General features: G+C 65.7%; 134 protein-coding genes and 1 tRNA gene (2 of these 135 only partly in view). 65 read left to right on the top strand and 70 right to left on the bottom strand.

Annotation, left to right across the window (positions count from 1 at the left end; genetic code table 11):
* The 3 genes in view from LZK98_RS12255 to LZK98_RS12245 are tightly spaced (each overlapping or abutting the next) and all read left to right on the top strand, a layout consistent with a single transcriptional unit that may run on beyond the window.
* A protein-coding gene (locus tag LZK98_RS12255) for a TatD family hydrolase (RefSeq protein ID WP_233782666.1) crosses the window boundary here: on the top strand, positions 1–771 show its 3' portion. The gene continues 12 nt to the left of window position 1, outside the view; 771 of the gene's 783 nt are visible here — the last part of the coding sequence; its start codon lies off the left edge, out of view; its stop codon occupies positions 769–771.
* On the top strand, positions 768–1,532 hold the full coding sequence (locus LZK98_RS12250; protein ID WP_233782665.1) for an MBL fold metallo-hydrolase: 765 nt from the start codon (positions 768–770) through the stop codon (positions 1,530–1,532). The genes LZK98_RS12255 and LZK98_RS12250 overlap by 4 nt, the downstream gene beginning before the upstream one ends.
* Positions 1,529–2,143 carry a retropepsin-like aspartic protease family protein gene (locus LZK98_RS12245; RefSeq protein WP_233782664.1) on the top strand — a complete coding sequence of 205 codons (615 nt, stop codon included), beginning with the start codon at positions 1,529–1,531 and terminating at the stop codon, positions 2,141–2,143. Before LZK98_RS12250 ends, LZK98_RS12245 begins: the two co-directional genes overlap by 4 nt.
* 128 nt (positions 2,144–2,271) lie before the next feature.
* Here the strand turns inward: LZK98_RS12245 and LZK98_RS12240 are convergent, their stop codons facing one another.
* Positions 2,272–3,360, bottom strand: coding sequence for an endonuclease/exonuclease/phosphatase family protein (locus tag LZK98_RS12240; RefSeq protein WP_233782663.1), 1,089 nt, complete (start codon positions 3,358–3,360; stop codon positions 2,272–2,274).
* A gap of 96 nt (positions 3,361–3,456) precedes the next feature.
* On the opposite strand from LZK98_RS12240, the gene mazG reads away from it, so the two are divergent.
* Positions 3,457–4,194, top strand: a complete 738-nt coding sequence (gene mazG / locus LZK98_RS12235; protein ID WP_233782662.1) for a nucleoside triphosphate pyrophosphohydrolase — start codon at positions 3,457–3,459, stop codon at positions 4,192–4,194.
* 31 nt (positions 4,195–4,225) lie between these two features.
* Complete coding sequence (locus LZK98_RS12230; protein WP_233782661.1) at positions 4,226–5,578, top strand: glycoside hydrolase family 27 protein; 1,353 nt, start codon at positions 4,226–4,228, stop codon at positions 5,576–5,578.
* Between the two features lie 106 nt (positions 5,579–5,684).
* On the opposite strand, the gene hflX is transcribed toward LZK98_RS12230, so the two are convergent.
* The 7 genes from hflX to dusB form a co-directional block, all read right to left on the bottom strand.
* Positions 5,685–6,977 (bottom strand): GTPase HflX, encoded by a 1,293-nt coding sequence (hflX, locus tag LZK98_RS12225; protein ID WP_233782660.1) that lies wholly within the window; start codon positions 6,975–6,977, stop codon positions 5,685–5,687.
* Between the two features lie 4 nt (positions 6,978–6,981).
* Positions 6,982–7,470, bottom strand: a complete 489-nt coding sequence (hfq, locus tag LZK98_RS12220; protein WP_233782659.1) for an RNA chaperone Hfq — start codon at positions 7,468–7,470, stop codon at positions 6,982–6,984.
* 124 nt (positions 7,471–7,594) lie between these two features.
* Positions 7,595–8,974 carry a nitrogen assimilation response regulator NtrX gene (ntrX, locus tag LZK98_RS12215; RefSeq protein WP_233782658.1) on the bottom strand — a complete coding sequence of 460 codons (1,380 nt, stop codon included), beginning with the start codon at positions 8,972–8,974 and terminating at the stop codon, positions 7,595–7,597.
* On the bottom strand, positions 8,971–11,229 hold the full coding sequence (locus LZK98_RS12210; RefSeq protein ID WP_233782657.1) for a sensor histidine kinase: 2,259 nt from the start codon (positions 11,227–11,229) through the stop codon (positions 8,971–8,973). Before LZK98_RS12210 ends, ntrX begins: the two co-directional genes overlap by 4 nt.
* A 52-nt stretch (positions 11,230–11,281) precedes the next feature.
* Positions 11,282–12,724, bottom strand: coding sequence for a nitrogen regulation protein NR(I) (gene ntrC, locus LZK98_RS12205; protein WP_233782656.1), 1,443 nt, complete (start codon positions 12,722–12,724; stop codon positions 11,282–11,284).
* Positions 12,717–13,730 carry a two-component system sensor histidine kinase NtrB gene (locus LZK98_RS12200; RefSeq protein WP_233786569.1) on the bottom strand — a complete coding sequence of 338 codons (1,014 nt, stop codon included), beginning with the start codon at positions 13,728–13,730 and terminating at the stop codon, positions 12,717–12,719. Before LZK98_RS12200 ends, ntrC begins: the two co-directional genes overlap by 8 nt.
* 53 nt (positions 13,731–13,783) lie before the next feature.
* Positions 13,784–14,782 (bottom strand): tRNA dihydrouridine synthase DusB, encoded by a 999-nt coding sequence (gene dusB / locus LZK98_RS12195; RefSeq protein ID WP_233782655.1) that lies wholly within the window; start codon positions 14,780–14,782, stop codon positions 13,784–13,786.
* Between the two features lie 353 nt (positions 14,783–15,135).
* Between dusB and LZK98_RS12190 the strand changes: the two genes are divergently transcribed.
* Genes LZK98_RS12190 through LZK98_RS12180 form a run of 3 tightly spaced genes read left to right on the top strand, consistent with a single transcriptional unit; the run spans position 15,136 to position 17,353 of the window.
* Entirely contained in the window at positions 15,136–16,278 is a 1,143-nt protein-coding gene (locus LZK98_RS12190) for a bifunctional 2-C-methyl-D-erythritol 4-phosphate cytidylyltransferase/2-C-methyl-D-erythritol 2,4-cyclodiphosphate synthase (RefSeq protein WP_233782654.1), read from the top strand.
* Positions 16,278–16,814 (top strand): hypothetical protein, encoded by a 537-nt coding sequence (locus tag LZK98_RS12185; RefSeq protein WP_233782653.1) that lies wholly within the window; start codon positions 16,278–16,280, stop codon positions 16,812–16,814. The genes LZK98_RS12190 and LZK98_RS12185 overlap by 1 nt, the downstream gene beginning before the upstream one ends.
* A complete protein-coding gene (locus LZK98_RS12180; RefSeq protein ID WP_233782652.1) occupies positions 16,811–17,353 on the top strand; it encodes a CinA family protein in 543 nt (180 codons plus the stop codon). Before LZK98_RS12185 ends, LZK98_RS12180 begins: the two co-directional genes overlap by 4 nt.
* On the opposite strand, the gene LZK98_RS12175 is transcribed toward LZK98_RS12180, so the two are convergent.
* Both LZK98_RS12175 and lipA read right to left on the bottom strand, forming a co-directional pair.
* On the bottom strand, positions 17,278–17,775 hold the full coding sequence (locus LZK98_RS12175) for a type II toxin-antitoxin system RatA family toxin (protein WP_233782651.1): 498 nt from the start codon (positions 17,773–17,775) through the stop codon (positions 17,278–17,280). The genes LZK98_RS12180 and LZK98_RS12175 overlap by 76 nt on opposite strands.
* On the bottom strand, positions 17,759–18,682 hold the full coding sequence (lipA, locus tag LZK98_RS12170) for a lipoyl synthase (RefSeq protein ID WP_233782650.1): 924 nt from the start codon (positions 18,680–18,682) through the stop codon (positions 17,759–17,761). The genes LZK98_RS12175 and lipA overlap by 17 nt, the downstream gene beginning before the upstream one ends.
* Positions 18,683–18,747: 65 nt before the next feature.
* Here lipA and LZK98_RS12165 point away from each other — a divergent pair, with 65 nt between their 5' ends.
* Entirely contained in the window at positions 18,748–19,377 is a 630-nt protein-coding gene (locus LZK98_RS12165) for a carbonic anhydrase (RefSeq protein WP_233782649.1), read from the top strand.
* On the opposite strand, the gene LZK98_RS12160 is transcribed toward LZK98_RS12165, so the two are convergent.
* From LZK98_RS12160 to carA, 5 genes are all read right to left on the bottom strand, one after another.
* On the bottom strand, positions 19,374–20,015 hold the full coding sequence (locus LZK98_RS12160; protein WP_233782648.1) for a rhomboid family intramembrane serine protease: 642 nt from the start codon (positions 20,013–20,015) through the stop codon (positions 19,374–19,376). The two genes, LZK98_RS12165 and LZK98_RS12160, sit on opposite strands and share 4 nt — an antisense overlap.
* A 19-nt stretch (positions 20,016–20,034) precedes the next feature.
* Complete coding sequence (gene greA / locus LZK98_RS12155; RefSeq protein ID WP_233782647.1) at positions 20,035–20,511, bottom strand: transcription elongation factor GreA; 477 nt, start codon at positions 20,509–20,511, stop codon at positions 20,035–20,037.
* 77 nt (positions 20,512–20,588) lie between these two features.
* On the bottom strand, positions 20,589–23,912 hold the full coding sequence (carB, locus tag LZK98_RS12150; RefSeq protein ID WP_233782646.1) for a carbamoyl-phosphate synthase large subunit: 3,324 nt from the start codon (positions 23,910–23,912) through the stop codon (positions 20,589–20,591).
* 2 nt (positions 23,913–23,914) lie between these two features.
* Positions 23,915–24,226 carry a hypothetical protein gene (locus LZK98_RS12145; RefSeq protein WP_233782645.1) on the bottom strand — a complete coding sequence of 104 codons (312 nt, stop codon included), beginning with the start codon at positions 24,224–24,226 and terminating at the stop codon, positions 23,915–23,917.
* A 42-nt stretch (positions 24,227–24,268) separates the two neighbouring features.
* Complete coding sequence (carA, locus tag LZK98_RS12140) at positions 24,269–25,435, bottom strand: glutamine-hydrolyzing carbamoyl-phosphate synthase small subunit (RefSeq protein WP_233782644.1); 1,167 nt, start codon at positions 25,433–25,435, stop codon at positions 24,269–24,271.
* A 96-nt stretch (positions 25,436–25,531) separates the two neighbouring features.
* On the opposite strand from carA, the gene LZK98_RS12135 reads away from it, so the two are divergent.
* The 8 genes from LZK98_RS12135 to LZK98_RS12100 all read left to right on the top strand — a co-directional run bounded on the left by LZK98_RS12135 (position 25,532) and on the right by LZK98_RS12100 (position 35,020).
* On the top strand, positions 25,532–25,984 hold the full coding sequence (locus LZK98_RS12135) for a GatB/YqeY domain-containing protein (protein WP_233782643.1): 453 nt from the start codon (positions 25,532–25,534) through the stop codon (positions 25,982–25,984).
* Positions 25,985–26,034: 50 nt separating this feature from the next.
* Complete coding sequence (gene dnaG / locus LZK98_RS12130) at positions 26,035–27,897, top strand: DNA primase (protein ID WP_233782642.1); 1,863 nt, start codon at positions 26,035–26,037, stop codon at positions 27,895–27,897.
* A complete protein-coding gene (gene rpoD, locus LZK98_RS12125; protein ID WP_233782641.1) occupies positions 27,897–29,927 on the top strand; it encodes an RNA polymerase sigma factor RpoD in 2,031 nt (676 codons plus the stop codon). The genes dnaG and rpoD overlap by 1 nt, the downstream gene beginning before the upstream one ends.
* 340 nt (positions 29,928–30,267) lie before the next feature.
* Entirely contained in the window at positions 30,268–30,936 is a 669-nt protein-coding gene (locus LZK98_RS12120) for a DUF6975 family protein (RefSeq protein ID WP_233782640.1), read from the top strand.
* Positions 30,937–31,000: 64 nt separating this feature from the next.
* Positions 31,001–31,849, top strand: a complete 849-nt coding sequence (locus LZK98_RS12115; protein WP_233782639.1) for an AAA family ATPase — start codon at positions 31,001–31,003, stop codon at positions 31,847–31,849.
* A gap of 50 nt (positions 31,850–31,899) precedes the next feature.
* On the top strand, positions 31,900–33,309 hold the full coding sequence (locus LZK98_RS12110) for a hypothetical protein (protein WP_233782638.1): 1,410 nt from the start codon (positions 31,900–31,902) through the stop codon (positions 33,307–33,309).
* Positions 33,310–33,317: 8 nt separating this feature from the next.
* On the top strand, positions 33,318–34,496 hold the full coding sequence (locus tag LZK98_RS12105) for a vWA domain-containing protein (protein ID WP_233782637.1): 1,179 nt from the start codon (positions 33,318–33,320) through the stop codon (positions 34,494–34,496).
* Positions 34,496–35,020: a hypothetical protein gene (locus LZK98_RS12100; RefSeq protein ID WP_233782636.1), complete on the top strand. Its 525-nt coding sequence runs from the start codon at positions 34,496–34,498 to the stop codon at positions 35,018–35,020. Before LZK98_RS12105 ends, LZK98_RS12100 begins: the two co-directional genes overlap by 1 nt.
* Here LZK98_RS12100 and LZK98_RS12095 read toward each other — a convergent pair.
* Positions 35,017–35,307, bottom strand: a complete 291-nt coding sequence (locus LZK98_RS12095) for an Hpt domain-containing protein (RefSeq protein ID WP_233782635.1) — start codon at positions 35,305–35,307, stop codon at positions 35,017–35,019. The two genes, LZK98_RS12100 and LZK98_RS12095, sit on opposite strands and share 4 nt — an antisense overlap.
* Before the next feature lie 111 nt (positions 35,308–35,418).
* Here LZK98_RS12095 and LZK98_RS12090 point away from each other — a divergent pair, with 111 nt between their 5' ends.
* Positions 35,419–37,689 carry a coiled-coil domain-containing protein gene (locus LZK98_RS12090; RefSeq protein WP_233782634.1) on the top strand — a complete coding sequence of 757 codons (2,271 nt, stop codon included), beginning with the start codon at positions 35,419–35,421 and terminating at the stop codon, positions 37,687–37,689.
* Positions 37,690–37,816: 127 nt separating this feature from the next.
* On the opposite strand, the gene LZK98_RS12085 is transcribed toward LZK98_RS12090, so the two are convergent.
* The 5 genes from LZK98_RS12085 to smpB form a co-directional block, all read right to left on the bottom strand.
* Complete coding sequence (locus LZK98_RS12085) at positions 37,817–38,179, bottom strand: response regulator (protein WP_233782633.1); 363 nt, start codon at positions 38,177–38,179, stop codon at positions 37,817–37,819.
* Between the two features lie 37 nt (positions 38,180–38,216).
* The gene (locus LZK98_RS12080; RefSeq protein WP_233782632.1) at positions 38,217–40,613 is read right to left on the bottom strand and encodes a hybrid sensor histidine kinase/response regulator; all 2,397 of its coding nucleotides are present in this window, start codon (positions 40,611–40,613) and stop codon (positions 38,217–38,219) included.
* 47 nt (positions 40,614–40,660) lie between these two features.
* Positions 40,661–42,712, bottom strand: a complete 2,052-nt coding sequence (locus tag LZK98_RS12075) for a M13 family metallopeptidase (RefSeq protein WP_233782631.1) — start codon at positions 42,710–42,712, stop codon at positions 40,661–40,663.
* Between the two features lie 81 nt (positions 42,713–42,793).
* The gene (locus LZK98_RS12070; RefSeq protein WP_233782630.1) at positions 42,794–43,378 is read right to left on the bottom strand and encodes a DUF2062 domain-containing protein; all 585 of its coding nucleotides are present in this window, start codon (positions 43,376–43,378) and stop codon (positions 42,794–42,796) included.
* Complete coding sequence (gene smpB / locus LZK98_RS12065) at positions 43,371–43,853, bottom strand: SsrA-binding protein SmpB (protein WP_233782629.1); 483 nt, start codon at positions 43,851–43,853, stop codon at positions 43,371–43,373. The genes LZK98_RS12070 and smpB overlap by 8 nt, the downstream gene beginning before the upstream one ends.
* 45 nt (positions 43,854–43,898) lie before the next feature.
* Between smpB and LZK98_RS12060 the strand changes: the two genes are divergently transcribed.
* Positions 43,899–44,237 (top strand): gamma-glutamylcyclotransferase family protein, encoded by a 339-nt coding sequence (locus LZK98_RS12060; RefSeq protein ID WP_233782628.1) that lies wholly within the window; start codon positions 43,899–43,901, stop codon positions 44,235–44,237.
* A gap of 526 nt (positions 44,238–44,763) precedes the next feature.
* Here LZK98_RS12060 and dapA read toward each other — a convergent pair.
* The gene (dapA, locus tag LZK98_RS12055) at positions 44,764–45,642 is read right to left on the bottom strand and encodes a 4-hydroxy-tetrahydrodipicolinate synthase (protein ID WP_233782627.1); all 879 of its coding nucleotides are present in this window, start codon (positions 45,640–45,642) and stop codon (positions 44,764–44,766) included.
* A 72-nt stretch (positions 45,643–45,714) separates the two neighbouring features.
* On the opposite strand from dapA, the gene LZK98_RS12050 reads away from it, so the two are divergent.
* The 5 genes from LZK98_RS12050 (at position 45,715) to LZK98_RS12030 (ending at position 49,538) form a co-directional block, all read left to right on the top strand.
* The gene (locus LZK98_RS12050) at positions 45,715–47,814 is read left to right on the top strand and encodes a lytic transglycosylase domain-containing protein (RefSeq protein WP_406694203.1); all 2,100 of its coding nucleotides are present in this window, start codon (positions 45,715–45,717) and stop codon (positions 47,812–47,814) included.
* Positions 47,815–47,846: 32 nt separating this feature from the next.
* The gene (gene greB / locus LZK98_RS12045; protein WP_233782625.1) at positions 47,847–48,323 is read left to right on the top strand and encodes a transcription elongation factor GreB; all 477 of its coding nucleotides are present in this window, start codon (positions 47,847–47,849) and stop codon (positions 48,321–48,323) included.
* 57 nt (positions 48,324–48,380) lie between these two features.
* Positions 48,381–48,611, top strand: coding sequence for a hypothetical protein (locus LZK98_RS12040; protein ID WP_233782624.1), 231 nt, complete (start codon positions 48,381–48,383; stop codon positions 48,609–48,611).
* A 98-nt stretch (positions 48,612–48,709) separates the two neighbouring features.
* On the top strand, positions 48,710–49,093 hold the full coding sequence (locus LZK98_RS12035) for a DoxX family protein (RefSeq protein ID WP_233782623.1): 384 nt from the start codon (positions 48,710–48,712) through the stop codon (positions 49,091–49,093).
* A gap of 157 nt (positions 49,094–49,250) precedes the next feature.
* Positions 49,251–49,538 carry an acylphosphatase gene (locus tag LZK98_RS12030; RefSeq protein ID WP_233782622.1) on the top strand — a complete coding sequence of 96 codons (288 nt, stop codon included), beginning with the start codon at positions 49,251–49,253 and terminating at the stop codon, positions 49,536–49,538.
* Between the two features lie 48 nt (positions 49,539–49,586).
* Here the strand turns inward: LZK98_RS12030 and ettA are convergent, their stop codons facing one another.
* Positions 49,587–51,266, bottom strand: a complete 1,680-nt coding sequence (ettA, locus tag LZK98_RS12025) for an energy-dependent translational throttle protein EttA (RefSeq protein ID WP_233782621.1) — start codon at positions 51,264–51,266, stop codon at positions 49,587–49,589.
* A 113-nt stretch (positions 51,267–51,379) separates the two neighbouring features.
* On the opposite strand from ettA, the gene LZK98_RS12020 reads away from it, so the two are divergent.
* Both LZK98_RS12020 and LZK98_RS12015 read left to right on the top strand, forming a co-directional pair.
* Positions 51,380–52,798, top strand: a complete 1,419-nt coding sequence (locus tag LZK98_RS12020; protein ID WP_233782620.1) for a M20/M25/M40 family metallo-hydrolase — start codon at positions 51,380–51,382, stop codon at positions 52,796–52,798.
* A gap of 152 nt (positions 52,799–52,950) precedes the next feature.
* On the top strand, positions 52,951–53,199 hold the full coding sequence (locus tag LZK98_RS12015; protein ID WP_233782619.1) for a hypothetical protein: 249 nt from the start codon (positions 52,951–52,953) through the stop codon (positions 53,197–53,199).
* A gap of 71 nt (positions 53,200–53,270) precedes the next feature.
* On the opposite strand, the gene LZK98_RS12010 is transcribed toward LZK98_RS12015, so the two are convergent.
* Positions 53,271–55,952, bottom strand: a complete 2,682-nt coding sequence (locus LZK98_RS12010; protein WP_233782618.1) for a sensor histidine kinase — start codon at positions 55,950–55,952, stop codon at positions 53,271–53,273.
* A 115-nt stretch (positions 55,953–56,067) separates the two neighbouring features.
* Here LZK98_RS12010 and LZK98_RS20535 point away from each other — a divergent pair, with 115 nt between their 5' ends.
* From LZK98_RS20535 to LZK98_RS11980, 7 genes are all read left to right on the top strand, one after another.
* Positions 56,068–56,202 (top strand): hypothetical protein, encoded by a 135-nt coding sequence (locus tag LZK98_RS20535; RefSeq protein ID WP_264757850.1) that lies wholly within the window; start codon positions 56,068–56,070, stop codon positions 56,200–56,202.
* Positions 56,203–56,206: 4 nt separating this feature from the next.
* Positions 56,207–56,296, top strand: coding sequence for a K(+)-transporting ATPase subunit F (kdpF, locus tag LZK98_RS12005; protein ID WP_233782617.1), 90 nt, complete (start codon positions 56,207–56,209; stop codon positions 56,294–56,296).
* A gap of 15 nt (positions 56,297–56,311) precedes the next feature.
* On the top strand, positions 56,312–58,015 hold the full coding sequence (gene kdpA, locus LZK98_RS12000; RefSeq protein WP_233782616.1) for a potassium-transporting ATPase subunit KdpA: 1,704 nt from the start codon (positions 56,312–56,314) through the stop codon (positions 58,013–58,015).
* Positions 58,016–58,027: 12 nt separating this feature from the next.
* Entirely contained in the window at positions 58,028–60,061 is a 2,034-nt protein-coding gene (gene kdpB, locus LZK98_RS11995) for a potassium-transporting ATPase subunit KdpB (RefSeq protein WP_233782615.1), read from the top strand.
* A gap of 10 nt (positions 60,062–60,071) precedes the next feature.
* A complete protein-coding gene (kdpC, locus tag LZK98_RS11990) occupies positions 60,072–60,653 on the top strand; it encodes a potassium-transporting ATPase subunit KdpC (protein WP_233782614.1) in 582 nt (193 codons plus the stop codon).
* Positions 60,654–60,663: 10 nt separating this feature from the next.
* Positions 60,664–61,359, top strand: a complete 696-nt coding sequence (locus LZK98_RS11985) for a response regulator (protein WP_233782613.1) — start codon at positions 60,664–60,666, stop codon at positions 61,357–61,359.
* Positions 61,360–61,444: 85 nt separating this feature from the next.
* Positions 61,445–62,122, top strand: a complete 678-nt coding sequence (locus tag LZK98_RS11980) for a glutathione S-transferase family protein (protein ID WP_233782612.1) — start codon at positions 61,445–61,447, stop codon at positions 62,120–62,122.
* 44 nt (positions 62,123–62,166) lie between these two features.
* Here LZK98_RS11980 and LZK98_RS11975 read toward each other — a convergent pair.
* Positions 62,167–62,243, bottom strand: a tRNA-Pro gene (locus tag LZK98_RS11975).
* A gap of 145 nt (positions 62,244–62,388) precedes the next feature.
* Between LZK98_RS11975 and LZK98_RS20750 the strand changes: the two genes are divergently transcribed.
* Together LZK98_RS20750 and LZK98_RS11970 are read left to right on the top strand one after the other, a co-directional pair.
* Positions 62,389–62,805, top strand: a complete 417-nt coding sequence (locus LZK98_RS20750) for a DUF7831 domain-containing protein (RefSeq protein WP_454877246.1) — start codon at positions 62,389–62,391, stop codon at positions 62,803–62,805.
* Entirely contained in the window at positions 62,802–62,990 is a 189-nt protein-coding gene (locus tag LZK98_RS11970; RefSeq protein ID WP_233782611.1) for a hypothetical protein, read from the top strand. Before LZK98_RS20750 ends, LZK98_RS11970 begins: the two co-directional genes overlap by 4 nt.
* Positions 62,991–63,927: 937 nt before the next feature.
* Here the strand turns inward: LZK98_RS11970 and LZK98_RS11965 are convergent.
* From LZK98_RS11965 to LZK98_RS11930, 8 genes are read right to left on the bottom strand one after another with little or no spacing between them, the layout of a single operon-like run.
* Positions 63,928–64,125, bottom strand: a complete 198-nt coding sequence (locus tag LZK98_RS11965) for a hypothetical protein (RefSeq protein WP_233782610.1) — start codon at positions 64,123–64,125, stop codon at positions 63,928–63,930.
* Entirely contained in the window at positions 64,103–64,489 is a 387-nt protein-coding gene (locus tag LZK98_RS11960) for a hypothetical protein (protein ID WP_233782609.1), read from the bottom strand. The genes LZK98_RS11965 and LZK98_RS11960 overlap by 23 nt, the downstream gene beginning before the upstream one ends.
* Complete coding sequence (locus tag LZK98_RS11955; RefSeq protein ID WP_233782608.1) at positions 64,486–64,743, bottom strand: hypothetical protein; 258 nt, start codon at positions 64,741–64,743, stop codon at positions 64,486–64,488. Before LZK98_RS11955 ends, LZK98_RS11960 begins: the two co-directional genes overlap by 4 nt.
* On the bottom strand, positions 64,740–65,327 hold the full coding sequence (locus LZK98_RS11950) for a glycoside hydrolase family 19 protein (RefSeq protein WP_233782607.1): 588 nt from the start codon (positions 65,325–65,327) through the stop codon (positions 64,740–64,742). The genes LZK98_RS11955 and LZK98_RS11950 overlap by 4 nt, the downstream gene beginning before the upstream one ends.
* Positions 65,327–65,641, bottom strand: coding sequence for a hypothetical protein (locus LZK98_RS11945; protein ID WP_233782606.1), 315 nt, complete (start codon positions 65,639–65,641; stop codon positions 65,327–65,329). Before LZK98_RS11945 ends, LZK98_RS11950 begins: the two co-directional genes overlap by 1 nt.
* Positions 65,638–66,048, bottom strand: coding sequence for a hypothetical protein (locus tag LZK98_RS11940; RefSeq protein WP_233782605.1), 411 nt, complete (start codon positions 66,046–66,048; stop codon positions 65,638–65,640). The genes LZK98_RS11945 and LZK98_RS11940 overlap by 4 nt, the downstream gene beginning before the upstream one ends.
* Complete coding sequence (locus LZK98_RS11935) at positions 66,045–68,237, bottom strand: right-handed parallel beta-helix repeat-containing protein (protein WP_233782604.1); 2,193 nt, start codon at positions 68,235–68,237, stop codon at positions 66,045–66,047. Before LZK98_RS11935 ends, LZK98_RS11940 begins: the two co-directional genes overlap by 4 nt.
* 3 nt (positions 68,238–68,240) lie before the next feature.
* The gene (locus LZK98_RS11930) at positions 68,241–68,960 is read right to left on the bottom strand and encodes a phage tail protein (RefSeq protein ID WP_233782603.1); all 720 of its coding nucleotides are present in this window, start codon (positions 68,958–68,960) and stop codon (positions 68,241–68,243) included.
* Here LZK98_RS11930 and LZK98_RS11925 point away from each other — a divergent pair.
* On the top strand, positions 68,950–69,459 hold the full coding sequence (locus LZK98_RS11925; protein WP_233782602.1) for a hypothetical protein: 510 nt from the start codon (positions 68,950–68,952) through the stop codon (positions 69,457–69,459). The two genes, LZK98_RS11930 and LZK98_RS11925, sit on opposite strands and share 11 nt — an antisense overlap.
* Here the strand turns inward: LZK98_RS11925 and LZK98_RS11920 are convergent.
* The 32 genes from LZK98_RS11920 to LZK98_RS20715 form a co-directional block, all read right to left on the bottom strand.
* Complete coding sequence (locus LZK98_RS11920) at positions 69,456–71,882, bottom strand: hypothetical protein (RefSeq protein WP_233782601.1); 2,427 nt, start codon at positions 71,880–71,882, stop codon at positions 69,456–69,458. The two genes, LZK98_RS11925 and LZK98_RS11920, sit on opposite strands and share 4 nt — an antisense overlap.
* The gene (locus LZK98_RS11915; RefSeq protein WP_233782600.1) at positions 71,882–72,421 is read right to left on the bottom strand and encodes a D-Ala-D-Ala carboxypeptidase family metallohydrolase; all 540 of its coding nucleotides are present in this window, start codon (positions 72,419–72,421) and stop codon (positions 71,882–71,884) included. The genes LZK98_RS11920 and LZK98_RS11915 overlap by 1 nt, the downstream gene beginning before the upstream one ends.
* Positions 72,422–72,425: 4 nt before the next feature.
* Positions 72,426–73,172, bottom strand: a complete 747-nt coding sequence (locus LZK98_RS11910) for a hypothetical protein (protein ID WP_233782599.1) — start codon at positions 73,170–73,172, stop codon at positions 72,426–72,428.
* Positions 73,172–73,963 (bottom strand): hypothetical protein, encoded by a 792-nt coding sequence (locus LZK98_RS11905; RefSeq protein WP_233782598.1) that lies wholly within the window; start codon positions 73,961–73,963, stop codon positions 73,172–73,174. The genes LZK98_RS11910 and LZK98_RS11905 overlap by 1 nt, the downstream gene beginning before the upstream one ends.
* Positions 73,964–74,044: 81 nt before the next feature.
* A complete protein-coding gene (locus tag LZK98_RS11900; protein WP_233782597.1) occupies positions 74,045–74,422 on the bottom strand; it encodes a GNAT family N-acetyltransferase in 378 nt (125 codons plus the stop codon).
* Positions 74,419–76,788 carry a hypothetical protein gene (locus tag LZK98_RS11895; protein ID WP_233782596.1) on the bottom strand — a complete coding sequence of 790 codons (2,370 nt, stop codon included), beginning with the start codon at positions 76,786–76,788 and terminating at the stop codon, positions 74,419–74,421. The genes LZK98_RS11900 and LZK98_RS11895 overlap by 4 nt, the downstream gene beginning before the upstream one ends.
* A gap of 3 nt (positions 76,789–76,791) precedes the next feature.
* A complete protein-coding gene (locus LZK98_RS11890) occupies positions 76,792–77,493 on the bottom strand; it encodes a phage adaptor protein (protein ID WP_233782595.1) in 702 nt (233 codons plus the stop codon).
* Between the two features lie 2 nt (positions 77,494–77,495).
* The gene (locus LZK98_RS11885) at positions 77,496–78,218 is read right to left on the bottom strand and encodes a hypothetical protein (RefSeq protein WP_233782594.1); all 723 of its coding nucleotides are present in this window, start codon (positions 78,216–78,218) and stop codon (positions 77,496–77,498) included.
* 58 nt (positions 78,219–78,276) lie between these two features.
* The gene (locus LZK98_RS11880; RefSeq protein WP_233782593.1) at positions 78,277–78,645 is read right to left on the bottom strand and encodes a hypothetical protein; all 369 of its coding nucleotides are present in this window, start codon (positions 78,643–78,645) and stop codon (positions 78,277–78,279) included.
* A gap of 12 nt (positions 78,646–78,657) precedes the next feature.
* Positions 78,658–79,680, bottom strand: coding sequence for a phage major capsid protein (locus LZK98_RS11875; protein WP_233782592.1), 1,023 nt, complete (start codon positions 79,678–79,680; stop codon positions 78,658–78,660).
* A gap of 12 nt (positions 79,681–79,692) precedes the next feature.
* On the bottom strand, positions 79,693–80,919 hold the full coding sequence (locus tag LZK98_RS11870; RefSeq protein ID WP_233782591.1) for a hypothetical protein: 1,227 nt from the start codon (positions 80,917–80,919) through the stop codon (positions 79,693–79,695).
* Positions 80,920–80,923: 4 nt separating this feature from the next.
* A complete protein-coding gene (locus tag LZK98_RS11865) occupies positions 80,924–81,304 on the bottom strand; it encodes an FmdB family zinc ribbon protein (RefSeq protein ID WP_233782590.1) in 381 nt (126 codons plus the stop codon).
* Positions 81,304–81,636, bottom strand: a complete 333-nt coding sequence (locus tag LZK98_RS11860; RefSeq protein WP_233782588.1) for a hypothetical protein — start codon at positions 81,634–81,636, stop codon at positions 81,304–81,306. Before LZK98_RS11860 ends, LZK98_RS11865 begins: the two co-directional genes overlap by 1 nt.
* Before the next feature lie 2 nt (positions 81,637–81,638).
* The gene (locus LZK98_RS11855; RefSeq protein ID WP_233782586.1) at positions 81,639–81,842 is read right to left on the bottom strand and encodes a hypothetical protein; all 204 of its coding nucleotides are present in this window, start codon (positions 81,840–81,842) and stop codon (positions 81,639–81,641) included.
* Positions 81,843–81,858: 16 nt separating this feature from the next.
* A complete protein-coding gene (locus tag LZK98_RS11850; RefSeq protein ID WP_233782585.1) occupies positions 81,859–82,017 on the bottom strand; it encodes a hypothetical protein in 159 nt (52 codons plus the stop codon).
* Between the two features lie 38 nt (positions 82,018–82,055).
* Entirely contained in the window at positions 82,056–84,455 is a 2,400-nt protein-coding gene (locus LZK98_RS11845) for a hypothetical protein (protein WP_233782584.1), read from the bottom strand.
* Complete coding sequence (gene terL / locus LZK98_RS11840) at positions 84,452–86,038, bottom strand: phage terminase large subunit (protein WP_233782583.1); 1,587 nt, start codon at positions 86,036–86,038, stop codon at positions 84,452–84,454. The genes LZK98_RS11845 and terL overlap by 4 nt, the downstream gene beginning before the upstream one ends.
* The gene (locus LZK98_RS11835) at positions 86,035–86,439 is read right to left on the bottom strand and encodes a hypothetical protein (protein ID WP_233782581.1); all 405 of its coding nucleotides are present in this window, start codon (positions 86,437–86,439) and stop codon (positions 86,035–86,037) included. The genes terL and LZK98_RS11835 overlap by 4 nt, the downstream gene beginning before the upstream one ends.
* Before the next feature lie 222 nt (positions 86,440–86,661).
* The gene (locus LZK98_RS20530) at positions 86,662–86,796 is read right to left on the bottom strand and encodes a hypothetical protein (RefSeq protein WP_264757849.1); all 135 of its coding nucleotides are present in this window, start codon (positions 86,794–86,796) and stop codon (positions 86,662–86,664) included.
* Positions 86,797–87,246: 450 nt separating this feature from the next.
* Positions 87,247–89,250: an AAA family ATPase gene (locus tag LZK98_RS11830; RefSeq protein WP_233782580.1), complete on the bottom strand. Its 2,004-nt coding sequence runs from the start codon at positions 89,248–89,250 to the stop codon at positions 87,247–87,249.
* Positions 89,250–89,432: a hypothetical protein gene (locus LZK98_RS11825; RefSeq protein WP_233782578.1), complete on the bottom strand. Its 183-nt coding sequence runs from the start codon at positions 89,430–89,432 to the stop codon at positions 89,250–89,252. The genes LZK98_RS11830 and LZK98_RS11825 overlap by 1 nt, the downstream gene beginning before the upstream one ends.
* Positions 89,429–89,854 (bottom strand): VRR-NUC domain-containing protein, encoded by a 426-nt coding sequence (locus tag LZK98_RS11820; protein WP_233782576.1) that lies wholly within the window; start codon positions 89,852–89,854, stop codon positions 89,429–89,431. Before LZK98_RS11820 ends, LZK98_RS11825 begins: the two co-directional genes overlap by 4 nt.
* Positions 89,851–90,048 (bottom strand): hypothetical protein, encoded by a 198-nt coding sequence (locus LZK98_RS11815; RefSeq protein WP_233782574.1) that lies wholly within the window; start codon positions 90,046–90,048, stop codon positions 89,851–89,853. The genes LZK98_RS11820 and LZK98_RS11815 overlap by 4 nt, the downstream gene beginning before the upstream one ends.
* 172 nt (positions 90,049–90,220) lie before the next feature.
* Positions 90,221–90,559 carry a LexA family protein gene (locus LZK98_RS11810; RefSeq protein WP_233782572.1) on the bottom strand — a complete coding sequence of 113 codons (339 nt, stop codon included), beginning with the start codon at positions 90,557–90,559 and terminating at the stop codon, positions 90,221–90,223.
* A complete protein-coding gene (locus LZK98_RS11805; RefSeq protein ID WP_233782571.1) occupies positions 90,556–90,714 on the bottom strand; it encodes a hypothetical protein in 159 nt (52 codons plus the stop codon). Before LZK98_RS11805 ends, LZK98_RS11810 begins: the two co-directional genes overlap by 4 nt.
* Positions 90,711–90,917, bottom strand: coding sequence for a hypothetical protein (locus LZK98_RS11800; RefSeq protein ID WP_233782570.1), 207 nt, complete (start codon positions 90,915–90,917; stop codon positions 90,711–90,713). The genes LZK98_RS11805 and LZK98_RS11800 overlap by 4 nt, the downstream gene beginning before the upstream one ends.
* On the bottom strand, positions 90,914–91,093 hold the full coding sequence (locus LZK98_RS11795) for a hypothetical protein (RefSeq protein ID WP_233782568.1): 180 nt from the start codon (positions 91,091–91,093) through the stop codon (positions 90,914–90,916). Before LZK98_RS11795 ends, LZK98_RS11800 begins: the two co-directional genes overlap by 4 nt.
* Complete coding sequence (locus tag LZK98_RS11790; RefSeq protein WP_233782566.1) at positions 91,090–91,248, bottom strand: hypothetical protein; 159 nt, start codon at positions 91,246–91,248, stop codon at positions 91,090–91,092. Before LZK98_RS11790 ends, LZK98_RS11795 begins: the two co-directional genes overlap by 4 nt.
* Positions 91,245–91,703: a hypothetical protein gene (locus tag LZK98_RS11785; RefSeq protein ID WP_233782564.1), complete on the bottom strand. Its 459-nt coding sequence runs from the start codon at positions 91,701–91,703 to the stop codon at positions 91,245–91,247. Before LZK98_RS11785 ends, LZK98_RS11790 begins: the two co-directional genes overlap by 4 nt.
* Positions 91,703–91,930 (bottom strand): hypothetical protein, encoded by a 228-nt coding sequence (locus tag LZK98_RS11780; RefSeq protein WP_233782562.1) that lies wholly within the window; start codon positions 91,928–91,930, stop codon positions 91,703–91,705. The genes LZK98_RS11785 and LZK98_RS11780 overlap by 1 nt, the downstream gene beginning before the upstream one ends.
* A complete protein-coding gene (locus LZK98_RS11775; RefSeq protein WP_233782561.1) occupies positions 91,927–92,214 on the bottom strand; it encodes a hypothetical protein in 288 nt (95 codons plus the stop codon). Before LZK98_RS11775 ends, LZK98_RS11780 begins: the two co-directional genes overlap by 4 nt.
* Positions 92,215–92,422: 208 nt before the next feature.
* Complete coding sequence (locus LZK98_RS20715) at positions 92,423–92,578, bottom strand: carph-isopro domain-containing protein (protein ID WP_406693343.1); 156 nt, start codon at positions 92,576–92,578, stop codon at positions 92,423–92,425.
* Here LZK98_RS20715 and LZK98_RS11770 point away from each other — a divergent pair.
* From LZK98_RS11770 to LZK98_RS11635, 29 genes are all read left to right on the top strand, one after another.
* Entirely contained in the window at positions 92,528–93,406 is an 879-nt protein-coding gene (locus LZK98_RS11770) for a LexA family transcriptional regulator (protein WP_233782560.1), read from the top strand. The two genes, LZK98_RS20715 and LZK98_RS11770, sit on opposite strands and share 51 nt — an antisense overlap.
* A gap of 95 nt (positions 93,407–93,501) precedes the next feature.
* Positions 93,502–93,726, top strand: coding sequence for a hypothetical protein (locus tag LZK98_RS11765; protein ID WP_233782558.1), 225 nt, complete (start codon positions 93,502–93,504; stop codon positions 93,724–93,726).
* Positions 93,727–93,820: 94 nt separating this feature from the next.
* Positions 93,821–93,985, top strand: a complete 165-nt coding sequence (locus tag LZK98_RS11760) for a hypothetical protein (protein WP_233782556.1) — start codon at positions 93,821–93,823, stop codon at positions 93,983–93,985.
* Entirely contained in the window at positions 93,964–94,251 is a 288-nt protein-coding gene (locus LZK98_RS11755; protein ID WP_233782555.1) for a hypothetical protein, read from the top strand. Before LZK98_RS11760 ends, LZK98_RS11755 begins: the two co-directional genes overlap by 22 nt.
* Positions 94,248–94,514 (top strand): hypothetical protein, encoded by a 267-nt coding sequence (locus LZK98_RS11750; protein WP_233782554.1) that lies wholly within the window; start codon positions 94,248–94,250, stop codon positions 94,512–94,514. Before LZK98_RS11755 ends, LZK98_RS11750 begins: the two co-directional genes overlap by 4 nt.
* A complete protein-coding gene (locus LZK98_RS11745; RefSeq protein WP_233782552.1) occupies positions 94,511–94,819 on the top strand; it encodes a DUF6197 family protein in 309 nt (102 codons plus the stop codon). Before LZK98_RS11750 ends, LZK98_RS11745 begins: the two co-directional genes overlap by 4 nt.
* Entirely contained in the window at positions 94,816–94,956 is a 141-nt protein-coding gene (locus tag LZK98_RS11740) for a hypothetical protein (protein WP_233782550.1), read from the top strand. The genes LZK98_RS11745 and LZK98_RS11740 overlap by 4 nt, the downstream gene beginning before the upstream one ends.
* Positions 94,953–95,678 carry a hypothetical protein gene (locus LZK98_RS11735; RefSeq protein WP_233782548.1) on the top strand — a complete coding sequence of 242 codons (726 nt, stop codon included), beginning with the start codon at positions 94,953–94,955 and terminating at the stop codon, positions 95,676–95,678. Before LZK98_RS11740 ends, LZK98_RS11735 begins: the two co-directional genes overlap by 4 nt.
* Positions 95,675–95,932 carry a hypothetical protein gene (locus tag LZK98_RS11730; RefSeq protein WP_233782547.1) on the top strand — a complete coding sequence of 86 codons (258 nt, stop codon included), beginning with the start codon at positions 95,675–95,677 and terminating at the stop codon, positions 95,930–95,932. Before LZK98_RS11735 ends, LZK98_RS11730 begins: the two co-directional genes overlap by 4 nt.
* Positions 95,929–97,218, top strand: coding sequence for a PD-(D/E)XK nuclease-like domain-containing protein (locus tag LZK98_RS11725; RefSeq protein WP_233782545.1), 1,290 nt, complete (start codon positions 95,929–95,931; stop codon positions 97,216–97,218). The genes LZK98_RS11730 and LZK98_RS11725 overlap by 4 nt, the downstream gene beginning before the upstream one ends.
* A complete protein-coding gene (locus LZK98_RS11720) occupies positions 97,215–97,430 on the top strand; it encodes a hypothetical protein (RefSeq protein WP_233782544.1) in 216 nt (71 codons plus the stop codon). Before LZK98_RS11725 ends, LZK98_RS11720 begins: the two co-directional genes overlap by 4 nt.
* A gap of 24 nt (positions 97,431–97,454) precedes the next feature.
* Positions 97,455–98,357 carry a hypothetical protein gene (locus LZK98_RS11715; RefSeq protein WP_233782543.1) on the top strand — a complete coding sequence of 301 codons (903 nt, stop codon included), beginning with the start codon at positions 97,455–97,457 and terminating at the stop codon, positions 98,355–98,357.
* Entirely contained in the window at positions 98,357–98,959 is a 603-nt protein-coding gene (locus LZK98_RS11710) for an HNH endonuclease (RefSeq protein ID WP_233782542.1), read from the top strand. Before LZK98_RS11715 ends, LZK98_RS11710 begins: the two co-directional genes overlap by 1 nt.
* Before the next feature lie 56 nt (positions 98,960–99,015).
* Positions 99,016–99,201: a hypothetical protein gene (locus tag LZK98_RS11705; protein WP_233782541.1), complete on the top strand. Its 186-nt coding sequence runs from the start codon at positions 99,016–99,018 to the stop codon at positions 99,199–99,201.
* Positions 99,195–99,851 carry an ASCH domain-containing protein gene (locus tag LZK98_RS11700; protein ID WP_233782540.1) on the top strand — a complete coding sequence of 219 codons (657 nt, stop codon included), beginning with the start codon at positions 99,195–99,197 and terminating at the stop codon, positions 99,849–99,851. The genes LZK98_RS11705 and LZK98_RS11700 overlap by 7 nt, the downstream gene beginning before the upstream one ends.
* Positions 99,844–100,245 (top strand): hypothetical protein, encoded by a 402-nt coding sequence (locus tag LZK98_RS11695; protein ID WP_233782539.1) that lies wholly within the window; start codon positions 99,844–99,846, stop codon positions 100,243–100,245. Before LZK98_RS11700 ends, LZK98_RS11695 begins: the two co-directional genes overlap by 8 nt.
* Entirely contained in the window at positions 100,242–100,439 is a 198-nt protein-coding gene (locus LZK98_RS11690) for a hypothetical protein (protein WP_233782538.1), read from the top strand. Before LZK98_RS11695 ends, LZK98_RS11690 begins: the two co-directional genes overlap by 4 nt.
* A complete protein-coding gene (locus tag LZK98_RS11685) occupies positions 100,436–100,780 on the top strand; it encodes a hypothetical protein (RefSeq protein WP_233782536.1) in 345 nt (114 codons plus the stop codon). Before LZK98_RS11690 ends, LZK98_RS11685 begins: the two co-directional genes overlap by 4 nt.
* Positions 100,777–100,995 carry a hypothetical protein gene (locus LZK98_RS11680; protein WP_233782534.1) on the top strand — a complete coding sequence of 73 codons (219 nt, stop codon included), beginning with the start codon at positions 100,777–100,779 and terminating at the stop codon, positions 100,993–100,995. Before LZK98_RS11685 ends, LZK98_RS11680 begins: the two co-directional genes overlap by 4 nt.
* A complete protein-coding gene (locus LZK98_RS11675; RefSeq protein WP_233782533.1) occupies positions 100,992–101,159 on the top strand; it encodes a hypothetical protein in 168 nt (55 codons plus the stop codon). The genes LZK98_RS11680 and LZK98_RS11675 overlap by 4 nt, the downstream gene beginning before the upstream one ends.
* A 1-nt stretch (position 101,160) precedes the next feature.
* The gene (locus LZK98_RS11670) at positions 101,161–101,355 is read left to right on the top strand and encodes a hypothetical protein (protein ID WP_233782531.1); all 195 of its coding nucleotides are present in this window, start codon (positions 101,161–101,163) and stop codon (positions 101,353–101,355) included.
* On the top strand, positions 101,352–101,738 hold the full coding sequence (locus LZK98_RS11665) for a hypothetical protein (protein ID WP_233782530.1): 387 nt from the start codon (positions 101,352–101,354) through the stop codon (positions 101,736–101,738). Before LZK98_RS11670 ends, LZK98_RS11665 begins: the two co-directional genes overlap by 4 nt.
* Positions 101,739–101,912, top strand: a complete 174-nt coding sequence (locus LZK98_RS11660; protein ID WP_233782529.1) for a hypothetical protein — start codon at positions 101,739–101,741, stop codon at positions 101,910–101,912.
* A 22-nt stretch (positions 101,913–101,934) separates the two neighbouring features.
* Positions 101,935–102,321, top strand: coding sequence for a hypothetical protein (locus tag LZK98_RS11655; protein WP_233782528.1), 387 nt, complete (start codon positions 101,935–101,937; stop codon positions 102,319–102,321).
* Positions 102,321–103,073, top strand: coding sequence for a hypothetical protein (locus LZK98_RS11650; protein WP_233782527.1), 753 nt, complete (start codon positions 102,321–102,323; stop codon positions 103,071–103,073). The genes LZK98_RS11655 and LZK98_RS11650 overlap by 1 nt, the downstream gene beginning before the upstream one ends.
* Before the next feature lie 169 nt (positions 103,074–103,242).
* On the top strand, positions 103,243–103,623 hold the full coding sequence (locus tag LZK98_RS11645) for a hypothetical protein (RefSeq protein ID WP_233782526.1): 381 nt from the start codon (positions 103,243–103,245) through the stop codon (positions 103,621–103,623).
* Positions 103,620–104,096, top strand: coding sequence for a hypothetical protein (locus tag LZK98_RS11640; protein WP_233782525.1), 477 nt, complete (start codon positions 103,620–103,622; stop codon positions 104,094–104,096). The genes LZK98_RS11645 and LZK98_RS11640 overlap by 4 nt, the downstream gene beginning before the upstream one ends.
* Complete coding sequence (locus tag LZK98_RS20710) at positions 104,096–104,377, top strand: helix-turn-helix domain-containing protein (RefSeq protein ID WP_406693342.1); 282 nt, start codon at positions 104,096–104,098, stop codon at positions 104,375–104,377. Before LZK98_RS11640 ends, LZK98_RS20710 begins: the two co-directional genes overlap by 1 nt.
* Complete coding sequence (locus tag LZK98_RS11635; RefSeq protein ID WP_233782524.1) at positions 104,263–105,282, top strand: tyrosine-type recombinase/integrase; 1,020 nt, start codon at positions 104,263–104,265, stop codon at positions 105,280–105,282. Before LZK98_RS20710 ends, LZK98_RS11635 begins: the two co-directional genes overlap by 115 nt.
* Positions 105,283–105,572: 290 nt before the next feature.
* On the opposite strand, the gene LZK98_RS11630 is transcribed toward LZK98_RS11635, so the two are convergent.
* The 5 genes from LZK98_RS11630 to LZK98_RS11610 all read right to left on the bottom strand — a co-directional run.
* The gene (locus LZK98_RS11630; RefSeq protein ID WP_233782523.1) at positions 105,573–105,989 is read right to left on the bottom strand and encodes an HIRAN domain-containing protein; all 417 of its coding nucleotides are present in this window, start codon (positions 105,987–105,989) and stop codon (positions 105,573–105,575) included.
* A 274-nt stretch (positions 105,990–106,263) separates the two neighbouring features.
* Positions 106,264–106,539: a hypothetical protein gene (locus LZK98_RS11625; protein ID WP_233782522.1), complete on the bottom strand. Its 276-nt coding sequence runs from the start codon at positions 106,537–106,539 to the stop codon at positions 106,264–106,266.
* Positions 106,539–106,937, bottom strand: a complete 399-nt coding sequence (locus LZK98_RS11620) for a hypothetical protein (RefSeq protein WP_233782521.1) — start codon at positions 106,935–106,937, stop codon at positions 106,539–106,541. The genes LZK98_RS11625 and LZK98_RS11620 overlap by 1 nt, the downstream gene beginning before the upstream one ends.
* Positions 106,934–107,320, bottom strand: coding sequence for a hypothetical protein (locus tag LZK98_RS11615; protein WP_233782519.1), 387 nt, complete (start codon positions 107,318–107,320; stop codon positions 106,934–106,936). Before LZK98_RS11615 ends, LZK98_RS11620 begins: the two co-directional genes overlap by 4 nt.
* A protein-coding gene (locus LZK98_RS11610) for a lysozyme (RefSeq protein ID WP_233782518.1) crosses the window boundary here: on the bottom strand, positions 107,317–107,834 show its 3' portion. Its footprint extends 64 nt past the window's final position; only the last 518 of its 582 coding nucleotides appear in the window; the start codon falls outside the window, past its right edge; its stop codon occupies positions 107,317–107,319. Before LZK98_RS11610 ends, LZK98_RS11615 begins: the two co-directional genes overlap by 4 nt.

Genomic DNA, 107,834 nt, shown 5'->3' with positions numbered 1-107,834 from the left:
GACAGCCATTGCCACCTCAACTACAAAGGGCTGGCCGAGCAGCAGCCCGAGGTGCTGGCGCGCGCCCGCGATGCCGGCGTGGTCGCGATGCTCAACATCGCCACGCGCGAGAGCGAGTGGGACGCGGTCCTCGCCACCGCCGAACGCGAGCCGGACGTGTGGGCAACCGTCGGCATCCACCCGCACGAAGCCGACCAGCATCCCCATGTCGACACCGCCAAGCTGGTCGAGCGTGCCCGCCATCCGCGCGTGGTCGGCATCGGCGAGAGCGGGCTCGATTATTACTACGACCACAGCGATCGCGAACGACAGCAGGCCAGCTTCCGCGCGCATCTCGCCGCCTGCCGCGAGACGCAGCTGCCGATCGTCGTCCATACCCGCGACGCCGAGGAGGATACCGCCGCAATTCTGGCCGATGAGCTGGGGAAGGGGGACTTCCCCGGCGTGATCCACTGCTTCACTGCCAGCGGCACCTTTGCGCGCAAAGCGCTCGATCTCGGTTTCTACATTTCGATCTCAGGCATCGTGACCTTCAAAAATGCCCGCGATCTCCAGGAAACCGCCGCCTGGCTGCCGCGCGAACGGCTGCTGATCGAGACAGACGCGCCCTTCCTGGCGCCGGTTCCGCATCGCGGGAAGACTGGCGAGCCCGCGTTCGTCGCTGACACCTGCCGTTTCCTCGCCGATCTCCGTGGCGAGAATCCCGATGAGTTGGCTGAGGTTACGCGCGCCAACTTCCACAAACTATTCGCAAAGACGGCCGCGGCGTGAAGGTCCGTATCCTCGGCTGCGGCACTTCGTCGGGCGTGCCGAGGATCGGCAACGATTGGGGTGCCTGCGATCCTGCCGAGACCAGGAACCGCCGCACCCGCGTTTCAATCCTGGTCGAGACCGAAACCACGCGCATCCTCGTCGATACGGGCCCGGATCTGCGCGAGCAACTGTTGGCCGCGCAAGTGAGTACCGTCGATGCGATCATCTGGACGCACGACCACGCGGATCACACCCACGGTATCGACGACGTCCGCCAGATCTTCCACCTGCGTGGCAACCCGGTGCCTGGCTATGCGCGCCCGGCGACAGCGGAGGTGCTGCGGGAACGCTTTGCCTATGTCGTCGCCGGACGGAACGGCTATCCGGCGACGGTCGATCTTCAACTACTGCCGGACAATCTTCGGATCGGCGATGTCGAGGTCACGGTCGTCGATCAGCCGCACGGCGATATCGTCTCGGCTGGATTGCGATTCACCGACGGCCGGTCGACGACAGGTTATGCAACTGACTTCAATATCTTAACCGACGATATGCGAAGTCATTATAGGGATATCGACCTCTGGATCGTCGACGCGCTGCGCCGTGCGCCGCATCCGACGCATCCGACGCTGGATCAGGCGGTCGGCTGGGCGGCCGAGCTCGGTGTCGGGCGGGCGGTACTGACGCATATGGACCATTCGATGGATTATGCGACACTCGTCGCCGAGCTGCCGCCCGGCGTCGAGCCCGGCTATGACGGCCTGGAGATCGTGTTGTGAGCCTCGATTCGGCCAATTACATCTGGGCGTTGGGCGCGCTTGTGCTGGCGGTGAGCGCGCTGATGGCGCAGCGTGCCTCGTTGGGCACGATCATCCGATCGCTGATCGCCTGGGGCGCAATCATCGGCCTCATCGCGATCGCACTGCTGTATCGCCAGCAGATCGAGACGGTGGTGACCGCCGCTGCCGAGCGGCTCGGTTTGGGTGATCAGGAGGTGGTCGGCGACACGGTGCGCATCACCATGAGCGAGGACGGCCATTTCTGGGCACGGGTGAAGCTCAATGATTATACGAAGCGCATGTTGGTCGACAGCGGCGCAACGATAACCGCCTTGTCGCCGGAAACCGCGCGCAACGCCGGGATCGAAGTTGGAGGCGGCGGCTTTCCAGTAGTGATCAATACCGCCAACGGCAGCGTCACAGCTGACCGCGGCCGCGCCGAACGCGTTAGCATAGGCGGCCTCGAAACCCGCGATCTCGGCGTCGTGGTGTCGCCGGCATTCGGCAGCACCGATGTGCTCGGCATGAACTTCCTGTCGCGGCTCGGCTCGTGGCGGGTCGAGGGACGGACGCTGGTGCTCGAACCGAAACGAGGTGAGACACGAAACTAGAAGAGGCCCCCACAAAAACATCTTCACTTTACATAATGTATATTATCGAACTTGATTCGAGGTGCCTGCGAGGCGGAACACGGGATCGCGGATAACAGATATCGGGAGCCCTTCGCATTCGAGTTCCATCACCGACATTGCGGCCATGGCGAAGCGCTTCTTGGCCATTTCAGCTCATACGTGACCAGAAACCCGTCGTGGTCCGAAAGCTCCGGGCCCGTCGGTCCACCGTCGAACACCGCCTCGACGCGGATCGGACGGATTGCCACTTGGTCGCCGCTCCAGAAGAATTGGAGATCCTGGGTGTCCATCCAGGGCTCATCATCGTCCCACGACATGCGGACCTCGCATCCCGAGGCAGGATCGGCGCACACGCGGTGGACCAGCTTGAGCGATTGATAGCGGGTGAAATTCTCCCACCGCTCCTCCGAATGCCGCATGTTGAAGTCGCCGCCGAAGACGATCGGAAAGGCATCATCGTGTGTCCGATCGATGAATTCCGATGCCTCCAGCGCCTGCCGCTCATGCGCTTCGAGGTTGCGGTTGGCCGGCGCACGCGAGGCATTCCGCGAGTTCATGTGCGTGTCGTAGAGGTCGACCGGCGTCGGCACGCCCGGAATGGCGATGCGGGCCAGCACGATGCCCTTGTTGGCGAGGCAGTCGAACCCGGCGCAAGATCGTCGCCCGTAGGCCCGTCTGTCGACATGCACGATCGCATAGCGGGAAGCGACGGCAAGTCCGCTGCCGTTGAAGTGGATGCCCAGCTCGCCCCGCTTGATCTTCGCCTTGCCTGGCAGCGGATCTCGGGTCGATTCGTGAGGCCGCGTGGTTCTGCGTGGGCCTGTAATGATCGCGGGATAACCGGTCGATGCTACAGCCTTTTTTGCAGCACCGCTGAACATCTCCTGGAACATCACCACGTCCGGCCCCTTGCCGGACGCCCGCATTGCCGCCAGTCGCTCGCCGATCTCGCGCAGCTGCGTCGCCCGCCCGCTGCGTGCCGGCCAGCCCAGCCCTTCGATATTGTAGGTGAGCACCGACAAGGTCGTGCTCGCCGTCCGGCCGTCCTTCGATATGGCGATGTCGGGCGGCATTGCGGACTGACAGGCGATCGCCCGGAGCGGCGGCGGTGTCCCGCATGACGAGAGCAGCAGGGCGCATCCGGCGAGCCCTCCCCCTCGCCTCACCAGCCGACCGATCGAGCTTCGAACTTTCATCGAGCCATGCCTGCTTATCGACTGGACGCCATTCACTGGCGGATTAAAGCCTTCCGCCAAGAGCAATCAATCATAGACGAATCCGAGGAAAGAGGCATGATCGAACGTCTGGTGGCGATCATGGCGCGGTTGCGCGACCCGGAGCATGGCTGCGAATGGGACGTGGCGCAGAGCTTCGCGACGATTGCGCCCTACACGATCGAGGAAGCCTATGAGGTCGCCGACGCCATCGAGCGTGGCGACATGGCCGACCTCAAGGACGAGCTCGGCGACCTCCTGCTCCAGGTCGTTTTCCATAGCCGCATCGCCGAAGAAGCGGGTCTGTTCGACTTGAATGACGTCGTGACGGCGATCAGCGACAAGATGGAGCGCCGCCATCCCCACATCTTCGGCGACTTGGCCGAGGGCGGCCATCACCTCTGGGAGGCGATCAAGGCCGAGGAACGTGCCGCCAAACCCGATGCGAGCGCCCTGGCCGGCGTCGCGATCGGCCTCCCCGCCCTCGCGCGCGCCGAAAAGCTCCAGAAGCGCGCCGCCCGCACCGGCTTCGACTGGCCCGACCCGGCCGGAGCCCGCGCCAAGATCGACGAGGAGCTCGCCGAGGTCGAAGCCGCCGCGCCCGAGGATCGGGCGGAGGAGATCGGCGATCTCCTGTTCGCCGCAGTCAACTGGGCGCGCAAGCTCGGCGTCGATCCCGAGGCCGCGCTCCGCCGTGCCAATGCGAAATTCGAGCACCGCTTCCGCGCAATGGAGGCGGAGGCCGGCGCGGCCTTCCCGACCCTCGGCCTCGATCGTCAGGAAGCGCTGTGGCAGAAGGCGAAACAGGCCGGCTGAGCGGGCGCGGCAGCATCAAGAGGGGGTTTGAATGACGGATTTCAGCATGTCGCGCCGTGCGGCGCTGCTTGCTCCTGCGGGGCTTGCCCTGGCGACCGCCGGCGCTGGATCGGAGGCGAGATCGCCGAAAGCAATATTGGCGCCAACGCCGCCGATGGGCTGGAACAGCTGGAACAGCTTCGCCACCACCATCACCGAGGCGCAGGCGCTGGAGAACGCTGCGATTATGGCGACGAAGCTCAAGCCGCATGGCTATGATGTCTTCACCGTCGACATCCAGTGGTACGAACCCGACGCCAAGGGCTATCGCTACAACGACAATCCGGTGCCAGCGCTCGACGCCCACGGACGGCTGGTCCCGGCGCCGAACCGCTTCCCTTCCGCCGCGAACGGTGCCGGCTTCGCCCCCCTCGCGGCGAAGATCCATGCGATGGGCCTCAAGTTCGGCGTCCACCTGATGCGCGGCATCCCGCGGCTCGCGGTCGAACGCAACCTGCCGGTGCTGGGCGGCGGAGGCGTCCGCGCCGGCGACATCGCCGACCGCTCCAGCATCTGTCCGTGGAATCCCGACATGTTCGGCGTCGACATGACCAAGCCGGGCGCGCAGGCCTATTACGACAGTGTCTTCGCGCTGTTCGCGAGCTGGGGCGTGGATTTCGTCAAGATGGACGACATGAGCCGCCCCTATGACGCGCACGCGCCGGAGATCGAGGCGGCGCACAAGGCGATCCTCGCCAGCGGCCGGCCGATCATCCTCAGCCTCTCGCCCGGCGAGACGCCCGTGGTGCGCGGCCCGCATGTCCGCCGTCATGCCCAGATGTGGCGGATCAGCGACGATTTCTGGGACGAATGGCCGATGCTGAAGGCCCAGTTCACCCGGCTCGAGAACTGGACCCCTTATTGCGGCCCCGGCTCCTGGCCCGACGCCGACATGCTGCCGCTCGGCCGCCTTTCGATGGGCGAGCGCGACACGAAATTCACGCGCGACGAGCAGCGGACGCTGATGACTTTGTGGTCGATCGCCCGCTCGCCGCTTATCATGGGTGGTGATCTGCGTCATCTCGACGACTGGACCCTGAGCCTGCTGACCAACCGCGAGGTGATCGCGGTCAACCAGGACAGCATCGAGAATCGGCCCTGGTATCTCGCCGACAACCAATGCGTGTGGACCGCGCGCTCGCCCGATCGGCGGACGGCCTATGTTGCGATGTTCAACCTGTCGGATGGGCCGGATGCGGCACGGATGAGCGTTCCATTGCGGCGGATCGGCCTTGCCGGAGGGCGGCTGCGCGATCTGTGGGCAGCGAAGGAGTTGGAGCCGGTTACCGATCGCATCGATGCGACGGTGCCGTCGCACGGCGCTGTCCTATTCGGAGTACGCTAGCGATTGGGATCGGCCGGACATACGTCATCCCGGCGAAAGCCGGGATCTCAAGCGAAAGCGCGATGCGGCACGGCTTTCGCCGGGCTATAGTCGCTGGCCGCGGCCCCTACTCCCGCCGCAGCGAGAACCGCTCGTAATCCCGCGGCGCCATCCGTACCTCATACACCGCGCGCTCGCCTTCAACGTCATGCGTCAGCACGTCGCCATGCTGGTGGAGCCACGCGGCCCCTGCCCCGTCGCTCGCGTCGAGCGTGATCGTGTAGCGTCGGTGCCCGCGCGTCAGATGCTCCGCGACGGTGGCAAGCAGTGTGTCGACGCCTTCCCCGCTCAACGCCGATACCGCCACCACCTCCTCGCGCCGTGCCGCCTCGGCCGCGATCTCCGCCCGGCGCTCGGGTGACAGCAGGTCGAGCTTGTTCCACGCCTCGATCCTGGGCGTCGTCTCGGCGACGCCGATCTCGCCCAGTACCTTCTCGACGTCGGCGCGCTGCGCCTCGCTGTCGGGATGCGCGATGTCGCGGACGTGGATCAGGAGGTCGGCCGAGACCACTTCCTCCAGCGTCGCCTTGAACGCCGCGACGAGCTGGGTCGGCAGCTCGGAGACGAACCCCACCGTGTCGGACAGGATCGCCTTGTCGATCCCCGACAGACTGATCTGCCGCAGCGTCGGGTCCAGCGTCGCGAACAGCAGGTTCTCTGCCATGACGTCAGCGCCGGTCAGGCGATTGAAAAGCGTGGATTTCCCTGCGTTGGTATAGCCGACCAGCGCGATCACCGGCCACGGCGCGCGCTGGCGCCGCTCGCGGTGCAGCCCGCGCGTGCGGCTGACCTGGTCGAGCTCGCGCCTCAGCCGCGCCATACGGTCGCGGATCAAGCGCCGGTCGGCCTCGATCTGGGTCTCGCCCGGGCCGCCGAGGAAGCCGAAGCCGCCGCGCTGACGTTCGAGGTGGGTCCAACTGCGCACCAGCCGGCCCGCCTGATAATCGAGATGCGCCAGCTCGACCTGGAGCCGGCCCTCCGCCGTCCGCGCCCGCTCCCCGAAGATTTCGAGGATCAGACCGGTCCGGTCGATCACCTTGCAGCCGAGTGCGGTCTCGAGGTTGCGCTGCTGCACCGGCGTCAGCGCGGCGTCGAACACGGCGAGACCGAGTTCCTCGGCCTTCACCATCTCGGCGAGCTGGTCGACCTGCCCGCTGCCGATCAGCGTCGCCGGCTTGGGCGCGCGCACGCGGAAGGCGATCTTCGCGCGCACTTCAATTCCGATCGCAAGCGCAAGGCCCGCGGTTTCCTCCAAACGCGCGTCGGCGTCGCGGCTCGCACTGCCCTGGTCGGGCAGCACGACCACGGCCCGCGCGCCGCGCGCGAAATCCTGCGCGTCGCGATCGAAACCGGTCGACACGCCGCTATTCGGCGTCGCTCGCCTGTTCGTCGGCGAGATTGAGCGGATTGGCGGGCTGGATGGTCGACACTGCGTGCTTATAGACGAGCTGCGACAGGCCCTCGCGCTGGAGCAGCATGCAGAACAGGTCGAACGCCGCGATCGAGCCCTGCAGCATCACGCCGTTGACCAGGAACATGGTGACGCTTTCCTGCTGGCGGCGCACCGCATTCAGGAAAATTTCCTGCAAAAGCGGCTGTTTGTGCTGGTTCTCCCCCACCGCTTCGACGATGCTGGCGACGTCCAGCGGCCCCGACGGCATGATCGTCGAGATCGCATGCTTGTAGATCAGCTGCGACTGACCGTCCCGGCGCAGCAACACCGAGAAATTGTCGAACCAGGTAACGATACCCTGGAGCTTGACGCCCTTGACGAGGAACATCGTCACCGGGGTCTTGGACTTGCGAAGCGCGTTGAGGAACAGGTCCTGGAGGGAGGTCTGCTTGTCGGCCATGATTGGCTCCTTGGTCTTGGCGGCTTTTCCGCGATTGTTGTTGGGACGCAATCTAAGGTGCGCGAGCCGATACGTCCACCTTTACCCGTCATCCCGGCGAAAGCCGGGATGACGGGATTAGAGGCTACTCCTCGCGCGTCTCGGTGATTCCAAGCAGCTTGAGCTTGCGATGCAACGCCGACCGCTCCATCCCGATGAAGCTCGCCGTCCGCGAGATATTGCCCGAGAAGCGCCGGATCTGGACGCGCAGATATTCGCGTTCGAAGCTTTCACGCGCCTCGCGCAGGGGCGCCCCCATGATCGCGGTGGCGGTCACGCCCCCATCCCCGCCGGGCGTATTGCCCAGCACCTCGGGCGGCAGCAGGTCCAAGTCGATGCGGCCGATGCGGTTGCCCGGCGCCAGGATCACCGTCCGCTCGACGACGTTACGGAGCTGGCGGACGTTGCCCGGCCATTCGTAGCTCTGCAGCGCCACCATCGCGTCGGCCGCGATCTCGGGCGTCGGCACGCGGCGCTCGGCGGCGTAATGGGCGACGAAATGCTCGACCAGCGCCGGAATGTCCTCACGCCGTTCGGCAAGTGTCGGGATCGCCACCGGCACCACGTTGAGACGATAGTAGAGGTCCTCGCGGAACCGCCCCTCGGCAATCTCGGCAGTCAGGTCGCGCGAGGTGGCGGAGACCACGCGCACGTCGACCTTGACGATGCGGGTGCCGCTGACGCGGGTGAAGCTCTGGTCGGTCAGCACGCGCAGGATCCGCGCCTGGGTCGCGACCGGCATGTCGGCGATCTCGTCGAGGAACAGCGTGCCGCCATGCGCCTGCTCGAGCAGGCCGGGCCGCACGAGATCGCCGCCCTCCTCGACGCCGAACAGCTCCTCCTCGACACGCTCGGGCGTCATCCGCGCCGCGCTCACCACCACGAAGGGGCCGTTGGCACGCGTGCTCCAGCCGTGGAGCAGCCGTGCCGCCACCTCCTTGCCGACGCCGGCGCCGCCCATGATCAGCACACGGCTGCCGGTCGAGGCGACACGCTTCAGCGTCGCGCGGACCGAGTTGATCGCGGTCGAGCTGCCGGTAAGGTCGGTCTCACGGCCCACCGTCGCGCGCAGGCTCGCCACCTCGCGCTTCAGCCGCTCGGTCTCGGTCGCGCGCTCGACGAGCAGCAGCAGCCGCTCCGCTTCGAACGGCTTCTCGATGAAGTCGCTGGCGCCGCGCCGGATCGCCGCCACGGCGGTGTCGAGGTTGCCGTGGCCGGAGATCACCAGCACCGGGATCGACGGGTCGCGCCGCTTGATCTCGTCGAGCAGCTCGAGCCCGTCGAGCCGCGAGCCCTGCAGCCAGACGTCGAGCAGCACCAGGCTCGGCCGCCGCGCAGCGATGGCCTCAAGTGCGGCATCGCTGTCGGCGGCAGTCCGTGTTTCGTAACCTTCGTCCTCGAGGACGCCCGAAACGAGTTCGCGGATGTCGAGTTCGTCGTCGACGACGAGAATGTCGAGGGTCATGCGTTGGTCCGATGGCGTGTCAGGGTTGTTGGGCTGGGATCGGAGGTGCCGGCATCCTCGGCCTGCGCATCGGCGAGGCTGGAGAGCATCACCGCGTCGAAGGTGAGCGTGACCACGGTGCCGCTACCTTCCGCCCGGTCGGCGAAGGTCATGGTACCGAAATGCTCCTCGACGATCTTCTTGACGATGGCGAGGCCGAGGCCGGTGCCGCGGCTGCGTGTGGTCATATAGGGTTCGACGATACGGTCGCGCTCGGCGGGCAGGCCGACGCCGTTGTCGGTGACGCGGATGGTGACGCAGCGCTCGCCCTCATTCGCGATCTTGAGCGACACTTCGCCTTGCGGCAGGTCCTCGCCCTCGCGCGCCTCGACCGCCTCGACCGCGTTCTTGACGATATTGGTGAGCGCCTGACCGATCTGGCGGCGATCGCATACGAGGCTCGGCGGCGGATCGTCATAGGTGAGGCCGAAGCGGATCGCCGGATGCGCCACCTCGTGCAGGAACACCGCCTGCCGCGCGAGGTCGAGCACCGCTTCGCGCCGGAACACCGGCTTCGGCATCCGCGCGAAGGACGAGAATTCGTCGACCATGCGCCTCAGGTCGCTCACCTGCCGCACGATGGTGTCGGTCAGGCGCGCGAAGGTCGAATCGCCCTCCTCCGCCATCTTGCCGTAGCGCCGCTGCAGCCTTTCGGCGGCGAGCTGGATCGGGGTCAGCGGATTCTTGATCTCGTGCGCGATGCGGCGCGCGACGTCGGACCAGGCGGCGCGGCGCTGGTCGATGAGCTGCTGGGTGATGTCGTCGAAGGTCAGGACATGGCCGTCCTCGTCGCGGGTGATCTTGACCGCAAGAGTGCGCGCCTCGCCGGCGGCGGTGAGCTGGACGATTCCCTCGCGCGCCTCGCCGTCGAGCAGGGCATCGAGCTCGGGGGCGACCTCGGCCAGCGGCCGGCCGAGCGGGATCGCACCGGGGCGGAGCAGCTCCAGCGCCGAGCTGTTGAACAGGCGGATCGAGCGATCCTCGCCGATCGCGATCACCCCGGCGGTGACGCCGGCCAACACCGCCTCGATCAGCGCGCGGCGGCTCTCCGCCTCGGCATTGGCCTCGACCAGCGCACCGGTCTGCTCCTGGAGTCGGCCCGTCATACGGTTGAAGGCGTTGGCGAGCACGCCGATCTCGTCGCGAGACTTGGGTTCGGGCACGCGCGCGGCAAGATCACCCCCCGCCACCCGCTGCGCCGCATCGACCAGCTCGCCGACCGGCCGGACGAGGCGGTCCGCGACCGCCAGCGCCACGAACACGGCGATGCCGACGATCAGCAGGGAGATGGCCAGCAAGGCGGCATTGAATAGAAGCTGAAGACTTCGTGATCGCGCGAGCAGTGCCTGATAATCGCCAAGCACCGCCTTGGCGCGGTTCATGCGGGCCGCCATCTCCTGCGCGCCCGAGACGCGCGCGGCGTAGACGTAGAGGTCGGTCCCCGGAATCTGCGTGACCGACTGGGTCCGTTCGCTGCTCGTCCCGACGACGCTCGGCTTCCCGGCCTTGAGCTGGGCGATGACCGAGGCGTCGATGTCCTTCTCGAGCGGCCGGTCATAGGGGTTGACCAGCGCCAGCGCGTCGAGCTGTCCATTGGGCGTGATCGAGAAGATGACCGCCTCGGACAGGTTGCGATAGAGCACTTGGGTGGCGAAATTGCCCTGGAATTCCCGGCTGTCGATCGGCAGCTTGTCGACGAGCAGGAAGGACGAGAGGTCCTTCGCCATCGCCAGATTCTCGTTGTCCACGTACCGCAGCATCTCCTGATAGGATTGCTGGGCCAGGCTCTGGACGTTCTCGAGCATTCCGCGCGCGCGGTCGGAGAACCAGAATTCGACGCCGAACTGGAACAGGAACGAGGCGAAGATCGTCACCAGGATCATCGGCACGCTGGCGAGCACCGAGAACAGCGCCACCAGCCGCACATGCAGCCGCCCCTCCCCCGCCAGCGGCAGGCGCGCCGCGCGGCTGCGGGCAATCCGTCGGCCGATCAGCACCAGCAGCGCGACTCCGGGGAGGAGATTGGCGACGAGCAGCAGCGCCACCAAGGGCGGGCTGAGCAGCCGCGGCGTATCGCTGTCGCCGCTGATCACCAGCCAGCTCACGATCGCCACCGCCACCGCGGCAGCGAACACCATGAGCTCGATCGCCGGCGTGATCGTGAAGCGCCGCGGGGCAGCGGTCGCTTCGGCAATCGGCTCGGCGGCAACGGTCATCGTTGCATGCCTACACCATCACTGTTGCCTGCAAAACACAGAATCGTGACAGTTACCGCGCGTCCGATCCGCCTGATCGCACCTCGCCCGCCAGCCCGAGATCGGTGAGTCGCTTGCGCAGCGTGTTCCGGTTGATTCCGAGCGCCCGCGCCGCGCGGAGCTGGTTGCCGCCGTGCCGCTCCAGCATCGCCGCGATCAGCGGCCGCTCGACCTCGGCGATGATGCGGTCGTAGAGCGTGCCGTCGTCGAGCCGCGCCGGCTCCTCGCGCGCGATCGCCGCCAGCCGGCCGCGCACCGCCGCTTCGATCTCCGGATCGATGACCGCGCCGGCAACCAGGCCGCCGTTCAGCATCGCCGCAATCTCGGCCGCACCGATCCATTCGTCGCGGCTGAGCGCCGCCAGGCGGCGCATCAGATTCTCGAGCTCCCGCACGTTGCCCGGCCAGTCGTGTGCCTCCAGCGCGGCGATCCCGTCCGGCCCGATCTGCTTGCGCGGCAGCCCATCCTCGGCGGCACGATCGAGGAAATGGCGGGCGAGCAACGCGATGTCCTGCCGCCGCTCGCGCAAGGCCGGCAGCGTCACCGGCACCACGTTGAGCCGGTAGTAGAGATCCTCGCGGAAGCCCCCTGCCGCCACCAGCGCGGCAAGGTCGCGATTGGTCGCCGCGACGATGCGCACGTCCGCGCGGATCGTCCGCGCGCCGCCGACGGTGGTGAATTCGCCCGACTGGAGCACGCGCAGCAGCCGCGTCTGGGCCTCCATCGGCATGTCGCCGATCTCGTCGAGGAACAAGGTGCCGCCCGCCGCCTGCTCGAATCGCCCGGCGTTGCGTGCCGCCGCGCCGGTGAAGGCGCCGCGCTCGTGCCCGAACAGCTCGGCCTCGATCAGCTCGCGCGGGATCGCCGCCATGTTGAGCGCGACGAACGGCGCCTGCCGCCGCGGCCCCAGGTCGTGGATCGCCCGCGCGACCAGCTCCTTGCCCGTCCCGGACTCACCCGACACCAGCACCGTGAGATCATTGGAGACCACCCGCGCGATGATCCGATAGACCTCCTGCATCGCCGGGGAGCGGCCGATCATCGGTACCGCTTCCTCGGCCGGCGCCATGACGTCGCTCGGCCCTCGCCGCCCGCGCGCGAGCGCGCTCGCCACCGCCTGGCTCAGCGCGTCGAGGTCGAACGGCTTGGGAAGATAGTCGTACGCCCCCGCCTCATTGGCGCGCACGGCGGTGGAGAGCGTGTTCTGCGCCGACAGCACGATCACCGGCAGCCGCGGATGCTCGGCCAGCACCTCCGGCACCATCGCGATGCCGTCGCCGTCGGGCAGCACCACATCGGTGACGAGCACGTCGGGCAGCTCGCCCGCCAGCGCCCGCCTGAGCTCGGCCAGGCTCGCCGCGGTGGTGACGCGATGCCCCTTCCGCCGCAGCGCCTGGCCGACGACCGTGCGGATCGCGGCGTCGTCGTCGACGACGAGGATATGGCCTTCAGTCATTTTTGGCTCTCGGCAGCAATACGCGGAACACCGTCATCTCCGGCTCACCCTCCCGGATATACTCGCGCGCATATTGGACGATCCCGCCCATGTCGCGCACCAGCTTCTCGACCAGCGGCAGGCCGAGCCCCCGCCCTTCCGCCTTGCCCGACACGAACGGCTCGAACAGGTGCTCGGCGATATCCGGGGGCGCGCCGGGACCGTTGTCGATCACGGTGAGCTCGATCGGCAACGGCTGGCGCGGCCTGCCCGGCGCAGCGCTCGCCGACATGCCATGGCGATAGGCGGTGGTGACGGTGACGCGCGGCGCCGCCACCTCGCTCACCGCCTCGCAGGCATTCTTGAGCAGGTTGAGCACCACCTGCAGCAACGCGTCGCCGTCGACCAGCGCTGGCGGCAGCGACGGATCGAACCGCTCATCCAGCGCCACCCCTCGCCCGAACCCCGCCAGCGCCACCCGCCGCGCATGGCCCAGCAGCGGATAGATATTGGTCGGCGCGAGCGTTAGCGGCCGTGTATCGGTGAAGTCCTGCATCCGATCGATAAGGGCCGCGATGCGATCGACCTCGGTGGTGATCAGCGTGGTGAGCTCCCCTGCCCCGTCGCCCCCGGCGAGCAGCTGCGCGGCGCCGCGGATACCCGACAGCGGGTTCTTGATCTCGTGCGCCAGCATCGCCGCCGCGCCGATCGCCGCCCGCGCGCCCGCCGCACGATCGGTGGTGTGCCCGCGCGCCGCCGGGCTCTGCCGGATCGTCACGATCCGCCAGCCCGGCCGGTCCGGCACCTCGCTCTCGAGCAGGTCGACGCGCAGTCGCCCGACGCGACCGATTCCCACATCGACGTCATAGGCTGCAAACATCCGTCCGCGCCGCCGGTCGGCCTGCGCCTCGGGGAAGCGGACCAGCACGTCCACGTCCTGTCCGGCCATCGCCCGCTCGGAGAAGTTGAGCAAGGTCTCGCACGCGGAATTGGCACGCGCGATCCGTCCCTCCGGATCGATCAGCATCGCCGCGACGGGCAATGCCGCGAACAGCTCGGCGAAGCCCGGTTCGTCGGAGCTCACGCGGCGGCGCGCGTGGTCCACGGCGCGTAGAATTCGGCAAGCATAGCCTTCACCACCTCGGGGTCCGGCTCCTGGTTGACGCGGTTGCGGAACTCGGCCGATCCGTGGAGGCCGCGCGTGTACCAGCCGATATGCTTGCGCGCGACATTGGTGCCGACCTCCTTGCCATAGAGGTTCAGCATTTCGTCATAATGCTCGATGATCGTTGAATATTGTTCGTCGAGGTTCGGGTCGGCACGCGGCGTGCGGCCTTCCAGCGCGTCCATCACCTGCCGGAGCAGCCACGGCCGGCCATAGGCGCCGCGGCCGATCATCACCCCGTCCGCGCCCGACTGGTCGAGCGCGGTCCGCGCATCCTCGATCGAGCAGATGTCCCCGTTGACGATGACCGGGATCGCCACCGCATCCTTGACCTTGCGCACGAAGGCCCAGTCGGCCGAGCCCTTGTACATCTGGTTGCGGGTGCGCCCGTGGACCGTCACCATCTTGACGCCAAGGTCTTCGGCGATGCGTGCGAGCTCGGGCGCGTTGAGGCTTGAATGGTCCCAGCCCATCCGCATCTTGAGCGTCACCGGCGCCTTCACCGCCTTCACCACCGCATCGACCAGCTCGGCGGCGAGCTTGAGGTCGCGCATCAGCGCCGATCCCGCGTCGCCGTTGGTGACCTTGCGCACCGGGCAGCCCATGTTGATGTCGACGATCGCGGCGCCCTTGTCCTCGGCCAGCTTCGCCGCCTCGCCCATCTCATAGGGCGTGCAGCCGACCAGCTGCATCGACACCGGGTCCTCGATCGGGTCCCACAGCGCCTTCTGAATCGACTGCCGCGTCTCGCGGATCGCCGCCTGGCTGGCGATCATCTCGGTGACATTGAGCCCCGACCCGTGCCGCCGCACGACACGGCGGAACGGCAGGTCGGTCACCCCCGTCATCGGCGCGAGCAGCACGGGAGTGTCGATCCGGACGGGTCCGATCTGGATGGGAGCGAGCGTCTGCATGATGTGCCTGAAAATTAGGCATGAGCCGATAGTGCGACAAGTGCGGATTGGCAAGGAAGAAGGGTTCACGCGAAGGCGCGAAGACGCGAAGAAGAAAGAAAAAGAAGGATTTTTCGCGCAGAGGCGCAGAGAGCGCGGAGTTACGTCGCTTGCCGCGCATCCAGCCGCGCCAGCGACCTTCAAGCTTGTCGCGCATAAAGACTGAAAGGTCTTGCTGACGCGAGACAGGGGGCGCAAACGAACCACCTCTGCGCCTCTGCGCGAACAAAACCTTCCTTCTTCTTCGCGTCTTCGCGCCTTCGCGTGAACCAACCTATTGGCGCCTACCTCATGCATCGGCTAGGCGCCCGCGCATGGCTCGAACCGCCGCCCTCATTGTCGCCGCCGGCACCGGAACGCGCCTCGGCGGCGAGCTGCCCAAGCAATTCACGCCCCTCGGTGGCAAGCCGGTGGTGGCGCACAGCATCGCCGCATTCCGTGCCCATGCCGCGATCGACGAGTTGCTGGTCGTAATCGGCTCGGGACAGGAGGATCAACTCCGCGCCGCCGCTCCGAACGTCCGCTTCGTCACCGGCGGCGCCACCCGGCGCGAGTCGGTCCGCGCCGGCCTGGCCGCGCTGGAAGGCGTCGACCGCGTCCTCATCCACGACGCCGCCCGCCCTTTCCTTCCTGCCGAGGTCGTCGATCGCCTGACATCGGCCCTCGACCGCGCGCTCGGTGCCGTCCCGGTGCTGCCGGTCGCCGACACGTTAGCGCTCGGCGACGAATCGCTCGGCGACACCGTCCCCCGCGCCGGCCTCCACCGGGTTCAGACTCCGCAGGCGTTCGATTATGCTGCGATCGTCGATGCCCACACCGCCTGGCCCGACGACGCCGAGGCCACCGACGACGCCCAGGTGCTCCGGGCCGCCGGCCACGACGTCGCGATGGTCGAAGGACATCCGATGCTCGAAAAGCTCACCTACCCCGCCGACCTCGCCGCCGCCGAGGCGCGACTCGGCGCGGGCCTGATCTCGCGCAGCGCCACCGGCTTCGACGTCCACCGGCTCGAAGCCGGCGAAGAGCTGTGGCTCGGCGGCGTGCTGATCCCGCACGACCGCGGCCTCTCCGGCCACAGCGACGCCGACGTCGCACTCCACGCCATCACCGACGCGCTGCTCGGCACGATCGGCGCGGGCGACATCGGCACCCATTTTCCGCCGAGCGATCCGCAGTGGCGCGGCGCCGCCTCGGGCCAGTTCCTCGAGCATGCCGCCGACCTGGTCCGCGCCGAGGGCGGCATGATCGACTTCGTCGACCTCACCCTCATCTGCGAGGAGCCCAAGGTCGGCCCCCACCGTTCGACGATCCGGACGCGCATCGCGACGCTCTTGCGGCTTGACGAGCGTCAGGTTTCGGTGAAGGCCACCACCACCGAAAGGCTGGGGTTCACCGGCCGGCGTGAGGGGATCGCCGCACAGGCCATTGCGACCGTCCGGGTCCCAGGAGTCCGTTGATGCCGTTCAAATCGTTCGCTGCGCTTGCCGCGCTCTGGACGGGCGCGTTTGCCGCGACCGCCGCGCAGGCTGCTCCAGCCACCGTCTGCGTCTCTCCGCGTGAGGCCGAGGCGGTGGTGGCCACCGTCGCGCCCGATCTCATCCGTCTCACCGCCTCGATGTGCGCGCCGTCGCTGCCGGCGGGCGCCTATCTCCGCCGCCCAGCCGACCGGCTCGCCGCCAAATATGCCGTGGGCGGCGACGGCGCCTGGCCGATTGCCCGCGCAGCGCTTGGCAAGCTGCTGCCGCCCGACAGTGCGCAGATGCTGCAGAACGACTTCGCCCGCCCGTTGGTCGGATCGCTGCTCGCACCGCTGCTGGTCAAGGACCTGAAGCCCGCCGACTGCGCCTCGATCGACCGGCTGCTGTCGCTGATCGATCCGCTGCCGGCGCAGAACACCGTCTCGCTGATCGTGACGGTCGCCGAGCTCGCCCAGCGCAAGAACCCGCCGGCCGGCGGGTTCGTCATCTGTCAGCCGGGGGCGGCCAGGCCATGAGCATCGATACGCTTCTCCCCGCCGAGCTGGTCGAGACCGCGCGCCAGGTGATCGAGACCAACCGCGCCGCCGGCCGCCGCGTCGCCGTCGCGGAAAGCTGCACCGGCGGCCTCGTCTCCGCCGCGCTGACGGAGATCGCGGGCTCGTCCGACGTGTTCGAGGGGGGCCTCGTCACCTATTCCAATGAGGCCAAGACCCGGCTGGTCAAGGTCGGCAACGAAGTGATCGAGACCTTCGGCGCCGTTTCGGTCGCGGTCGCCTGGCAGATGGCGCAGGGCGCGCTGGAAGCGACCGGGGCCGATGTGGCGGTCGCGATTACTGGCATTGCCGGGCCTGGCGGCGGCAGCGAGAAAAAGCCGGTCGGCACGGTCGTCTTCGCCCGTGCCGAAAAGGGCGCGGACCCGGATCATGTCGTGGCGGATACGCGCGAGTTCGGCAACCTCGGCCGTGGTGGCGTCAGGCTTCAGGCGGCGTTGTGCGCATTGTCCTTGCTGCTGCCAGGCGCGCTCGCGCCGGAGGTCGAGGTGCCGGCGCCGTAGAGCACGGCCGCCCGCGCCTCGAACGCGCCGATCATCTTCCTGAGCGCCCGGTCGAACACCTGCCCCGCGAGCATCTCGAATACCCGGTTCTTGAAAGCGAAATCGACCGCGAACTCGACCAGCGTCCCCCCTTGTCCGTCCGGACGGAAGCGCCAGTCGTTGTGGAGATATTTGAGCGGCCCTTCGAGATAATCGACGTGGATTTGCTCGGGCCGCACCTTCTCCACCTTGGAGGTGAAGGTCTCGCGCAGTCCCTTGAACCCGACGATCATGTCCGCGACCATCTGGGTTGCGCTGTCGGAGCGCACGCGGATCGCGGTCACCCAGGGCAGGAACTCGGCATAGCGGCCGACGTCGGCCACCAGGTCGAACATCTGCTCCGGCGTATAGGGAAGCTGCCGGGTCTCAGCGTGCTTGGGCAAGCTTCGCCTCGCGCGCCGCGCGCAGTCGCTCGAAATCATCGCCGGCATGATAGCTCGACCGCGTCAGCGGCGAGGACGCGACCAGCAGGAATCCCTTGGCCCGCGCGATCGCAGCATAGGCGTCGAATGCCTGCGGCGTCACGAAGTCGGCGACCTTGGCATGGCGCGGCGTCGGCTGGAGATATTGGCCCATCGTCAGGAAATCGACGTCGGCCGAGCGCATGTCGTCCATCACCTGATGGACTTCGAGCCGCTCCTCGCCCAGACCCAGCATGATGCCCGACTTGGTGAAGATCGACGGGTCGAGCTTCTTGACGCTCTCCAGCAGCCTGAGCGAGGCATAGTAGCGCGCGCCCGGCCGGATGGTCGGATAGAGCCTCGGCACCGTCTCCAGATTGTGGTTGTAAACGTCGGGCCGAGCCGCGACGATCGCCTCGACCGCCGCTTCATGCTTGTTGCGGAAGTCGGGGGTCAGGATCTCGATCGTGGTGGTGGGGTTGGTGCGGCGGATCGCCTCGATCACCTTGACGAACTGGCTGGCGCCGCCGTCGGGCAGGTCGTCGCGGTCGACCGAGGTGACGACGATGTGCTGCAGCCCCATCTGCGCGGCGGCGTCGGCGACATTCTGCGGTTCCATCGGGTCGACGCGACGCGGCATGCCGGTCTTGACGTTGCAGAAGGCGCAGGCGCGCGTGCAGGTGTCGCCCAGGATCATCACCGTCGCGTGCTTCTTGGTCCAGCACTCGCCGATGTTCGGACAGGCCGCCTCTTCGCAGACGGTGGTCAGGCTCTTCGCCCGCATCAGGGCGCGGGTCGCCGCGAAACCGGCAGAGGTCGGGGCCTTGACGCGGATCCAGTCGGGCTTGCGCTGGCGCGGCTCCCGGGCGAGCGGGGACATGTCGTTCATGAAGGGCCAAATAGCGACGCTGCGTCCGGCTTGCCAGCCCCGAGCAGCGGTGCAAGAGACGGGTCATGAGCGAATTCTACGATCTCATCGCAGGTTATTACCGTTTCCGCGCGCGCGGCTGGTCCCAACAGCGCGACCGCTGGGCCCGCCTCTCGGAGGGCCAGAGCCCCAAGGTCATGGTGATCGCCTGCTCGGACAGCCGAGTCGATCCTTCGCAGATCTTCGACGTCTCGCCCGGCGAGATCTTCGTCGTGCGCAACATCGCGAACCTGGTGCCGCCGTTCGAGATCGGCGGCGGCCGCCACGGCGTCTCGGCGGCGCTCGAGTTCGCGGTGACGCAGCTCGAGGTGAGCGAGATCGTGGTGATGGGCCATGGCATGTGCGGCGGCGTCGCGGCCGCGCTCTCGCGCCGGTTCGAGGGGGCCCCGCCGGGCGAAGGCGGCTTCATCGCGCACTGGGTCGACCTGCTCGACGAGGCGCGCGACCGTATCCTCGCCGAGTTCGGCAACACGCCGGAGGCGGTGCGCGCGATGGAGCTGGAGACGGTCCGCGTCTCGATCGCCAATCTCCGGACCTTCCCCTGCATCCCCGAGCGCGAGGCGGCGGGCAGGCTGACGCTGCGCGGCGCTTATTTCGCGATCCGCGACGGCATCTTGTGGGTGATGGACGACCGCGGCGAGTTTGCGCCGGCTTAAGCCCCCCGCCACCGCCACATCAGCAGCGGCCGCGCCAGCGCCAGGCCGGCGACGAACCCGCCGATATGCGCGGCGACGGCGATGCCGACTCCGGCATTGGCGAGGATGAAGGCAAAGGCGAAATTGAGCACCGTCCATGCCGCGAGCAGCCACAGCATGTGCACCGCGCCGGCCGGGACCGGCCCGATCGCCCGCGCCCTGGATCGCCCGTAGAAGAGCGACGAGGCGCCGATGACCGCGGAGATCGCCCCGCTCGCCCCCACCATCGGCACCGGGGAGGAGGGATCGCCCAACCATTGCCCCGCCGCTGCCGCATAGGCACCGACCAGATAGAGCACGACCATCCCGCGCCCGCCAATCGCGCGTTCGGTGAGTGTGCCGGTCGCGACCAGCATCGCCATGTTCATGGCCAGATGAAGCAGGCCGCCATGGATCAGCGTCGCACTGAGCGGCGTCAGTATGACCGGAAACAGGCCCGGGATATCACCCGCGAAACCCAAGCTCGCCCGCCCCGGCACGAAGCCGGCGTAGAGCGCCGCGTTGACGTTGCCGATCGTCCATTGGGCGAGCAAGCTGACGGCAACCGTCACCGCCACGATCGCCCAGGTGACCGGAGCGACGCGCAGGTTGCCGCCCATCATCGCCGCCGGGCAGGCGTCAGATGAACTCGATCTTCGAGACGAGATAGTAGCGGTCGCCCGACGGCACCGTCACCTCGACCTCGTCGTCCACCTTGCGCCCGATCAGCGCGCGGCCGAGCGGCGAGTTGTAGCTGATGCGGCCGGTCTTGGCGTCCGCCTCGGTCTGGCCGACGATCTGGTAGCGCACCGGCTTGTCGTCCTCATCGAGCAAGGTCACCGTCGCGCCGAACACCACCTTGTCGCCCGACAGCTCGGTCGGGTCGATGATCTGCGCGCGGCTGAGCTTGTCCTCGATGTCGGCGATCGATGCCTCGATCTGGCCCTGGCGCTCCTTGGCCGCGTGATACTCCGCGTTTTCGGAGAGATCGCCGTGCGCGCGCGCTTCCTCGATCGCGTCGACGATCTGCGGACGCTCTTCCTTGAGGCGCTTCAAATCGGCGGTGAGCTTCTCATAGCCCTCCGCCAGCATCGGCATTTTCTCGACCGTGGCCATTCGCCCTTTTCCTTCAACGCGTCCTCGTCAGACGTCCCGCATCCGGGCCGCCCGCACATTAACACCGGTTGTGGGGATCAATTGTGCGACTGCGAATAATAGGCTTGCAGAGGACGCACTTCAAGGGACGTGGTCCTGAGCGATGCGATCGCCCGCGCCGCCGCCACGCTCGACGACGCCGTGGTGAAATAGGGAATCCGCCCCGAAAGCGCCGACTTGCGGATCTCCTGGCTGTCCTTGAGGCTCTGCCAGCCCTCGGTGGTGTTGAAGATGAGGCCGATGTCGCCGTCGCGGATGCGGTCGACGATATGCGGCCGCCCCTGCGCCACCTTGTTGACCCGCTCGACCGTGACGCCATTCGCGATCAGATAGTCGGCGGTGCCGCCGGTCGCGACGATCGTGAAGCCCAGCTCCGCGAGGGTGCGCACCCCCGGCAGCACCACCGGCTTGTCGCTGTCCTTGACGCTGACGAACAGCGTGCCGCCATCGGGCAGCACCGTGCCGGCGCCGAGCTGCGCCTTGGCGAAGGCAACGGTGAAATCGCGATCGATTCCCATGACTTCGCCGGTGGACTTCATCTCGGGTGACAGCACCGGATCGACGCCCGGGAAGCGGTTGAACGGGAACACCGCCTCCTTGACCGCGACGTGGGAGATCGCCCGATCGATCTTCGGCAGGTCGGCGAGCTTCTCGCCCGCCATCACCCTGCTGGCGATCTTGGCGATGGGTGTACCGATCGCCTTGGCGACGAACGGCACGGTGCGGCTGGCGCGCGGGTTGACCTCGATGAGGTAGACCTCGCCGTCCTTCACCGCGAACTGGATGTTCATCAGCCCCTTCACGCCCAGCGCCCGCGCCAGCGCGTCGGCCTGGCGCTCGATCTCGGCGATGATCTCGTCCGGCAGGCTGTACGGCGGCAGCGAGCAGGCCGAGTCGCCCGAATGGACGCCCGCCTCCTCGATATGCTGCATCACGCCCGCCACGACCACGTCGGTGCCGTCGGCGATCGCGTCGACGTCGACCTCGATCGCGTCGCGCAGGTAGCGGTCGATCAGCACCGGCGAGTCGCCCGACACCTGCACCGCGGTCTGGATGTAGTCGTCGAGCTGGACGGTCGAGTCGACGATCTCCATCGCCCGCCCCCCGAGCACATAGCTCGGCCGCATCAGCACGGGGTAGCCGATGCGCTCGGCGACCGCGACCGCTTCCTCGCGGCTGCGCGCGATGCCGTTGGCGGGCTGCTTGAGCCCGAGCTTGGCGACCAGGTTGGCGAAACGCTCGCGATCCTCGGCCAGGTCGATCGCGTCGGGCGAGGTGCCGAGGATGGGGATGCCCGCCTCCTCCAGCGCGCGCGCCAGGTTGAGCGGCGTCTGCCCGCCGAACTGGACGATCACGCCGACCAGCGTGCCGTTCGACTGCTCGACATGCAGGATCTCCAGCACGTCCTCCGCGGTCAGCGGCTCGAAATAGAGCCGGTCGGAGGTATCGTAGTCGGTGCTCACCGTCTCCGGATTGCAGTTGACCATGATCGTCTCATAGCCGGCGTCCGCCAGCGCGAAGCAGGCGTGGCAGCAGCAATAGTCGAACTCGATCCCCTGCCCGATCCGGTTCGGCCCGCCGCCGAGGATGACGATCTTCTTCCGCTCGGAAGGCTGGCTCTCGTCCTCGGGCTCCCCGAACGAGGGCGCCTCGTAGGTCGAGTACATGTACGGCGTCTTCGCCTCGAACTCGGCGGCGCAGGTGTCGATGCGCTTGAACACCGGCCTGACGCCCAGCTTGTGCCGCAGCGCGCGCACCTCGGCCTCGTTGACCCCGCCCGTCATTGCCTTGACCGCCTCGTGAATGAGGCCGCTGCGCGCCGGGAAGCGGTCGCGCAACCCCGCCGACTTGACCGCCAGATAGGCAAGCCTTTTGTCGGAGAAGCCCATCGCCTTCAGCCGCCGCATCCCCTCGGCATCGCGCGGCAGGCCGTTCTTGGCGACTTCGTCCTCAGCCGCGACGATCTCGGCGATCCGCTCCAGGAACCACGGATCGTACTTGGCGATGGCATGGACCTCGGCGACCGAGAAGCCCTCGCGCAGCGCCTGCGCAGCGACCAGCAGCCGGTCCGGCGTCGGCACCGCCAGCGCCGCCTCGATCTCCTCGCGTGGCGCGCCCACAAGCCGGTCGACGTCGTTGAAGCCGGAAAGCCCCGTCTCCAGCCCCCTCAGCGCCTTCTGGAGGCTCTCATGGATGTTGCGCCCGATCGCCATCACCTCGCCCACCGATTTCATCGCGGTGGACAGCACCGGTTCGGCGCCCTTGAACTTCTCGAAGGCGAAGCGCGGGATCTTGGTGACGACGTAATCGATCGTCGGCTCAAAGCTGGCCGGAGTCGCGCCGGTGATGTCGTTGTCGATCTCGTCGAGCGTGTAGCCGACCGCCAGCTTGGCCGCGACCTTGGCGATCGGGAAGCCGGTCGCCTTCGACGCCAGCGCCGAGGAGCGCGACACGCGCGGGTTCATCTCGATCACGACAAGGCGCCCGTCCTTGGGATTGACCGCGAACTGGACGTTGGAGCCGCCGGTCTCGACGCCGATCTCGCGCAGCACCGCGATGCTGGCGTTGCGCATGATCTGATATTCCTTGTCGGTCAGCGTCAGCGCCGGCGCGACGGTGATCGAATCGCCCGTGTGGATGCCCATCGGGTCGATGTTCTCGATCGAGCAGACGATGATGGCGTTGTCGTGCTTGTCGCGCACGACCTCCATCTCATATTCCTTCCAGCCGAGCAGCGATTCCTCGATCAGCACCTCGGTGGTCGGCGAGGCGTCGAGTCCCTTGCGGACGATCTCGACGAACTCCTCGCGGTTGTAGGCGACGCCGCCGCCGGTGCCGCCGAGCGTGAAGGAGGGGCGGATGATGGCGGGCAGCCCGACCTTCTCCAGCCCCTCCAGCGCCTCCGCCTCGCTGTGCGCGATCGCCGAGCGGGCGGATTCGAGCCCGATCTTGTCCATCGCCTCGCGGAACTTGAGCCGGTCCTCGGCCTTGTCGATCGCCTCGGCGTCGGCGCCGATCATCGTGACGCCGAACTTCTCCAGCGTGCCGTCCTGTGCGAGCGCCAGCGCGGTGTTGAGCGCGGTCTGCCCGCCCATGGTGGGCAGCACGGCGTCGGGCCGTTCCTTCTCGATGATCTTCGCGACCACCGCGGGCGTGATCGGCTCGACATAGGTGGCGTCGGCTAGTTCGGGGTCGGTCATGATCGTCGCCGGGTTCGAGTTGACCAGGACGATGCGATAACCCTCCTCGCGCAGCGCCTTGATCGCCTGCGTGCCCGAGTAATCGAACTCGCACGCCTGACCGATGACGATCGGCCCCGCGCCGATGACGAGGATGGAGGAGATGTCGGTGCGTTTGGGCATATCTACTTCGAAGAAGGTGCTGGAATGGCCATGATCTGCGCCTCGACGGCACCGAACTCATGGGACTTGAACCGACGCGCTAACGACATCGTCTGCTCGAGCGTCCGACTCGAAGGGTTAACGCTCAATACGGTCTTGCCTGAACGATCAGCGAGAAAATCGCTTTTCCACTGCTCGCTGGCCAACTTGGATTTAATCGCTTCGAGCTGGTCCTTGCCCCCCGAGATGTTGATGGCGAGGATGCATTGTCGGACTCCTCGATTCATCACACAGGGATATTGGGAGAAGAAGGCGTCTGCCTGCGTGCTGTTCATGACCACAGGCGGAGGTGCGGGCGGCGGTGTGCTCTGCACGGTTTAACCTTTCATCATCCCCACGAACCGCTCGAACAGATAGAAGCTGTCCTGCGGCCCGGGGCTCGCCTCGGGGTGGTACTGCACCGAGAATGCTGGCCGATCCGTCAGCTCCAGTCCGCAGTTCGACCCGTCGAACAGCGACACATGCGTCTCGCGCACGCCCTCCGGCAGGCTCTCGCGCTCGACCGCGAAGCCGTGGTTCATGGAGGTGATCTCGACCGCGCCGTCCGACAGGCGCTTGACCGGATGGTTGGCGCCGCGGTGGCCCTGGAACATCTTGGTGGTCTCCGCCCCCACCGCCAGCCCCAGCAACTGGTGGCCGAGGCAGATGCCGAACAGCGGCTTGCCGGTTTCCAGCAGCTTGCGGATCACCGGCACCGCATATTCTCCGGTCGCGGCCGGATCGCCCGGGCCGTTCGACAGGAAGAAGCCGTCCGGCTCCAGCGCCATGATCTGCTCGAAGCTGGCGGTCGCCGGCACCACCGAGACCTTGGCCCCGGCTTTAACAAGATTACGGAAGATATTGCGCTTGCTGCCGTAATCGACCGCGACGACATGCGGGCGATCCGCCTCGCTGCCCTCCCCCCCATAGCCGAAGCCGAGCCGCCAGATGCCGCCCTGCCAACCATAATGCGTCTCGGTCGAGACCTCCTTGGCGAGGTCCATGCCCTCCAGCCCCGGCCAGCTCCGCGCCATATCGAGCAGCAGGGGAATGTCGAACTCCCCGCTCGCCGAATGGGCGATCACCCCGTTGGGCGCCCCGCCGACGCGGATGCGCCGGGTCAGCGCGCGCGTGTCGACGCCGGCGAGGCCGATGCGAGCGTGCTTCTTCATCCACGAATCGAGGTTCTCGGCCGCGCGGAAGTTGCTGGGCGCGGTCGGGTCCTCGCGCACGATCATGCCGAGCGCATGGGGATCGTCGGCCTCGACGTCGTCCGGATTGGCGCCGACGTTGCCGATGTGGGGGAAGGTGAAGGTGATGACCTGCCCCGCAAAAGACGGGTCGGTCATGATCTCCTGGTACCCGGTCATCGCGGTGTGGAAGCACACTTCCCCCACCGCCTCGCCCTCGGCGCCGAATCCGCGGCCCCAGACGATTTCCCCGCTCGCGAGTACGAGAACGCCCGTGGCTCCTTCGGGCGCGCGGCTGGGGTTGGCGTCGGCCATGGGGGGCGGGCACTCCTGTTTGGGTTGGCGATGTCGCTAAGTGGCGGCGCGTAGACCCCCTCCCCCCGCGCGTCAACCGCCGCTAGGAGGGTCCGTATGATTCGAGACGACATCAAGACCGCGCTCGTCACCGCCATGAAGGCGGGCGACAAGCAGAGCACCGCCGCGATCCGCCTGATCCAGTCGGCGATCAAGAACCGCGACATCGAGGCGCGCACCGGCGGTGCCCCCGCCGACGACGACGCGCTGGTCGTCGAGGTGCTGCAGAAGATGGTGAAGCAGCGCCGCGAATCGATCGAGCTCTACCAGAAGGGCGGCCGCCCGGAGCTGGCCGATGCCGAGCAGGCCGAGGTCGAGGTGATCGAGCGCTTCCTCCCCGCCCAGATGAGCGAGGACGAAACGAAGGCGGCGATCGAGGCGATCAAGGCCGAGCTCGGCGCCAGCTCGATGAAGGACATGGGCCGGGTGATGGCCGAGCTGAAGGCCCGCCACGCCACGACGCTCGACATGAGCAAGGCGAGCGGGCTGGTGAAGGCGGCGCTGTCCTAAAACGCGTTGTCAGACCGACATCGGGCTGGCAGATGTGATAGAATCGGGGCGTGAGTCTCACCCCCGCCTTCCTCGACGAATTGCGTGCCCGGACGCACCTGTCCGGGCTGATCGCCAAGTCGGTGAAGCTCCAGCGCGCCGGCAAGGAATGGCGCGCCTGCTGCCCCTTCCACCACGAGAAGACGCCCAGCTTCTACGTCAACGACGACAAGGGCTTCTACCACTGCTTCGGCTGCGGCGCGCATGGCGATGCGATCCGCTGGATGACCGACCAGCGCGGCCTGCCGTTCATGGACGCGGTGAAGGAGCTGGCCCAGGCTGCTGGCATGGACGTGCCGGCGCAGGACCGCCGCTCCGCCGAGCGCGCCGAGCGGGCCAAGGGCCTGCACGAGGCGATGGCCGACGCCGCCCAGTGGTTCACCGACCAGCTGAACGGCATCGCCGGCGCCGAGGCGCGTGCGCTGCTCGACCGACGCGGCATCCGGCCCGAAACGGCGAAGGCGTTCGGCCTCGGCTTCGCTCCCGATTCGCGGGGCAAGCTCAAGGACGCGCTCAAGAGCTACGGCGATGCGATGCTGGTCGAGGCCGGCCTGCTGATCGCCGTCGATGACAAGGCCCCATACGACCGCTTCCGCGGCCGCCTGATGATCCCGATCCGCGACCCGCGCGGGCGGCCGATCGCCTTCGGCGGCCGCATCGTCGGCGAAGGCGAGCCCAAGTACCTCAACTCCCCCGAGACGCCGCTCTTCGACAAGGGCCGCACGCTCTACAACCTCGACCGCGCCCTCCCCGCCGCGCGCAAGTCCGGCCGCATCATCGCGGTCGAGGGCTATATGGACGTGATCGCCCTCGCCCAGGCCGGGTTCGAGGAAGCGGTGGCGCCGCTCGGCACGGCGGTGACCGAGGCGCAGCTCGATCGCCTGTGGCGCATCGCCGACGTGCCGGTCCTCTGCTTCGACGGCGATGCGGCCGGACAGAAGGCTGCGATCCGCGCCGCCCATCGCGCGCTGCCGATGCTGGCGCCGGGCAGGAGCCTCGCCTTCGTGACGCTCCCGGACGGGCTCGACCCGGACGATCTCGTTCGCACCCGAGGAGCAGTGACGTTCGAAGCGCTGCTGGCGAGACCTCAGCCGCTGGTCGATCGCCTCTGGAGCCACGAGCTCGCCGCCGAACCGCTCGACACTCCGGAGCAGCGCGCCGGCCTGAAACGTCGCCTCGGCGACCTCGCGGGCACGATCGGCGATGCCGCCGTCCGTTCCGAATATCTCGCGGAGTTCCGCCGCCGCTTCGACGCCCATTTCGCGCCGCCGCCTCGCGCCTTCGCGCCGCGCGTGCGCGATGCCCGCGCCGGCAAGTGGCAGCCGCCGGCGCCGCCGCCCTCCCCCACCGCACGTGCCGTCAACGCCAGCGGGATCGACCCGGTGCTGGCCAAGGCGGTGCTCGCCGGCCTCATCCGCCACCCGGCGGAGATCGCGCGGCACATGGAGGTGCTCGGCTCGCTCAGGCTCGCCGGCGGCGCGCTCGGGCGGCTGTTCGAGGCGGTGGTCGATGTTGCCCTTGAAGATCATGCGCTTGATCAGTCACGCGTGCTCACCATATTGGCGCAGTCCGGCTTTGGTGAAATCGCAGCAGATCTGTTGCGCGCTGACAGCATGCCCTTCACCTTCACTCAGAAGGGATGGGATGACGTCCGCGCGCACAGCGACTTGGACGAGGCGATCGCGGTGATGATCGCGCGTCCACGGGTCGATGCTGCGCTCGCCGAGGCAACGGCAAGGCTGGGCGAGCGTTTCACCGATGAGGCGTTCGAGCGGCAGATTGCGCTGGTCAGAGAGCAGCAGGCGCTTCAGGCACGACTTGCAAATCTGATGCTGGACGACAAAGACACTTCCGAAGGTACCGAGGGAAATTGATGGCCAAGGCGAATATGGCGGACGTCGCCGACACTCCGGACACGGGCGACGCGCCGCTGATCGACCTCAACGAGGGTTCGATCAAGAAGCTGGTCGCGCGCGCCAAGAAGCGCGGATACATCACCGTCGATCAGCTCAACGAGATGCTGCCGCAGGATCAGATGTCCTCGGAGCAGATCGAGGACGTCATGTCCGCGCTCAACGACATGGGCGTCAACGTCGTCGAGAACGAGGATGCGGGCGAGGATGCCGAGCCCGAGGACGACAGCGTCGACGAGGTCGATGGCGGCGATTCCGACGGCGAGCAGGTCCCGACGCTCGAGGCGGTCAAGAAGAAGGAAACGGTCGATCGCACCGACGATCCCGTCCGCATGTACCTGCGCGAGATGGGCGCCGTCGAGCTGCTGTCGCGCGAGGGCGAGATCGCCATCGCCAAGCGGATCGAGGCCGGCCGCGACACGATGATCCTCGGCCTGTGCGAATCGCCGATCACCTTCAACGCGATCATCGGCTGGTCGACCGCGCTCAACGAGGGCACGATGCAGCTGCGCGAGATCCTCGATCTCGACGCGATGCTGTCCAAGGGTCCGTCGGCCGAGCAGGTCGAGGGCGCCGAGGACGATAGCGGCGAGATCAGCGAATCGAGTACCGGCCCCTCCTTCAAGGAGGAGGACGACGTCGAGGAGGTCCAGGACGAGGACGACGAGGAGTCGATGACCGAGCGGCGCGCCCCGCGCCCGTCGGACGACGACGACGAGGACAATACGCTCAGCCTCGCCCAGATGGAGGAAACGCTCAAGCCGGCTGCGCTCGAGCGGTTCGCCAACATCACCGCGATCTACAAGAAGTTCTCCAAGATGCAGGAGCAGCGGCTGGGCGCGATGGCGGCCGGCGGCGAGCTTACGCCTGCGGACGAGCGCAAGTATCAGAAACTGCGCGAGGAGCTGACCGCGGAGGTCGAGAGCGTCCAGTTCCACCAGGCGAAGATCGAGTATCTCGTCGACCAGCTCTACAGCTTCAACCGGCGCCTGACCGCGCTGGGCGGGCAGATGCTGCGCCTTGCCGAGCGTCACAAGGTCAGCCGCAAGGACTTCCTCGATCGCTATGTCGACCATGAGCTCGACGAGCAGTGGCTGCAGTCGATCGCGGGCCTCGACAAGAAATGGGCGGCTTTCGCGGCGAACGAGGCGGCGGCGGTCGACCGCATCCGTGCCGAGATCGCCGAGATCTCGCAGCAGACCGGCATGGCGCTCGCCGAGTTCCGCCGCATCGTCAACATGGTGCAGAAGGGCGAGCGCGAGGCGCGGATCGCGAAGAAGGAGATGGTCGAGGCCAATCTCCGCCTCGTGATCTCCATCGCCAAGAAGTACACGAACCGCGGTCTGCAGTTCCTGGACCTGATCCAGGAGGGCAACATCGGCCTGATGAAGGCGGTGGACAAGTTCGAGTACCGCCGCGGCTACAAATTCTCGACCTATGCGACCTGGTGGATCCGCCAGGCGATCACGCGCTCGATCGCCGATCAGGCGCGTACGATCCGCATCCCGGTCCATATGATCGAGACGATCAACAAGCTGGTCCGCACCAGCCGCCAGTTCCTCCACGAGCAGGGCCGCGAGCCCACGCCCGAGGAGATGGCCGAGCGCCTGTCGATGCCGCTCGAGAAGGTGCGCAAGGTGATGAAGATCGCCAAGGAGCCGATCAGCCTCGAAACGCCGATCGGCGACGAGGAGGATTCGCACCTCGGCGACTTCATCGAGGACAAGAACGCCGTCATCCCCGTGGACGCCGCGATCCAGGCGAACCTCAAGGAGACGGTGACGCGGGTCTTGGCGTCGCTCACCCCGCGCGAGGAGCGCGTGCTGCGGATGCGCTTCGGCATCGGCATGAACACCGATCATACGCTGGAGGAGGTCGGCCAGCAGTTCTCGGTGACGCGCGAGCGCATCCGCCAGATCGAGGCCAAGGCCTTGCGGAAGCTCAAGCATCCGAGCCGATCGCGAAAGATGCGCTCGTTCCTCGATCAGTGATCCGGGAGCGGATTGAGGAAAAGCTGACCCGCAATTCTTCGTCACCCCGGACTTGTTCCGGGGTCCACCGGGCAGCCAGACGCCGGTTTCGAGGTTCGGGCTAGACCTCAGCGCCAGTCTTCATGGGCGAGGTGGATGCCGGAACAAGTCCGGCATGACGATTCAGGTTTGTCGCGAGCCGCTCTACGGGCCCGTTTCCACCGAAACGGGCCCTTTCTTCATCTCTCCGAACGCTTGATTAATTCGCGATCAACCGCGTTTTTACGTCCTTCGGTATAGGCTTGTGCCGGATGAAGGAGTGGACGTCGGCCCGGCCGGCAGACACTTCGGATAGGAGCCTATGGCGTTCACCTCGGCAAACGGCGCCCGCTTCGGCGAGGCATGGGAAGCTCTCACCGCGCTGGTCTCGGCAGAAGGCAGCGCGGTCGAGCCGTTCGCCGCCATGCTGGCGGGAGCCGGCTCGGCGACCCGTGATCTGGCCGATGCCGCGCATTGTTGGTGCATGCTCCACGCCCGCCATCCCGGCGTCCTCGAACATGCGCAGGGCCGCGCCGAACACCCGGTGGTGGAGGCGTGGCTGGGCGAAGCGGCCACCGGCTTTACCGAGGAGCGCGCCGGCGTCGTCCGTCTCGTCGCCGCCGCCGGGCCGCTGCCGAGCACCCCCGGCCAGGCCGAGAGCGAGACCGCGATCACCGGCCAGCGCCATGCGCTCGACATGCTCGCCAGCTCTGACCGGGCAGGCGTCGCGATCGGCTCCGCGATGGCGCTGGTGCTCGATTGGCCCGCGATCCGCCACGTCCTCGATGCCGGCGCGCGCCGGCTGGGGCTGCAGGTGGTGGAAAGCGCCCTCCCCCTCGCCCGCGACAGCGCGACGGTGGTCGCCGCCCTGGCAGAAACCCCGGCGTTCGAGCGGGCGATGCTGTTCGGCGCCGGCCAGACCCTCGCCCAGCACCGCGCCCTCTGGCAGCTGCTCGAGGCCCGCGCCGACGCCCGCCGCCATCATCGCTGAACGCTTGCGCTGAGGCGCCGCGACCCTCTACTGCATACCCGATCTTTGAAAAGGACGGGCACGGATGCGGTTCGAGGGTACCCAGAGCTATGTCGCCACCGACGATCTCAAGGTCGCGGTCAATGCCGCGGTCATGCTCCGGCGTCCGCTGCTAGTGAAGGGCGAGCCGGGCACCGGCAAGACGGTGCTCGCCTATGAGATCGCCAAGGCGGTCGGCGCCCCGCTGATCGAGTGGAACGTCAAGTCGACGACCAAGGCGCAGCAGGGCCTCTACGAATATGATGCGGTCGCGCGCCTGCGCGACGGCCAGCTCGGCGATCCGCGCGTCCACGACATCTCCAACTATATCCGCAAGGGCAAGCTGTGGGAGGCGTTCACCTCTCCGCAAGTGCCCGTCCTGCTGATCGACGAGATCGACAAGGCCGACATCGAATTCCCCAACGACCTCCTCCAGGAGCTCGACCGGATGGAATTCCACGTCTACGAAACCGGCGAGACCGTGCGCGCTGCCGAGCGGCCGATCGTCGTCATCACCTCGAACAACGAGAAGGACCTGCCGGACGCCTTCCTGCGCCGCTGCTTCTTCCACTACATCAAGTTCCCCGACCGCGAGACGATGCAGCGGATCGTCGACGTCCACTTCCCCGGCATCCAGAAGATCCTGGTGAGCAAGGCGATGGACATATTCTACGACATCCGCGAGGTGCCGGGACTTAAGAAAAAGCCCTCGACCAGCGAGTTGCTCGACTGGCTCAAACTGCTGCTCCACGAGGACATGCCGCTCGAGGTGCTGCAGAACCGCGATCCGACCAAGGCGATCCCGCCGCTCCATGGCGCTCTGCTCAAGAACGAGGCTGACGTGATGCTGTTCGAGCGGCTGGCGTTCATGGCGAAACGGCAGGGCGGCCGCTGACATCATTCCGACTCTACCGGTCGAGCTTGCGCCGCGCGCCGGAGCAACGCATGCTGGCTGCGATGGGCCCGAGGGGGGAACTCGACCGCCGCTTTCCTGTCCTGCTCAGCGCGATCGTCGTGTTCGGGCTGGCGCTGCGCATCGCGTCGGCACAGGGCTCGCTATGGCTTGATGAAGCCTGGTCGGCGACGCTCGCGCATGACACGGGCACGCCGCTCGGCGTGTTCCTCAAGATCAATCACGACAACAACCACCATCTCAATTCGCTCTGGCTCCAGCTTGTCGGCCTCGCCGCGCCGCCGGTGCTGGCGCGCGCGCTGTCGATCGCGAGCGGCACGGTCGCGATCTGGATCGCCGGACGGATCGGATCACGGCGCGGCACGGTCGTCGGGCTGACCACGGCATGGCTGTTCGCCGTATCGCCGATCCTGGTGACGATGGGATCGGAGGCGCGTGGCTATGCGCCGATGCTGCTCGCGCTGCTCGCCGCGGTGCTGCTGGTGGACCGCTGGCTGGCTGGCGAGATTCCGCCCCCTCGCCGCGGACTGGCCTGGTGCTTCGCACTCGGTGCGCTGTCGCAGCTCACCATGATATTCGGCGTCTGCGCGGTCGTCGGCTGGGCTTTCTTCGCAATATGGCAGCGCGCCGGATGGAAGGACGCGATCCGCGATTCGCTGCGGCTGTTCGGTCCGGCGCTGCTCGCGTTAGCCGGCGTGCTCGGCCTGATCGCCGGCGCGGCGTTGGCCAGCGAGAACGGTTTCACCGTCGGCCGCTACGATCCCTTCACCCTGGCCGCCTATCTCCGCGGCATCGGCGATATGGCGGGCTATACCGTCGGCATTCCGCGCCACGACGTCTGGCTGCCGATCCTGGCAGCGATCCTCGTGCTGCTGGCGCCTCGCTTCGGGGTCTCGCGCCTCGCTTTCCATCGCCTCGCGATCATCGGTTTCCCGCTGACGATCGCCATCCTGCACGCAGGCAATGTCAGCTTCGCCCGCTATTATCTCCTCACCAGCGCCGCCTTGCTGATCCTGATCGGGGAAGCGACGGGACTGGGGCTTGCCGCCGGACACTGGAAACGATGGACCGCCGGAGCGGCGCTGGCCGCGTTAACCGCGGCGAGCCTGATCCAGGACGGCGTCCTCATCGCCAACCAGCGCGGCGATCCCGGCGCGGCGGTACGGGCGATGTCGGCGCATTCGCCCGGCGGCGCGACGTTGCGGCTCGACCGCGAGACCGGCCTCGCCGTGATCCGCGTCGCCGCCGAGCACCAGCGTTATCCGCTCACGATCGTCGACGCCGATTGTCCGCCGGCGCGCTTCGTCTTCGTCGACCGATTCGAAGGGCAGAGCTTCCCCGCGACCATCCCGCTCTGCGGCCGCCTCTACCGGCCGATCGCCAGCGCCCATGCGCGAGGGCTCTCCGGAACCGACTGGACGCTCTACGAGCTCCAGCCGTAGAAGACGCCATGTTCCTCGGTTTCCTCGACGAATTGCGCGCGGCCGGCATTCCGGCCAGCCTCAAGGAGCATCTCGTGCTCCTGGAGGCGCTCGACCGGGAGGTCGTGGAGCGTACCCCGGAAGCCTTCTACTATCTGGCCCGCACGACCTATGTGAAGGACGAGGGCCTGCTCGATCGTTTCGACCAGGTCTTCGCCAAGGTGTTCCGCGGCATCTCCACCAGCTACGGCACCCAGAGCGCGGACATTCCCGAGGACTGGCTGAAGGCGGTCGCCCAGAAATATCTGACGCCCGAGGAGATGGCGAAGATCGAGTCGCTCGGCTCCTGGGACGAGATCATGGAGACGCTGAAGCAGCGCCTCGCCGAGCAGGAGGGCCGTCACCAGGGCGGCAGCAAATGGATCGGCACCGGCGGCACCTCGCCCTACGGCAACTCGGGCTACAACCCGGAAGGCGTGCGGATCGGCGGCGAGAGCACGCACAAGCGCGCGCTCAAGGTCTGGGAAGGCCGCGAGTTCCGCAACCTCGACAACACCCGCGAGCTCGGCACCCGCAACATCAAGATCGCGCTCCGCCGCCTGCGCCGCTTCGCACGCGAAGGAGCGGCCGAGGAGCTCGACCTCGATGCCACCATCGCCGGCACCGCCAAGCAGGGCTGGCTCGACGTCCACATGCGCCCGGAGCGGCACAATGCGGTCAAGCTGCTGCTGTTCCTCGACATCGGCGGGTCGATGGACCCGTTCGTCAGGCTCTGCGAGGAGCTGTTCTCGGCCGCGACCAGCGAGTTCAAGAACCTCGAATTCTTCTACTTCCACAACTGCGTCTACGAGGGCGTGTGGAAGGACAACCGCCGCCGCTTCACCGAGCGCACGCCGACCTGGGACGTGCTCCACAAGTTCGGCCACGACTACAAGCTGGTGTTCGTCGGCGACGCGTCGATGAGCCCCTATGAGATCACCCATCCCGGCGGATCGGTCGAGCATATGAACGAGGAAGCCGGCGCGGTGTGGATGCACCGGCTCACCAACACCTATCCCGCAGCGGTGTGGCTCAATCCGGTGCCGGAGGAGCAATGGGGCTATTCGCAGTCGGTCCGCATCATGCGCGAGCTGATGAACGACCGCATGTACCCGCTGACGCTCGCCGGGCTGGACGGAGCGATGCGCGAGCTGAGCAGGAAGCATTGATGCGGCTGTGGGGCGCCGTCGCGGCTGTGCTTCTCGTGACGGCGTGCAGCGAGGGCGACTGGGCGCCGCCTGCGCAGGCATATCGGCACCTGGGCGATCGGCTGAAGGTCTATTTCCCCTTTCTCGGGGTGCCATGCGGCATCGGCGGGGTCGGCGTGGGCGAGGAACAACGGGCGGACCAATGCTATCGCTTCGGGACGCCGCGCCGGATGAGTGGGGTGCTCGTCACGAATGGCTCGTGGTCCATCTTCCACGAAGGTGAAACCCAGATGCGCGAAAAAGACCTGTTTCATTTTGGATTAGATGTCGTGTCAGATCGCTATCAGCTGATTCTTCCGAAGCGGAAGGTCAAGCTGAAGTCCGGCACCGTGATGGCGACCTCCGATTCATGGAAAAAGCCGCGAGCCTATCATGTGACTTTCGTCGGCAGGGAAACCGCGCGCTTTCCCTCCTACCCGACGGGAAGCTTTGCGACCATCGACCGGATCGAAGCGATCCGCAGGCTGCCGCTGCTGCCTGACTAGAGCCGCTCGATCGCCCGCCGCATCTTGCGCAGCGCCTCCGGATCGCCCGGGCGATCGGCCGCCTCGCCCGCAAGCGCCATCAGGCGGATCGCGCCGAAGCTCGCCGCCAGGCCCTTGAGCCGCAGCGACGCGTCCTTCCACACCGCGTGGTCGCGCGTCTTCTCGATCGTCGCCAGATTGGTCTTCGCGCTGTCGAGAAAGGCTTCGCGCAGCTCGGCGATCAGCGCGGGCTCGTCGCCTACCGCCGCCGCCAGGGTCGCATCGATTGCACCGGGATCATAGGCCATGTGCCCGGAACTAGGCGCATATGCTTAACGACCGGTTTCCACGCCCGGCTTACGAACCGGACGAAACGTGATACACGTCTCCGAATGACTGTGACCGGGGGTACGCGTATCGTGAATCTGCGTCCTGACGAGGACGAGGGGACCGCATTGTCCGCCGAAGAGGAGAGCTGGAGCGAGTCGCCAGCGGATGCGGAGGCGGAAGACTGGGCGGCGGAGCAGCCGGCGCCCTCGTCTTTTGCACGGGTCGTCGCAGTCCTGCTGGTACTCTTGTCGCTGGCTTGGGTTGCCGCGATGGCGTGGTTCTCGCGCGGGGCCTTCCCGATGGCGCCGGTCGCGCTCGCCGAGTTCGTTGCGGCGCTCTGCGTGCCGCCGCTCCTCGCCGCCACGCTCTATCTCCTGCTCCTCCGCACGAGTCGCGCCGAGGCGCGCCGCTTCGGCGCCACCGCGCGGGCGATGCGGAACGAGGCGGCGCGGCTCGACGAGACGATCCTGGCGCTGTCCAACCGGATCGAGGCCAATCGCCGCGCACTGGCCGAGCAGGCGAGCTCGCTCGTCGCGATCGGCGACGCCGCGTCGGAACGGCTGCACGCCATCAGCGGCGAACTGTCCGCCGAAGCACGCATCCTCGAGACGATCAGCGGATCGCTGGTCAAATCGGCCGAGACGACCGAGGCGAGCCTCAACGTCGTGTTCAATTCGTTGCCCAAGGCGCAGGCCGAAACCGCCGGGATGGCCGAGGCGCTCAACGCCGCCGGACTGGCGGCCAGCCAGAAGGCGGTGGAGCTCGGCGGGCATCTGGCGACGCTTTCCGATCGCGGGCGTGCCGCCGACGAGGTCGCGAGCGGCGCAGCCGCCCGCCTCGCCGCTCATCTCGAGCGGATGGAGGCGACCAGCGAGACCGCCGCCGCCCGGCTCGACAATGCCGCCGGCGAGATGTCTGCCGCGGTCGATGCCGTGCTCGACCGTGCCGCCCGGGCGATCGACGAGGCGCGCAAGGGCATCGCCGCTCAGGGCGAGGCGATGCTGGCGATGCTGGGCACCAGCCAGGCCGCGATCGAGAAGGCCAGCCATGAAAGCGCCGATGCGCTCCGGCAGCGGCTGGACGAGGTCGAGGCGGCGGTCGACCGCATCACCGCCCGGCTCGGCGAGGAGCAGCATCGCACCGATTCGCTGTTCGCCAGCCTCTCGGTCGGCGTCGAAGGCGCCTCGGGGCAGCTAGACCGGCTGCACGCCGATGGCCTCGCCAAGAGCCAGGAGCTGGCCGCGTCGATCAGCGCGCTCTCCGGATCTGCGGGCGCGCTGACCGAGACGATGCGCGACGGCGAGAGCGTGGCGCGGACGCTGATCGCGACGACCGAGGACCTGCTGACCGCGCTCGATGCCTCGACCCGCGAGATCGACGAGACTCTCCCCGGCGCGCTGAGCCGCCTGGAGGAGAAGATCGCCGCCAGCCGCTTGCTGGTCGGCACCGCCAAGCCCGAGCTGCTGGCGCTCGTCACCGCCGCCGAGAGCACGCACGATGCGGTCAACGCGGTCGCCGGCCTCGTCGCCACTGAGCGCGAGAAGCTGACCGAGATCACCGCGACGCTCAACGAGACCTTCGACGCCGGGCGCGACAAGGCGATGACGATGGATGCGGTGGTCGAGGAAGCGATCGCCAAGGCCCGCCGCTTCGCAGAGGATGCCGCGCCACAGCTGGTCGACGCGCTCGCCCGTATCCGCGAAACCGCCTCGCGCGCCGCCGAGAGTGCGCGCGGCGTGTTGACGCAGGTCATTCCGGACGCCGCCGGCGCGATCGAAGCCGAAAGCGCCGATGCCGTCCGCCGCGCTTTCGCCCGCGCGCTCCCGCAGCCGCTCGGCGAACTGGCGGAAGCGTCGGAAGGCGCCGTCGCCGCCGCGACGCGCGCCTCCGAACGGCTGGCCGAGCAGCTCATGACGATCAGCGAGACCACGGCACAGCTCGAGGCGCGGATCGACGCCGAGCGCGCCGATCGCGAGGCCGCCAACCACGACAATTTCGGACGTCGCATGTCGCTGCTGGTCGAGGCGCTCAATTCGGCGTCGATCGACATCACCAAGAGCTTCTCGCACGAAGTGTCCGACAGCGCCTGGGCCGCCTATCTCAAGGGCGATCGCGGCGTCTTCACGCGGCGCGCGGTGCGCCTGCTCGACGCGAGCGAGGCGCGGGAGATCCTGCGGCTCTACGACACCGACGGCGAATTCCGCGAGCAGGTCAATCGCTACATCCACGATTTCGAAGCGATGCTGCGCCAGATCCTGGCGTTGCGTGACGGGTCGTCGCTCGGCGTCACGCTGCTCTCGTCCGACATGGGCAAGCTCTATGTGGCGCTCGCCCAGGCGATCGAACGCCTGCGCACCTGATGACGGCTATCTAGAGTCGGATTTAGGCCAGTTTGAATCTGTTCCCCGGCGAAGGCCGGGGCCCAGTATCGAACCGCTCGCAACTGGGGCCCGGCCTTCGCCGGGGAACAGCGAGATGGATCGAACTCTAAACCTCGACGATCAGGTTCGAGAGCGCCTTTTCTACCCCGTCCATCGTGAACGGCTTGGTGAGCACCGGCCGATCGCGATGACGTTCGACGATTGCGTCGTCGGTGCCGCCGGTAGCGAAGAGGAAGGGGGTACCCGCCGCATCAAGCGCATCGGCGATGGCCCAGCTCGTCTCGCCTCCGCGCAGGTTGATGTCGACGATCGCGGCATCGATCCCGCCGGCGGCGATCCGATCGAGCGCCGCGGCGACCGTGTCGACCGCTCCCGCGACGCCCTTGCCCAATGCATCGAGGAAATCCTCGAGCATCATGGCGATCAGAGGTTCATCCTCGACGATGAGGATTTGTTGCGGACGCGACATTCCGGTTTTCCTAAGCGATCAGCCGCGTCGTGGCTAGTCACTTCGCGGCCAGCACGTCGCGCGCGGCCTCGGCAAGCTGCTGAACCGAAAAGGGTTTCGGCAGGAAAGCGACGCGGTCGATGTCGATCGAGCGACGCAACTGCTCCTCGGCATATCCGGACATGAACAGGATCGCGAGGTTGGGATAACGCTCGCGGGCGCGCCGCACCATCGTCGGGCCGTCCATCGTCGGCATGACGACGTCGGAGATCAGCAGGTCGGGCGCGCTCTCCATCTGCGCAAGCAGCTCCAGGGCCGCTTCGCCATTCTCGGCAGTGACCACCTGATAGCCCTGCCGCGTCAACGCCCGCTCCGCCACCGCGCGCACCATGTCCTCGTCCTCGACGAGGAGAATGGTGCCGCTGCCCCAGGTATCGCCCGGCTTCGCTTTCGACGACGACGCCGGTGCGGGAGCCGGCGCGGCGGCCGCCGAATGGACCGGCAGATAGATGGTGAACGCCGCGCCGCCGCTGCGCGGGCTCTCGGCGAAGATATAGCCGCCCGACTGCTTGACGATGCCATAGACGGTCGAAAGCCCGAGCCCGGTCCCCTTCCCCACCTCCTTCGTGGTGAAGAACGGCTCGAAGATCTTGGGCAGCACGTCGGCCGGAATGCCGGTGCCGGTGTCGGAGACGCGGAGCGCCGTATAATCGCCGACCGGAAGCACGTCGTCCTCCATGCCACGCACCTCGGACGGACCGACCGCCATCGTCTCGATCGTCAGCGTGCCGCCGCCGTTGGGGTTCTTGGCGAGCATCGCATCGCGGGCATTGACGGCGAGGTTGATCACCACCTGCTCGAGCTGGCCCGGATCGATCCGCACCGGCCCCAGGTTGCGTCCGTGGTTGACGACCAGCCGCACCGTCTCGCCGAGCAGGCGCTTCAGGAGGTTCGATACCTCCGAGATCACGTCGGGAAGCTGCAGCACCTGCGGCCTGAGCGTCTGCTGGCGCGAGAAGGCGAGCAGCTGGCGCGTCAGCCCGGCCGCGCGGTTCGAGTTCATCCTGATCTGCTGGATGTCGTCATAGTCGCTGTCGCCCGGCGTATGGCGCATCAGCATCAGGTCGCAGTGGCCGATGATCGCGGTCAGGATGTTGTTGAAGTCGTGCGCGACGCCGCCGGCGAGCTGGCCGACCGCCTGCATCTTGGTCGCCTGCGCGACCTGGTCCTTGAGCTTGCCTTCCTCGGCATCGTCCTTGACGCTCATCAGCACCGCCGCCTCGCCGAGCCCGCGCGCGCCGGCGAGGCCGACCTGCACCGGCTCGTCGGGCCGATCGGCGAAGCGCACCGGCATCTGCGTCGAATGCGCCGCGCCGCCGGCGAAGCGGCGGATCGCGTCGGCCAGCGCCGCCTTGTCGTCGCGCACGACCAGGTCGCCCGGATAGAGTGGCGGCGCCGACCCGTTGACGCCGGTCACGCGGGTGAAGGCCTCGTTCATGTGCAGGAACCGGCCCTCGCGATCGATCAGCGCCAGCGGCACCGGCAGCAGCGCGATGAGGCTGCGGACGTGGCTCGCCGCGCTCGATCCGATCGCGGGCACCGTGATCTGCGGCTCCTCGTCGAGCAGGACCACCAGCATCGGCGCGTCGTCGCCGTCGAGGAACGGCACCTGCAGCACGCGCAGCGGGTTGCCACCCAGCCCTTCGCGCTCGAAACGGACCAGCCCGGCGCTGTCGGTGATGAGGAAACGCGCGAAGTCGCGGCCCTCGATCGCGCCCTCCTCATGCCCCATCGCACGGGCGCGGAGCACGCGATTGGCGGTACGCACCCGCCCGTCCGGCCCGAGCAAGGCCGCCATGATCCCCGCGCCGCCAAGCCGGTCGCCGTTGGGCCCGGCAATGGCCGCCGTCGCGATCGCGACGACGTTGACGGCATCGGCCATCTTGAAGCGCCACAGCAGCATCTCGTCGCCGATCCGGCCGACGGTCACCTCGACGCGCTCGTCGCGCACGATCAGCGCGGTCCGTCCCTCCCCTTCCCGCCAGGCGGCACGGCCGGCGGTGCCGAGCCGGCCGACCTCGTCTTCGGGCAGCGGCACGTTGGGCGGGGTCGGATAGCCGCCGAACAGCGTCTCGTAGCGATCGTTGGCGCAGACGATGCGCCCAGCCCGGTCGGTGACCGCGACCGCCTCCGCCGAGGTCGCGGCGATCGCGTGGGCGACGCCCCAGTCCGGCTCGGTCGAGACGGCGGTCGCGGCATGGATCAGCCGCGACGCCGCGAAGGCGGCAGCGCCGACGATCAGGCCCGCCGCGCCGAATCCGATCGCCAGCGTGCGGTCACCGATCAGCAACAGGATCGCTGCCGCCGCCAAGGCCGCCGCGCCGACCGCGACGACCAGCGGTAGCGCGACGGAGGGATGTTGGGGTTGTCCTGACGAGTGCGGAAGCGTGGCCATCGGACCCTTGTCGGCGCCTCCGCGCCCCCGTCAAGCCATTGGCGCCGTCACCAGATGCGGACGCGCTGATCCGGTGCCAGGTAGAGCTTCTCGCCCGGCTTCGGCTTGTAGGCGTCATACCAGGGATCGAGGTTGCGCACCGTCGCGACGCGCTCCGGTCCCGGCGAGTGCGGATCGCTCAAGAGCTGCTGGCGCAGGATCGGCTCGCGATATTTGGAGCGCCACACCTGCGCCCAGCCGAGGTAGAAGCGCTGGTCCCCGGTCAGGCCGTCGATCACCGGCGCCGGCTTGCCGTTCAGCGACTTCTTGTACGCCTCATAGGCGACGGTCAGCCCGGCGAGATCGGCGATGTTCTCGCCCAGCGTCAGCTCGCCCTGGACATGCTGGCCGGGCAGCGGCTCATAGGCGTCGTACTGCTTCACCAGCTTGTCGGTGAAGCTCTTGAACCGTTCGACGTCCTGCGGCGTCCACCATTCGGCGAGCTTGCCGCTGGGATCGTACTTGCGGCCCTGGTCGTCGAAATGATGGCTGAGCTCGTGCCCGATCACCGCGCCGATCCCGCCATAGTTGATCGCCGCGTCGGCATGCGGATCGAAGAACGGCGCCTGCAGGATCGCTGCCGGGAACACGATCTCGTTCATCGGCGGATTGGCATAGGCATTGATCGTCATCGGCGTCATGAACCACTCGCCGCGGTCGAGCGGCTTGCCGAGCTTGTTGAGATCACGCTGGAACTCGAACTCGTTGGCGCGCGCGACATTGCCGACCAGGTCGCCGCGCTCGATCCGTAGCGCCGAATAGTCGCGCCACTTGTCGGGATAGCCGATCTTGGGCGTGAAGGCGGCCAGCTTGGCCAGCGCCTTCTGCTTGGTCTCCGGCGCCATCCATTCGAGCTTCTGGAGCCGGTCGCCCATCGCGGCACGGAGGTTCTTGACCAGATCGTCGATCGCCGCCTTCGATTCCGGCGGGAAGTAGCGCGCGACATAGACCTGCCCGACCGCCTCGCCCAGCCCGGCGCTGACCAGTGCCACGCCACGCTTCCACCGCGGCCGCTGCTGCGGCTGCCCGGACAGGACGGTGCCGTTGAACGCGAACTCCGCCTTGTCGAACGCGCTGTTGAGATAGGGGGCGAACGTGTCGAGCACGCGCAGCGTGTAAAAATCGCGCAGCACCTGGATCGGCGCGTCGGCGAAGATCTTCGCCTCGGCCGTCACCGCCGACGGCTGCGAGACGATGTAATAGGGCTGCGCCGGCACGCCGAGCGCGGCCGCATAGGCATGCCAGGGGTAGCCCGGCGCCTTGCTCTCGAAGTCGGCGGTCAGCCAGCGGTTGTAGGTCTTGTCCTCGTCGCGGTTCTCGATGCGGGTCCAGTGGACCGTCGCGATCTGCTTCTCCAGCTCGAACACCGCATTGGCGCGCGCGGCGCCGTCGGTCTCGCCCGCCATCGTCAGCAGCTGGGCGAGATAGGCCTTGTAGGCGGTCCGGATGCCCTCGAGCTTGGGATCGTCCTTCAGATAATAGTCGCGGTCGGGCAGCATCAGGCCCGACTGGTTCGTCATGACGATGTACTTCTCAGGCTCCTTGGCGTCCTGGGTCACGCCGAGCCCGAAGAAGCCGCCGACGCCGGCGCGCTGGAGCTTGGCCGCCTCGGTCACCAGCGCGGTCTTGTCCTTGGCGCCGGCGATCGCCGTCAGCCACGGCTTGATCGGCGCGATCCCCTTCGCCTCGGCCGCGGCTTCGTCCAGGAAGCTCGCGTAGTAATCGCCGATCTTGCTGCCGGGCTGCTTCGCGGCCTCCTCCAGGATCGTGCGGGTCTGCTCGAGCGACAGGTCCTGCAGCACGTGGAACATGCCGAACGACGCGCGATCGGCGGGGATCTGCGTCCGCTTGTCCCAATTGCCGTTGGCATAGTCGTAGAAGTCGTCGCCGGGGGCGACGCTGCGGTCCATGCCCGAGGTGTCGAGGCCGAAGGTCCCGATCTTGGGCGCCCCGGCGCTCGCCGGCGGCGTATCGGCCGGCGCAACGGTCGACTGGGCATGAACGCCGGCCGAAAGCGCGGTGCCGGCGAGAAGGATGGTGGCAATGGCGGAAAGCCGCATGGGCGAAGCCTTTCGTGCGGAAGTCAGTCGCCCGGAAGGACTCCGGGCCATGCCACTGTCTTACCCCGGCGATACGGCCCGTCAACGCGTTAAGGAGGAACTCCGCGCGTCGTGGCGTTTGCGCCACTTGCGCGCGATCCACCAGCGCCAGCCAAGGGCGGTCGCGGCATAGCCGAGCAGCGCGCAACCGCTCGCGATCACGCTCAGTCCGAGGATCAGCGCCGGCGCGGCCTCGGACAGGAGCCAGGCCACCCATTGGGACAGGCCGGCATTGGCGTTGACCAGCGCCATGAACCCCGATGCATCGGCGGTACGGCCGAGCAGCAGATTGCCGATGTAGACCGACGCGTAGAGGATGAAGGGCGTCGTCGCCGGATTGCTGAGAAAGGTCATCGCCGCGGCGATCGGCACATTGGCGCGGAACGGCAGCGCCAGCAGGGCAGCGCCGGCGATCTGAAGCCCCGGGATCATCAGGAAGATGCCGACGAACAGGCCGAGCGCCGTCCCGCGCGGCACCGATCGCCGGGTGAACCGCCACAGCGCCGGTGCGAGGACGCGATGCGCGACGGGGCGCAGCAGCCGGCTCTGCTCGAGCTGCTCGCGCGTCGGCACGTTGTTCGCGATCCAGCGTGCAAGCCAGTCCTTGCGGCGGGCCGGCTCAGCCACGTTCGCGCAGGAGCCTTCCCTGCTCCCGCTTCCAGTCCCGTTCCCGGATCGTGTCGCGCTTGTCATGCGCCTTCTTGCCCTTCGCGAGCGCGAGCTCGACCTTTGCCCGCCCACGGCTGTTAAAGTAGACGCTGAGCGGCACAAGGGTCATTCCCTCGCGCGCCACCGCACCATGGAGGCGGTTTATCTCGCGCTCATGAAGCAGCAATTTACGGGGCCGCTTCGGTTCGTGGTTGAAGCGGTTGCCGTGGCTGAACTCGGGGATGTTGGCGTTGACCAGCCACACCTGCTCGTCGCGTACCTCGGCATAGGCCTCCGCGATCGATCCCTCGCCGAAGCGCAGGGACTTGACCTCGGTGCCGGTCAGGGCAAGGCCGGCCTCGTACACGTCCTCGATGAAATATTCGAAGCGCGCGCGCCGGTTCTCGGCGACGATCTTCTTCTTGTCGAACGTATCGGGGCGTGGGCGAGCCATAAGGCCGGGCGATGTAGGCGGATGAGGCCGCGAAGGAAAGGTGCGATGGACGAGACGATCTGGCTGTTCTCCTACGGCACGCTGCGCCAGCGCGAGGTGCAGCTCGCCGTGTTCGGCCGCGAGCTTGCCGCCGAGGCCGATGCCCTGCCCGGCTATCGCGTCGAGATGCTGGCGATCGGCGATCCCGAAGTGGTACGCACCAGCGGCCTCGCCGAGCATCCGATCCTGCGCGAGACCGGCGCGGCGGCGGACATGATCGAGGGCCAGGCACTCGCCATCGGCGCGGACGACCTGCCGCGCGCCGACGCCTATGAGGTGGCGGAGTATCGGCGCGTCGAAGTGACGTTGAGGTCGGGACGCCGCGCGTTCGTCTACGTCGGCTAGAGTCGATTCAGTCCGTCTGCATCCGTTCCCCGGCGAAGGCCGGGGCCCAGTTTCGGGCTGCTTGCAAAGTAGGATTTCGCCTGCTTGGTTCGCTCAGCCCGAGCCGCGCGAGCGGCGGGTTGCTCTTTGATCTTGTCAATCCCGTCCATGCCGCGTCGCTGTCGCGTCCGGGGCGCATCCCGGATGCATCGGCTCGCACACACCGGCCCAGAGTCAATTTAGTCAACATTCTGGTGGTGACGTAGTTTACCGTGTGCGCCCCCTCCTTCATCATTTCCGCCTTCGCGGGAATGACGAACGAGAAGAGATCGCGCTAAACCTGACTCAGGCTTTCAAACTACGGCAGGCCCACATTTTGCAAATTTACATGTAACATTATATCACGAAAGTCACATAGGCGTTCTACCCGTGACTTTCGTGACCTTCGACGGATTTCTGCGGGTTCCGGTCCCCATCCGCAAGCCCGCGACCAGCGCCTGCCGGTCGGCCGCCGCCCTCAAATGGCTCAGCTGATCGTCGGCGGAAGCTAAATCAGCCCCGCGAACGCCAGCGCAGCGTCGACGGCCCTGCGGCTCGCCTCCGACGGCGGGGTCATCGGCAGGCGCAGCTCGGCCGATATCTCCGGCTTCACGCGGTTCAGGGCATATTTGACGGGCCCCGGCGACGCGTCGCTGAACAGCGCGCCATGGAGCGGGAACAGCCGGTCGTGGAGCGCCAGCGCCTTCGCATAATCGCCGGCAAGCGTCGCCGCCTGGAACTCGGCGCACAGGCGCGGCGCGACATTGGCGGTGACCGAGATGCAGCCACGCCCGCCGGTCGCGTTGAACGCGATCGCCATGTCGTCGTTGCCCGAGAGCTGGGCGAAATCGGGCCCGCACGAGGCGCGATGCTGCGACACGCGCGGCATGTCGCCGGTCGCGTCCTTGATGCCGACGATCGATGGAAGGGCCGCCTTGAGCCGCGCCACCGTCTCCGGCTTGATGTCCGTCACCGTACGGCCTGGCACGTTATAGAGCACGATCGGCAGGTCGCAGGCGGCCGCCACCGCCTCGAAATGACGAAAGATGCCCTCCTGGTTCGGCCGGTTGTAATAGGGCGGCACCATCAGCGCCGCGTCGGCTCCGGCTTCCTTCGCCGCCTTGATGTTGGCGATCGCGACGCGCGTGTCGTTCGATCCCGCGCCCGCAATCACCGGCACGCGCCCCTTCGCCGCCTCGACGCAGACGCGGACGACGCGGAAATGCTCCTCCATCGGCATCGTCGCAGCCTCGCCGGTGGTGCCGCACGGCACAAGTGCCGAGGAACCTTCGGTAATCTGCCATTCAACCAACGTGCGATATGCCGCTTCGTCGAAGGCGCCGTTCAGGAACGGCGTCACCAGTGCAGGAATCGAACCGGAGAACATTTTTCGGTGAGCAACCTTCGAGCGATGAAATGTGGGGTGGCAGATACGTCCGTATTCCGTATCATGTCCAGCATGCTCGGGTGGGTTTCCAAGGGCGCGTTGTTGCTTGCGTGCGTATCGGGGGGGGCAATCGCCGCCGGCCTGCATCAGCGTGCCGTGCCGCAGCAGCTGCTTCCGCCGCAATACAATGCCAATACCTCGGGGGGGGCTCCGCAGCAGATCCTTCCATCGCAGGTTTACGGCAGCCCCGCTCCGACACCGACCCCGACGGTGACGCCGAGCTATCCGACGCAAAGCTATGCCTCGACGGGCGATTCATCCTCCGCTGCGCTGCTTTCGGCGATCGATCAGTGGAAGATGCTGCAGCAGTCGGACAATCTCGGCTTCTCGACCTACGCCAATTTCCTGCTCGCCCATCCCGGCTGGCCGGGCGAGACCAGCCGGCGCGCCGCGGCGGAGACATCCGCAGGCCAGGATTCGCCGAGCACCACCGTCCGCTTCTTCGATCGCTTTCCGCCGCTGACCGGTTCCGGTCACGTCCGTTACGCCGTGGCGCTCGCCGCGATGGGTCAGCGCGACCGCGCTGCCGAGCAGGCGCGCAAGGCGTGGCGCAAGGGCGTGCTGCGCCCGTCAGACGAATCGCTGCTGCTCGGCCAGTTCTCCAGCAGCTTCGGTCCCGACGACCAGGATGCGCGGATGGACATGCTGCTGTGGCAGGGCGCGACCAGCGCCGCCCAGCGCCAGCTCGCCTATACCTCGCCGGCGCGGCAGGCGATCTTCGCCGCGCGGCTCGCCTATCGCACCAATGCGCCGGATGCGATGACACGCGGCGCCGCGGTTGAGGCTTCGGCGCTGAACGACGCCGGCTTCCTCGCCGATCGCGCGAGCTGGTACCGCAACAACAATGCGAGCCCCACCGCGCGCGCCCAGCTCGCCCGGCCGCACCAGCTCAGGGTCCTGCCGACGCACCCCGAGAAATGGTACGAGGTGCTGCTCACCAACGCACGCGGCGCCTATGCCGACCGTCAGTACCAGACGGCGTATGACATCGCGCGCCAGGTCGACGACGCCTATCCGCCGCAGACCGACGTCAGCAGCAAGTCGCTGGGCGAGCGCGACGATTATACCAGCCTGGTATGGCTCGCCGGCACCGCGGCGATGCAGAACCTCGGCCGGCCGCGCGACGCGATCGGCATGTTCGAGCGCTATTCGCTCGGCTCCAAGAGCCCGACCACGCAGTCGAAGGGCCTCTACTGGGCCGGCCGCGCCGCCGAGGCCGCGGGCGATCCGCGCGCGAACGACTTCTACACCCGCGCCGCGGGCTATTCCGATCTCTACTATGGCCAGCTCGCGGCGGAGCGGTTGGGCCAAGCATTGCGCGCGCCCGCGCCGATCGCCACGGTCGACGTCGCGCCGGACACCCGCTCCGCCTTCGCCGCGAAGGAGACGGTGCGCGCCGCCAGGCTGCTCGGCTCGCTCGGACGCTGGGAGGATCAGAGCGCCTTCGTCCGTCAGATCGCCGCGGATGCCACTACCGACACCGATCACCTGCTTGCCGCAGAACTCAGCCGCGCGATCAATCGGCCCGATCTCGGCGTGATGGTGGGCCGCTCGGCGCTGCAGAACGGGCTCAGCGACTATACCGCGGCGGGCTATCCCAGCGTGCGCGTCCCCGCTGCCAGCAACGACTATTGGACGATCGTCCATGCGATCGCGCGGCAGGAAAGCCAGTTCAACCGGACCGCGATCAGCCACGCCGGCGCGCGCGGGCTGCTCCAGCTCATGCCGGGTACGGCGCGCGAGCAGGCGGGCAAGCTGGGGCTCAGCTACAATCCCTCGTCGCTCACCACCGACACCGACTACAACATCATGCTGGGGTCGAGCTATTTCGACCGCATGTACCGTCTCTACAACAGCTACCCGCTGGCGGTAGCGGCCTATAACGCCGGGCCGGGCAACGTGAACAAGTGGATCGCGGCGAATGGCGACCCGCGCATGTCCGGCGTCGATATCGTCAATTGGATCGAGAATATCCCGATCTACGAGACTAAGAACTACGTCCAGCGCGTGCTCGAGAATGCCGTGGTCTACGACCTCATGAACCCGCAGCATGCCCGCAGCCGTGGGCCCAACAACCTGAGCTGGTATCTCGGCAAGCGACGGCCGGGCTGAAACCCCCGCCGGAATGCCGTAGAGGCGGATCGATGGACCGTCCCAACTACATAACCCCTGCCGGCTTCACCGCCCTGCGCGCCGAATATGACGCGCTGTTCGCCGAGGAACGCCCCAAGCTGGTCGACACGATCGCCTGGGCGGCGGGCAACGGCGACCGGTCGGAGAACGGCGACTATATCTACGGCCGCAAGCGGCTGCGCGAGATCGATCGGCGGCTGGGCTGGCTGTCGAAGCGGATGAAGGCGGCCAAGGTGATCGATCCTGCCGCGCAGCAGGACCGCAGCCGCGTCTGGTTCGGCGCGACCGTCACGATCGCAGACGAGGACGACAATGAACGCATCCTCACGCTGGTCGGCGACGACGAGGCGGATGCGGGTGCCGGCCGCGTCGGCTGGAATGCCCCGCTCGCCAGGGCGCTGCGCGGCGCCGCGGTCGGCGACCTGCGCCGGGTCGCGCTCCCGGCCGGCGAGCGCGAATATGAGGTGGTGGCGATCACCTATCCGTGACGGACGGAGGGAACGCCCTTCCCGTCCCGCTCATTCTCTCCTCGAAGGAGAGACGCCATGGAAAAGCCCCGCACCGACAGCGCCCGGTCGCACGACGACAATGATTGGATCGAAGACCTCGACGAAACACCCGAAGGTTCGAGCAGCTCCGGCGGCAATCTCGCCCGCGACGTCGCCTCGAAGAATGAGCTGAACCAGATCCGCGACCCCGATGGCCGCAGCCGCGTCACCAAGCAGGCCAGCATCGACAACGACACCGCCGACCGCTCCCGGCGCGCACGCGGCTGAACGGCACGGACCGGCAACGGATCGTTTCCCGGCAGGTCGATTGACCGGCCCGCGGGCGCATGAGACGATGCGCAGCTGAAACGATCCGGAGGTTTCCGATGCCGATCCCCGCAAGCTGGTCCGACCGCCTGCTCAGCGTCCTGCGCATCGTGGTGGGACTCGCCTTTCTCCACCACGGCACGTCGAAGTTCTTCGGCCTCCCGCCGTTCCCGATGCCGCTCAACCCGCTGCTCTATGTCGCGGGGACGCTTGAGCTGGTCGGCGGTGCGCTGATCATACTCGGCCTGTTCACCCGGCCGGTCGCCTTCGTGCTCTCGGGCATGAGCGCCGTCGGCTATTTCATGGTCCATGCGCCCAAGAGCTTCTTCCCCTCGGTCAACGGCGGCGAGGCGATCCTGCTCTACTGCTTCATCTTCCTGTTCCTGGCGGCAGCCGGCGGTGGCGCCTGGGCGCTCGATGCGGCCCGCGCCAAGCGCAGCTAGTCTCAGCGGGACGATTCTGTCCCCGGATTGTCACATTTTGCGCCAGGTGCTGCCTGGCGTGCGCTGAAATGACACACAGCCCCCTCCCCCGCCGAAATCATTGAATTAGCGTGGGTTCGGGCCGATCGTGAGGATCGGCCCCGGTATGGGGAGTAGAATGCAAGCGCAAAAGGAAATGCTGCGGCTGCTGATCAGTGGGCGGGTGCAGCAGGTCGGCTATCGCGACTGGGTGATCCGCAAGGCCCAGTCGATGGGCATCACGGGTTGGGTGCGCAATCTGTCCGACGGCCGCGTCGAGGCCGTGGCCGCGGGCGACGAGGAAGCGCTCGCCGTGTTTCTCGAGACGTGCCGCGAAGGGCCGCGCCTGGCGCGGGTCGACGACATCGACGTGCATCCGGTCCACGAGCGGCCGGTGAAGGGTTTCACGAAACGCTTCACAGCGTAAGATTTGAGGCGAGCGGCCTCGGCTGAGGCCGCCCGCCCCTCTGCCAGATCAGCGCGTCAGCTTCTTGTACGCGAGCCGCGTCGGGCGGTCGGCCGCATCTCCGAGGCGGCGGCGCTTGTCCTCCTCATAGGCCTCGAAGTTCCCCTCGAACCACTCGACATGGCTGTCGCCCTCGAATGCGAGGATGTGCGTCGCGAGACGGTCGAGGAAGAAGCGGTCGTGGCTGATCACCACCGCGCAGCCCGCGAAATTCTCGATCGCCTCTTCCAGCGCGCCCAGCGTCTCGACGTCCAGGTCGTTGGTCGGCTCGTCGAGCAGCAGCACGTTGCCGCCGCGCTTGAGCATCTTGGCGATGTTGACGCGGTTGCGCTCGCCGCCCGAGAGCTTGCCGACGTTCTTCTGCTGGTCCTGGCCCTTGAAGTTGAAGGCGCCGACATAGGCGCGGGTCGACTGGTCGTGGCCGTTGACCTTCATGTAATCGAGCCCGTCCGAGATCTCCTCCCAGACGTTCTTCGAATTGTCCAGGTGGTCGCGGCTCTGGTCGACATAGCCGAGGCGCACGGTCGAGCCCATCTCGATCGTGCCGCTGTCCGGCTTCTCCTGCCCGGTGATGAGCTTGAACAGCGTCGACTTGCCAGCGCCGTTCGGGCCGATCACGCCGACGATGCCGCCAGCGGGCAGCGTGAACGAGAGATTCTCGAACAGCAGCTTGTCGCCATAGGCCTTCGAGACGTTCTGGACCTCGATCACCTTGCCGCCCAGGCGCTCCGGCACCTGGATGACGATCTGGGCCTTGCCGGGCGTGCGGTTCTCCTGCGCCGCCACGAGCTGGTCGAACTTGGCGATACGCGCCTTCGACTTGGTCTGGCGGCCCTTGGGGCCCTGTCGGATCCAGTCGAGCTCGTCCTTGATCGCCTTCTGACGCCCGGACTCCTCGCGCTCCTCCTGCTCGAGGCGTTTGGCCTTCTTCTCGAGATAGGTCGAGTAATTGCCCTCGTAGGGAAAATACTTGCCGCGATCGAGCTCGAGAATCCAACCTACCACGTTGTCGAGGAAGTAGCGGTCGTGGGTGATCATCAGCACCGCGCCCGGATATTCCTTGAGATGATTCTCCAGCCATTCGACGCTTTCGGCGTCGAGATGGTTGGTCGGCTCGTCGAGCAGCAGGATCGAGGGCTTCTGGATGAGCAGGCGGGTGAGCGCGATGCGGCGCTTCTCACCGCCCGAGAGGTTCTCGACCGGCCAGTCGGACGGCGGGCAGCGCAGGGCCTCCATCGCGATCTCGAGCTGGTTGTCGAGCGTCCAGCCGTCGACCGCGTCGATCTTGGCCTGGAGCTCGCCCATCTCCTCCATCAGCGCGTCGAAGTCGGTGTCGTCCTTGGGATCGCCCATCTCGGCCGAGATCGCGTTGAAGCGGTCGACCATGTCGGCCACCTCGCGCGCGCCGTCCTTGACGTTCTCGAGCACGTTCTTGGTCGGATCGAGTTGCGGCTCCTGCGGCAGGTAGCCGACGGTGATGTTCTCGCCCGGCCATGCCTCGCCTGAATAATCGGTGTCGATGCCGGCCATGATCTTCATCAGCGTCGACTTGCCGGCGCCGTTGGGGCCGACGATGCCGATCTTGGCGCCCTGATAGAATTGCAGGTTGATGTTGCTGAGCACCGGCTTCTGGGCGCCGGGGAAGGACTTGGTCATGTCCTTCATGACAAAGGCGTATTGCGCGGCCATGGCGGCGAGGAACTCCGTCGGAAGATGGTTGTGATGCGGCAGGAAGTGCGGGAGCGATGTAGCGATGCACCTTGCCACTTGCAAACGCGCCGGACGCCGATAGCACACGGGCCATGCGCATTCCGTCCCTGCTCGCGGCCGTCGCCGCCTCCGCTCTGATCGCTCACCCCGCTGCCGCCCAGCGCACCGCCCCACCGGCGCTCGCGCCTGTCGACCCGGCAGTCGCTAAGCTGCGCGACGCGGCGCTCAAGGACGATATCGCCTGGGACATCGTCGAGGGGATCACGACCGAGGTCGGACCCCGCCTCGCCGCGACCGAGGCGGAGGCACGGGCACGGACCTGGGCGGTCGCCAAGCTGAAGGCGCTCGGCTTCAAGAACGTGCGGATCGAGACCTATCGGATGCCCGTATGGCTGCGCGGCGAGGAGAAGGCAGAGATCGTCGGCCCGTTCCCGCAGCCGCTGAAGCTCGCCGCGCTCGGGCGGTCGGGGGCGACACCGCCTGAGGGATTGACGGCGGAGGTCGTCTATTTCCCGACCTTCGACGACCTGCGCGCCGCGCCCGACGGCAGCCTGAAGGGCAAGATCGCCTTCATCTCCAACCAGATGGAGCCGACCCAGGATGGCTCGGGCTATGGCCAATTTGGCCCGGCGCGCTTCGTCGGCCCCAGCATCGCCGCGAGCAAGGGTGCGGTGGCGGCGGTGATCCGCTCGATCGGCACTGACCACGGCCGCGGGCCGCACACGGGCGGCACCAATTGGGCGGACGGGGTGACGCCGATCCCCGCCGCGGCGCTGTCCGTAGCCGACGCCGAGAATCTCGAGCGGATGTTCGCCCGCACCAAGGGGCCGGTCACGATGAAGCTGGTGCTGACGCCGCGCATGGCGGGCGAGGCCGAATCGGGCAACGTCATCGCCGAGGTGCCCGGCACCGACCCCAACGCCGGCATCGTGCTGATCGGCGGCCATCTCGACAGCTGGGATCTCGGCACCGGCGCGATCGACGACGGCGCTGGGATCGCGATCACCGCTGCCGCCGCCAAGCGGATCATGGATTGGGGCGTGAAGCCGCGCCGCACGATCCGCGTCGTCTGGTTCGGCGCCGAGGAGCCGGGCGGCTTCGGCGGCCGCGCCTATGCAGAGGCGCACGCCAAGGAAAAGCACGCCACCGCCAGCGAGAGCGATTTCGGCGCCGACAATATCTGGCGTTTCGAGGTGAACCTGCCCGACGGCGCCAAGCCGGTCGCCGACCGGCTTGCCTCGGCGCTCGCACCGCTCGGCATCACCCGTGGCCGCGGCGTCGGCGGCGACGGCACCGACATCGGCCCGACCCTGGCCACCGGTGTCGCCGCGGTCGATCTCAACCAGTCGGGCCTTCGCTATTTCAACTGGCACCACACGCCCGAGGACACGCTCGACCTCATCGATCGGGAGCAGCTTCGCCAGAATGTCGCAGCCTGGACGACGATGCTGGCGATCGTCGCTAACGCGCCCGAAGAGATCGGCGCGGTCACGCCCAGATCGGGAAATTAAGGCCTTTTCTGTACCATGAGAGGGCAAAATTTCGCGGTCGGCGTTTGCTGCGGCATGAATTTGGGCGTTGACGCGCCGACGACACCCGTTATTGCGGCAGCTTCGCGTCGGCAATCGGGCCGGCCGCGAACCATATTGCTTGGGAGCAACTAATGAAGAAGGTTCTCATTGTCGCTGCTGCCGCCGGCCTGATGTCTCTGGCCGCCTGCAACGGTACGTCGACCCCCGCCGAGAACAATGCCGAGGCGACCGCCGAGAACATTGAGGCGACTGCCGACAACTTCGATGCGCTGGCCGACAACGCGACCAACGAGAGCACCGAGGCTGTTCTCGAGAACACCGCCGACAATCTGCATGAGGCGGCTGACAACGTTGCTGACGCGGCGACCAACGCTCAGTAATCGGCGTCCGGGCGTCTTTCGCCCGGAAGCAGTTTCCGAAAGGGCGCTTCCCGTGAGGGAGGCGCCCTTTCTCATTCGGGGTCTTCTTCCGGCAGCGTCGAAGCGGCACCGGTCTCGCCCGCCGGGGCGATCCGGGTGAAACGCAGGGTGAACACCGCGCCACCGTCGGGATCGTTGCTGGCGTTCACATCGATCGCCATCGCGTCGGCGAAGCCCTTGACGATGGCGAGGCCGAGCCCGCTGCCGCCGTGGCGGTCGCTGCCGCGGCCCTGGGCGAAGGTCTCGAACACACGGGCCTCGCTGCCGGCCTGAAGCCCCGGCCCACGATCGCGCACCGACAGCAGCACCGCATCGGGCGTCCGCCGTCCTTCGATCACGATCGTCCCGTCGTCACCGCCATGCACTGCGGCATTGGCGAGCAGGTTGATGAGGATGTGGTGGAGCAAGGTCGGATCCGCCGTCACGAACGGCAGGTTGGCGGGCACCTTGAGGTCGATATGCCGGCCGCGCAGCAGGTCCTTGAGGTCGTGCACCGCCCCGCCCACCGCGTCGGTGAGATCGGTCGGCTCCGGCGCGAGCTTGAGCGCCCCGGCATCGATCCGCACCATGTCGAGCAAATTGTCGAGGAAGCGCCTCAGCCGTGCGATCTCCGCCTTGGCCAGCGGCACGTTGGGATCATCCGGATGCTCGGCCGCGATCGCCTCCACCGATCCGGCAACCGTCGTCAGCGGCGTGCGCAGGTCATGGCCGATCGACGAGAGCAGCGCCGCGCGCAGCCGGTCGCGCTCCTTGAGGACGCTCACCTCGCGCACTTGGTCCTCCAGCTTCAAGCGCTCATGCGCCAGCGCCGCCTGGCCGAGCAGCGTCGACAGCAACACCGCGCGGTCGGCCGACACCGGATCGCGGCCATCCTCGCGCGACAGGCCGATCACCGCGAGTACCCCGAGCGCGGTCTTGAGCGGATGAAACTGCCAGTCGGCGGCATTGAGCGTGGCCGTCCCTGCCCCGGCAGGCTCGCCACGGCTCCAGGTCCATTCCGCGGCGGCCTGGTTGACCGGCCCAAGCGAGCCGACCTCGGGCGCGCTCGCCACCGGCACCAGCGTTCCATCGCGCTGATTGAGCAGCACGACGTCGACCTCGAGCAGCCGCGCGATCTCCTCGCAGGTGATGCGGCTGGTCGTCTCCCAGTCCGAGGTTCGCGCGAGCGCCTGCCCGAAGGCGGCGACCGCGGCATTCTCCTGCGCGCTCCGTGCTCCCAGAGTCGCGCGCGATTTCAACCGGCCGGCGAGATTGGCGGTGAAGGCGCCGATGCCGATCAGCACGAACATCGTCAGCACGCTCTGCGGGTCGGCGATGGTCAGCGTGTAGAGCGGCGGCAGGAAGAAGAAATTATAGGCGAGGCCCGCCAGCACCCCCGCGATCAGGCCTGGTCGCAAGCCGTAGCGGCCCGAGGCGAACAGCACCGGCAGCAGGTAGAGGAGGTCGATCCCCCCGACGCCGATCAGCGGCTCGGCGAGCCGGGCAAGCAGGGTCGTCGCCACGATCATCCCGACGATGACCAAGTGGTTGGGGCCCCGGCCCCATTTCCCCTTCTGTCGCACGGTGCCGGGCTTCGGCGCAGCTGTCTGCGCGGGAATGACGTGGACCGCGAGCCCGTCGCTCTCCCGCAGCATCGCGTTCACGACCGATCCGTGACGCAGCTCGAACCACCAGCTCCGGACCGACTTGCCGATCACGAGCTGGGTCGCGCGCATGCCCTGGATGTGACGGGAAAGGCCCTCGATCACGCTCGCCGCCGGCACCGTCGCGATCGTTGCACCCAGGCTGGCGGCGAGCCGCAGCGTGTCGGCGACACGGTGTTTGGCGGCCTCGTCGAAGCTCTCGGCGCGGGGCGTCTCGATATAGACCGCCTGCCACGGCGCCCGCAGCGCATCGGCCATCCGCTTGGCGGCACGCACCATCGTATCGGAGCCCGGCAGCTCGCTCACCGCCACCAGCACGCGCTCGCCACCGGCATAGGTGCCGGGCAGCGCGCTCGCGTCGAGATCCTCCAGCAATGCCCGATCGACGGTCAATGCGGCGCGGCGGAGCGCCATCTCTCGCAGCGCCGACAGGTTCGCCTTGGAAAAGAAATGGCCGAGCGCGCGGCTCGCCTCGGCCGGGATATAGACCTTGCCCTCCTTCAGCCGCTCGATCAGCTCGTCCGGCGGCAGGTCGACCACCTCGATCTCGGCACCCTCGAACACGCTGTCGGGCACCGTCTCGCGCACGCGCACCTTGGTGAAGCTCGCGACGACGTCGTTGAGGCTTTCGACGTGCTGGATGTTGAGCGTCGTATAGACGTCGATGCCGGCATCGAGCAGCTCGGCGACGTCCTGCCAGCGCTTGGGGTGCCGGCTGCCCTCGACATTGGTGTGCGCGAACTCGTCGACCAGCGCGAGCTCAGGCTGGCGGGCGAGCACCGCGTCGAGGTCCATCTCCTCGAGCTTGTGACCCTGATAGTCGATCGCCCGGCGCGGGATCACCTCGAACGGCTCGAGCAGCGCCGCGGTCTCGGCGCGGCCGTGAGTCTCGACCACGGCGATGACCACGTCGGCTCCAGCCTTCTTCCGTTCGGCGCCCTCGCGCAGCATCTCGAAGGTCTTGCCGACGCCCGGCGCGGCACCAAGGAAGATCTTGAGCTTGCCCCGCTCCTCGCGCTCGGCGGCGCGAAGCAGCGCGTCGGGGGACGGACGGGTATCGTTCGACGCCATCGCTCGCTCCTACCCCCCTCCCGGTCAAAACGCTACGCGGGCGTATCGGTCCTTATGGTTTCTTAATGCCGCGCGCCGCCTTTCGCCGTCGAACCTTAACGGCCCGTCGCACTAGGTGATCCGCCGGCCGTCCCCGTTCGGCGGCATCACTTTCGGGATTCATCCGATGCAGGACCTGCTCTGGCTCGCCTTGGTCGGCGGGCTGTTCGCGGCGACGATCGCCTATGTCCGCCTGTGCGACGAGGCGTGACGCGATGACCGTCCATCTCGCGCTCGCCGGGCTCACCGCCCTCGGCCTCCTCCTCTACCTCGTGGTCGCTCTCGTGCGGCCCGAGCGCTTCTGATCGGGAGCCGTCGCCATGACCGTCCACGGCTGGTTCCTGATCGCTCTCTTCGTCGCGCTCGTCGTCGCCGTCGCCAAGCCGATGGGGATGTGGCTGTTCGCGCTGTACGAGGGCCGCCGCACGCCGCTCCACACCGTGCTCAGCCCGGTCGAGCGGGGCTTCTACAAGCTCGCCGGCATCGATCCCGCCGCGGAGCAGAGCTGGCGCCGCTACGCGGTGCATATGCTGCTCTTCAACCTGATGCTGCTGCTGTTCACCTATGCGGTGCTGCGGCTGCAAGGGGTGTTGCCGCTCAATCAGCAGGGGCTGGCCGGGCTGTCGCCGCATCTCGCGTTCAACACCGCGACGAGCTTCACCACCAACACCAACTGGCAGAGCTACGGCGGCGAATCGACGATGTCGAACCTCAGCCAGATGCTCGGCCTCACCATCCATAACTTCCTGTCGGCGGCGACCGGCATCGCGCTCGCTTTCGCGCTGTTCCGCGGCTTCGCCCGGCGCAGCGCCACGACGATCGGCAATTTCTGGGCCGACTGCACCCGCGTGACGCTCTACCTGCTGCTGCCGATCTGCATCGTCTACGCCCTGTTCCTGATCGCGAACGGCGTGCCGCAGACCTTTGCCGCCACCATCGACGCGACCACGCTCGAAGGCGTCAAGCAGACGCTGCTGGTCGGCCCCGTCGCCTCGCAGGAAGCGATCAAGATGCTCGGCACCAACGGCGGCGGCTTCTTCAACGCCAATTCGGCGCATCCGTTCGAGAACCCCAACGCACTCACCAACCTCGTCCAGATGCTGTCGATCTTCGCGATCGGCGCGGGCCTGACCTGGACGTTCGGCAAGGCGGTGGGTAACACCCGCCAGGGCTGGGCGATCCTTGCCGCGATGCTGATCCTGTTCACCGCCGGCGCGTCGGTGGTCTATTGGCAGGAAGCGGTCGGCAATCCCGTGCTGCACAACCTCGGCGTCACCGGCGGCAACATGGAGGGCAAGGAAGTCCGCTTCGGCATCGCCGCGAGCGCCCTGTTCGCCACCGTCACCACCGCCGCCTCATGCGGCGCGGTCAACGCGATGCACGACAGCTTCACCGCACTCGGCGGCCTCATCCCGCTGTTCAACATGCAGCTCGGGGAGGTCGTGATCGGTGGCGTCGGCGCCGGCATCTACGGCTTCCTGCTGTTCGCCATCCTCGCGGTGTTCGTCGCCGGGCTGATGGTCGGCCGCACGCCCGAATATGTCGGCAAGAAGATCGAGAGCCGCGAGGTCAAGCTGGCAGTGCTCGCGATCGCGGTGCTGCCGCTCGTCATCCTCGGCTTCACCGCGCTGTCGTCAGTGCTTCCGCAAGGGCTCGCCGGACCGCTCAACAAGGGGCCGCACGGCTTCTCGGAGATCCTTTACGCCTTCACCTCAGGCGTCGCGAACAACGGCTCGGCCTTCGCCGGGCTCACCGCCAACACGCCCTATTACAATGGGCTGCTCGGCGCCGCGATGTGGATCGGCCGCTTCTTCATCATCGTGCCGATGCTCGCCATCGCGGGCAGCCTGGCGGCAAAGAAGCACACGCCCGAATCCGCCGGATCGTTCCCGACCACCGGACCGCTCTGGGTGGGCCTGCTCGTCGGCATCGTGCTGATCGTCGGCGGCCTCACCTTCCTCCCCAGCCTCGCGCTCGGACCTATCGCCGATCACTTCGCGATGATCCGCGGCCAGCTCTTCTGACGGACGGAAACCATGTCCACCGCACCCACTTCGATGTTCTCGGCAAGCCTGGTTGTCCCGGCGATCGGCGATGCCTTCAGGAAGCTCTCCCCGCGCGAGCTGATCCGCAACCCGGTGCTGTTCACCACTGCCGTCGTCGCGCTGCTGCTCACCGTCCTGCTCGTGATCGGCGGTGAGAAGCTGCCGTTCGGTTTCCAGGCGCAGCTGATCGTCTGGCTGTGGCTGACGGTGCTGTTCGGCACCTTCGCCGAGGCACTGGCGGAAGGCCGCGGCCGTGCCCAGGCGGCCTCGCTGCGCGCCACCAAGTCGGAGCTCCAGGCCAAGCGCCTGACCGGCGCCGGCGAAACCTGGGAAATGGTCGGTGCCGCCCTGCTCCGCCGCGGCGAAACGGTGCTGGTCGAGACCGGCGACCTCATCCCCGCCGACGGCGAGGTGATCGAGGGCGTCGCCTCGGTTAACGAGTCCGCGATCACCGGCGAAAGCGCGCCCGTGATCCGCGAGGCGGGCGGCGACCGTTCGGCGGTGACGGCGGGCACCCGCGTCATCTCCGACCGGATCAAGGTGCGGGTGACGCAGGAACCCGGCCAAGGCTTCCTCGACCGCATGATCGCACTCGTCGAGGGCGCCGAGCGGCAGAAGACACCGAACGAGATCGCGCTGACCATCCTGCTGGTCGGGCTCACCATCATCTTCCTGATCGCGGTCGCGACCATTCCGAGCTTCACCAGCTATGCCGGCGGCCAGGTACCGGTGGCGATCCTGGCGGCGCTGCTGATCACGCTGATCCCGACCACCATCGCGGCACTGCTCTCCGCGATCGGCATCGCGGGCATGGACCGGCTCGTCCGCTTCAACGTGCTCGCCAAGTCGGGGCGCGCGGTCGAAGCGGCCGGCGACATCGACGTGCTGCTGCTCGACAAGACCGGCACCATCACGATCGGCGACCGTCAGGCGAGCGTGTTCCGCCCGCTCACCGGCGTCGACACCGCGGTGCTGGCCGACGCGGCGATGCTCGCCAGCCTCGCCGACGAGACGCCCGAAGGCCGCTCGATCGTCACCCTCGCGCGCGAACGCCATGCGATCCCCGTCCGCACGCTGCCCGCCGATGCGACGGTGATCCCCTTCACCGCCCAGACCCGCCTGTCCGGCGTGCAGATCGACGGCACGCTGATCCACAAGGGCGCGGTCGACTCCATCCTGAAGGCGGTGCCGGCGCTGGCCAACACCCCGCAGGCAGCCGAGCTCAAGCGCGTCACCGACGAGATCGCCCGCGCCGGCGCCACGCCGCTCGCGGTGGTCAAGGATGGCCATCTCCTCGGCGCGATCGCGCTGAAGGACGTGGTCAAGGCCGGCGTACGCGAGCGGTTCGCAGAGCTGCGCCGGATGGGCATCCGCACGGTGATGATCACCGGCGACAACCCGCTCACCGCCGCCGCGATCGCCGCGGAGGCCGGGGTCGACGACTTTCTCGCCGAGGCGACGCCGGAGGACAAGCTCGCCCTGATCCGCAAGGAGCAGCAGGGCGGCCGCCTCGTCGCGATGTGCGGCGACGGCACCAACGACGCCCCCGCCCTCGCCCAGTCGGACGTCGGCGTGGCGATGAACACCGGCACCCAGGCCGCGCGCGAGGCCGGCAACATGGTCGACCTCGACAGCGATCCGACCAAGCTCATCGAGATCGTCGGCCTGGGCAAGCAGCTGCTGATGACGCGCGGCGCGCTCACCACATTCTCGGTGGCCAACGACGTCGCCAAATACTTCGCGATCATCCCGGCGATGTTCATCGCGCTCTATCCGGGGCTCGGGGTGCTCAACGTGATGGGGCTGGCCAGCCCGCAGTCGGCGATCCTCTCCGCGATCATCTTCAACGCGCTGATCATCCCGCTGCTGGTGCCGCTGGCGCTTAAGGGCGTGAAGTATCGCGCGATCGGCGCCGGCCCGCTGCTCGCCCGCAACCTCGCCATCTACGGCCTCGGCGGCCTGCTCGCCCCGTTCGTCGGCATCAAGCTGATCGACCTGCTCGTTGCCGGCCTCCACCTCGCCTGAGGACAGAACCATGCTCACCGACCTCAAGACCGCGCTCCGTCCGGCGATCGTGCTGACGATCCTGTTCGCCGCGCTCCTCGGCCTCGCCTACCCGGCCGCCCTTACCGGCATCGGCCAGCTCGCCTTCCCGCATCAGGCCAATGGCAGCCTGATCCGCGAGAACGGCAAGGTGATCGGCTCCGAGCTGATCGGCCAGGGCTTCGCCGCCCCCGGCTATTTCCACTCGCGGCCCTCGGCCGCCGGCAAGGGCTATGACGCGCTCGCTTCCTCGGGATCGAACCTCGGCCCGACCAGCCAGGCGCTGGTCGACCGCGTCAAGACCGACCTCGCCGCCAATGGTTCCTCACCAGGACAATCGGTTCCCGCCGATCTGGTGACTGCCTCCGCCTCGGGGCTCGATCCCGATCTCAGCCCCGAGGCGGCCTTTTTCCAGGCCGGGCGCGTCGCCAGGGCGCGGGGGATTCCAGTGGATGCAGTACGCCAGCTGATCACGCGCGAGACCCAATATCCGCTGCTCGGCTTCCTCGGCGAGCCGCGCGTCAACGTCCTCGCGCTCAATCGCGCACTCGACCGGTTGGCACCGCGCCCGTAACAAGGAGGGCATGGCCCTGCCGACCAAGGTCCTGATCGTCGAGGACGACGCCGCCATCCGCCGCCTGTTGCGCGTCGCGCTCGAGCGCGCAGGGCATGAGGTGGCGGAGGCGGCCACCGCGCGCGAGGGTCTGTCGCTGCTCGACATCGACAAGCCGCAGGCGGTGCTGCTCGACCTCGGCCTCCCCGACCGCGACGGGCTGGAGCTGATCCAGCTCGTCCGCGCACGCTCGCAGGCGACGGTGCTCGTCGTCTCAGCGCGCGAAGATACGGCCGAGAAGGTCGCGGCGCTCGATCTCGGCGCCGACGATTACCTGACCAAGCCGTTCGACACCGAGGAGTTGCTCGCCCGCATCCGCACCGCGCTCCGCCACCGTCTCGCGACCCAGGCCGAGCGCGACCGCGTCACGGCCGGCGAGGTCGAGATCGACCTCGTCCACCGCCGCGTCCGCCGTGCCGGCGAGGAAGTCCATCTATCGCCCAAGGAATATGAGGTGCTGGCTGAACTCGCCAAGCGGCCCGATCGCGTTATCGGCCACGCCCAACTCCTGCGCACCGTCTGGGGACCGGCGCATGAGACGCACGTGGATTACCTGCGTATCGTGGTGCGCAACCTGCGCCAGAAGCTGGAAGCCGATCCGGCACGGCCGCTGCTGATCATCAACGAACCGGGGGTCGGTTACCGGCTGCGCTCGACTGCGGAGTAGCAGTCGTCCGATCAGGACGTATCCCTTAACATCATCTGGCTCCCACCGCTTGCAAAATAGGATTGGTCCGGTTAATTCAAACCGCTTGCGAATTGCAAGCGGTCTGGAAGAGATTGCGGCCATGATCACCCTATTCGGCGAGGGACGAGGCTTCCGGATTGCCTGGCTGCTGGAAGAGATGGGGCTTCCTTACCGGCTGCGGCCCGTGGACCTGCTGGCCGGCGTCGAGAACGATCCGGAGTTCCTGACCATCAATCCCGCCGGGTTCATCCCCGCGGTCCAGGACGGCGACGTCATCATGGTCGAGTCGATCGCGATCATGGAATATCTGATGGCGCGTTACGGCCCGACGCCGCTTGCGCCGGAGCCGCACGAGCCGGTCTTCCCCTTGTACCAGCAGTTCCTTCACCTCGGCGAGGCGGGACTCGCGGCCTCCATGTATTTCGTCAGCGGCGCGCGCCACATCGCGCCCGAAGGCGAGCGGAACAACTGGAGTGCCCGTCAGGCGATGAGCGTGTTCGAATCCCGGCTGGGACTGGTGACGCGGCAGCTCGAGCGGACGCCCTATGTTGCCGGCGAGGCGTTCACGGCGGCCGACATCTCGGTGGCCTATGCCCTGCTGCAGGCCAGGAGAAACGGAGGCGTCGTCTACGGCGAGGTCGAGGGGGCCTATCTCTCGCGGGTCACGGGTCGTGACGCTTACAAGCAAGCCATGGACATGTGCCAGGATACCAAAGCCTGGGCGGCCGCAAGGGGCGGCTGACGCGCTTCAGAAGTGGAGCACATAAGGCGCTTCACGGCAGTAGGTGGTCGGGGAGACAGGATTCGAACCTGCGACCCTCTGCTCCCAAAGCAGATGCGCTACCAGGCTGCGCTACTCCCCGACGGCGGTTTCCCTAGGGTTTCCGCGTCTGACCCGCAAGGGGCGTTCGGAACGGAGCGGAAACATGTGGCACAGCGCGGCACATTATCGTCCACATTTTCGGGCACAGGAAGGTACGCACCCTCCCGGCATGGACTGGAGGGGGTATGAGCGGGCGCGTTGTTGAAGTGCAGTACTACTCCCGGGCATCGATCCGAGCCAATCCGACCGCATTATATGTGTTTGGAGACAACATGGCTGGGACGGGGCTAGGTGGCCAAGCCAAGGAGTGCCGCGGGGAGCCGAATGTTGTTGGTATCCCTACCAAGTGGCGGCCGACAATGGAAGAAAGCGCCTTTTTCCGGGACGGGGATCTTGAGGCGGTTAAACCTCATATTCAGGAGGCGTTTCGCAAGCTATCGCGCCATCTCGCTCAGGGGGGCATGATAATATGGCCTCGGTATGGCGTCGGAACTGGATTGGCCGATTTGCCCCGAAGGGCACCCGCAATTGCAGCGTTCATTGATCGCTGTCGAGCGCATCTGGAGTGCCCTCCCCATCCTCTAGGAGATAGGGTGATATGACCGACATCGGTCCAAGCCTGGAGAAGCTCCGCCGCGACTGGAGCGAGACGAGTTCGGCTGAGGCGCCCACCGGCATGATCGCGCGACGGGTGATCGGAGGCGTTCTCGATAAGCTGCCGGTGGGTGGGTCGGTGACGATCGAGCGGATTGGTGAGCGGCGCCTGCTTATCAGGCGGTGCGCCTAATCCTCGTCACTGCCCGCCATGATGGCCGGCGCGGTTGCCGTCTCTCCGGCTGTCACGCCGACGCACCGCTAGCAGTGCGTCACCCTTATAAGGGGCTGATCGAGCGGCGTTCCCCATTGGCCTTCAAACTGGCCGGGGTCGCGATGGCGAAACGGTGAAGCCCGCTCTACCAACCACCCCGAACTAGCGCAGCGCTACGCCAGCACCGTCTTTCCGGCTGTCATGTCGTGTGTGGCCCGACCCGCCTCCGTACTTCGCTACGGTCACAACTGCGGCGACCAGGCGATGACGGGCCATCGCACCCGTTTGATGACTTCCCGTATGTCAGGGCAAGTCGCCGCAGCCTCTTTACCTAAGCATATTTCTGTGATAGCCGCAAGGACATGGTTGCGGCGGCGTGGAAGGACACGCTCCGATGGTTGTTCCCGGCGCTACGAGCACATCCGGCCGGTTCGCTCGTAGAAGCTAGCCAACGTTCCGTAAGCGCGGACTGAAACGGGGAGCCGGTATCAAGCCAGGCCCGCAACCAGCCATCTTGCCAAATAGGATTTCACCTGCTCCAACCGATTCGTCGCGGGCGGCGCCTTTCCGGCTCGCTGTTCACCGCCCGCGACGACCTACCAGCTTGCTGCCCGCGCGGTTGTCCACAGCGGCCGATATATCCCCCAGAATACATGGAACCTGTTCCATCCCCCGCATCCGGGGGTGAGACGGCATCGGCAGCGGCGGTTGATCAGGCTATAGTGCGGCCCGACCTTCTCCATGAGCGCCGGAAGGTCCAATTCCTTATACGCACCACATTTCTGGCAGATCACACGGACCTTTGTACCATGCTCCACCATGGCGCCCACCGTCTGCGCCCAAGTGGGGAAAACAACCTCTTGCGTGCGGGTGCCCATGCCGGGGAACATTGAGGGAACGCGGCGCGAGAGTCGAGTCAGGGCTTGGGGCAGTCGAACTTGCCGCCGATGCTGTTCAGCCATCCGCACATCGCCACGCCAGCAGCGTATACGGTATCGCCCCATGTTTCGATCTGGGCTGAATAGGTCGCGGCTGCCGTATCGTCGTTGACGATATCACCCTCGGGCTTGGGCTTGGGCGTCGTCAGCTTCTCAACGAGCGCAGCCTGCGGCATCGGCCTCTCGATCGAGACCGTTTTGCCGCAGCCTGACGCAGCCGAGAGCGCGAGTAGCAGCGCCAGTGCCCGATTTCGGCGCGGATGTGATGGCATCGAGACGCTCCTTGTCCTGATCGGCGATCCGCTGCTGATCCTTCAGCATTTGGGCGGTGGCCCATTCGTTCGCTTTGTTGACGATGCGCTGGGCGGCGATAGCGGCGCGGTTGAGCGCATCCATGTCTTTCGCGCGCTGCGTGGATCTGCCATCGCACTGCCCGAGGAAGAACGACGCGAGCACAAGCCCGGCGACGATCAGCAGCAGCTTGAAGTTACCGCCTAGCCACGCCCAGGCTGCGTTCAGGGCGGATTCGAAGGGGATCATGGCTTTGCCTCCGTGACAGCGCTCTCCGCCTTCTGGAGACCGACCTCAGCGGCTTTTCGCCCTGCGACAGATGACCCGAACTCGTGCCCGACGACACTGGAGCCCCAGCCGATCACAATACCGATGGCGATAAGGAGCGGCTCGCGGTTCCCCGCCGGAACTTCGATGAAGTAGAGTCCTCCTAGAGCCGCAAGGCCGCCCACGATGACGACCACGCCGATCAGGTAGCGGAACCAGACGCGTTCCTCGGTCACAGCAGTAGCCCTTTCATCTTGGCGAGCACCGCCTTGCGGCTGTCGAGCCCATTGGTGCCGCCGTTGATCCGGCGCGTGACCGCCAGCACGTCATCGCGGTCGGCAGGTTCGTTCAGGCCGTTGTCGGTCCAGAAAATGCACGCCACCCACAGCCCGATCGACGGGATGGCGGCAAGCTCGGGATGGCGCTCCAGGTCGACCCCGATCTTCTGCCCGACGCGTCGGTAGTTGCCGCGTCCGGTAAGCTGGATCGGCCCGCGCCCCTTGTAGCGCGGACCATCGCCGGGCTGCGTGTTGCCGAGGTCGGCGCGTCCTTCATAGGTCGCCCCGGAGGCAAGCTCTTCCATGTAGCGGAAGCTGCCGCTTTCGTGGGCGAGCTGCGCCATGAAGTGCGCGAGGCGAAGCGGTGTGTCGAGGATGCCGGCAGCCGTCATATGGACAGCGCCGGACAGCGCCAGCTCGGCGGCACGCTCTGGTGCGGCCCCCGCTTTCGCGAACAGGGCGGCAAGCGTCTGTCGTCCGATGATGCCGTCAGCGGCGACGCCAAGCCGCGTCTGGAGGCGGACAGCTTCGTCCTTGGTCATCATCCATGCCTCCCGGTCAGGAATGCGCTGATGGCCCCGATCGCGGCACTGATCGCCCCAATCGGCAGCACCTTGAGCAGCCAGCCGCCGAAGCCCATCGCGCCAACGCGTTGGTTCTCTGCCGCCTCGAGCACCGTCACCCGCGCCTCAAGCTCAGCCATCTTGCCGGGGACGCTCACCAGCGCCGAAACCTTGTCCGACATGTTGTCGACTTTCTGCGCCATGTTGTTCACGCCGTGGACGACTTCGCGCAATTGGCCCCTCACTTCGCCGACAGCGATGCTGATGTTCTGGAGATCGGCGGCTTGCGTCATGGCGCTTCCTTGACCACCAATGCGCTGGGATCGATGGCGTGGTTGTTGTTGCAGCGGATTCCGTGTCGATGTACGCTATTGAATGGAGGTGACTCATGTCGGAATTGTCGAGAGAAGCCCGTTTCCTTAAGGGGCTTTCTGAGCATTTCGGGGAACGCGCAAAGACCTCGCACAGTAGCGAGCGCCAAACGCTTGAGCGCACCGCTCGCCGATACGATGTTGCCCACAATGTGTTGGTGACCCACCCAGGCGTTGCCGCCGAGGGCATTCTCGAACAGATGCGGGCTGAAGCGCGAGACTTGGAAGAGGCTTGGGACTATCACCGCGCGCTCGGCAGCATCCGCGCGGGGCTTCATTTGCTCCCCTTCGCGAACGAGGTAGAGGAACCCGGCAAGAGCCGCGCTCATACCACAGCCTTCATGACGCGGACGCGCCATAAGCCGCTTGCAAGGTCCACCACGGCGCCCGTTTCATTCTGGAGGCGGATTCGGACAGTGTTTGCCGCCGAGACATAGGCAGAGCAAGTGATGCCCTGTAGATCGTAGGGAGCGGCGGCCATAACAAAGTCGCCAATCGCGGCACCAGTGACTGTGATGGCCGCAGAAGTCTCCCCCGCGCCATCAGCGAGAGAGCCAGGGTCCCACGTCACCGAACCGGTGTAATTGAGGACGCCGTTAAAGGTGTTGTTCGATTGCACCACCGCAGTCGAATTGGCGATAAGGCCGGTCGTGTTGCCGGTCATGATGTTCTCGGAACAGATGCCGGAAGTGGCATCGACCGTGTATCTGATCGCCGCCGTCGCTCCGTTGTTCATGGCGACATAATTGTGCGTAAAGTCGATGATGGTAGCAGTCGAATAGACGCCGTAGTCCACGTTGTTGCGAAGCGTGTTTTTGGCGAGGCGAAGAAAAGCGATCGCGCCGGTGGTCTCGATGCCGTTGTTGAAGCCGGAGATGAAATTCGACTCGAGGTCGATACGGTCGGTCGCCACGCCCGAGGCATTGATGTAGATGCCAATATTGACGCCCGTGCCGACGAACGAATTGCCGGCCACGCGGACGGAGACAGCCCCGAGAATCCGCATGCCGCTTCGGCGACAGCCGTTGATGCGGTTGTTGGTGACGATGCAGCGCGACGCTACGGCAGTGGGCTCGTTGGTCTGAGTGACCCAAATCCCGTCGTAGCAGTCCTCGATGACATTCGATGAAACAACGCTCGACCCGTACCCGGTCACCGAAATGGCGGCGGGCGTGCCGCTCAGCCAAGGAAGCGTCTCATCTGTGTTTGTGCCCTTGATATTGTTTCCGGTGATTACAGTATTGATCGAGGAGGCGGCATAGATTCCTGCTCCGTAGAAATAGCTATTCGGCGGGTCTGCGACGAATACGGTGCCCGAAATGTCCTCAATGCGGTTGTTGGCAACCACAGTCCCATGGATCGGGGCATTATCCGGAAGCGCAAACGTGCCGTAGAGCATGATGCCGTAGCACGGCTGCCCTTTAACGATATTCCCCTCGATAATGTTTCCGTACTGCGTCGAACTCGCCACGATCGTTTGCAGCCCAATGCCAACGCCTGTGCCAGAAACGCATTCGTTACCGCGTATAATATTGTACGAACTGGTGCCATTTAGGAGAATATCATAGCCCATGTCGGACTGCGGTTCCGGATCGGCCGGGTTCTGCGTAACAACGCTGTCGGTGAAGATATTCCCTTCGATTAAGCAGTTGTTTGCGTTGACTAGGCGAATGCCGCCACGGCGCATTCCAGACACGCGAACGCCACGGATAACCGCCCGGTTGACGTTGCTGACGGTGATGCCCCAACCCTCACTGAGGTTGGAGACAGTCGTGTTCGGGATGATCGTAACGTCGGATACGGTGCAATCGTCATGGGCGATGATGATCGCATTCGCGTTGGCGTTCGTTCCGGTGACCGTCAGGACGGACTCCGCCCCATCGCCAGAGATGACTTGCCCCGCAGCAGTGGTCGTCACCGGGCCGTCGATCGACAAGCCCCCTCCCGGCAGCCTGACATGCCTTCCGGTATCGAGAGCCTTTTGAAAGGCGCCCCTACTGGAAAGAACACCCAGGAAATCCGCGACCGAGACGATCTCATCCAACTTGGCCTGGGGCGTCCTGACTACCGCGTCATCGGCATCCAATTTGTAGCTGATCGTCTCTGTACTTTGCCGAACCCAAGCCCCTTCGCTCAGCGGTTCGTTGTCGCTCGCGATGATGTTCACGTCATCGGCTTGGCCGGTGTAGTCGCCGGGGGTCCAGGTGAAGTTGGCCTGGTCGTAAAGGACCATGAACTTGTTGACCGGATAGTCTTTCAGATCCTGCAACGTCTCTGCGACATTGCCCGCGATCAGGGGCGACAGCGCCATGATCGCCTGTCGAGTGCGTAGCGGCGTCATGCCCTTGGTGTTGTCGGTTCCCGCCACCGCTTCGGTCTGATTCGCGTTCGGGCGCCCGCTATCGACCAGCTGCGAAGGCGTGGCCTTCTCGACAGTCACTCCGTTGTCGACGATCAGCGCGGCGCCGCTCGGAACGCTTCCGGAGGGCGGGAGATCGCGAGGAAGGATGTTTGCCATCGGCTAGGCCTTGATGATCTTGTTGAAGAGGATTGTTGGCTGCACGTTCGGATGGGCTTGGCCGCCGCCCGTACTGGCGGCTGTTCCTGAAACGGTGTGCGTGTGAGCGCCGGCTAGGCCCGTGGTTTCCGAACTGGGCACGTACTGACCGAGAGAGCCAAGGCCGCCTTGAGATTCGGCCATGACTCCAGTGTAGACATGCGAGTGTTGCCCGGCCGAATCAGTCGTTCCATTTAGTGTATGCGTATGCGATGGCATCTGCGCTTCGGTAAGCGTGATGCTCTGCGCGCCGCCAGCCGCCCCCAGCGTGGTCCCATTCGGGGACAAGGTGGCACCGGTCAGACGGTCGGCAGTGCTCGCGCCGTTGTTGAAATCTCGGCCAGCGGCAACGCGACCACGGCAATCCGGGAGAAGGAAGGTGGTCGGGCTGACGGTGCCGTAGGTGGTGCCGATCACCGCAAAAAGCGCCGCGAAGTCGGTGCGGCTGAGCGATTGCCCCCCACAAAGCAACCACCCCGGCGGCGGAGTGTCGCCCGCAAAGTCGATCACCGATCCAACGGGGAAGGTCGCGCCGGAAATTTGCCCAACCGTCGCAGCGTCGCTGGGATCGGTGCCCGGCGCCATGTTCGTGATCTTGTTGCCGCCCATCGGCAACGCGGCTTGCATCCCGCCAGAGCCATCGCGAGCCAACGAGCCCGTGAGGGCGGAAGCGATGTCGTTCATTGCGGGATTGTGCTGGGAAACGAGGACGGTATCCCCGGTTTCAACCAAGGTTCCCGATGGTAGGGAATATGTCCCAGCGCTATTTCGAGGCAACTCGCTGAACTCCGCATCTGGTGCTACAGATGCGCGTGAAGTGGTTCAGCCGCGCTCGAATGTGGCCACAATATCAGAAGTAGGAATAGCGGGCAAGGATACGGTGTGCTATGTGCGCGAGATGGCCGACTTCATCCGCGGACTTGATCCAGCTACTCGCGCGTTCCTGACAATCTTCATCGCGGTGGCAATCAAAGGCGTGCTTTACAGCTGGTGGGAGCGATACAAGCACGCTGAAGCCGGAAAGCCGGTTACGATGAAGATGCGCAATGGCGTCTATGTGCCATGGGGTCGCGTGCAGAAAATCCAGCGAGCTTTCAATATCATCGTTGCAATTTGGGCGGTGTGGATCGCCGCCATGCTGATCGCGATTGTGATCGACCAGTTCGTCTACAAGTTCGTCTAGTAGCCACCATATTCAAGCAGGGCTCGCGCGACCTCGCTATTCGCCGCAGCACCGATGTGGCCGCCGCGAATCGCTGAATTCTCGAGGAGCCCGGCTAGATCAGCAGCGTATTGAGGGCCGCCATAGGCCATATTCTCGGCAACCTGCGCCGACCGCTCCGTGAGGCCCTGCCCGAGCTGCCGGGCTCCATACGCCAAGCCACCCAGCCCAAGACCTCCGACAGCCCCAAGCGGGCCAACGGCTGACCCGCCAGCGCCAGCTGCCAGCAGGGTCGGAAGTGCCGCCACCGGGCCGGTGGGCGCGAAGCGCCCCACCCAACGTAGCGAATTGCTAACTGGATTTCCTCGTGCCACGTCTGCAATCTGTGCGGACACCTCGGGGGAAAAAATCTCCTGCCCCTTGGCGATGCTGCGATCGAGCTGGCGAAAATCGGTGCGCAGAGCGTTCCCCTGGCCGCTATTGCTGAACTGGCCAGCCCGAACGTCCGCCAACTCGCGAGCCTGCGCGATCTTGTCGCCTTGCAGATACCGGCTCGCCATGCCACGCGCCTCGGCAAGACCCGACGCAAGGTCCGGATTGGTCGCGTCGGTCCACTGATCAAAGTTGTCTAGCAGTAGACGAGCAATACGCTTTTCGCTCGCATCCTGGCTGGAGAGCCCATCAGCGATCACCCCGCGCACCGTCTGGATTTGCTTCGGCGTCATCTCCGACCCGGCATAATCCTGAATAAGCTGCTGAGCCTCCTTCACCTTTGGCTGAACTTCCGTCAGCCGGCCAGTCGGGGACATTCGCCCCTCACGCGCCAAGATGCCGCTCGTCGTGTCCGCAAGCGCAAGCGTCTCATCGCCTGTGGCCGTCAGCCCGCGTGCCTCGGCTTGGCTATACAGGTCAGATGCTGCCTGCTTCACCTGTTCAGATGTCGGTACCGATTCATCAAGCGCACGAATGCGACCCCCGAACCCGGTAGCCTTCGGGAATGCCCCACCGATCGCGCGGCCGATGCGATTGCCGGCGAACGCCCCTAAAGCCCCCCCAAGCGCCCCATAGACAGGATCATCGGCCTGAGTGGCGCCGTAGATCGTGCCATAGCCGATATCCCCCGCCAGCGGGTTTGCGAGAATGCTCGCCACTTCGCTTCCTGCCCCAAGGGCGCCAGCCCCGGCCTTCAGCAGGCCACCGGTAACCGCTGTGCCGCCAACGCCTCCAGCGATGTCGCCAAGGAACGTCTGCACGGGATATTCGTCCCGCAACGCGTCCATCTGACCGCGCGCGATATACGAGGGAATTCCGAAGCCACCGGCATTGAGCCCCGCCGCCACCCCAGCCCCGATGCCATACTGGTCCGAGAGGAGATTGTTGCGGAACTGATCGAAGCCGGAAAGTTCCTGACGCACCGATGGGATAGCGATCTGGCCCGGCGCGGCTCCCTTGATCGCAGCATCGTTCAAATTCGGAACGCTAGCCGCATAAGCCTCGGGATCACTGCTGAAGCCGTACTTACGATCGAGGTTGATCCGAAAGGCCGTATAATCTCGCGGATCGATCTTGCCCCAATTGCTCGCGAGATACTGCTGATGCTCACGCTGCATCTCGGGCGGGATCGGAATAGCCCCTTCGGTCGCCCCGGCACCGGCTGCGCGGAGAGGCTCCGTTTGCGGATTGGCTGGAGGCGTGATCGGCTCTCCCCCGATCAGCGCAGAGATGAGCCGATCGGGATCGCCCTCCTTCTCAGCATAGCGACGGAAGTTCGGAGCGAATACCTGCGTGTCATCGCCGCCAATGACCTGCTTTGGATCGATGCCGTTCGCTTCAGCGACGCTGGCCATCTCAGCGCGGCGCGCCTCATAGAGCGCCTTTCGGGAAGAAAGAACCTGCATGATCTCGTGCCGCAGGCGACGACGCGTTTCCGGCGTGAAGTTGCCGGCGCCGTCCATGCCGAACTGCTTTTTGATGTTCTCGACTGCCGACTGAAACCATGGCTGTGAGCTGGTGACCATGTTGTTTTCTTGGTCACGAACAACTGAATCCGGATCCATGACCTTCGCATACGCGTAGGTCAGCGCGATATCGCCCTGTGGATTGTCGCCGGTGCCCAGAGCCGCCGCCGCCTGCTGCGTGGATACGCGATAGGCTTTGATCTCGGGGAGAGACGCATATTCCTTGCGCAGCGTCTGCGGATTGGTGATCGCATCCGACGCGGCCGAGCGCGCAGCGTTCTCCTGGCTGATACCAAGCTGCTGGCGTTGCATCGCCTGATCTTCGCTGGCCCGACTCTCTGCCTGTTTCTTTCGCGCCTCTTCGGCAGCCCGATAGGGGTCCGCAATCACGCGCCCGCGCGTCTGCTGCGCAGGACCTACGAGTTGCCATTCCTGCCCAGGAGCGGCGCGGCGGTAAATCTGGCCCTGATAGACGCGCTCTTCCATCACCGCAGCCCCGTGGTGCCACGACGACCGAAATAGGGCACCTTCCCATATCCCGGCAGTGTCACATGGATATGATCGCCCTCGTCAAGCAATCGAGCCTGCGGGCCGAAATAGCTGCGAAGGTCAGCAAGCGAGGCGCCGACATAATCAGCGGCATCGCCGGTGAGGTGGTGCGAGTGAGGCGCGCCGCCGACTAGGCGATTCCCCTCGGGTGTACGGCGCCCGCTCGTCATGCGGCCAGGCGCGCGCATCGGATCTGCGAAGTCGTTCGGACGCACATATTCGCGCTCCTGCTGACGGTGCAAGGATTGCGCATATGCCGTAGCCTGCTCTGGGGTTTGAAAAATGCCTAAGTGCTTGCCGGTGCGCTCATATTCCCTGACTGCCTCCTCATCAGAAACGACGCGTCCGCCTACCACGGTCGGGATCAGCACCTCTCCCTGATCCGTACCGATCGAAATGGTGCGGACGGTCGAAATCGAGCCATCGCGGTTGTGGACGACGTGGCGATCATGAATGTCGATGTTGCCAGGGACCATGGGCTTAGCGAAAGCCGCCCGACGCGCTCGGCGTCGGACCTCCCTTGTCGAAGTCGAAATCCGGGGGAAGCGTCTTAGGGGGCGCCACTCCCCCCGGAGCCGAAGATGCTGGATCACCTCCTCCCGATAGTGCTGCTGAAAGCTCAGATCTCGGCCCGATGAAAATGCCGCCGCCAGGAAGCGTCACGACAGTCTCAGGGTCGGTCTTGTTCTCAACGTAACGCTGGAAACTCTGCTGCCACTCGGGCGTACCCGGCTGGACGCCAGACGCGACCAACGCGCGCTCGAACTCGGTCGGCTGCTGCGGCGTCGGATGCATCTGCTTGTATTGCATCTGGGCGAACTGGCGAACCTCCTCGGGGAGGGACGGATCAAGCAGCGCGCGCGACACCACATCATTGCTCGCGCCTCCGCTCAGGAGGGCGCTCGCCACTTCATTCGCAGCGGCAGCGTTTGCTTCCTGCTCACGATCAAGCTTCCGCGCCTCTAGTGCGCCTGTGATGCCCTGAGCGACGCGAGCAAGCCCCTGCCAAGGCGACGCGATCGGCGAATAGTCAGCCCCGGCCGCCATCTGCCGAGCTGCGAGCTGGCGTTCAGCTGCAATCTCATCGGGCGATCGACGGGCGCCCCCGGCGCCGAACACGAACGGCTCAACCGGAGCGGTCGCAGGGTCGGGTCTGATGGAAAGGTCATACGGGCTGATGCGCGGGAACCCGAAGCCTTCGATTGGGAGGTTGCCGAGCCAAGCCATCAGCCCCAAGCCCTTATACCTGCGCTGCCGAGCGAGCCGGCGAGACCAAAGAGACCACCAAGCGCCGCGTTACTGGACGCAAGCTGGCTCTGGTAGTTCTGGCCCACAAGACCCGTGTAGTCGACGCCGCCGACGCTCGCCTGTGGCGTGGCACCGGACTGCGCTGCCGGATTGGACACCTGCGATCCGGACAGAAGCGCGGTGATTTCGTTGATCGGCTGATTACGCTCTGCAAGCGCCTCGCTGAACGCCTGCGAGCGCCCTGTCAGGGCAAGTTGGTTGAGCTGATCGGTGTTTGCCTGGGACAGGCGCTCCATCTCGGAATTCCACGCCGCAGTGCCGGGACGAAGGCCCGAGTTGATGAGCCGTGTGCGCAGCGCTTCCTCATTACGCGCCTGCTGCGGCAGGATGCGCGAGGCCCCTAGATCATAGGCCCAATCAGCCGCATCCTGATTGTTGAACTCGAACGGATCGTTCAGATACTCGCCGAGTTTCGCCGACTGCTCCTGTGCTATCCCTGCGATGTTCGATTGCGCGGCCTGAGACTTATCGAAGATGGCTTGCTGCTCAGGGGTAAACGTCGTGGTCTGGGTGTAACGCGGGATCGTGATGAGCTTGCCGGTGGAATCAACATAGCTCGTCGAACCGTTGGGGCTATAGCTTACCGTTCCCCAAGGGTTGACCTGATCGGTCATGTTGATGAGCTGTTGCGAAACCGCCGTGTCGCGGTTGAGGCCGCTCTGAGCCTGAGCGGTCTGCATCGGATCGGGTGGTTTCGGTGTGCTGACCAATGTTCGGACCTACCTGCTCAGTGCGCGAAGTAGGTCCAGCCGCACGAATTGCGCTCTCTATAGCCTATGACGGGCGCTGCATCAATACTTCCACTCGTCCCGAAGTATCCCCATGACGAATGCATCTTTGCCCGGACCAAAATGAGATCGTAACCGTCCCTCATATTGACCGCCAAGGCGCTCGGCGAATGTCGCCACGACTTCGTCGGCGGTTATCGCCGTCATGCGTTCACACCCAAGCTTATCATAGACATAGGTGCCGACAGCCCGGAGAAACGCCCGCGTCCACCCGCATCCTGCTACGCTGACATGAACATCGGCGCCTTCGAAATGGTTGAACACCACGCCACCTGCGATCTCTCCGTCCCGGACGACCCCGAGCGCGGCGTATGGAGGGCACAGGCCAAAGCCGAGGCGCTCGGACACGAACCGCGCCACCTCCTCGCCTTCGACGATCACGAGACCTGCTCCGCTGCGGAATAGAGCATCTCAAGGCGCACGACTTCCACGTCCAACGGTTGAACGTCGCCGCTCGTCACCTGATAAGCCAGCGAACACGCATAGCCCGTGCCGCCGAGTGAAACCCAATCCGTGGTGACGACATCGGCGAGGCCTCCGCCCCACACCGACTGGCCCCATATAGCCGAACCCCAGATGTTCGCTGGTCCGCTGGTGATGCTCGGGGGGGGCGCCGTTGGGACGGTAAGCAGATAATCGCTCTGGAAATTGAGTTGTCCGTAGATGTGATTCGTACCGCGCACCACGGCTCGGCCGGCAGTAGAAATCTTGAGCGCTCCGGGATTGTCGAAGTCGTCGTAGAGCGGCAGGACGACGCCAGTGTAGGGTGCGCCTTCATCATCGCCGCCGACGTTGGCCAGCATCACGCGGCCATCCGGGCCGCCATAATAGAGCTTGCCCTCGAACACCTCCATGCACGTCACGCGCCAGCCCGTGAAGCGGGTCCACGCACCCGTCTCGGTGTTCGAGATGAACAGTACTGGATTGGGTGCGTCCTGCGTCGTCGGCGGCGCGATAACGGCCATCTTTTGCTCTGGCCATAGCTCCGCTTGCCAGCCTGCGGCAGAGCGAAGCAAGGTTGCATCGTTCCAAGCATCCTGAATACGATAGGAAACGGTGGCAACGTTGAGCGAGGTAACGTCAAGCTCGATCGCCTTGGACAGCGGCACCAGCCCGACGCTGGTCGCGACGGCGATATCGCCGCCCCCCTTGATGAAGCTGCGGTTTCCAAGCGGGCGACCGATGCGGTACACACCGACCTTGGTCCATGTCGCGGCTTCTCCGGGATAGGAGCCTTGATAGACCGCCGCCTCCCCTTCTTCCGAGACGAAGACGCACTGCTCCGAAAGACCACCCTCCGCGCTTGTTTCCAGAGACCATCCTTGCCCGAACATAAGAGCACCGCCACGACCCATGACCCCGGACAGAGGGAACATTGTGGCGCCGCCCCCAATCGCGTCCACCTGATCCATGTACCATGCGTTCAGGCTGTCCTTTTGCAGGAACCAAAGCCGGTTCTTGTAGGGCCACACGTAACTCATGTCGGCACTGGTGAGGCCATCGGGGAAGGTCACGCCAGGCGCAACACTCTCGGCCGTTCCGGCGGTGACCGCTTCGCCGCCCATGCTGCCGGTGATCGTCTCGCCGTCCACGAACGAGCCGCCGCTGACGAAGGTCTGCGCCCCTACCGCATTCGCAGCACCACCACTCCCGTCGCGCAGTGGTTCGCCAGCAATGAAATCTCCGATCAGGCCTTCCAGCGTGAGCGTGCCGGCGAGGATCGGATCGCTGGCTTTCCCATTAACGACTGCCGCACCTCCGCCGCTGCCGGTGATCGTTTCATTGTCCTGAAAGGTGCCCGACAGTGTCTTGATAGTCAGCGTGCCTGATGCAGTCGTCCCCGCAACCGACACGACCTCTCCGCTGGCGCCGCTGGTTGTACCAGTGACAATCTGCGCAGGCGTGAAATCCACTGTGCCGCCGTCATAGGGCAACGTCCATGTCGTAGTGCCGGGCGTGATGCTGGCGATCCGCGCAGACGCCGACGAAACCTGCCCCCGCAACGTGCTCTCGACGTGAAAGGCGGCTGAGCCTCCGACATACTCGATCGTCCATGTCTCGGGTGGATACTCAACATCGCGCAAGATCAGGCGGCCAGCCTCGACACGCCAGATTACGCCTGCCGCGGAACTCGTCGAGCCCGTGACGGTATCCCCTTCTACAAAGGGCGTTACCTGTCCGTCATAGGGCAAGCTCCACAGCCCACCCGGCAGGTTCGGCCAGAAGTCCGAACCGTCGTAGATGAAGCCGGTATCCTGCCCATTGACGCCGATGAGATAGATGCCGCCTGTGGTCGAGAACTGGACCACGATCCAGTTGCCGCCCGTGAAACCGCCCATGACACTCGGGCCGACCGACGACCAACCAAAGAAGTCGCCATTTTCCGTAACGATGACATTGTCTTCTTCGTCAACGATCGCGGCGTCATATGGGAACGTGACCGCCGTTACGTCGTATATCGCTTCATCAGTCGTCGCGAACAGCTTGCGCACCGCGCCGGTGTTGTAGCTGAACAGGGATGTAGTAGGCCGTTCCCCGGAACCGACTGTGGCGTAACGGCGCGTGCCGCGGCGCAGGATGACGCCCGTTGCCCGCGGGAAGAAGTTGTCGAGGATCGCCGCGCCGGGCGTGGCGCCATCGTTAGGCGTGGCCAATGACCGATTGCTGATCCAGCCCCCGACCGGAGCCGGAAACCGCCTTGGCTCCGACTTGCGCTGTGTCGGGCGCCGGTTCGGGCGCGCGTACATGCCCTAGACCCCCAGGGGCCAAGGCCAGGAGGGATAAGTGCCGGGCATCACCCGGTAATAGGAACGGCGATAGACGCGCGAGCCCCTGTCTCGGGTCGCATATTCCCCCAGCGCCTTCGTGAAGGCGTCCTGGTCACCCGTGAAATCCAGCTTCTTGTTCTCGCGCCAGCGCCAGACGAGCCCCAGCATCAACAGCCGCTCGGGCAGCAGGAATTCGTCGGTGTCCGCGGTGAACTGAGCCTTGGGAAGCGTCGTGCTCGCATCCTTGGCCCAATTCTTGGTGATGTACGGGAACTGCGCTCGATTGTTGAGCGGCGGCGCGAACCGCATCTGGTTCGCGTAGATCGTCCATACACCGGGGAGCACGGCGAACGCGCCCTCCTGCGTGATCAGGAAGGTATTGATATCGACCGTATGGACATAGCCCTGAATCCAGTTGTCAGGGTCCCACACGTCCGAGCGCACCAGCATCCGGTCGTAATCATCCGGCATATCGTAGCTGGATTGCGTACCATCACCGTCGAGCGTCTGAAGGCGGATGAGGGACTGCCAGTCATGCGACTTGGCGATATCCTGCGCCACCTCGTTCACAAGGTCAGCAATCTCCATCTCGAATACGAGGCCGGGGGCGGCTCCGAAGAATGCCCCCGGCTTGCGTCCGATCAGCTTTACCGCTGCCGACTGCATGGCCTCCAGAATGGCCATGATCAGGCCGCCAGAAGCTCGCTCAGCGACTGCTCCAGGGTGCGCCGGTTAGGATTGCCGCGGGGCCGCGAACCGGTGATCTTGGCGATTTCGTCCTTGATCTGGTCATCGGTCATATCGGCATAGGCCGCGTCCGCTGCTTGGATAGCCCGCTCGATTTCCTCGGGCGTCGAATCCTTCTCCGGGACCGCCGTGGAGCGGCTCTCCAGTTCGGCGATACGCTTGCGGAGCGCCTCGATCTCGCTGAGCGCGTTCTGGCTGCTCAGGCGATCGGCCATGAACGCGCGAGCGGCGTCCTTGAGCACGTTCTGATGGATGCCCAGAGACTTTGCCGCCTGTCCTTCCAGATCGTGCAGCGCCTCGACCGAATAGATGCGTAGCGCGCGGCACAGCGCCAACTGTTCTGGCGTGACACCGTGATCGCGGAGCATCTCCAGTGGCGTTCCGGCGGCTTCCTGTGGGTTGCCGTCCTTGAACGCGCGATACTGCTCGGCCCATCGTTCGGCGTAGGTGATGACATGGTTGCCCTCGCGGCGGCAGAACTCGTGCGCCGGGAAGACTGGAGAGAAGTTCTTGGAGCCGGCGAACCGGACTTCGACAACCTCATGCATCTCCATGACCTTACGGCCCCGCGCCTCGGACTTGGGGATGTTCTCAAGCTCCAGATACTTGAAAACCGGCGTGATGGTGATTTCGTGTTCGTCGATGATGGCGAGGCGGGTCATGGTTCGCTCCTGTGGGGGAAGAAAAGGCGGGAGCCCGAAAGCCCCCGCCAGGATCGGCTTAGGGGGCCGTACCCTTGGCGACCCAGAAGCGGTCCCCGGCCGCAATGGTGCCGCTGTAGAAGCCGCTGTTCGGGGCGTACCAACCGCCCGAGCCGGCAGCGACCGTTACGTTGTCGGGACCGGTCACCGTGACGGTGACCTGCGTACCGGGCGAAGCCGCCACGGCGATCGTGGCCGAAGCCTCGACCCACATGTAGGTGCGCCCGTCGTCTCCCCGCTCGGTCACCCCGAGCTGCGGGCTTCCGACCTGACCGGCGCCGCTGGCACCGCGACCGGCGCCCTCGTACCAGACCTGATCGGCCTTCACGACCTGATGAAGATCCGGACCCAGCCCGTGGCTGATGCGGAAAGGAGAAGTCGTTCCCATTGTCCGTGCTCCTTACGAGGTGGTGCGGATGCGGTAGGAGAACAGCGGGTTTTCGAGCACAAGCTGGCCCGACCACACGATGCCCTGCGCAATCGCGTCCTGATTGATGGGACGGAGGCCGTTGCCGGGATGGAACGGCACGAACGACTGGTTCGGGAACTCCCAGATGGAGAGCCCCTCTTCGTCAATGCCAAACACGGTGTTGGCCGGCATGACGTTGCCGATGCCTCCCGCCGCCACGATATCGACCGGTCCCGCCGGGGTGATGTAAGTCAGCCCCGAGAAGCCCAGCCGGCCTAGACGCTCCGAACGCTCCGAGACGATACGCTGATGCGCGACAAACGAAGACGCGATCGGCTCGTAGGCGAGTGCGTCGGCGATCAGCAGCTTGGCGTAGCGGCCGTTGCGCGAACGAGCGAGCGCGATGCGGTCGATGATCGGGCGCACCGTGGTGCTGTCCCAGGTCGTGTAGCCCGCCACGTCGCCCGACACGATGTTGAACGTGCTGGTGCGCCAGTTGGCGACCGAGGCACGGTCGATACCGCCGTAGATGCCGGTGTTCGGAAGAACCGGAATGGCGCCACCGAGACCGATCATCTGGCGACCGCCCGCAGCGGTGCCGTCACCGACCAGTGACGTTTCGAACTCTTCCTTCACGCCCTGCTCGGCCGTGTTGAGGTAGAATTCCATCAGGTCGATGATCTCTTCCTCGCCGCCCGTGAACAGCATTTCGGTTCCGTTGAGGGAAAACGGGGAGACGACACGTGACCACGGGAAGACTGCCGAGTTCAGCAGCTCCTTGGGCGTGATCTCAATCTTGTCGTAGCCGGTGAACCACTGCGCGGTCAGCTTGTCGAACTGGACGGGGATGCGAAGCTCGGGACCGCCTGCCCGCTTGGTGCGGATACGGTTCTGATCCATGAGGATCGCCGTCAGCGGCGTCGAGTTGTAGACGATATTCTGGACGGCGCGGGATCGACGCGCCACGGCAGCGGTAAGTAGCTGCCCGTAATTACGATCCGGATTGATCGACATTCGAAAGGCTCCTTAGCGTCGCAAGCGCCGCATCTCCGCCAGGAGGCTGTCCCGCGTGGATTCGCCGCTCTTCGCCATGTCGGACACGTCTTCGGTGACCGAACCGGGCGATGATTTGATGGATTTGGAGCCGCTGAAGTCTTCGGGATCAGCGCGGCGGTCTGCGCCAGGGCCTGGATCATTGCTCGCGGCGGGTGTTGCGGCATGAGAAGACGGATTGATCCGTACAGCCATGTCATACGCCGCCGCGAGCCGTTCGGTCAGGCTCAAGGACTGCGGTATTCTGCCAGATTTCAGGAAAAATGCAATATCCTGCTGCAACTCGTCATAGCGCGGATGCTTGGCCTTGAACGGCTCGATTACATCGGCCTCGATCCTGCTGACCTTCAACTCTGCAAGTTCTTGCCGGATCGCCTGCATCTCCTCACTCTCGCGCGCTGGCTGTGGCTGTGGCTGCGGCGCCGGCTGCGCAACCATCCGCTGGTAGCCTTCCGGTCCCTGCTGAGCGATGTGCTGAGCGATGTCGTAGAGGGAAAATGGCTGGCCATCGGCCTTGCGTGGTCCCACCTGCATCAAGGCCATATTGAGAGCGGCGATGGGATTCTGCCGCATCAGGTTCTCGAACTGGTGAACCTGCGCCAGGATCTCACGAAGATCGCGGCCATTGGAGCGGGCCAGCTCGTCGAAATCGCGAATGCGGTCGTAGCGCTGCGATACCTCTTGGAACCGCTGCCGCTCCTCTTCGTGCTCGCGCTCCATCACCTCGATATCTCGGCGCACCGACCGCGGGACGTTGCGCCATACCTCATGGCTGTCCGGCAGGAAGCGCTTGGGCGGTCCCCGGAACTCCTTGGCCTCCTCGGGCTTCGCTTCTTCCTTGGGCGCGGCTTCCTTGGTCTCGGCAGGCTCGGCGGCGGCTTTCGCGTCATCCTTGGGCGCCTCCTTTGGCTCAGCCTCGGCCTTAGCGTCCTTCTTTTCGGGAGCGGCGGACTTCTCGGGTTTGGTCTCCGCCTTCTGCTCCGGCTTGGGCTCGTCGCCCTTCGCCTCCTTCTTCTCCTCTTTCTTTGAGTCGTCGGCGCGGAAGGCGGCCTCCAGGCTGTCGCGCACGCTTTCCTTGGGCGGGGGCTGCTGCTCAGCGGGCTCGGTCAGGCTTGGCGTGCCCCCGCCGGCAGCGCTCGGGCCCGGCTCGGTATCGATTACCGTGGACAGCGGGGCTTCGTCGGTAGCGAGGTCGGTCATGGGTTCAGTCCTCAAGGAACACAGGGGAAGGAATGGGCTTGCCGGCCTTCACGTCCGCGATGGCGGCCTTGATGTCGTCGACGCGCTGCTGGCGGTCGAACTTCGGCGTCTGCGGCTTCAGCTCTTCGTTGCCGATCTCGATGTACCGCTCGCCTTGCGGGTTGCCGCTGGGCTCCAGCGAGCGGCGATAGGAGCGCATGCTGTCGTGGATCTTGCCGTCCGGTCCCCGGATCGGTTCGATGTAGTCAGAAATGACGCGTGGTGCGGAAACCAGCCGGTGCGCTGCCGACCCGCATGGACACGCCTGCACCTCGTCGAACCGCGCCAGGGGCACGGCGCGCTCAAAGCGATGGCCGCTGTCACATGCGAAGTCGTACAGCGGCATCAGCCGACGCTCTCATAGCCGGCGAGCCATGCCGCATATTGCTTGGATGCCGGATCGAACGGCGCATCCTCGACCTTAATGGCCGACTGACGGGCACGGCGCCCGAGGTCGAACTCGCGGGCGTAGTCGTCGGCAAGAACGGTGGGCGCTTCAGTGGGGCGCTTGGGCTCCAGCTTCGCAGCGTCGATCGCGGCGAGCAGAGTGGAGCGATTACGCCCCTGCTCTTCCAGGCGGTGCATGCGGTCCAGTTCGCGATTGTCGAGATAGGCCAGCTTGGGCTTGATCTCGGTAACCGAGTCTTGGAGCATGGCTTCCATCTCGGCGGCGTCCATGATCAGGACGCCGCGATGATGCCGGCCGTGCGAAGGGCCGCCAGAATGGCGTTGACCTTGGCAACGGTCGTGGCAAGGTCCGCGCCGCCTGCAAGGTCCGCGATCGCAGCCCCCGGCGTGATACCGGCGTCATTGATCTGCGTCGAAACTTCCTTCGCAAGCTCGGGCACCATCCCCAGCTCTACCAATCGTCTGGTATCGGCCATCATTCGTCTCCTCGGGCTAAGCGGTGGTGATTCCCGTGATCTGCCCGGAGACCACGGTGAAGGTTACAGTGGTGGGTGTGCCGTCGATCTCGATCTCAGCTTCCTGCCCATCCGCGATCGCGGCAGTGGTGCCGCCCGTGAGGGTGACGGGGATGCCGCCAGCGGTGTTCGTCACCGGGGTTCCCATGTTCGTGATCGTGACAGGGATACCGCTCATTGCTCGGCTCCATTCATTGCCTGCTGTTCGGAGAAATCCTGCTGGCGATCGGCGCGCGCCTCGCCGCGCTCACGGAAGTCGCGATCGGTTGCGGCGTTCTCCGCCTGCATCGCGTGTTCGGTCTGGCGAGCGTGGACGTCGGCCACGGTCTTGAACTCGGCGAGTGCTTGCTGATCCTGAGCAACGCCGGCCTTGACCAGAATGGCATAGGTGTCGGCCCGCAGCTTATCGACTTCGGCCGCGAGCTTGTCGCCACTGCGCTCCATGTCAGCGAGTTGGAGGCGCAGCTTGTCATTCTCGTGCTGCGCTTTCTGCGCATCAGCAGCCGCCTTCTGCTGCATTTCCATGAACTTGCGCTGGTTCTCGGCCTGATCCTGCGCAGCCTTCGCCTGGACCTGCGCAGTAACGGCACGCGCCTTGACCATCTCGGCATCCGCGAGCGTCTGGTTGGCCTTGGCGATTTCCTCGCTCTCGCCACCACCCTGCTGCGCCTGCATCTGCTGCGCCATCTGCGGCGCGGCCTTGATGAACTCCTCGATAGCGCCGTCTAACTGGCGGCCGGCGCGATACGGCGCGAGCACAAACTTGAGCATTTCGCCTGCAAGCGTCGCCCCCTCCTCGCCCATGGCGATCAGGCTGGACAGCGCCTGCGTGGCCGATGAGAACTCCGACAGGAACTCGCTGCGGCTGCGCTTCTCCTGAAGCTCGTCGGTCAAGATGGTGGAACTGCTCTCGATCTCGAATGTGAAATTGCGCGCGCGGTCGTCGCGCAGCAGCTTCATCACGTCCTCGATTGGGACCTGTGCTTCGGCGTCGGCGAGCATCGGCGCGTATTTCGCCAGTATCTGCTGCTGAGCCTGCTCAAACTGCTGCTTGGCCTGAGCAGGGTCTACCTGCTGCCCGCTCTGCTGGGCCTGCACGGCGGCTTCCTGAGCCTTCTCGCCAAGCGCCCCGATCTCCTGCCGTGCAGCCTTCTCGATATCCGCAATGCGCTTGGAGATGGCCGCCTTGGTCGGTATCTCCATCTGGCTCATTTCGAGCAGGTCGTCTTGGCTGAATTTCTCGGCGAGGATTTCGGCGGCGATCTTTACGGTGTCGGCAGCGACCCGCTGCAACTCCATGCTCTTTTCGCGCACGCGGACGGAGCCGTACTGCGATTTCAGCTCCTGCGCCCCGAGCGTCTCTTCCGCCTCGGTGGCGCCGCGCATGATATCGCTGATGCCGCTGAGCTGATAGAAGTCTTGAATGAGCTGCGTGCGGGACTCGATCAGGCCCTGAATGGCTACGGCAAGTTCCTGCAACGGCAACCACTGGACGAAACCACTCGCGCCCTGCTGCATGAGCTGGGCCGCTTCCACAGGGATCAACAGCCGGTCATCGTCGCTGCGGACAAGCGCCTCAATCGCGTCTCCTACACCCCCGCCAGCAGGGATAAGGCCCTTCATCCGCACGTCTTCAAGCAGCGCGTAAATGCGCCGGGTCAGCTCACTGATCTTGCGGAAGTGGACGGCATAGCGCTCCCAATCCGGTACCGGAATCAGGGAGCGCCGGCGAAGCGTGGCATAGGCAGGCTTGGGGCACGGGAAGAAGTCGGTGAGATCAAGGTGCGGCTCGCCACTGTCGAGCAACACTTCCACGCCTTCGGTAACCCAATAGACCTTGTTGTCGGCCTTGTGCCAAACCTCCCAAACCTTGCACTTGCGAGCGGTCGCGCGGTTCTCAACGTCTCGGTCGTCGCCTTCGTCGCCGCGGTACAGGCTGTATTTGGCCTGCTGATATGCGTCGCCACTCGCCGAGCGGAAGCGCTTGCGCATGTCCTTGCGGGTCAGCCACTCTGCAGCCGCGACCCAGCCCACCTCATCCCACTTGCGACCTGGCTCGTGCAGGAAGTCACGGCGATCCTTGTGGACGACGCAGATGTTCTTGCGCCCGTTCTCCACCTCGTAGCGAACCCACGGCACACCGCGGGACGTGAAGAGGAGATCATCGCGAAGCTGCGTCATCACGTCGCCGATGGACGTGCGCTTGAACACCGATACCGAGCAGCGCTCCAGTAACTCGGCCGTGACGTTGTTGACCGGCTTGCCGTCCTTGAACAGCGGGGCGACGACCGGTTGCGGAGGCCGGGCATAAACCGCAGGCTTGAGCACCTCGTATGAGGCCCAGAACAGGTCTAGCTCACTGTCGCGCCAGCCATACACGTCGAGATCGCGACGCATGCCGCCATAGCCAGCGCCGTCCAGGCTGTAGATCTCATCTATTGTGTCGCAGGTAGCGTTCCACTCCCGGAATGAATCCTCGGCCTTGCGGATGGCGGTGAGGATTGCGCGCGACGACTTCGGCTCGTCAGGCTCGGCGAACGTGTCCGTCGTCTCCATGGTGCTGATGTCGGTCACCGACGCCTCCCCATCGGGAGCGGGGGCGCAACCACGCCGCTAGTAACGACGGTCGGGGCTCCGGTAGTGCGAGCACGGGCGCGCGCCTGCTGCTCCTCCGACTTCGGCGCGTTCCCGGTCCCCATGCGGTCGAGAAGCTGGCCGGCGAGGCCGATCGCATCCGCCTGGTCGTCATGCACGCCGACCGGGAAGCTCATCAGCTCGGAAATGAAATCGCTGAGCCACGGCGCCCCACGAGGAACATGCAGCCCCTGCAACGCCATTCGGGCGCGCATTGATTGCGCCCGCACAGCCTTGTCACCGCGCGTCGGGAATTGCTCGCGGACGGTGTAGGATTCGGTCTCCAGCATGCGCTTGACGAGGAACGGCCCTACGCCAGCCTTGATCTGCCCTGTCTCTTCAGCCCAACCGATCGGGCGCCACTTGCGCACCAGCGCGCAGAAGGCATCAACCCACACATCCGAGGATGCTTGGGCCCGCCACAAGTCCAGCAGGTACATGCGCCCGTCGTGGCCAATGCCGATGATGGCATGGACGGTGTAGTCACCGCCGTCTGCGGTCACGGCGTAGTCGGACGCGCCGTAGATCGCCATTTCCTCCTTGGGAGGGATGGCATCTACCTCGATGATCCACTCGCGCTTGAAGTAGTCGCCAGTGTCGGGGCTCGGGCGCTGCTGATAGAGCGCTGACCATGTGCGCGGCAGGCGTTCGAATGCCGCCCAATGATCGCGGCCGAACCACTCGGGCCAGATGTATTCTCCAACAGGCCGCCCGAGCGGATCGTCTTCGCGCTCACACCGCGCCGGGATGCAGATGATTTCCCACGTCTCGCCATCACGGCAAGCGATCATGCCGCTTTCGCCAGCCCACCCTTCCGGCAGGATCGAACCGGCAAGGTCCCCCTCATGCCAGCGCGTTTGCGTGATCATCAGCGAGCCGCCGGGCTTGAGGCGCGTCAGCACGTCCTCTTGGTAGGCGTCTATCGTGCTCTTGCGGACAGCCTCCGAATCAGCCTCTTGGCGCCCCTTGATCGGGTCATCGATAGCGATGAAGTCAGCACGGTTGCCGGTGATGCCCGACAGGATGCCCCCGCCCATGTATTCCGAACCATTGGTGAGCGCCCATTCGTGGGCGGCGCTGCTCTCCGCGCTCAGTCCAACATCAAACAGGCGCTCATACGCGCGCTGCTTGACGATCGAACGCATGCGGCGGCCGAACTTGCGCGCCAGGTCAGTCCCGTAACTGACACCAATAACCTTGAAGTTGGGAATACGTCCCATGGCATGCGTCGGAGCGACCACGGTCGCATAGGTGCTCTTTGCGCTGCCGGGCGGCAGGAACAGCATCGTGCGGCCACGGTGACGATTGATGCAGCGCTCGGTAGCCTGAAGAATCAGTTCGTGGTGCTGAGCCAAATGCGTTTCGACAGGCTTGAACAATTCCGTGTCGTCGTCGTTCTCAGCGACGGGCGCTCCAGGCACTTCGATGTAGCGCGCGTAATCAACCATGCTCACACGGGCACGACGGCGGCGTAGAAGCTCATGCGCCGCGAAATGCGGGGGGATGGCGAACGCTGCGCTCACTGGCCACGGCTCGCGATGGCGGCCAGTTCGTCATCGGTGAGGTCGCGTGCGGATTTGACGTTGTGCTCGATCGCCCGACCGCCAGGACCGCTCAATTCACGCTTCTGGACATCCTGCCAGTCCGTGTCCGCCATGTTCCGCAGGCCGAAGATAACCATGGTCGCGCTGCCATCCCCTGTCTCAGCGACAGAGCGACCAATTTTCTCCCACCAAGCGGCGCATTTGGCCTTGCCTCGCGCAAGCGCTTCCGAAAATTCCGGATGTTTGCTCGCCCATTCGTTGATGGTGCTGCGGGCTACATCGATCTCAGCAGCGAAGGAGGCGACGCTTGCGCCTGTTGCCATGTGGTCAACAAGCTGCTGACAGTATTCAGGATCATACGAAGATGGACGGCCCGCCATGGGCCAAACCATCTATGGTAATTTTATGATGCGGCCTATGCGGCAAAAATCAGAGTTCCGCCTTTCTCGCAATACGATGAAGATCGCGGAAGCTCACGGGGTTCTTTTGCCGATAATAGCGGCGTCCATTCGAATCGCGCCCGAAAGGAACGACCTCAATTTCGATCGCGCTAGCCATAAACGCTCTGGCTTGCTCGGGCGTCATCTGCTCTATCCAATCTCTCATCCCGCCACCTCAAGATGCTTCCCTGCGCGAATATCATCAGCCGCGTTCAACAGGGCGCCAGCGACCTGATCGTCCGCCTCCTTCTCGGCCAACGCTTCCAGGTATGCCGCGATTTTCTCGACTTCGCTCATCCCGCCACCATACCAGCTTTCTCGGCAGCGCGCATGATCCGTTGGACATGCCGACGCTCAGCTCCGGTGGCGCGCACGATCTGCATAATCGTGCACGGCCCATGCTTGCGCCAATAGGTGAGCACACGAGCTCGGGTCAGTGGAGGGCGTCCACGCACTTAACACCTTCCCCTATCCGCTGCATCCCGCAGAGCTTTGCGGACCTGTTTCCCAACACCTCTCGATGCGTATTCCCGATTGTTTCGGATGAGGAAGGTCATTCCGGGATAGCCTTGGTCCGATGGTGGGATTTCGGTGATGTGGTCGGTCATGCCACCCTCTCGAAATTCAGGGGCACGGACAGGCGGACAACGGGGGTTCCCCCTAAAGGGGGAAACCTCCCTTTTGTCCGCCGATTTGTCCGCCTTGCCCCTGCGCCGCGTTGTCCGTTTTTGTCCGCCATTGTCCGCCTCACTGGAAAGTAGCCCAGGCATGGTCGTTCCAGACGCCGACCAGCCCCTTGTTCTGAAGCTCGGTAATCGCGCGGCGGAACGTCCGCGCGGCCGTTTCGCTCTCCATGTCCGATCCTCCGATCGCGAGCCAGCGATCACGCCAGGTGGATTTTGAAACCACCTTGCCGACCTTCATTCGATCGATCTGATCCTCGGGAATATCGCGCGGCACGCTGACCGGGGCGGCCTCAAGCGCCGCCAGCAGTTCATTGTAGACCTGCCGTTGGGTCGGGCTGAGGCTGGGCCCGCGGGAGCGCTGAGCGGCGATTTCATCCGTCGCGGGAACGACGACGCATGAGGTGACCGGATCGCCGTCCTCGTCTTCACCGAGCTCGACCACCTTGAGCCTGAACTGAAGCTTCCACCCGTCCTCGGCATCCTTCTGCTTCTTGCAGATCAGAGTCCGCACGCCGGATTCGGCATCCGCCTGCACCAGGAGAGATGTTTCTATGGCCCCCCGCAGAGACCCGTGCCCGCGCTCGCTGATGGTCTCGGCGTTCTTGGGTATGTGGTGAACGACGAGCGCTGTGCAGTCGAAATGCGACTGTATTTTGCCGACGTTGTCGACATAGGCGGACATGTCGACACCGTTCTCGTCCCCGCCGCCGAATGTCCGGTTCAAGGTGTCGACCACGAGCGCGGCGAGGGGTAGGCCGGCCATGGCGACGGCGGCCTCGATCGTGGCGATGAGCTTGGGAAGGTCCGCCTTGGCGTCCCGCAGGTTGATCGCTACCGGAATAAGAGCGAAGGGCAGTCCATCGACTTCGTTGTGCCGGCGCCAGGCCTCGACACGATTCTGCTGCCCTCGCTGCCCCTCGGCGGCGAGATACAGTACGAGCCCCTGCTTGACCTTGCGATCCTGCCATTGCCGTCCCGAGGCGATATGGAGGGCGATATCCAGCGCGAGGAAACTCTTGCCGCACCCGGGATGGCCAATGATGGTGACGAACGCCTCCGCTGGCACGACGTTCTTGATGAGCCAGTTTCCGCTGAGGTAGGGCTGGTTGTCATCGAACCAGACCAGCGGGAGCGGCGTCTCGGGCGCCACCAGCGGGGGCGCGAACGAGCGCCCGACATCCTCCAAGCCGTAATGCGCGGCCTGATCGTTGAAGTCCGTGCCCTCGGCACCCTGGAGATCGGGAACGACCACGCGACCGCCTACCGCCGCAGCCGCCTCTTCGGCAGCATCGATCCCATTAGTGTCCGCAGCAACGATGATCGCGCGCGTCGGATGTCGTGCTCGCGCGATCTCCGCAGTGCGCTTGAGCGCGCCCTTGCTGAATCCAACGATGACGACGAAACCAGTCGCCGCCTGAACCGTCGCCCCGGTGGCAAAGCCTTCGACAATGATAACTGGCCCCTCGGGATTGTCACCAAGGGTGAGCGTCCCGCCCGCGACCGGAGCGCCGCCATGGAATAGCTTCCGCCCACCTGGCTCCGGCGGGATCGACTGGACGGACAAGATCTCGCCGACATCGTCGTAGATCGGCACAAGGAGATTCTCGCCCTCGCGGCGACATCCGTATGGCGCGACCCCCTTGCGGTCGAGATAAGCGTTGCCAATGCCGTTAACGGGGAGCGCGCGCTCCCAGCGTCGCCTCGCCTCGATCGTCGCGGCCTCCTGCTGCCGCCGTAGGCGCGACTCTCGCTCCGCAGCCGCGCGTCGGCGCCGCTCGCGATCAGCATCGTCGAGGCGAGGGGCTTCGCCGCCGGTCAGGAACCGGATGCTCTCACTGATCGAGAGATGTTGCGTCCCAGCCACGAAATCGATGACGTCGCCGTGCGCGCCGCATCCGAAGCAGTGATAGGTCTGGTCCTTAAACAGGACGAGGCTGGGATTCTTGTCGGGATGAAACGGGCAAACCGCAACCATGTTGCCGCCCGAGCGGCGCAGGTTAAGGGTCTTGCCGACGACTTCCTGGAGGGGATAGTCGCGGCGAACCGCGTCGAAATCGACCGCCATCATGCCGTTTCCAAGTGGTTGGCGGTGATCATCAGATGCGCATCTTCGGGAGACACCGCGCCGCAGCTACCTGCGGTCACGATCAGTTCCTTGCGATCTTCAGGCGCGGGACAGCGATTGACGAGCAGCTGCAGCGCGACGAGATGCTCCGGAAGCGTGCTGGCCAGGTCCGCGATCGTCACAGGCGCGCCTCCCGGATAGGCGCGCCGCAGTCTCGCAGCCACGCCAGCGCGCTCGCGGGATTACGCCATACGGCGACATGATGGCCGGCGCGATAGAGACCGTTCAGCATCTCGATCTGATCCGGGCGCAGCGCGGTTTTCCCACCCTTCATCTCGACGAAGGCAACGCCCCGGTTCCACGCGATGATGAGGTCAGGGGCACCGCGGCGAGCACCGCCCTTCCAGCGGGTCACGCGCTCCCAATCGGAACGCTTGCCCTCGTTGGGCACGGAGAACGCGATCACACCCGGAGCAAGCCGCCGCAGCATGGCGAGCAGGGTCTCCTGGCGTTTCTGCTCAGTCGCGGGATTGGAATCGCGCGGCTCTACCGGAAACAGCGGCTCCGGCGCGAGATCATCCTCGAGGAGGGCAAGCTCGCTCATGTCGCCCCAACTCCTCGCTTCTGGCGAGCGATCGTCAGCTCATATTCCGCGAGCCGACGATCGACGCGGTGGAATCGGCAGATGTCGTCGACGGTGAGTCGCGCCAAGGCGGCGTCCGTGCAGCCGTAGAGCCGCGCGATCAGCTGCGCCTTGGCTTCGGACGCGCCAAGCTGCGGTGCCCCCCAGCGGCGCATCAGCAGGCAATCCGCAGACGGTAGCGACGTGCCGTACGGTAGGAGACTCCGACGATGGCTGCGGCGCGCTTCAGGCATTCCCCACGAGAGAGAACGGCGTGAAGTTCGCGAGCGCGGCGATCGGCGCCGGCGGCATGCGCGATATTCCCGAGGCGGCCGCGCTCACGCAATGTCATCCCCGCACCATCGCGATCTGTACGCCCTTGCGGTTCAGTGCGTCGAGAAGCTCAGCCACGCTGGCGTTGAGAAGGATGTGGTAAGGTGTCGCGGGCTGATCATGAACGATGATCGAGCGAGCGCGATTGGCCGACCGGGTGACATAGCCCCGTTCTTCCAGGCCGCGGACGAGCCGATGTACATTCGACTTGGCCAGTTCCATGGCCTCCGCCATCTCGTCGAATGACGGAGGAACGCCGCCGCTCTCAGCGATGTAGAAGCGGAGGTAGCTCAGCAGCTCAGCCTGCTTGACGGTGAGGCCCTGGTAGCTGCCGGGTGCGCGGGGATGGGTCATAGCCCAGCCGTCCGGAAGGCGTCACGAAGCTCGGTGATCGCGGCGATGTCTGAGCTATACGCGTCCCAATAATCCTGGAGGGCGTCCAACGCCGCTTCCAATGCATCCTCATAGTCGCGGGCGCGATGTTCAAGCTTGAGTTCAATGTCGGTCATGACGCGGCCAGCTCGGAGAGCTTGGATTTGCCGTCGTCAGTTAGGTAGACGTGCGGCACATCACCTTCGATCAGCCCGCGCAGCCGCAGTCCTCGAAGCATCCGGCCGTAGCCAGGAGCGATCTTGGTATCGCCGAACAACGTATCTTCGGCAGCTAACAGGGCCTCGCATTGACGAGGCGTAAGCGGACGGTCAGCCTTCATGACTTCCTCCTTGCTCGTTCGTTTGAGGTGAGTTCGCGAATGATCTTGGCCGGTGTAACGATCTGAACAGGCCAGCGTTGGAAATCGTCAGCCTTGACTGTGGCCAGCTCAGCCGGCGACATCTGCCGCAACAGGCTGGTGATGAAGTCCGGCGCGTATGGAACGGCACTGCTCATGCCATCCCCCGCTTCTTCGCCCAGCCCTGCTTTGCAGCGGCACGGTGTTGACGGTAGCTGCGAACCTCGAAGCTGTTGGCGCGCTCGGCGACGATGCGCTGGAGCTTGGCGATGGCCCTACGCTGCTTGATGCGGCGATAGAGGAGGTGGATCATGCCACGTTCCTCGGCTGAAGCTTGCCAAGCAGGGCGTCGATTGCGTCTCGGGCATTTTCGAGCGTGCCCCGGTTCTGGCGCACCTCGTCGCTGTCGATCGCGTCATCATCCTCCAGGGCGACGGACAGCGCGAGCGCGGCCTTGAGTACTGCCGAACCCTTGGCACGATCAGTCGGTGCCACAGGGCGACTTTGCTGACACAGGCGAAGCAGCCCACCAGCGAAGCGCCCGTTCCACTCACGGAAGGATCGCGCGAACGTCACCAGATCCATGGTTGCCGAACCGGCGCAGTACTTCGCTGCCTGATCCTCGCTCTTGCCCATGATCGCGGCCATGTCGGCGAAGGTCAGTCCGTCTTCGCGACGGATAGCGCTCAGCGCTTCAGCGACCTCGTTTACCACGGCAGAAGCGGAAAAGACCGGGCGTTCCCGCTCGGGAAAATTGCTGCGGTGCACTAGATGCCCCTCCCGTCATGATTGATGTTGGAAGCCCCCGCCCTCTCTGCTGCGCCCTTGCGGCTGCTCTCGCTCTGCTCGGGGAGCGGATCGGGGATGCCAGCGGGGAACGGCTCCTCGGCCCAAGCGGGATCGACGGGGGCGTTGCGAACAGCCAGCAGCCCTTTGACGAGCAGGATCGTCGCGATGACGATCGCGCCAGCGACGAGAATGGCGATGGGGTTCATGCTGCCCTCCCATCAGGGAAGAATCTGCGGAAATGACGCTCTCGGATGAACTCCAGCACATCGGCTTCCACGTTTGGATTAGTACCGACGATGCCGCTCTTTCGGATGATCGCGTATGCTCGCTCTATGGCGCGCGGAAGAATCGGCTCGACCCGATCCTGCCAGAGACACGCCATGTTGAACGACTTGCGCTCGTCTCTGGCTGCGCCGCGCAAGTAGATCGCCTGCGCGCCTTCACTGAGACCAAGGCATGTATTCTGCCAAAGAACGGACATGTTGCTCATGCTGCCCTCCACGGGCACACCGACACGCCACAGGGGCCGTACCGGTGACGCTGACAGGTCTTGCAGAAGGGAGCGGTCCCCTGCGTCGTGCTGCCAAAGCGCACTGTCGCGCTGTCGACTCCGAGCCAGTTGTCGGTAGCCGCCGGGGCGCCATTTGGGGAGGTGGAGGTGCCCCGGCTCCCCGCCGTCAGGGAGGTGCGGTGGGGGATCATGATGCCATTGCCTGTTCGGGCGGTATTGCCTCGACTTCCGCCAGACGCTCGCTCGGGATGCGATTTCTCTCCCACCAACCCTGGACGGTTGTGTGATTGGCATGTTCCAGCTTGCGAGCGAGCGGGCGGATGCCGCCGCGCACTGCTATCATGGCCCTGGCATCGATCATGATGCCGAGATATCTTGTACGCGTACAAAGGTCAACGTGGAATGTGTACCGCTCGCGGTCGATATTCCGTACGTGCCTGAGAACGAAACTACTGGCGAGGCGCTATCGCGCTTACGCGTGCGCGCGGGGATGACAATGCGCGAGTTGGCGGCGGCCGCTGGCTATCGGCACGCGTCGGGCATTCAGCGTTTTCTAGAGGCGTCCTACTCCAAGCCGCTGCCAAACGAAATCGCACAGCGGTTTGTTGATGCGCTATCCGGCCGTGGCTCTCCGCCGATCGAGCCCGTTGAAATCTGGTCGCTCACTGGGATACCGGTCGCACCCAATGTCCGACCGGCGCCTCCGATGGAGGGGGCCAGCGATCAGCGAATGCGCCGCGATGTGCCGATACTCGGGACCGCGCTGGGCGCCGATGTTATCATGGATGGCGAGGCTATTGAGCAAACATATCTGAATAGCGCAGAGATCATCGGCTATGTGCGTCGCCCGGTGATTCTCGATGGTCGCACCGATGTTTATTCATTGTACGTGCAGGGGTCTTCGATGGCGCCCCGTCACCACGACGGCGAAATGATATTCGTCGAGCAAAAGCGCCGGCCGAGCGTAGGCGAGGACTGCGTTATATATATGCGCATGCCTGATGAGTATGAAGGCGAGCGCACCAGCGCGGTGCTCGTGAAGACGTTGGTGCGGAAGACCGCGAGCTACATCGAGTTGGAGCAATATACCCCACACATAACCTTCCGCCTGCCCACCGAACGCGTGGCGCGGATGGACCGCGTAATCCCATGGCCGGAGCTGGTTGCGTAATTTTTTACGCGTAACGCATATTGATGGGTTGACGCCGTACGTTTGTACGCGTACACCGCTCTCCAACGGCGCTCATGCCGTTCTTGGAGAGCGAGATGAAGATCGACCGAAACATCCCCCTTCCTACTGAGGCGCAGAAGCCTCGTAAGCTGCGCGTGCCCGTCGAGAGCATGGAAGTCGGCGATAGCATTTTCTTCCCCGGTGCGAAGCGGGTCTCTGCTCTTGCAACTGTGCGGGCAACGGCGATGCGTGCCGGCCTCCCCTTCAACTTCAAGTCTGCCGCTGTCGACGGCGGCGTCCGTGTCTGGCGGGTTGTCTGACTTCCCCGGACTGCGGGTGCTGATGTGCCCGCAGCGAGGATGAATTCAGACGCACACACCCCGTCAGACGACGGGTGGAGATGGGAGTTTCCACATGACGAACGCCGATCGCATCGCCCGCGCTCTTCAGTTGGAGGCGAAGGCTGTCGAGGCCGCCAAGCGCTGGCCCGAAACCCCTTCCATCGCCCGCAATCTGCGCTGGGCTGCCCGCGCGCAACGTCGGCGGGTTGCCGAGACGTGCTCTCGCGCCGCCGCCTGAACTCAGCTTCCACCCTTTTGGAGATCAGTATCATGAATGGTGTTGGTCAGACCACGATGGTCGCGGACTTTAGCCAGTCCCGCAACGACATGTACTGGAAGGTATACGCCGGTGCGGACGGCGTCGTCCGTTGGATCGGCTACGATGATGCCAACTGGTGGCAAAATGTTGCCAAGTCCACAGCGCAGAAGGTTGGCAAGGTAACTGGCCGCATCTTCACGCTCGATTATGACACCAATATCGTGACTGTTGGCGAGCCCGCATGACCTGCCAGCTCACCCATCGCGAAAAGCGCGACCTGTTCGCCAACGCCATGTCCCTCGGCACCTATGACCAGATCGAGTTGATCCGGGCATTGGCCGACACGCTCAAGATGTTCGAGTGCCGAGACCAGCTTTTGGACGCCGCGGACGCTCTTGAGCACGAGATGCGGGCGAAAGGCAATGGGACGTTTGGGAACGACGAGCGCGACCAGCGCCGCACCATCACCGTGGATTACAGCGAACACCGGCTTGGAGAGGCGGCATGAGTGCGCTGTCTGTTGCCGATGTGCTGGAGCGCGCGGCCGACCTGATCGAGCCGGAAGGCAAGTGGACGCAGAAGAACGGTGGAGTTCGAGGCGTATGTTGGTGCGCTAGCACCGCGATCGGTGCGGCGCATCCCGATGGGATCGCACTAGATGCTCAGCGCTTTTTCGCGAACCTAATCTCTCCAGGTGGAGGCTTGGCGATCGTGCGAATTTGGTGCTGGAACGACGCCCCCGAGCGCACCCAAGCCGAGGTAGTCGCCAAGCTTCGCGAAGCTGCCGCTCTCGCACGGGAGCAAGGCAAATGACCCGCCTCGGCACCCTCGCCGCCCTGTGCGGCACCGCCTCCGCGCTTGGTGCGCGTGACTGGCTCAGCGCCGCCGGCTTCCTCGCAGCGGCTGTGTTCCTGGCCTTAGGGCTGATCTTGAAACGGAGGATGGTGTGAGCGCGCAGTCCGACATGCCCACGCCGCGCTACAAGATCGGCGATAAGGTCTGGTACGCCAGCACCAACGCTGCCGGCAGCGCCTTCAACTGCCCCGATTGCAATGGCACCGGGAAATGGAAGGCGGTTTCGCCTGCCGGCACGGAAGCGGACATTGCGTGCCCGCGCTGCGACGGCCGGACGAAGCTGACGCAGCATTCCTATGTCGCCTGCACCGTCCCACTGACGATCGGGCAGGTTCGCATCGAATGGCCGAAATCGTCATTCGACCGCGACGACGATCCGGTGTCGTACATGTGCAATGAGACCGGTATCGGCGGCGGCTCCGTCTATCGCGAGAGCTGCCTGTTCGACAACGAGGCAGATGCCTACGCCAGCGCCAAGGCGATGGCCGATGAGCAGAATGCCAAGCTGGACGAAAACCAGCCTGGGCGGATCGACCAGCGTCGCAGCTTCGAATACCAGATCAAGCAGGCCCTTGTCGGCGAGGCCGACCAGAAGCGCCGCGACGCCGAATGGGCTTACGACAGTCTCGTCGAACGCATCTGCGAACTCGACACCTATCCGATCGCGAAGAAGCTCGATGAGGACGGCGAGGAAGTCGGCGACGGCTACCTTTCGTGCTCGCTGACCGACGAGCAGGTCGAGTGCATCCAGAACTCACTGGTGAAATTCGACGACAAGGCGCGCGCCATGCTCGTCCAGCATCGGAGGGACGCATGACCGACCACACCGCCCAATTCGCCCGCGTGCTGGAGGCGTCGGAGCGCGACATGCTGGCGGGCTTCCGCCGTCGTGTCGGCACCGATGCGCGCACCTCGGGCGAGATCGTCGCCAACATGGAGCGGCTCGCGGCCTCGCCTGAGGCCGCTGCCGAGCGCGAGCGCTTCTATACCGAGGTCGCCGCACGCGATGCCGCCGAACGCGCCAAGCAGGAAGCGCGGTGGGCTGCGGAAGATCGGGAGGCGGGGGAGTGACGCGCCGCGACTACGAGGGCGCGATCGAGCGCGAGGTCGAGCGCTGGCCCGGTGTGACCGTCCGGTTCGAGGAGGGCGGCAAGCACCCGCGTGCCGTGTTTCGGTTCGGCGAGGTCGAGCAGTTCCGGCCGTATCCGTCTTCGCCGAGCGATCAGCGCGGCCTCGACATGAAGATCACCGAGGTGCGCCGCCTGCTCAAGGACATGGGCGCGGTGCTGATGCCGCGGCCGAAGGCGACCGGGCCGAAGCGCGAGCGCAATCCCGGCGCCGACCAGCGCGAATTGCCTGTCGGCGAGCCGGCGCCGGTGAAGCCCGATCCGTGGGCGGCGCTGCGCGAGGTGCGTTGTTCGCCGATCATCACCGCCCCCGGCGCCTATCCGAACATCGACGCCGAGGACTACCACCGCAACCCGGATCTGCTACCGGCGCCGTCGCTGTCGTCGACGGGCGCCAAGACGCTGCTGAACAAGTCGCCCTATCACTTCTGGTTCGACAGCCCGATGAACCCGGATCGGCCACCCGAGGAAGGGAAGCCGCATTTCAGCATCGGCAAGGCGGCGCACGACATGCTGCTGCTGAGCGAGCGCTGGCCCGAGCACTACCATGTGCTGCCGGAGGACTATCGGGCGCCGAGCCAGCGGACCGTCAATTTCACAGACGACCAGCTCGCTGCGATCGACGCAGAACAGGCCGGCAAGACGATCCTGCGCCATGCTGACGCCGAGGCCGTCTGCGCCGTCGCCGCCGCGATCCGGCGCAACGGTCTCGCCATGGCGACGCTGACCAACGGCGTCACCGAGGAAACACTGGCCTGGCAGGACCCGGAGACCGGCGTCTGGCTCCGTGCCCGCCCCGACTTCCGGCCCAACAGCATCGTCGAGCACCGCGACGTCATGGTCGTGTCGGACCTGAAGTTCGTGGCGCCGACCAATGCCAGCCCCGACGGCTTCAAGCGCGCAATCGCCAACTTCGGCTATCACCAGTCCGCAGCTTTCTACGCTGACGGCATCAAGGCGGTGTACGGGCACTATCCGACCCATTGGGTGCACGTCGTCGTCGAGAAGGAGCCGCCGTACTGCGTCGCGCTGTACGAGCTGCCGGCCGAGGACATCGAGCGCGGCCGCTGGCTCAACCGGCAGGCGATCCGCAAGTTTGCCGAGTGCCTCAGCGCCGATCGCTGGCCCGGCTACGCCGACGAGCCGGCGCAGGTCGGGCTTCCCGTGTGGGCGCGGAAGCGGATCGACGACATCGAAGGCCATGAGATGGCCTGGGCGGCTGCGGCATGAGCACGCGACCGACCGAGGCGCAGGACCGCGCTCGGCAGCGCAACTGGCGCATCCGGAGCCTCCGGGCGCTGTGGGCGCAGGCTGGCATGCTGTCGCCGGATCGCGCCGCCGCCGTCCGGCACATCGTCGACGCCGAGCTCCAGGCCGCGGGAGCCGAGCCCGAGCTGATCCGCCGCGAGCGGTACGTCACCGAATCCGAAATCCACTTCTGACGGAGAACGATAATGGCAACCCAGTTGCAGACCACCGTCGATACTCGACAGCTTGTAGTCGCTCCGCAGAGCGCGGCCGCTGAGAAGTTCGCCCTCGCACAACGGCAGGCGCGCACTTTCGCGATGTCTCCCCTTGTCCCGGAGCATCTCCGCAAGGGTTCGCCCGAGCAGGCTATCGCCAACTGCTACATCGCACTCACCCTCGCCGAAGCGATGGGCGAGATGCCGCTGATCGTGATGCAGAACATCCACGTCATCAACGGCAAGGCCGGCTTTGCGTCCAAATACATGATCGCGCGGGCCAACGCCTCGGGGAAGTTCAAGGATGATCTCGATTGGGAGATCGCCGGCGCCGGCAAGACGCTTTCCGCCACGTGCTTCGCCACGCTCGCGAAGTCGGGCAAGCGCGTCGAGATGACGGTCGACATGGCAATGGCCGAGGCCGAAGGCTGGACCAAGAACGCCAAGTATCGGACCATGCCGGAACTGATGCTGCGCTATCGCAGCGCATCATTCCTTGTGAACCTCTACGCCCCCGAAGTGATGCTCGGCTATCGCACGGTCGAGGAGATCGAGGACGTCGCCATTGCGGCAGCCGTCGATGTCCAGCCGCTCACCGCTGCGATGATCGAGCACCAGGCGGCGCCGGCCGAGGAAGTGGTCGAGCCCGAGCAGGAGGAGGCCTCCGAAGGCTCAGCCGACACCGACCGCGGCGAAGACCACAACGACACGCTCGCCGACCATCCAGCACGCCAGCTAGCCGATGATCTGACAGCGCGATGCGTCAACGCCGCCATCCTTGGCGACGCGCTCACCGTGGAATCTGATCTGCGCAAGCACCGTGACGCCATGCCGGAAGAGCTGGTCGCGGCAGTCGAGAAGGAAATCACGGCCGCCAAGGAGCGCTTTGGGAAGGCGAAGTCGTGATGGCCGGCATCGTGAAACCGAACTCGATCACCGTCATGGATGATCGCGCACTGATCGACGTTGCCGTTCCGAGCTATCCGGACGCCATTGCGGTGATCGATGTCCAAGACATCGAAATCGCTGTCGACGGCCGCTGCCGCTGGAGGGCGGCACGATCTGGTCGTGGCCGGCGCCCATATGTCGTTCGACGCGAAGGGCGGGAGTGGCAATCGCTTCATCGTCTGATTGTTGGTGACGTTCCTCACGGCATGGTCGTCGACCACATCGACGGTAACCCGCTCAACAACCGCCGGGCGAACCTCCGCATCGTCACGCCGCGGCAAAACTCATACAACTTTGCCCCAACTGCCGGGCGCCTTCTGCCCAAAGGCGTGAAGAAGCATCGGAATCGCTTCGAGGCCCGCATTCAGGTCAACCGGAAGGCCCTTTTTCTCGGAAGCTACCCAACACCAGAGCTTGCCTCCGAGGCTTACCAGAGGGCGGCACGGCACTATTTCGGAGAGATGGCCCGCGTCTCCGCGCTCGCCCCGCTTCTCGACGACGACGAGGCGACCGAGCTGCGCGAGTACGGCGTCGCGCGGATCGAGGCGATCAAGGGCTGAACCATTTCCTCCAGGGACGGGCGGGACAAGCCGAACAAGCGCCGCCCGACACTTCGATGGCTGACTATCGCAACAGCATAGCCTTCCAGCGCAGCCAGCGCCTTCGCGCCGACGGGTCGCCATCCTGGCCGATCACGGTCGCGGACTGGCCGTCGCTGCCCGAGGCTCATGCCCGGGTCGCTCAGCGGCAGCGGATGCGCCGCGGCCTGCGTCTCGCCCGCGCGGCTGGGATGGTGTGCTGATGGATCGGCCTATCATCTTCTCCGCTCCGATGGTGCGCGCGCTGCTCGACGGGCGGAAGACGCAGACGAGGCGGCTTGCGAAGCCGCGCGGCAAGCGTCCGAGCCTGCTCGATGGTCAGTGGTCGGATTCCTATGTGCTGGATCCTGGCAACGCGGAATGGCTCGCGTGCGACATTCCTTTCGCCGTCGGCGATCGGCTCTATGTGCGCGAGAGCATCTATTTCTGGTCCGACGGACACGACGGCGAGGTAATATTCTCTGCCGACGGCGCTACGCTGCAAACGGGGCCGAACACGGGCTCCATTCCCGATGCGGCACTCCACGGATATTTCCGCATGGTCGACCAGTCCCGCGAAAAGCTGGGGCGCCTGTCACGGCCATCGATCCACATGCCCCGCTGGGCTTCCCGCCTCACCCTGATCGTCGAGGGCGTGAAGGTCGAGCGGCTGCAGGACATCAGCGAGGCCGATGCGATCCGCGAAGGCGTGACGCTCGTCGAGGAAGGCCTAGAGGATCCGGTCGAAGCCTACCGCGAGCTCTGGAACAGCCTCCACGGCGCTGACGCCTGGGACGCCAACCCCTGGGTGGTCGCCATCACCTTCCGCGTCGTGCGCGGCAACATCGACTCTCTGGAGGCTGCCCATGCCTAACCCACCCCTAGACCTATCCGAGCTGCGGCGGCTGCATGAGGCGGCGTGCGCAATCGCTGCCAATGCGACGGACACCTATCGCGCTCGCAACGGCCGGCAAATATCGATCGAAGCCGACGACGGTGAGAAGTGCTGGATCGTCCATAGCGACGACTTCGAGGCGCTTTGCTCCGCTGCCGCCGCGATTGATCCGGCTCTCCTCTCCAGGATCGAGGATCTGGAAGAAGAGCGATCCGCGATCCTGCACCACATCCGGGCGGAGGCGCAGCGCTGCCATGGAGAAGGCACCGGGTGTTTATCCGACGCGATCACTGCGGAGGGCGATGCCCTGACCGTCATCGCCGCCGAGATCGAAGCTGGCAAGCATCTGCCAACCAACGGAGGCGAGCGGTGAGCGAACGCGACAACTACCGGCGCATCTTCGGATCGCATCCGCCGCTGACGCTGCACATCAAGCGGAAGGTCGAGTGCGAGCACGATTTCCAAGGCTGGCGCGAGTTCGACGACGGCCGAGGCGGCGAGCGGGTCTGCACGAAATGCGGGCTCGGCGCGATGGCCTACACCCTTAGCCTGGATGATCTGCCGTGACCGCCCCGAACACCCCCGATATCGCCGAGGTGGCGCGGAAGCTGAGCGAGCGCGATCGCGATATGCTCGCTGAGCTTGCCAGCGCTTGCGCCACCAGCCTGGAATGGCACGCCAAGGGCTACAGCACCGGCAGAACGCCGGGGTACGCGCGACCGCTCGACTGTGGCGGATCGAACGGCAGCGATCATAGCTATCGCCTGTCGAAGCTCGTCAAGCTCGGACTGGCCGAGGGCAAGCAGCGATGGGGCGTCTCGTGCAGCGGCTCGCGCGGCTCGAAGGTCTATCGGCCATCACCTCTCGGCATCGCCGTCGATCGCTTCCTTAGGGAGGGCGGCAAGTGAGCGAGCGCCAAGAACTCGTCGTCGCGGTCGGCGACCTGTACCGGATCATCCAGAAGATGTGGGCCCGGTATAGCGACGACGTTTCCCCGAACAGGGCCGACGACATGGAGCGTCTGTACTTGCAGGCGGAGCCGATCGCGCAGCCGATAATCGACCGATATCCATTCGGATACGGGCGAAAGGATCGCGACTATCTCAAAGGGCAGGGATCATGAAGTTAACCCTCAAGCGCCTCCGAGCGATGGAGGGCGCATTGAACGCCGCGCTCGCCGGCCCGGAAGGCGAAGGCGACATGGCGGACACGTCATTCGCTGACCTCGAAGCAGCACTGGCCTGGGTGCACAAGCAAATCGAAAAGCGCATCGAACAGGAGAATTGAAATGTTCATTCTGCAGCAGGGGTTTACTAACCCGCGTGACGGCGAACTCCAGTGGCTGGATAGCGAGGCATTCGCTCTTCAATCCCACGCGATCGAGGAGGGCGAGGCCAAGGGCAAAGGCGTCTGGCGCGTCGTGGAGTTGGTGCCGATATGGGAAAGTGACGCCGCCATCGAAATCACTGGTGGTGAGGCATGACATCCGAACAGCTTCTCGCACTGGCTTCGCGGGTCGAGGCCGCGACGGCGGATCGCGAGCTTGATGCGGAAGTCGCGCTCGCTCGCGGCATCGTCCGTGAGCGGGACGGCGATAGCTTCTTTGGCCACCGAGACCACAGCGTCATGGTGCTGGAGCGTGACTATTACGACCACGGCGGGAACGCGCCTGAACTGCCGCACTATACCGCCTCGCTCGATGCCGCGATGACGCTGGTCGACGATTACGAGATTGCGTCTACCCTCGACGAAGCCATGGAGCGCGTCAGCCGAAATGGGTGGCAGGAAGGCGATTACCGCGGTGCTCTTATCCGCGCGTTCGTCGCCGCCGCTCTCCGCGCAGCCGCGAACATGGAGGGGGAGTAGATGGCCACGTTCGTCGAAGCCGAGGGCATGGTCCACGTCATCAACGATGTGGCCGGCGGGGAACACACCCTGTGCGGCGACGCCTTCGACTTGGCCAGCGACGAGCCCGGCTATGTGTGGAGCGAGACCCGAAGCCGCACCGTTACATGCCCGCTTTGTGCGGCAATTATCTGAAGCGTTCGAGGAGTTCGGTGCGATGCCTGAGACCGTAGCTGTGGAGCGCCGTCTTTCGCCAGAAAAGCTAGATGACCTTGAGCGCCACGCGAGCCGCGATGACTGGCACATGCTTATCGTCGGCCCGGATATCCGTCAGTTGATCGCCGAGTTGCGCGAGGAGCGCGCCGCCCTCCAGTCATCCGCCGAGCAAGTGCGGGTGCTGCGGGAGGCGCTCAACGAAGCAGCGCTCGCGATCGAGACGCTCATGCAGGCAGACGACCTCATCGAATGGGCGGAGCCGATCCGGCGATCGAAGCGCGGTCAGGAGGATGACGACGAGTTCCGTAAGGAGCGCAAGTCGGCGATCTATCAGCTTCTCGACGACGCTCAGCAGCGCGCCCGCGCCACGCTCAAGGACACGATGTGATGAACAGAGAAGAACGGGCGCGCGAAATCCTGACATTCCTGCTCGGCGAGGGTCCGCTGGACGGTCACTGGCTCGGCGAGAAGGTCGAAGGTCGCGGCGCATATTGGTGGCGAGATCACGTCCGCGCCGCCTTCGCCGAGCAGGAAGTCCCACGGGTTCCGGAGGGGTGGGTGCTGGTGCCGAGGGAGCCGACCGAGGAGATGTTAACGACAGTTTGGAACGCGGAGTTGGTATTCGATACCGCCAAAGCATCTGCAATCTGGTCCGCTATGCTCGCAGCCGCCCCTACCGCCCCACAGCCGGGGGAGGATGCCGTCATTGTCGAAACATATCGGCAGATGCACGAGATCGCCACGATTGAACTTGGCTACGAAAGCATTCTTGAGGCATTGGAGGCCACGCCTCCCGTCGCCATCGTTGCCGATCCCCAAGAGGGCGTGAATGACACTGAAAGCGAGGCTCACGAATGGGTCCGCAAGGCGTACCGCGAGCCGGAAGACCTGAGCCAATTGGATGCTTTCCGGTTCACGCGCTGGAATATGGCGGTCGCCTATCAGGCGCGGAAAGACGCCGCCACTACCGCCCCACAGCAAGCACCCTCCCCGGATGCGGAGATCGCGGCGCTGAGGGAGGCGCTATCGAAGGTGCTGCCTATCGGCGACAGCGAAGCGCCGGGCGACAAGGTGATCGCGTTCTATATCCGAATGGATGAACTGCGAAGCCTGCGCGCCCTCGCGGCGGGGAGGAAGTAATGGGCAAATTTCAATGTCGCAATCTCACCGACGAAGAGGAAGAACAGCAGCATTTCCTCTACATGGAGACGATGCGTCTTGACCGATCAGGCATCAACATCGGCGATCTGCTTTATTGCCCGATACATCGTCGCCCACTGATCGAGTGCCATGATGAGAGATTCGAACCATGACCAACCATCAAGCACCCGAACAGCCCGAAGCGGCGGATGGAGCCGAACGGCTCGGCGAATGCCTATTCGAACTTTCCGACCACCTCCGCCGGCTCGGCGTGCTGGACGATGACGCGGCGCATGTGGCCTATGAAAAGGTCGTAGCGGCGTTCTCCCGCCTCTCCCCACCACAGGGGACCGAACAGGGCTCCTACCCATCACCCGCTGCCGGCGTAGGGCGGGAGGAGGAGATTGCGCGGATCATCGACCCAGACGCGTGGCACGAGGCGCTGCCGACCGATGGGCTTGGGCATTGGCACGGTCGGCGCAAGAGAGCCCTCACCAAAGTCGACGCCATCCTCGCCCTCCTCCACCCAAGCGAAGGGAGCGTAGGATGAGCGATACTGTTTCAGGGCGCGTGCCTGACGGCACCGGGCTATCGTCTGTCGACCGATCCCCTACGGGTCTCGGCGCTTCGCGCTTCGATCCCTCGCGCAAACACTATCGGTCGCAGGGCTATGCAATGTGCACCATTGATTCCGGCCGCGACCGCGACGGCGCGCCGATTAGCGAGGTGTGGACGTTCGCAAGCGAGGACGACTACGTGGAGGGCTACGGCTGGCTAGAAGTTCGTGTCCACGAGATCGTCGAAACCGAGCGCTCGGGCGCATTGGCCGTGTACTATCGGCAGTGGTTCGCCCCCGATGGCGAGCCAGCTTGGGGCAAGCGGCCGCAACGAAAGGTCGGCGCGCTCGGCAGCCTAAAGTCACTGATCCGCCGCCGCAAAATGATGCCTTGCGATGGTGAAGACGGCATCGCCCAAGATCAGCGGCTCTCCACCAAGAGCATAGATGTTGGGGGAGAGGGGTGATGCTTCCGGCGCTTCTCACTGAGGACGAGGCGGCGGATGCGCTCAAGCTCTGCCCGCGTACGCTTCGGAAGCAGCGCCAGGCCGGGCGGCTGCCCTACGTCTTGATCGGGCGCGCGATCCGATACACCCTCGATGATCTGACCCAATTTGTCGAAAGCTCCCGCCAATGTCCCTCTACCGAAGAGAAGGCTCGCCATACTGGTGGTTCAGCTTCTCGATCGACGGTCAGCGATTTCGAGGCAGCACGGGCGAGACGGGCAAGAGGGAAGCTCTCAAGGTAGAGGACGACCATAAGCTGGCGGCGCGCAAGCGCGGCAAGCGGAAGAAGGAATGGACCGTGCACCGCCTGTGCCAGATCTACTACGACGAGCACGCCAAAGACCTTTCATCCAGCGCGACGATTCTCAATCAGCTCGGCAAGCTGGAAGACTACATCGGCAAGGACCGCAAGCTCGGCTCGATCACCAACTCGACCGTCATGGACTATCGCGCTCGCCGACGGGGCGATGGCCTTCAACAGCATTCGGTCAATCGCGAGGTGACGATCCTCCGGGCCGCATTGCGCTATGTCGCCAAGGTCCACAATGCCCCTATCCCCGATCTCGCATGGGACGCGCTCAAGACGAAGGAGCCGCCGGGTCGTACGCGCTTCCTCACCTTTGAGGAATGGGATTCGCTACTTGCTGCGGCCGAGCCAAGCCTGAAGCCGATCCTGATCTGCGCGGTGACCACTGGCTTGAGGAAGCGCAACATCCTCGATTTGGATTGGTCGCAGGTGTTCCTCGGTGCGAAGCGTATACAGGTTGTCGCCAAGGGCGATAAAAACCATGAGGTGCGCATTCAACCGCAGCTCTTGGCCGCCCTATCGACCACGGCGATCGACCAGCGTCGTGGGCGCGTGTTCGATATCACGAATTTCGAGAAGCGGTGGAAAGCCGCTCTCAAGGCCGCGAAGCTAGAAAACGTCCGGTTCCATGATTTGCGGCACACCTTCGCGTCGTGGGCGCGGCAAAACGGCGCCGATATTGCGGATGTGAAGGACGCCCTTGGGCACTCCGACATATCGATGACGATGCGCTATGCTCACATCAAGCCCGACGCAGCCGATACCGCCTTCGATCGGGTTTCCGCAGCACTTTCGTCACATTCCGCGTCACAACGGCGCAAAAAGCGGCAGAAATCCTAGATGTTTGATCGTATCCCAAAGCAGATGCGCTACCAGGCTGCGCTACTCCCCGACGTGACGGCCCTTAGCGGCTTCATTGAACTGCATGCAAGGCGCCGTGGCAAAGCCGCGCCGTCGGACGGCCGCGCTTAGAGGCTCGCATCAACTCCGCCGCTGCTTACCCTGCGCGGCGCTGGTGGGCCCGGCACCTACCCAATTAGAAGCTGTTTGCGGCGGATTTCCGCCGATCCTTCTGGATGGCGCGCCTTGGATACCCCCACCGATACCCCCACATGAATGTTGCTGGATGCCTATGCGCCCCATTCTGGGCCGTCCGGATCGGGATAGAATGCGTCGGGATCGTAGCTCGATCGCCGCGGCGGAGCGTGCGCAATCTGTTCGGCTGGCGCCGGCGGCAGCGTCGGATCACCACCGCCGAAGCGCGCGCGGATATAGGCAGCGGAGCCGGCGACGCCCTGAAAGACCGCCTTGTAGCCGGTAGCCAGCCGCTGGCGCACGAAGGGCGCTCGCTCTGCGGTGACGTAGCCCATCTGACCGCCGCCTGGCCGCCAGACGGCTACGGCGAGCTCATCGTGTTCGTTCGTCGGCTCCGGCCGCAGTTCGATCGGATCGCCCGGCCGGCACAGGCCGATCTCGAAGCGGCGGTTGCTGCCATCCGCGTTCGCATAGTCGATCCCGACGACGGCGAGGGTAAGCTCGTCAGCCATGCGCCCATAATAGCGACGCCGGCCGGCCGTGGCGATATGAGCGAGGAGGACGCGCTGCGCCTTACCAGCAAGCCGCTGTTCGGCTAGCGGTCCAAGATATAGGCGTTCGAGTCGCGTCGATGGGGCGCCATGATCTTCGGGCACGCCTCGTAGGCATGATCCCGGCCACCGCAGTAGGAGCAGCGGAGGTGTGTCCGCGCCGATGAGCCGGACCAGGTGTGCGGGCACAGCGGCTTCTGGTGGCGTCCGCTGCCGCAATAGGTGCAGCGCACCGCTATTTCGCCCGCGTGCATTCGTCGATCACCGCCTCGGCGCGATCGGCATAGGCGCCCGGCCCGGCATATTCCGCGAGCTTGGCCCCGAGCACCGCGGCGAGCTGAAGCGCGTCCGTCGGCATCGGGAGCGGGATCGGCGCGGGTCGCTTCGGCTTGGTCGCGGCGCAGGGGCGCTGGACCTCCACCGTCTTCGTCACGGTGCGGACTTCGATGCCCGGCGCCGGCGGCGTCTTGCAGCTGGCGAGCAGCAGCGCGGCGAGGACGATCGTGCGCATTACAGCCCCTCCAGCTGCGCCAGGAGCGCCGCCGGAGCGCGGCAGGCCGGATTGGCGGGGAACTGCTTCGCCATCGCCCGCAGCGCCTCCACGCGGCTCGCGGTGGCCTTGTAGCGCTGGTCGAGTTCGGCGATGGCCTTTGCGTTGGCGGCCTTGCTCTCCTCGTAGGCCTTGGCGCGCGCCTCGCTCTCGCGGTTTTTGACATCGAGCGCCGCGGTCAGCGTCTCGACCGACTGTCGCGTGACAGCGTGGCGAGCCTGCTCGGCCGCAAGCTCGGCGCGGGCCTTGTCGCGTTGCGAGGCGTGGCGCGCGTCGAGCAATACCATGCCGCAGATGATGACGGCGAGGAATGCAAGGCCTAGCTCGCGCCAGTAGCGCGAGAGGAGCGCAAGGGTCATGTCCGCTTCTCCTCCGTCTGCGGCGGCGCGGCCGAAGCCGCCGGGTTGACCACCGTGGTTGTCGTGACCGTCGCCGCTGGCGGCAGATCATGGTCCTCCGCCTCCAGCCCCACGCCGGCGCGCCCGACGTTGGCCTTGAAGCGGCCGACCGGCCCGCCGATCGCGAGACTGATGATGACGGCCAACATGCCGGCGAGGGCGCCGAGGAGTGCCCAGCCGACGATCGAGAGGCGCTGATGCTCGGTCCCGGCCGGCCACCCGCCGCGCCAGGCGATCAGCAGCGCCCCGACGGCGAACCCAGTGCAGACGATGCCGGCTCCGAGCAGCGCCCAGCTCATCGTGCCGCGCAGCCGCTCGGCGTAGGTCTGCGGCTGCGGCCTCATACGCCCGCCTCGATCGCGGTGCGGACCTCGCCCGAGATGTCGATCCGGCGGGCAGAACTCCAATTCGGCGTGTAGGAGGGCTTGCGCACATCATAGTGCAGCGTCGTGCCGTCGTTCGACCAGACGCCGTCGAAGAACAGGTCGCGCTCTTTCTCCCGGCGCGGAATGATCGATGCGGGGCTACGCCAATTCATGAACGCGGCATGCGCGGTCTCGACCGAGCCCATCTTCCAGGCGCGCACCCAATCGGCACGGTGGATCGCGCCCGTATTGAAATGGAACGACAGCGCTGCGGCCAATTGAGCCTCGGTCAGGGCGCAGTCGGCGAAAGCGTCCTGGACCTCGGGGAGGTACTTGGTGCGCAGCAGCCAGATGAAGACCTCGACGCACCGCGCGATTGGCTGCGGATTATCCTTGTAGCGCTGGACGCGATGGCCCGACTTGTCGGTGACACCGATGCCCCAAGTCCAGACCTTCACGCTGTCGAGATAGGCTTCCTGCACCAGCGCCTCGT

Origin of the sequence: Sphingomonas cannabina (assembly GCF_021391395.1) — a bacterium.
GTDB classification, from domain to species: Bacteria; Pseudomonadota; Alphaproteobacteria; order Sphingomonadales; family Sphingomonadaceae; genus Sphingomonas; species Sphingomonas cannabina.
This window is presented reverse-complemented; position numbering and strand designations above follow the sequence as displayed.

Excerpts from the sequence above, each read along its gene's own strand:
- LZK98_RS12240 (WP_233782663.1), bottom strand. The coding sequence starts at position 3,360 with ATGAAAGTTCGAAGCTCGATCGGTCGGCTGGTGAGGCGAGGGGGAGGG.
- mazG (WP_233782662.1), top strand. The coding sequence starts at position 3,457 with ATGATCGAACGTCTGGTGGCGATCATGGCGCGGTTGCGCGACCCGGAG.
- LZK98_RS12230 (WP_233782661.1), top strand. The coding sequence starts at position 4,226 with ATGACGGATTTCAGCATGTCGCGCCGTGCGGCGCTGCTTGCTCCTGCG.
- hfq (WP_233782659.1), bottom strand. The coding sequence starts at position 7,470 with ATGGCCGACAAGCAGACCTCCCTCCAGGACCTGTTCCTCAACGCGCTT.
- ntrX (WP_233782658.1), bottom strand. The coding sequence starts at position 8,974 with ATGACCCTCGACATTCTCGTCGTCGACGACGAACTCGACATCCGCGAA.
- LZK98_RS12210 (WP_233782657.1), bottom strand. The coding sequence starts at position 11,229 with ATGACCGTTGCCGCCGAGCCGATTGCCGAAGCGACCGCTGCCCCGCGG.
- ntrC (WP_233782656.1), bottom strand. The coding sequence starts at position 12,724 with ATGACTGAAGGCCATATCCTCGTCGTCGACGACGACGCCGCGATCCGC.
- LZK98_RS12200 (WP_233786569.1), bottom strand. The coding sequence starts at position 13,730 with ATGCTGATCGATCCGGAGGGACGGATCGCGCGTGCCAATTCCGCGTGC.
- dusB (WP_233782655.1), bottom strand. The coding sequence starts at position 14,782 with ATGCAGACGCTCGCTCCCATCCAGATCGGACCCGTCCGGATCGACACT.
- LZK98_RS12190 (WP_233782654.1), top strand. The coding sequence starts at position 15,136 with ATGGCTCGAACCGCCGCCCTCATTGTCGCCGCCGGCACCGGAACGCGC.
- LZK98_RS12185 (WP_233782653.1), top strand. The coding sequence starts at position 16,278 with ATGCCGTTCAAATCGTTCGCTGCGCTTGCCGCGCTCTGGACGGGCGCG.
- LZK98_RS12180 (WP_233782652.1), top strand. The coding sequence starts at position 16,811 with ATGAGCATCGATACGCTTCTCCCCGCCGAGCTGGTCGAGACCGCGCGC.
- lipA (WP_233782650.1), bottom strand. The coding sequence starts at position 18,682 with ATGAACGACATGTCCCCGCTCGCCCGGGAGCCGCGCCAGCGCAAGCCC.
- LZK98_RS12165 (WP_233782649.1), top strand. The coding sequence starts at position 18,748 with ATGAGCGAATTCTACGATCTCATCGCAGGTTATTACCGTTTCCGCGCG.
- LZK98_RS12160 (WP_233782648.1), bottom strand. The coding sequence starts at position 20,015 with ATGGGCGGCAACCTGCGCGTCGCTCCGGTCACCTGGGCGATCGTGGCG.
- greA (WP_233782647.1), bottom strand. The coding sequence starts at position 20,511 with ATGGCCACGGTCGAGAAAATGCCGATGCTGGCGGAGGGCTATGAGAAG.
- carB (WP_233782646.1), bottom strand. The coding sequence starts at position 23,912 with ATGCCCAAACGCACCGACATCTCCTCCATCCTCGTCATCGGCGCGGGG.
- LZK98_RS12145 (WP_233782645.1), bottom strand. The coding sequence starts at position 24,226 with ATGAACAGCACGCAGGCAGACGCCTTCTTCTCCCAATATCCCTGTGTG.
- carA (WP_233782644.1), bottom strand. The coding sequence starts at position 25,435 with ATGGCCGACGCCAACCCCAGCCGCGCGCCCGAAGGAGCCACGGGCGTT.
- LZK98_RS12135 (WP_233782643.1), top strand. The coding sequence starts at position 25,532 with ATGATTCGAGACGACATCAAGACCGCGCTCGTCACCGCCATGAAGGCG.
- rpoD (WP_233782641.1), top strand. The coding sequence starts at position 27,897 with ATGGCCAAGGCGAATATGGCGGACGTCGCCGACACTCCGGACACGGGC.
- LZK98_RS12120 (WP_233782640.1), top strand. The coding sequence starts at position 30,268 with ATGGCGTTCACCTCGGCAAACGGCGCCCGCTTCGGCGAGGCATGGGAA.
- LZK98_RS12115 (WP_233782639.1), top strand. The coding sequence starts at position 31,001 with ATGCGGTTCGAGGGTACCCAGAGCTATGTCGCCACCGACGATCTCAAG.
- LZK98_RS12110 (WP_233782638.1), top strand. The coding sequence starts at position 31,900 with ATGCTGGCTGCGATGGGCCCGAGGGGGGAACTCGACCGCCGCTTTCCT.
- LZK98_RS12105 (WP_233782637.1), top strand. The coding sequence starts at position 33,318 with ATGTTCCTCGGTTTCCTCGACGAATTGCGCGCGGCCGGCATTCCGGCC.
- LZK98_RS12100 (WP_233782636.1), top strand. The coding sequence starts at position 34,496 with ATGCGGCTGTGGGGCGCCGTCGCGGCTGTGCTTCTCGTGACGGCGTGC.
- LZK98_RS12095 (WP_233782635.1), bottom strand. The coding sequence starts at position 35,307 with ATGGCCTATGATCCCGGTGCAATCGATGCGACCCTGGCGGCGGCGGTA.
- LZK98_RS12085 (WP_233782633.1), bottom strand. The coding sequence starts at position 38,179 with ATGTCGCGTCCGCAACAAATCCTCATCGTCGAGGATGAACCTCTGATC.
- LZK98_RS12080 (WP_233782632.1), bottom strand. The coding sequence starts at position 40,613 with ATGGCCACGCTTCCGCACTCGTCAGGACAACCCCAACATCCCTCCGTC.
- LZK98_RS12075 (WP_233782631.1), bottom strand. The coding sequence starts at position 42,712 with ATGCGGCTTTCCGCCATTGCCACCATCCTTCTCGCCGGCACCGCGCTT.
- smpB (WP_233782629.1), bottom strand. The coding sequence starts at position 43,853 with ATGGCTCGCCCACGCCCCGATACGTTCGACAAGAAGAAGATCGTCGCC.
- LZK98_RS12060 (WP_233782628.1), top strand. The coding sequence starts at position 43,899 with ATGGACGAGACGATCTGGCTGTTCTCCTACGGCACGCTGCGCCAGCGC.
- dapA (WP_233782627.1), bottom strand. The coding sequence starts at position 45,642 with ATGTTCTCCGGTTCGATTCCTGCACTGGTGACGCCGTTCCTGAACGGC.
- LZK98_RS12050 (WP_406694203.1), top strand. The coding sequence starts at position 45,715 with ATGCTCGGGTGGGTTTCCAAGGGCGCGTTGTTGCTTGCGTGCGTATCG.
- greB (WP_233782625.1), top strand. The coding sequence starts at position 47,847 with ATGGACCGTCCCAACTACATAACCCCTGCCGGCTTCACCGCCCTGCGC.
- LZK98_RS12040 (WP_233782624.1), top strand. The coding sequence starts at position 48,381 with ATGGAAAAGCCCCGCACCGACAGCGCCCGGTCGCACGACGACAATGAT.
- LZK98_RS12035 (WP_233782623.1), top strand. The coding sequence starts at position 48,710 with ATGCCGATCCCCGCAAGCTGGTCCGACCGCCTGCTCAGCGTCCTGCGC.
- LZK98_RS12030 (WP_233782622.1), top strand. The coding sequence starts at position 49,251 with ATGCAAGCGCAAAAGGAAATGCTGCGGCTGCTGATCAGTGGGCGGGTG.
- ettA (WP_233782621.1), bottom strand. The coding sequence starts at position 51,266 with ATGGCCGCGCAATACGCCTTTGTCATGAAGGACATGACCAAGTCCTTC.
- LZK98_RS12020 (WP_233782620.1), top strand. The coding sequence starts at position 51,380 with ATGCGCATTCCGTCCCTGCTCGCGGCCGTCGCCGCCTCCGCTCTGATC.
- LZK98_RS12015 (WP_233782619.1), top strand. The coding sequence starts at position 52,951 with ATGAAGAAGGTTCTCATTGTCGCTGCTGCCGCCGGCCTGATGTCTCTG.
- LZK98_RS12010 (WP_233782618.1), bottom strand. The coding sequence starts at position 55,952 with ATGGCGTCGAACGATACCCGTCCGTCCCCCGACGCGCTGCTTCGCGCC.
- kdpF (WP_233782617.1), top strand. The coding sequence starts at position 56,207 with ATGACCGTCCATCTCGCGCTCGCCGGGCTCACCGCCCTCGGCCTCCTC.
- kdpA (WP_233782616.1), top strand. The coding sequence starts at position 56,312 with ATGACCGTCCACGGCTGGTTCCTGATCGCTCTCTTCGTCGCGCTCGTC.
- kdpB (WP_233782615.1), top strand. The coding sequence starts at position 58,028 with ATGTCCACCGCACCCACTTCGATGTTCTCGGCAAGCCTGGTTGTCCCG.
- kdpC (WP_233782614.1), top strand. The coding sequence starts at position 60,072 with ATGCTCACCGACCTCAAGACCGCGCTCCGTCCGGCGATCGTGCTGACG.
- LZK98_RS11985 (WP_233782613.1), top strand. The coding sequence starts at position 60,664 with ATGGCCCTGCCGACCAAGGTCCTGATCGTCGAGGACGACGCCGCCATC.
- LZK98_RS20750 (WP_454877246.1), top strand. The coding sequence starts at position 62,389 with ATGAGCGGGCGCGTTGTTGAAGTGCAGTACTACTCCCGGGCATCGATC.
- LZK98_RS11970 (WP_233782611.1), top strand. The coding sequence starts at position 62,802 with ATGACCGACATCGGTCCAAGCCTGGAGAAGCTCCGCCGCGACTGGAGC.
- LZK98_RS11965 (WP_233782610.1), bottom strand. The coding sequence starts at position 64,125 with ATGCCGCAGGCTGCGCTCGTTGAGAAGCTGACGACGCCCAAGCCCAAG.
- LZK98_RS11960 (WP_233782609.1), bottom strand. The coding sequence starts at position 64,489 with ATGATCCCCTTCGAATCCGCCCTGAACGCAGCCTGGGCGTGGCTAGGC.
- LZK98_RS11950 (WP_233782607.1), bottom strand. The coding sequence starts at position 65,327 with ATGACCAAGGACGAAGCTGTCCGCCTCCAGACGCGGCTTGGCGTCGCC.
- LZK98_RS11945 (WP_233782606.1), bottom strand. The coding sequence starts at position 65,641 with ATGACGCAAGCCGCCGATCTCCAGAACATCAGCATCGCTGTCGGCGAA.
- LZK98_RS11940 (WP_233782605.1), bottom strand. The coding sequence starts at position 66,048 with ATGAGCGCGGCTCTTGCCGGGTTCCTCTACCTCGTTCGCGAAGGGGAG.
- LZK98_RS11935 (WP_233782604.1), bottom strand. The coding sequence starts at position 68,237 with ATGGCAAACATCCTTCCTCGCGATCTCCCGCCCTCCGGAAGCGTTCCG.
- LZK98_RS11925 (WP_233782602.1), top strand. The coding sequence starts at position 68,950 with ATGTCGTTCATTGCGGGATTGTGCTGGGAAACGAGGACGGTATCCCCG.
- LZK98_RS11930 (WP_233782603.1), bottom strand. The coding sequence starts at position 68,960 with ATGAACGACATCGCTTCCGCCCTCACGGGCTCGTTGGCTCGCGATGGC.
- LZK98_RS11920 (WP_233782601.1), bottom strand. The coding sequence starts at position 71,882 with ATGGAAGAGCGCGTCTATCAGGGCCAGATTTACCGCCGCGCCGCTCCT.
- LZK98_RS11915 (WP_233782600.1), bottom strand. The coding sequence starts at position 72,421 with ATGGTCCCTGGCAACATCGACATTCATGATCGCCACGTCGTCCACAAC.
- LZK98_RS11910 (WP_233782599.1), bottom strand. The coding sequence starts at position 73,172 with ATGGCTTGGCTCGGCAACCTCCCAATCGAAGGCTTCGGGTTCCCGCGC.
- LZK98_RS11895 (WP_233782596.1), bottom strand. The coding sequence starts at position 76,788 with ATGTACGCGCGCCCGAACCGGCGCCCGACACAGCGCAAGTCGGAGCCA.
- LZK98_RS11890 (WP_233782595.1), bottom strand. The coding sequence starts at position 77,493 with ATGGCCATTCTGGAGGCCATGCAGTCGGCAGCGGTAAAGCTGATCGGA.
- LZK98_RS11885 (WP_233782594.1), bottom strand. The coding sequence starts at position 78,218 with ATGACCCGCCTCGCCATCATCGACGAACACGAAATCACCATCACGCCG.
- LZK98_RS11880 (WP_233782593.1), bottom strand. The coding sequence starts at position 78,645 with ATGGGAACGACTTCTCCTTTCCGCATCAGCCACGGGCTGGGTCCGGAT.
- LZK98_RS11875 (WP_233782592.1), bottom strand. The coding sequence starts at position 79,680 with ATGTCGATCAATCCGGATCGTAATTACGGGCAGCTACTTACCGCTGCC.
- LZK98_RS11870 (WP_233782591.1), bottom strand. The coding sequence starts at position 80,919 with ATGACCGACCTCGCTACCGACGAAGCCCCGCTGTCCACGGTAATCGAT.
- LZK98_RS11865 (WP_233782590.1), bottom strand. The coding sequence starts at position 81,304 with ATGCCGCTGTACGACTTCGCATGTGACAGCGGCCATCGCTTTGAGCGC.
- LZK98_RS11860 (WP_233782588.1), bottom strand. The coding sequence starts at position 81,636 with ATGGACGCCGCCGAGATGGAAGCCATGCTCCAAGACTCGGTTACCGAG.
- LZK98_RS11855 (WP_233782586.1), bottom strand. The coding sequence starts at position 81,842 with ATGGCCGATACCAGACGATTGGTAGAGCTGGGGATGGTGCCCGAGCTT.
- LZK98_RS11835 (WP_233782581.1), bottom strand. The coding sequence starts at position 86,439 with ATGGCGGGCCGTCCATCTTCGTATGATCCTGAATACTGTCAGCAGCTT.
- LZK98_RS20530 (WP_264757849.1), bottom strand. The coding sequence starts at position 86,796 with ATGAGCGAAGTCGAGAAAATCGCGGCATACCTGGAAGCGTTGGCCGAG.
- LZK98_RS11830 (WP_233782580.1), bottom strand. The coding sequence starts at position 89,250 with ATGGCGGTCGATTTCGACGCGGTTCGCCGCGACTATCCCCTCCAGGAA.
- LZK98_RS11820 (WP_233782576.1), bottom strand. The coding sequence starts at position 89,854 with ATGAGCGAGCTTGCCCTCCTCGAGGATGATCTCGCGCCGGAGCCGCTG.
- LZK98_RS11815 (WP_233782574.1), bottom strand. The coding sequence starts at position 90,048 with ATGCGCCGCTGGGGGGCACCGCAGCTTGGCGCGTCCGAAGCCAAGGCG.
- LZK98_RS11810 (WP_233782572.1), bottom strand. The coding sequence starts at position 90,559 with ATGACCCATCCCCGCGCACCCGGCAGCTACCAGGGCCTCACCGTCAAG.
- LZK98_RS11805 (WP_233782571.1), bottom strand. The coding sequence starts at position 90,714 with ATGACCGACATTGAACTCAAGCTTGAACATCGCGCCCGCGACTATGAG.
- LZK98_RS11800 (WP_233782570.1), bottom strand. The coding sequence starts at position 90,917 with ATGAAGGCTGACCGTCCGCTTACGCCTCGTCAATGCGAGGCCCTGTTA.
- LZK98_RS11795 (WP_233782568.1), bottom strand. The coding sequence starts at position 91,093 with ATGAGCAGTGCCGTTCCATACGCGCCGGACTTCATCACCAGCCTGTTG.
- LZK98_RS11790 (WP_233782566.1), bottom strand. The coding sequence starts at position 91,248 with ATGATCCACCTCCTCTATCGCCGCATCAAGCAGCGTAGGGCCATCGCC.
- LZK98_RS11780 (WP_233782562.1), bottom strand. The coding sequence starts at position 91,930 with ATGAACCCCATCGCCATTCTCGTCGCTGGCGCGATCGTCATCGCGACG.
- LZK98_RS11775 (WP_233782561.1), bottom strand. The coding sequence starts at position 92,214 with ATGAGCAACATGTCCGTTCTTTGGCAGAATACATGCCTTGGTCTCAGT.
- LZK98_RS11770 (WP_233782560.1), top strand. The coding sequence starts at position 92,528 with ATGTTCCAGCTTGCGAGCGAGCGGGCGGATGCCGCCGCGCACTGCTAT.
- LZK98_RS20715 (WP_406693343.1), bottom strand. The coding sequence starts at position 92,578 with ATGATAGCAGTGCGCGGCGGCATCCGCCCGCTCGCTCGCAAGCTGGAA.
- LZK98_RS11765 (WP_233782558.1), top strand. The coding sequence starts at position 93,502 with ATGAAGATCGACCGAAACATCCCCCTTCCTACTGAGGCGCAGAAGCCT.
- LZK98_RS11760 (WP_233782556.1), top strand. The coding sequence starts at position 93,821 with ATGACGAACGCCGATCGCATCGCCCGCGCTCTTCAGTTGGAGGCGAAG.
- LZK98_RS11750 (WP_233782554.1), top strand. The coding sequence starts at position 94,248 with ATGACCTGCCAGCTCACCCATCGCGAAAAGCGCGACCTGTTCGCCAAC.
- LZK98_RS11745 (WP_233782552.1), top strand. The coding sequence starts at position 94,511 with ATGAGTGCGCTGTCTGTTGCCGATGTGCTGGAGCGCGCGGCCGACCTG.
- LZK98_RS11740 (WP_233782550.1), top strand. The coding sequence starts at position 94,816 with ATGACCCGCCTCGGCACCCTCGCCGCCCTGTGCGGCACCGCCTCCGCG.
- LZK98_RS11730 (WP_233782547.1), top strand. The coding sequence starts at position 95,675 with ATGACCGACCACACCGCCCAATTCGCCCGCGTGCTGGAGGCGTCGGAG.
- LZK98_RS11720 (WP_233782544.1), top strand. The coding sequence starts at position 97,215 with ATGAGCACGCGACCGACCGAGGCGCAGGACCGCGCTCGGCAGCGCAAC.
- LZK98_RS11710 (WP_233782542.1), top strand. The coding sequence starts at position 98,357 with ATGGCCGGCATCGTGAAACCGAACTCGATCACCGTCATGGATGATCGC.
- LZK98_RS11705 (WP_233782541.1), top strand. The coding sequence starts at position 99,016 with ATGGCTGACTATCGCAACAGCATAGCCTTCCAGCGCAGCCAGCGCCTT.
- LZK98_RS11695 (WP_233782539.1), top strand. The coding sequence starts at position 99,844 with ATGCCTAACCCACCCCTAGACCTATCCGAGCTGCGGCGGCTGCATGAG.
- LZK98_RS11675 (WP_233782533.1), top strand. The coding sequence starts at position 100,992 with ATGAAGTTAACCCTCAAGCGCCTCCGAGCGATGGAGGGCGCATTGAAC.
- LZK98_RS11670 (WP_233782531.1), top strand. The coding sequence starts at position 101,161 with ATGTTCATTCTGCAGCAGGGGTTTACTAACCCGCGTGACGGCGAACTC.
- LZK98_RS11665 (WP_233782530.1), top strand. The coding sequence starts at position 101,352 with ATGACATCCGAACAGCTTCTCGCACTGGCTTCGCGGGTCGAGGCCGCG.
- LZK98_RS11660 (WP_233782529.1), top strand. The coding sequence starts at position 101,739 with ATGGCCACGTTCGTCGAAGCCGAGGGCATGGTCCACGTCATCAACGAT.
- LZK98_RS11655 (WP_233782528.1), top strand. The coding sequence starts at position 101,935 with ATGCCTGAGACCGTAGCTGTGGAGCGCCGTCTTTCGCCAGAAAAGCTA.
- LZK98_RS11650 (WP_233782527.1), top strand. The coding sequence starts at position 102,321 with ATGAACAGAGAAGAACGGGCGCGCGAAATCCTGACATTCCTGCTCGGC.
- LZK98_RS11645 (WP_233782526.1), top strand. The coding sequence starts at position 103,243 with ATGACCAACCATCAAGCACCCGAACAGCCCGAAGCGGCGGATGGAGCC.
- LZK98_RS11640 (WP_233782525.1), top strand. The coding sequence starts at position 103,620 with ATGAGCGATACTGTTTCAGGGCGCGTGCCTGACGGCACCGGGCTATCG.
- LZK98_RS20710 (WP_406693342.1), top strand. The coding sequence starts at position 104,096 with ATGCTTCCGGCGCTTCTCACTGAGGACGAGGCGGCGGATGCGCTCAAG.
- LZK98_RS11635 (WP_233782524.1), top strand. The coding sequence starts at position 104,263 with ATGTCCCTCTACCGAAGAGAAGGCTCGCCATACTGGTGGTTCAGCTTC.
- LZK98_RS11630 (WP_233782523.1), bottom strand. The coding sequence starts at position 105,989 with ATGGCTGACGAGCTTACCCTCGCCGTCGTCGGGATCGACTATGCGAAC.
- LZK98_RS11625 (WP_233782522.1), bottom strand. The coding sequence starts at position 106,539 with ATGCGCACGATCGTCCTCGCCGCGCTGCTGCTCGCCAGCTGCAAGACG.
- LZK98_RS11620 (WP_233782521.1), bottom strand. The coding sequence starts at position 106,937 with ATGACCCTTGCGCTCCTCTCGCGCTACTGGCGCGAGCTAGGCCTTGCA.
- LZK98_RS11615 (WP_233782519.1), bottom strand. The coding sequence starts at position 107,320 with ATGAGGCCGCAGCCGCAGACCTACGCCGAGCGGCTGCGCGGCACGATG.